The 115,343-nt window shown below is 42.6% G+C and carries 109 protein-coding genes (2 of these 109 running past the window's edge); 2 read left to right on the top strand and 107 right to left on the bottom strand.

Annotation, left to right across the window (positions count from 1 at the left end):
- The 12 genes from NST79_RS09365 to NST79_RS09310 form a co-directional block, all read right to left on the bottom strand.
- Positions 1-5,029 carry the 5' end (the start) of a non-ribosomal peptide synthetase gene (locus tag NST79_RS09365; RefSeq protein WP_212060460.1) on the bottom strand. 10,103 nt of this gene lie to the left of the window's left edge, so the window shows 5,029 of its 15,132 coding nt (coding positions 1-5,029); it begins with the start codon at positions 5,027-5,029; its stop codon lies beyond the left edge, outside the window.
- A 45-nt stretch (positions 5,030-5,074) separates the two neighbouring features.
- Positions 5,075-5,824, bottom strand: a complete 750-nt coding sequence (locus NST79_RS09360) for a polyketide synthase (RefSeq protein WP_015383709.1) — start codon at positions 5,822-5,824, stop codon at positions 5,075-5,077.
- A gap of 39 nt (positions 5,825-5,863) precedes the next feature.
- Entirely contained in the window at positions 5,864-6,643 is a 780-nt protein-coding gene (locus NST79_RS09355; protein ID WP_010886512.1) for an enoyl-CoA hydratase/isomerase, read from the bottom strand.
- A complete protein-coding gene (gene pksG / locus NST79_RS09350) occupies positions 6,631-7,893 on the bottom strand; it encodes a polyketide biosynthesis 3-hydroxy-3-methylglutaryl-ACP synthase PksG (RefSeq protein WP_015383707.1) in 1,263 nt (420 codons plus the stop codon). Before pksG ends, NST79_RS09355 begins: the two co-directional genes overlap by 13 nt.
- Positions 7,894-9,141 (bottom strand): beta-ketoacyl synthase N-terminal-like domain-containing protein, encoded by a 1,248-nt coding sequence (pksF, locus tag NST79_RS09345; protein ID WP_212060462.1) that lies wholly within the window; start codon positions 9,139-9,141, stop codon positions 7,894-7,896.
- Positions 9,119-9,367 carry an acyl carrier protein gene (locus NST79_RS09340; protein WP_003231809.1) on the bottom strand — a complete coding sequence of 83 codons (249 nt, stop codon included), beginning with the start codon at positions 9,365-9,367 and terminating at the stop codon, positions 9,119-9,121. Before NST79_RS09340 ends, pksF begins: the two co-directional genes overlap by 23 nt.
- 52 nt (positions 9,368-9,419) lie before the next feature.
- Positions 9,420-11,723 (bottom strand): ACP S-malonyltransferase, encoded by a 2,304-nt coding sequence (fabD, locus tag NST79_RS09335; RefSeq protein WP_212060464.1) that lies wholly within the window; start codon positions 11,721-11,723, stop codon positions 9,420-9,422.
- Entirely contained in the window at positions 11,720-12,694 is a 975-nt protein-coding gene (locus NST79_RS09330; RefSeq protein WP_212060466.1) for an acyltransferase domain-containing protein, read from the bottom strand. The genes fabD (NST79_RS09335) and NST79_RS09330 overlap by 4 nt, the downstream gene beginning before the upstream one ends.
- 503 nt (positions 12,695-13,197) lie before the next feature.
- Entirely contained in the window at positions 13,198-14,064 is an 867-nt protein-coding gene (gene fabD / locus NST79_RS09325; RefSeq protein WP_212060468.1) for an ACP S-malonyltransferase, read from the bottom strand.
- Positions 14,061-14,327 carry a hypothetical protein gene (locus NST79_RS09320; RefSeq protein WP_119899342.1) on the bottom strand — a complete coding sequence of 89 codons (267 nt, stop codon included), beginning with the start codon at positions 14,325-14,327 and terminating at the stop codon, positions 14,061-14,063. Before NST79_RS09320 ends, fabD (NST79_RS09325) begins: the two co-directional genes overlap by 4 nt.
- Before the next feature lie 109 nt (positions 14,328-14,436).
- The gene (locus NST79_RS09315) at positions 14,437-15,114 is read right to left on the bottom strand and encodes an MBL fold metallo-hydrolase (protein ID WP_029726478.1); all 678 of its coding nucleotides are present in this window, start codon (positions 15,112-15,114) and stop codon (positions 14,437-14,439) included.
- 189 nt (positions 15,115-15,303) lie between these two features.
- On the bottom strand, positions 15,304-15,921 hold the full coding sequence (locus tag NST79_RS09310; RefSeq protein ID WP_029317807.1) for a TetR/AcrR family transcriptional regulator: 618 nt from the start codon (positions 15,919-15,921) through the stop codon (positions 15,304-15,306).
- 119 nt (positions 15,922-16,040) lie between these two features.
- On the opposite strand from NST79_RS09310, the gene NST79_RS09305 reads away from it, so the two are divergent.
- On the top strand, positions 16,041-16,598 hold the full coding sequence (locus NST79_RS09305) for a hypothetical protein (RefSeq protein WP_003245720.1): 558 nt from the start codon (positions 16,041-16,043) through the stop codon (positions 16,596-16,598).
- 155 nt (positions 16,599-16,753) lie between these two features.
- On the top strand, positions 16,754-17,209 hold the full coding sequence (locus NST79_RS09300; protein WP_015252068.1) for a regulatory YrvL family protein: 456 nt from the start codon (positions 16,754-16,756) through the stop codon (positions 17,207-17,209).
- Positions 17,210-17,607: 398 nt separating this feature from the next.
- Here the strand turns inward: NST79_RS09300 and mutL are convergent, their stop codons facing one another.
- The 95 genes from mutL to sucD form a co-directional block, all read right to left on the bottom strand.
- Positions 17,608-19,491, bottom strand: a complete 1,884-nt coding sequence (mutL, locus tag NST79_RS09295) for a DNA mismatch repair endonuclease MutL (protein ID WP_167408201.1) — start codon at positions 19,489-19,491, stop codon at positions 17,608-17,610.
- Between the two features lie 15 nt (positions 19,492-19,506).
- A complete protein-coding gene (mutS, locus tag NST79_RS09290) occupies positions 19,507-22,083 on the bottom strand; it encodes a DNA mismatch repair protein MutS (RefSeq protein WP_033883742.1) in 2,577 nt (858 codons plus the stop codon).
- A 132-nt stretch (positions 22,084-22,215) separates the two neighbouring features.
- On the bottom strand, positions 22,216-22,761 hold the full coding sequence (gene cotE, locus NST79_RS09285; RefSeq protein ID WP_003231833.1) for an outer spore coat protein CotE: 546 nt from the start codon (positions 22,759-22,761) through the stop codon (positions 22,216-22,218).
- A 261-nt stretch (positions 22,762-23,022) separates the two neighbouring features.
- Entirely contained in the window at positions 23,023-23,454 is a 432-nt protein-coding gene (gene ricA / locus NST79_RS09280) for a regulatory iron-sulfur-containing complex subunit RicA (RefSeq protein WP_003231834.1), read from the bottom strand.
- 1 nt (position 23,455) lies between these two features.
- Complete coding sequence (gene miaB / locus NST79_RS09275) at positions 23,456-24,985, bottom strand: tRNA (N6-isopentenyl adenosine(37)-C2)-methylthiotransferase MiaB (protein WP_003244831.1); 1,530 nt, start codon at positions 24,983-24,985, stop codon at positions 23,456-23,458.
- Positions 24,986-25,132: 147 nt separating this feature from the next.
- Entirely contained in the window at positions 25,133-26,311 is a 1,179-nt protein-coding gene (locus tag NST79_RS09270; protein ID WP_119899335.1) for a glycine C-acetyltransferase, read from the bottom strand.
- Between the two features lie 12 nt (positions 26,312-26,323).
- On the bottom strand, positions 26,324-27,367 hold the full coding sequence (gene tdh, locus NST79_RS09265) for an L-threonine 3-dehydrogenase (RefSeq protein WP_014664024.1): 1,044 nt from the start codon (positions 27,365-27,367) through the stop codon (positions 26,324-26,326).
- Between the two features lie 265 nt (positions 27,368-27,632).
- Positions 27,633-27,893: a stage V sporulation protein SpoVS gene (gene spoVS / locus NST79_RS09260; protein ID WP_003154135.1), complete on the bottom strand. Its 261-nt coding sequence runs from the start codon at positions 27,891-27,893 to the stop codon at positions 27,633-27,635.
- A gap of 199 nt (positions 27,894-28,092) precedes the next feature.
- On the bottom strand, positions 28,093-28,887 hold the full coding sequence (gene ymdB, locus NST79_RS09255) for a 2',3'-cyclic-nucleotide 2'-phosphodiesterase (protein ID WP_106073923.1): 795 nt from the start codon (positions 28,885-28,887) through the stop codon (positions 28,093-28,095).
- Positions 28,888-28,955: 68 nt separating this feature from the next.
- Positions 28,956-30,518: a ribonuclease Y gene (rny, locus tag NST79_RS09250; protein ID WP_003221010.1), complete on the bottom strand. Its 1,563-nt coding sequence runs from the start codon at positions 30,516-30,518 to the stop codon at positions 28,956-28,958.
- A gap of 275 nt (positions 30,519-30,793) precedes the next feature.
- Complete coding sequence (locus NST79_RS09245; RefSeq protein ID WP_029726484.1) at positions 30,794-31,969, bottom strand: serine hydrolase domain-containing protein; 1,176 nt, start codon at positions 31,967-31,969, stop codon at positions 30,794-30,796.
- A 167-nt stretch (positions 31,970-32,136) separates the two neighbouring features.
- Positions 32,137-33,183, bottom strand: a complete 1,047-nt coding sequence (gene recA, locus NST79_RS09240; protein WP_003245789.1) for a recombinase RecA — start codon at positions 33,181-33,183, stop codon at positions 32,137-32,139.
- 172 nt (positions 33,184-33,355) lie between these two features.
- Complete coding sequence (locus NST79_RS09235; RefSeq protein ID WP_144531009.1) at positions 33,356-34,606, bottom strand: competence/damage-inducible protein A; 1,251 nt, start codon at positions 34,604-34,606, stop codon at positions 33,356-33,358.
- Positions 34,607-34,623: 17 nt separating this feature from the next.
- Positions 34,624-35,205: a CDP-diacylglycerol--glycerol-3-phosphate 3-phosphatidyltransferase gene (gene pgsA / locus NST79_RS09230; protein ID WP_003244753.1), complete on the bottom strand. Its 582-nt coding sequence runs from the start codon at positions 35,203-35,205 to the stop codon at positions 34,624-34,626.
- A gap of 49 nt (positions 35,206-35,254) precedes the next feature.
- Complete coding sequence (gene rodZ, locus NST79_RS09225) at positions 35,255-36,121, bottom strand: cell shape determination protein RodZ (RefSeq protein WP_214287353.1); 867 nt, start codon at positions 36,119-36,121, stop codon at positions 35,255-35,257.
- 66 nt (positions 36,122-36,187) lie between these two features.
- Positions 36,188-36,979, bottom strand: coding sequence for a YmfK family protein (locus NST79_RS09220; protein WP_003220998.1), 792 nt, complete (start codon positions 36,977-36,979; stop codon positions 36,188-36,190).
- Between the two features lie 129 nt (positions 36,980-37,108).
- On the bottom strand, positions 37,109-37,366 hold the full coding sequence (locus NST79_RS09215) for a DUF3243 domain-containing protein (protein WP_003245199.1): 258 nt from the start codon (positions 37,364-37,366) through the stop codon (positions 37,109-37,111).
- Between the two features lie 80 nt (positions 37,367-37,446).
- Positions 37,447-38,175: an EF-P-5 aminopentanone reductase gene (efpI, locus tag NST79_RS09210; RefSeq protein ID WP_015715897.1), complete on the bottom strand. Its 729-nt coding sequence runs from the start codon at positions 38,173-38,175 to the stop codon at positions 37,447-37,449.
- Between the two features lie 54 nt (positions 38,176-38,229).
- Positions 38,230-39,516, bottom strand: coding sequence for a pitrilysin family protein (locus tag NST79_RS09205; RefSeq protein WP_033884996.1), 1,287 nt, complete (start codon positions 39,514-39,516; stop codon positions 38,230-38,232).
- Entirely contained in the window at positions 39,513-40,793 is a 1,281-nt protein-coding gene (locus NST79_RS09200) for a pitrilysin family protein (RefSeq protein ID WP_131227431.1), read from the bottom strand. The genes NST79_RS09205 and NST79_RS09200 overlap by 4 nt, the downstream gene beginning before the upstream one ends.
- A 179-nt stretch (positions 40,794-40,972) precedes the next feature.
- Positions 40,973-42,181, bottom strand: a complete 1,209-nt coding sequence (bcbE, locus tag NST79_RS09195) for a bacillibactin exporter BcbE (protein ID WP_010886509.1) — start codon at positions 42,179-42,181, stop codon at positions 40,973-40,975.
- Between the two features lie 138 nt (positions 42,182-42,319).
- On the bottom strand, positions 42,320-43,045 hold the full coding sequence (locus NST79_RS09190) for a GntR family transcriptional regulator (protein WP_003245732.1): 726 nt from the start codon (positions 43,043-43,045) through the stop codon (positions 42,320-42,322).
- 143 nt (positions 43,046-43,188) lie between these two features.
- Positions 43,189-45,552, bottom strand: a complete 2,364-nt coding sequence (spoIIIE, locus tag NST79_RS09185; RefSeq protein WP_163260000.1) for a DNA translocase SpoIIIE — start codon at positions 45,550-45,552, stop codon at positions 43,189-43,191.
- Positions 45,553-45,682: 130 nt separating this feature from the next.
- Positions 45,683-45,895 (bottom strand): TepA modulator TepJ, encoded by a 213-nt coding sequence (gene tepJ, locus NST79_RS09180; protein ID WP_003231871.1) that lies wholly within the window; start codon positions 45,893-45,895, stop codon positions 45,683-45,685.
- Positions 45,892-46,629: a translocation-enhancing protein TepA gene (tepA, locus tag NST79_RS09175; protein WP_003245712.1), complete on the bottom strand. Its 738-nt coding sequence runs from the start codon at positions 46,627-46,629 to the stop codon at positions 45,892-45,894. Before tepA ends, tepJ begins: the two co-directional genes overlap by 4 nt.
- A 115-nt stretch (positions 46,630-46,744) precedes the next feature.
- Entirely contained in the window at positions 46,745-48,412 is a 1,668-nt protein-coding gene (rnjB, locus tag NST79_RS09170; protein ID WP_003231875.1) for a ribonuclease J2, read from the bottom strand.
- A gap of 177 nt (positions 48,413-48,589) precedes the next feature.
- Positions 48,590-49,462 (bottom strand): 4-hydroxy-tetrahydrodipicolinate synthase, encoded by an 873-nt coding sequence (gene dapA, locus NST79_RS09165; RefSeq protein WP_003245816.1) that lies wholly within the window; start codon positions 49,460-49,462, stop codon positions 48,590-48,592.
- A 30-nt stretch (positions 49,463-49,492) separates the two neighbouring features.
- Positions 49,493-50,707: an aspartate kinase gene (gene dapG, locus NST79_RS09160; protein WP_015483233.1), complete on the bottom strand. Its 1,215-nt coding sequence runs from the start codon at positions 50,705-50,707 to the stop codon at positions 49,493-49,495.
- Positions 50,708-50,798: 91 nt separating this feature from the next.
- Positions 50,799-51,839, bottom strand: coding sequence for an aspartate-semialdehyde dehydrogenase (gene asd, locus NST79_RS09155; RefSeq protein WP_032721567.1), 1,041 nt, complete (start codon positions 51,837-51,839; stop codon positions 50,799-50,801).
- A 125-nt stretch (positions 51,840-51,964) separates the two neighbouring features.
- Positions 51,965-52,567: a dipicolinate synthase subunit B gene (gene dpaB, locus NST79_RS09150; protein WP_212060471.1), complete on the bottom strand. Its 603-nt coding sequence runs from the start codon at positions 52,565-52,567 to the stop codon at positions 51,965-51,967.
- Between the two features lie 2 nt (positions 52,568-52,569).
- Entirely contained in the window at positions 52,570-53,463 is an 894-nt protein-coding gene (gene dpaA, locus NST79_RS09145) for a dipicolinic acid synthetase subunit A (RefSeq protein ID WP_003231888.1), read from the bottom strand.
- Between the two features lie 185 nt (positions 53,464-53,648).
- Entirely contained in the window at positions 53,649-53,906 is a 258-nt protein-coding gene (locus tag NST79_RS09140) for a YlmC/YmxH family sporulation protein (RefSeq protein ID WP_003231890.1), read from the bottom strand.
- A gap of 77 nt (positions 53,907-53,983) precedes the next feature.
- Entirely contained in the window at positions 53,984-55,213 is a 1,230-nt protein-coding gene (locus NST79_RS09135) for a pitrilysin family protein (RefSeq protein WP_003245717.1), read from the bottom strand.
- A 39-nt stretch (positions 55,214-55,252) separates the two neighbouring features.
- Entirely contained in the window at positions 55,253-56,212 is a 960-nt protein-coding gene (locus NST79_RS09130) for a polysaccharide deacetylase family protein (protein WP_015252081.1), read from the bottom strand.
- 116 nt (positions 56,213-56,328) lie between these two features.
- A complete protein-coding gene (gene pnp / locus NST79_RS09125; protein ID WP_003231897.1) occupies positions 56,329-58,446 on the bottom strand; it encodes a polyribonucleotide nucleotidyltransferase in 2,118 nt (705 codons plus the stop codon).
- Positions 58,447-58,618: 172 nt separating this feature from the next.
- Positions 58,619-58,888 carry a 30S ribosomal protein S15 gene (gene rpsO / locus NST79_RS09120; protein WP_003220957.1) on the bottom strand — a complete coding sequence of 90 codons (270 nt, stop codon included), beginning with the start codon at positions 58,886-58,888 and terminating at the stop codon, positions 58,619-58,621.
- 156 nt (positions 58,889-59,044) lie between these two features.
- Positions 59,045-59,995, bottom strand: a complete 951-nt coding sequence (gene ribF, locus NST79_RS09115; RefSeq protein WP_014476827.1) for a bifunctional riboflavin kinase/FAD synthetase — start codon at positions 59,993-59,995, stop codon at positions 59,045-59,047.
- A gap of 18 nt (positions 59,996-60,013) precedes the next feature.
- Positions 60,014-60,943: a tRNA pseudouridine(55) synthase TruB gene (gene truB / locus NST79_RS09110; RefSeq protein ID WP_015252083.1), complete on the bottom strand. Its 930-nt coding sequence runs from the start codon at positions 60,941-60,943 to the stop codon at positions 60,014-60,016.
- 82 nt (positions 60,944-61,025) lie between these two features.
- A complete protein-coding gene (gene rbfA / locus NST79_RS09105; protein WP_212060473.1) occupies positions 61,026-61,379 on the bottom strand; it encodes a 30S ribosome-binding factor RbfA in 354 nt (117 codons plus the stop codon).
- A gap of 16 nt (positions 61,380-61,395) precedes the next feature.
- Positions 61,396-61,674, bottom strand: a complete 279-nt coding sequence (locus NST79_RS09100) for a DUF503 domain-containing protein (RefSeq protein ID WP_003220950.1) — start codon at positions 61,672-61,674, stop codon at positions 61,396-61,398.
- Positions 61,671-63,821: a translation initiation factor IF-2 gene (gene infB, locus NST79_RS09095; RefSeq protein WP_014479801.1), complete on the bottom strand. Its 2,151-nt coding sequence runs from the start codon at positions 63,819-63,821 to the stop codon at positions 61,671-61,673. Before infB ends, NST79_RS09100 begins: the two co-directional genes overlap by 4 nt.
- 19 nt (positions 63,822-63,840) lie before the next feature.
- Positions 63,841-64,143, bottom strand: coding sequence for a YlxQ family RNA-binding protein (locus tag NST79_RS09090; RefSeq protein WP_003220946.1), 303 nt, complete (start codon positions 64,141-64,143; stop codon positions 63,841-63,843).
- A gap of 1 nt (position 64,144) precedes the next feature.
- A complete protein-coding gene (gene rulR, locus NST79_RS09085; RefSeq protein WP_009967250.1) occupies positions 64,145-64,420 on the bottom strand; it encodes a glucose-induced regulator RulR in 276 nt (91 codons plus the stop codon).
- A 13-nt stretch (positions 64,421-64,433) separates the two neighbouring features.
- Complete coding sequence (nusA, locus tag NST79_RS09080) at positions 64,434-65,549, bottom strand: transcription termination factor NusA (RefSeq protein ID WP_003231912.1); 1,116 nt, start codon at positions 65,547-65,549, stop codon at positions 64,434-64,436.
- Between the two features lie 34 nt (positions 65,550-65,583).
- Positions 65,584-66,054, bottom strand: coding sequence for a ribosome maturation factor RimP (gene rimP, locus NST79_RS09075; RefSeq protein ID WP_003231915.1), 471 nt, complete (start codon positions 66,052-66,054; stop codon positions 65,584-65,586).
- A gap of 329 nt (positions 66,055-66,383) precedes the next feature.
- Positions 66,384-70,697 (bottom strand): PolC-type DNA polymerase III, encoded by a 4,314-nt coding sequence (locus tag NST79_RS09070; protein ID WP_029726487.1) that lies wholly within the window; start codon positions 70,695-70,697, stop codon positions 66,384-66,386.
- 108 nt (positions 70,698-70,805) lie between these two features.
- The gene (gene proS / locus NST79_RS09065) at positions 70,806-72,500 is read right to left on the bottom strand and encodes a proline--tRNA ligase (RefSeq protein WP_003231918.1); all 1,695 of its coding nucleotides are present in this window, start codon (positions 72,498-72,500) and stop codon (positions 70,806-70,808) included.
- Positions 72,501-72,532: 32 nt separating this feature from the next.
- Positions 72,533-73,801, bottom strand: coding sequence for an RIP metalloprotease RseP (gene rseP, locus NST79_RS09060; RefSeq protein WP_010886508.1), 1,269 nt, complete (start codon positions 73,799-73,801; stop codon positions 72,533-72,535).
- Between the two features lie 6 nt (positions 73,802-73,807).
- Complete coding sequence (gene dxr, locus NST79_RS09055; protein WP_003245155.1) at positions 73,808-74,959, bottom strand: 1-deoxy-D-xylulose-5-phosphate reductoisomerase; 1,152 nt, start codon at positions 74,957-74,959, stop codon at positions 73,808-73,810.
- Positions 74,960-75,020: 61 nt separating this feature from the next.
- Positions 75,021-75,830, bottom strand: a complete 810-nt coding sequence (gene cdsA / locus NST79_RS09050) for a phosphatidate cytidylyltransferase (RefSeq protein WP_003231924.1) — start codon at positions 75,828-75,830, stop codon at positions 75,021-75,023.
- Positions 75,831-75,833: 3 nt separating this feature from the next.
- Positions 75,834-76,616: an isoprenyl transferase gene (locus NST79_RS09045; RefSeq protein WP_003231925.1), complete on the bottom strand. Its 783-nt coding sequence runs from the start codon at positions 76,614-76,616 to the stop codon at positions 75,834-75,836.
- A gap of 130 nt (positions 76,617-76,746) precedes the next feature.
- Positions 76,747-77,304: a ribosome recycling factor gene (frr, locus tag NST79_RS09040; RefSeq protein WP_003231927.1), complete on the bottom strand. Its 558-nt coding sequence runs from the start codon at positions 77,302-77,304 to the stop codon at positions 76,747-76,749.
- Between the two features lies 1 nt (position 77,305).
- Positions 77,306-78,028 carry a UMP kinase gene (gene pyrH, locus NST79_RS09035; protein ID WP_003220923.1) on the bottom strand — a complete coding sequence of 241 codons (723 nt, stop codon included), beginning with the start codon at positions 78,026-78,028 and terminating at the stop codon, positions 77,306-77,308.
- A gap of 145 nt (positions 78,029-78,173) precedes the next feature.
- Complete coding sequence (gene tsf, locus NST79_RS09030) at positions 78,174-79,055, bottom strand: translation elongation factor Ts (RefSeq protein ID WP_003231929.1); 882 nt, start codon at positions 79,053-79,055, stop codon at positions 78,174-78,176.
- 101 nt (positions 79,056-79,156) lie between these two features.
- Complete coding sequence (gene rpsB / locus NST79_RS09025) at positions 79,157-79,897, bottom strand: 30S ribosomal protein S2 (RefSeq protein ID WP_003220918.1); 741 nt, start codon at positions 79,895-79,897, stop codon at positions 79,157-79,159.
- Positions 79,898-80,040: 143 nt separating this feature from the next.
- Complete coding sequence (gene swrB / locus NST79_RS09020; RefSeq protein WP_015252089.1) at positions 80,041-80,544, bottom strand: swarming motility protein SwrB; 504 nt, start codon at positions 80,542-80,544, stop codon at positions 80,041-80,043.
- Positions 80,545-80,572: 28 nt separating this feature from the next.
- Complete coding sequence (gene sigD, locus NST79_RS09015) at positions 80,573-81,337, bottom strand: RNA polymerase sigma-28 factor SigD (protein ID WP_003220911.1); 765 nt, start codon at positions 81,335-81,337, stop codon at positions 80,573-80,575.
- A gap of 22 nt (positions 81,338-81,359) precedes the next feature.
- Positions 81,360-81,860 carry a chemoreceptor glutamine deamidase CheD gene (gene cheD / locus NST79_RS09010; RefSeq protein ID WP_003244852.1) on the bottom strand — a complete coding sequence of 167 codons (501 nt, stop codon included), beginning with the start codon at positions 81,858-81,860 and terminating at the stop codon, positions 81,360-81,362.
- Positions 81,857-82,486: a CheY-P phosphatase CheC gene (cheC, locus tag NST79_RS09005; RefSeq protein WP_003231935.1), complete on the bottom strand. Its 630-nt coding sequence runs from the start codon at positions 82,484-82,486 to the stop codon at positions 81,857-81,859. The genes cheD and cheC overlap by 4 nt, the downstream gene beginning before the upstream one ends.
- 18 nt (positions 82,487-82,504) lie before the next feature.
- Positions 82,505-82,975 (bottom strand): chemotaxis protein CheW, encoded by a 471-nt coding sequence (gene cheW / locus NST79_RS09000; protein WP_003231938.1) that lies wholly within the window; start codon positions 82,973-82,975, stop codon positions 82,505-82,507.
- A 21-nt stretch (positions 82,976-82,996) separates the two neighbouring features.
- The gene (gene cheA, locus NST79_RS08995) at positions 82,997-85,015 is read right to left on the bottom strand and encodes a chemotaxis protein CheA (protein ID WP_014476817.1); all 2,019 of its coding nucleotides are present in this window, start codon (positions 85,013-85,015) and stop codon (positions 82,997-82,999) included.
- Positions 85,016-85,020: 5 nt separating this feature from the next.
- Positions 85,021-86,094 carry a protein-glutamate O-methylesterase CheB gene (cheB, locus tag NST79_RS08990; RefSeq protein ID WP_003245823.1) on the bottom strand — a complete coding sequence of 358 codons (1,074 nt, stop codon included), beginning with the start codon at positions 86,092-86,094 and terminating at the stop codon, positions 85,021-85,023.
- Position 86,095: 1 nt separating this feature from the next.
- Positions 86,096-86,992: a flagellum location/number ATPase FlhG gene (gene flhG, locus NST79_RS08985; protein WP_010886507.1), complete on the bottom strand. Its 897-nt coding sequence runs from the start codon at positions 86,990-86,992 to the stop codon at positions 86,096-86,098.
- Positions 86,983-88,083, bottom strand: a complete 1,101-nt coding sequence (gene flhF / locus NST79_RS08980) for a flagellar biosynthesis protein FlhF (RefSeq protein WP_003231945.1) — start codon at positions 88,081-88,083, stop codon at positions 86,983-86,985. Before flhF ends, flhG begins: the two co-directional genes overlap by 10 nt.
- On the bottom strand, positions 88,083-90,116 hold the full coding sequence (gene flhA, locus NST79_RS08975; RefSeq protein ID WP_003231947.1) for a flagellar biosynthesis protein FlhA: 2,034 nt from the start codon (positions 90,114-90,116) through the stop codon (positions 88,083-88,085). The genes flhF and flhA overlap by 1 nt, the downstream gene beginning before the upstream one ends.
- A 32-nt stretch (positions 90,117-90,148) precedes the next feature.
- Positions 90,149-91,231: a flagellar biosynthesis protein FlhB gene (gene flhB / locus NST79_RS08970; RefSeq protein WP_003231949.1), complete on the bottom strand. Its 1,083-nt coding sequence runs from the start codon at positions 91,229-91,231 to the stop codon at positions 90,149-90,151.
- The gene (fliR, locus tag NST79_RS08965; RefSeq protein WP_003245510.1) at positions 91,231-92,010 is read right to left on the bottom strand and encodes a flagellar biosynthetic protein FliR; all 780 of its coding nucleotides are present in this window, start codon (positions 92,008-92,010) and stop codon (positions 91,231-91,233) included. Before fliR ends, flhB begins: the two co-directional genes overlap by 1 nt.
- 7 nt (positions 92,011-92,017) lie before the next feature.
- Positions 92,018-92,287, bottom strand: coding sequence for a flagellar biosynthesis protein FliQ (gene fliQ, locus NST79_RS08960; protein ID WP_003220888.1), 270 nt, complete (start codon positions 92,285-92,287; stop codon positions 92,018-92,020).
- A gap of 14 nt (positions 92,288-92,301) precedes the next feature.
- On the bottom strand, positions 92,302-92,967 hold the full coding sequence (fliP, locus tag NST79_RS08955) for a flagellar type III secretion system pore protein FliP (protein WP_003245692.1): 666 nt from the start codon (positions 92,965-92,967) through the stop codon (positions 92,302-92,304).
- Entirely contained in the window at positions 92,960-93,619 is a 660-nt protein-coding gene (gene fliZ, locus NST79_RS08950; RefSeq protein ID WP_212060475.1) for a flagella biosynthesis regulatory protein FliZ, read from the bottom strand. The genes fliP and fliZ overlap by 8 nt, the downstream gene beginning before the upstream one ends.
- 14 nt (positions 93,620-93,633) lie before the next feature.
- Positions 93,634-93,996, bottom strand: a complete 363-nt coding sequence (gene cheY, locus NST79_RS08945; RefSeq protein WP_014476812.1) for a chemotaxis protein CheY — start codon at positions 93,994-93,996, stop codon at positions 93,634-93,636.
- A 25-nt stretch (positions 93,997-94,021) separates the two neighbouring features.
- On the bottom strand, positions 94,022-95,158 hold the full coding sequence (gene fliY / locus NST79_RS08940) for a flagellar motor switch phosphatase FliY (RefSeq protein ID WP_014479788.1): 1,137 nt from the start codon (positions 95,156-95,158) through the stop codon (positions 94,022-94,024).
- Positions 95,148-96,146 (bottom strand): flagellar motor switch protein FliM, encoded by a 999-nt coding sequence (fliM, locus tag NST79_RS08935; protein ID WP_003220879.1) that lies wholly within the window; start codon positions 96,144-96,146, stop codon positions 95,148-95,150. The genes fliY and fliM overlap by 11 nt, the downstream gene beginning before the upstream one ends.
- A gap of 33 nt (positions 96,147-96,179) precedes the next feature.
- Positions 96,180-96,602, bottom strand: a complete 423-nt coding sequence (gene fliL, locus NST79_RS08930; RefSeq protein ID WP_003231964.1) for a flagellar basal body-associated protein FliL — start codon at positions 96,600-96,602, stop codon at positions 96,180-96,182.
- Positions 96,599-96,814 (bottom strand): swarming motility protein SwrD, encoded by a 216-nt coding sequence (gene swrD / locus NST79_RS08925; RefSeq protein ID WP_046160403.1) that lies wholly within the window; start codon positions 96,812-96,814, stop codon positions 96,599-96,601. Before swrD ends, fliL begins: the two co-directional genes overlap by 4 nt.
- 39 nt (positions 96,815-96,853) lie before the next feature.
- On the bottom strand, positions 96,854-97,648 hold the full coding sequence (flgG, locus tag NST79_RS08920) for a flagellar basal body rod protein FlgG (protein WP_003231968.1): 795 nt from the start codon (positions 97,646-97,648) through the stop codon (positions 96,854-96,856).
- A gap of 21 nt (positions 97,649-97,669) precedes the next feature.
- A complete protein-coding gene (gene flgD, locus NST79_RS08915; protein ID WP_003231970.1) occupies positions 97,670-98,092 on the bottom strand; it encodes a flagellar hook assembly protein FlgD in 423 nt (140 codons plus the stop codon).
- Complete coding sequence (locus tag NST79_RS08910; protein ID WP_038428955.1) at positions 98,089-99,552, bottom strand: flagellar hook-length control protein FliK; 1,464 nt, start codon at positions 99,550-99,552, stop codon at positions 98,089-98,091. Before NST79_RS08910 ends, flgD begins: the two co-directional genes overlap by 4 nt.
- A gap of 12 nt (positions 99,553-99,564) precedes the next feature.
- Positions 99,565-100,179: a MotE family protein gene (locus NST79_RS08905; protein ID WP_212060478.1), complete on the bottom strand. Its 615-nt coding sequence runs from the start codon at positions 100,177-100,179 to the stop codon at positions 99,565-99,567.
- 11 nt (positions 100,180-100,190) lie between these two features.
- Positions 100,191-100,634 (bottom strand): flagellar export protein FliJ, encoded by a 444-nt coding sequence (gene fliJ / locus NST79_RS08900; RefSeq protein ID WP_021479292.1) that lies wholly within the window; start codon positions 100,632-100,634, stop codon positions 100,191-100,193.
- Positions 100,635-100,636: 2 nt separating this feature from the next.
- Complete coding sequence (gene fliI / locus NST79_RS08895; protein WP_015715886.1) at positions 100,637-101,953, bottom strand: flagellar protein export ATPase FliI; 1,317 nt, start codon at positions 101,951-101,953, stop codon at positions 100,637-100,639.
- A complete protein-coding gene (gene fliH, locus NST79_RS08890; RefSeq protein ID WP_003244804.1) occupies positions 101,950-102,702 on the bottom strand; it encodes a flagellar assembly protein FliH in 753 nt (250 codons plus the stop codon). Before fliH ends, fliI begins: the two co-directional genes overlap by 4 nt.
- The gene (fliG, locus tag NST79_RS08885) at positions 102,695-103,711 is read right to left on the bottom strand and encodes a flagellar motor switch protein FliG (RefSeq protein ID WP_003231981.1); all 1,017 of its coding nucleotides are present in this window, start codon (positions 103,709-103,711) and stop codon (positions 102,695-102,697) included. Before fliG ends, fliH begins: the two co-directional genes overlap by 8 nt.
- Before the next feature lie 12 nt (positions 103,712-103,723).
- Complete coding sequence (gene fliF / locus NST79_RS08880; protein WP_212060480.1) at positions 103,724-105,334, bottom strand: flagellar basal-body MS-ring/collar protein FliF; 1,611 nt, start codon at positions 105,332-105,334, stop codon at positions 103,724-103,726.
- Positions 105,335-105,379: 45 nt separating this feature from the next.
- On the bottom strand, positions 105,380-105,700 hold the full coding sequence (gene fliE / locus NST79_RS08875) for a flagellar hook-basal body complex protein FliE (protein ID WP_003238544.1): 321 nt from the start codon (positions 105,698-105,700) through the stop codon (positions 105,380-105,382).
- A gap of 10 nt (positions 105,701-105,710) precedes the next feature.
- Positions 105,711-106,163: a flagellar basal body rod protein FlgC gene (gene flgC / locus NST79_RS08870; protein WP_003245521.1), complete on the bottom strand. Its 453-nt coding sequence runs from the start codon at positions 106,161-106,163 to the stop codon at positions 105,711-105,713.
- The gene (gene flgB / locus NST79_RS08865; protein ID WP_003245656.1) at positions 106,163-106,552 is read right to left on the bottom strand and encodes a flagellar basal body rod protein FlgB; all 390 of its coding nucleotides are present in this window, start codon (positions 106,550-106,552) and stop codon (positions 106,163-106,165) included. The genes flgC and flgB overlap by 1 nt, the downstream gene beginning before the upstream one ends.
- 379 nt (positions 106,553-106,931) lie before the next feature.
- Positions 106,932-107,711 (bottom strand): GTP-sensing pleiotropic transcriptional regulator CodY, encoded by a 780-nt coding sequence (gene codY / locus NST79_RS08860; RefSeq protein WP_003220850.1) that lies wholly within the window; start codon positions 107,709-107,711, stop codon positions 106,932-106,934.
- 39 nt (positions 107,712-107,750) lie between these two features.
- Entirely contained in the window at positions 107,751-109,163 is a 1,413-nt protein-coding gene (gene hslU, locus NST79_RS08855) for an HslU--HslV peptidase ATPase subunit (protein WP_256683486.1), read from the bottom strand.
- A 7-nt stretch (positions 109,164-109,170) separates the two neighbouring features.
- Positions 109,171-109,716 carry an ATP-dependent protease subunit ClpQ gene (gene clpQ, locus NST79_RS08850; RefSeq protein ID WP_003238555.1) on the bottom strand — a complete coding sequence of 182 codons (546 nt, stop codon included), beginning with the start codon at positions 109,714-109,716 and terminating at the stop codon, positions 109,171-109,173.
- Between the two features lie 12 nt (positions 109,717-109,728).
- Positions 109,729-110,643 (bottom strand): tyrosine recombinase XerC, encoded by a 915-nt coding sequence (xerC, locus tag NST79_RS08845; protein WP_003231988.1) that lies wholly within the window; start codon positions 110,641-110,643, stop codon positions 109,729-109,731.
- Positions 110,644-110,710: 67 nt separating this feature from the next.
- On the bottom strand, positions 110,711-112,018 hold the full coding sequence (gene trmFO, locus NST79_RS08840; protein ID WP_122894536.1) for an FADH(2)-oxidizing methylenetetrahydrofolate--tRNA-(uracil(54)-C(5))-methyltransferase TrmFO: 1,308 nt from the start codon (positions 112,016-112,018) through the stop codon (positions 110,711-110,713).
- A gap of 75 nt (positions 112,019-112,093) precedes the next feature.
- Entirely contained in the window at positions 112,094-114,169 is a 2,076-nt protein-coding gene (gene topA / locus NST79_RS08835) for a type I DNA topoisomerase (protein WP_003245599.1), read from the bottom strand.
- Positions 114,170-114,356: 187 nt separating this feature from the next.
- Positions 114,357-115,250, bottom strand: a complete 894-nt coding sequence (gene dprA / locus NST79_RS08830) for a DNA-processing protein DprA (RefSeq protein ID WP_212060482.1) — start codon at positions 115,248-115,250, stop codon at positions 114,357-114,359.
- Between the two features lie 60 nt (positions 115,251-115,310).
- Positions 115,311-115,343 carry the end of a succinate--CoA ligase subunit alpha gene (sucD, locus tag NST79_RS08825; RefSeq protein WP_212060484.1) on the bottom strand. The gene runs 870 nt beyond the window's last position, so the window shows 33 of its 903 coding nt (coding positions 871-903); the start codon falls outside the window, past its right edge — the gene reads right to left on this strand; its stop codon occupies positions 115,311-115,313.

The raw sequence follows: 115,343 nt of genomic DNA, 5'->3' as shown, positions 1-115,343 counted from the left end.
CAATGTCACTCGTTTTCAGCACTTCCTGCCAAATGGTAAAAACAGTATCCTGAATGTTCTTAGGAGAGGTCTGCCTTTGCTTTAGCTGCTCCCCTGATAAATCGATATTCTTAAGGCTGTTTCTATCTATCTTTCCGTTCGGAGTTAACGGCATATGATCAAGCTGAATAAAATAAGAAGGCACCATATAGGCAGGCAAAGCGTTTTTCACAAAATGACGCAGCTCTCTCGCTGTGAGAGAAGCATTTGCATGTTTAGCTGTATAATAGGCAGCTAGGTTATCCTTATCTGCGACCACAACGCATTCCAGAATGCCGGGATGCTCACTAAGCCTGCTTTCAATATCACCAAGTTCAATACGGAATCCGCGGATTTTTACTTGATTATCGATGCGGCCTATATATTCAATTCGCCCTCCCGTAAGCCAGCGGGCCATGTCTCCCGTTCTATAAAGCTTAGACCCAAGCTCAAAAGGGTTGTCAATGAATCTCGAATCCGTTAATTCTTCCTTTTTGTAGTAGCCCTTCGCCACACCGTCTCCTGCAATGCACAGCTCACCCGGGACACCTGCCGGCACTGGCGCGAGCTGAGAATCCGTAATATAGATTTGTGTATTGGCGATTGGCCTTCCTATCGTGGCATGAGAGCATTCATCGTTAATGCGCTGAACCGCTGACCAGATAGTTGTTTCGGTTGGCCCGAACATATTCCAGGCTTCGCTGCCCGTATCTAAGAAATATCGTTTTAATGGCTCAGGCAATGCTTCGCCACCGCATAAAATTTTCACGCTCTCTTCATTTTCCCAGCCTGAATAAAAGAGCATCTTCCACGTAGCGGGGGTTGCCTGCATCACTGTCGGTTTGATCGTGCGGATGTCCCGTTTCAGTTTTTCAACGTCTTTTGTATGCTCCGTTTGACAAATATAGCAGTGTGCGCCCTTTATTAAAGGCAAAAATAATTCCAGAGCTGCGATATCAAAACAGTAGGTTGTGACAGCAAGCATTTTATCCTCTGCCGTAAGACCTGGTGTTTCCCCCATCGAAACGAGAAAGTTTGTCAAAGCTTTATGCGGTATCATGACACCTTTTGGCTTTCCTGTGCTGCCGGATGTATAAATGACATATGCCAAGTTCTCTGGCGTGACAGTGCGTGTAAGCACTTTTCGATCAGAGGCTGTTTGAGCAATTTCATCCCAATCTTGATCTAAAAGAGCTGTTGTGACACCGTTCCAACTCAACGTATTTACTAATTCCGATGTCGTCAGTGTAATGAAAACTTCACTGTCCTCAAGCATGTATTCTAATCGTTCAGCCGGATAGGACGGGTCTAGCGGCACATACGCTCCCCCAGCCTTGAGGATCGCTAATAAACCCACTAGCATGTCCAGCGATCGATCCACATAGATCCCCGCCAGACGGTCAGGACCCACTCCATGCGCCTGCAAATAAATGGCCAGCTGTGTGCTTTTCTCATCAAGCTCCCGATACGTCAATGTTTGACCTTCATAGCTGACAGCCGCTCTATCAGGCGTCTTTTTCGCCTGCTGCTCAAACAACTCATGAAAAGTTATATATGGATACGTTTTTCCTGTGGCGTTCCATGTTTTGAGAATCATCTGCTTCTCTGCCTCAGGTAATAAAGAATACTCTTTTAAAGGCTGAAAAGGATTCAACATCGCCTGCTCTGTTACATAAACAAAATGGTCGAACATGGCGGATATAGAAGCCGCATCAAACAGCCCAGTATTGTACTTGATGTTCAGCTCCATTTTTTCTTCTGTTTCCCACAGTTCAAATACTAATTCGTATTCGCCCTCTTGGTGAACATACTCAACGAAATCGACAGAAAAGAAGTCAGCATAGCGGCTCAGCAAGCTTTGATAGCTTCCGGATTGAAGAAAATTCTGATAGAAAAAAGCGGTTTGAAATACCGGTGAACCTGCTTGACTGCGAGGAATATTCAGATCCCTCACCATTTTTGGAAAAGGATATGCTGCATGATCAAGCCCATCCAATATCGTTAATTGCAATTTTGATATAAAGCTAGAAAAAGTGTCTGCCGGGTTCAGCTCACTCCGAATCGGGAGCATATTGAGAAAATGTCCAATGGCATCATCAAATCTTTCTTCCGGCCTCACCATGGCCGGCATGCCGACGATCTGTTCCTTTTGGCCGGTGTAACGGCCAAGCAGCATCATATAGCAGCTTAAGAATACCGTCGTGACATTTACAGAATGCTCTTTCGCAAACGTTCTGACCTGATTCATGAAGCCGCTGGACAGCCGCCTGGTGTATGTATCCTCTCTAAACTCAGAATCGACTGAACTTGCGCTGACATTAGGCAGCTGAAGATTCGGCAAAGTTCCCGATAGCTGTTTCTGCCAATATGTACGGTGCTTCACACCGTCTTTGCCGGCAAGCATGTTTTTCTCCCATGCCGCAAAATCATGATAAATAGCAGGAGAAACAGCTTTTTCCGGCTGCTGTCCTTTTAAAAGAAGCTGATAGGTATCAAACAGACTGCGTATAAATGTGACAGACGAAACTCCGTCAAAAATCAAATGGTGAATGACAACTAATAAAAAATGCTCTTGTTCAGATCTGGAAAAGCTCATGACACGCACTAACGGGCTGTTTTCCTTTACATACGGTTCCTTTACTTTCTTTCTAAGAAAAGCAGGAATATCAGACTCTTTCAAACTTGAGATATTTTCTGTCTTGATTTCAATTGAAAGTGCTGGCTCAATTTTAAGAAATGGCATTCCGTCTTTCTCTTGGATGACGTGCTTTAAGATTAGGTGCTGATTCAATACAAGGCCGAAAGCCTGCTGTAATGTTTCAAGGTGAAGCCCTGACGAAAATTTAAAACAGAGAGGTACGTGATATGCACTTTTTTCGGGTGACATTTTTTGCAATGTCCATAATCCTTTTTGAACCTCAGAGAGAGGCTGAAAAGTTGCCTGACTCCTTTCCGGTTCGGTTTTATATGTATCCGTGCCCTTTTTGTCAGCAGACAAGCTGCTGAGGTCTTCATGTTCTGATAGATAGTTGGCTAAGCGTTCAATTGTAGGATATTGATGTATCTCTCTGGCTGTTAGTTTGATATGGTAGTTTTTCTCGATCGATCGAATGAGCTTCATCAACTTGATAGAATTCACACCAAGACTTTGGATATTTGCATTTGGCTCCACCCAATCGCGGGAAACGTGCAGCTCCTCAGTCAAACAGGTGAGCAGATGCTTCTGTATTTCTTCCCTTACTCTTTTCACATGGTCTGCTTGCTGCATCTCCTCATCCTGGACCGCATCGTTCATCCGATTGGGTTTATGTAGCAAGTGGTCGAACTCTCCATTTTCAAATGAAGTTTTTAGCTGGGTGCGCTGGATCTTTCCAATAGCCGTTTTTGGAATCTCTTCTTTTTGTACAGGCAGCAAATATTCCGGGGTGACTCCGATCACCTGTGAGACATGGGATTGTATGTTTCTAAGAAGCTGAGACATCTGCTCATCATTTAATTTTGCGGAAGTAACAAAGAAGATAGCCAGCTGATCTGTTGAATTCTGGCCCAGACGGACAGCGCAAGCAGCAGTATAAGAAGTTTCAATTTCAGATAATTCTTCAACTGCAGACTCAATTGCATGACTGTAATAATTAATGCCGTTAATGATAATTGCATCTTTCGTACGGCCTGTTATGGTTAAGCGCCCGTTTCGCAAAAAGCCAAGATCTCCGGTTTCAAACCAGCCGTCTTCTGTAAACACACTCTCATTCAAATCAGGCCGCTGGTAATAACCGCTAGTAACAGAAAGACCCGAGACTTGAAAACGGCCGATCTCGCCCTCTTCAACCAATTCATTATGGTCATTCACAATTCTCATAGAGAAGCCGGGGATTGGAGAGCCTATTTCAACAAAATGATCATCATCACTTGTTCCAGCCCGGGTAAATTCATGAGAAAAAATAACGCCCGATGAAGTTTCGGACATTCCCCATGCAGGTCGGATGGCGTCAGCAGGCAGTCCATGTGGTTCTAAAAGCTCAAGTATTCTGCGCCCTACCTTGGCTACCATTGCTTCACCGCCGTTTAGCATGTATCGCATTGAAGACAGATCCCATTTCCTATCTTTTATTTCTTCTGCAAAATCAGTAACCAGGCCAAACGCAAAATTCGGCGCCCACGTAACAGAAGCTCGGTAATGATCAATCCAATCCAGCCATTTCAACGGCTCCATTAAGATTGTTTCGCTTGAGACGTTAATTTCCTGACAGCCAAGATAAACATCCCGCAAATGCAGCATTCCGATCCCTCCGACATGGTCAAACGGCATCCAGTTAAACGTAATATCCTCTCTGGTGAAGCCTTGCATTTGAATAATCCCTTTCACCATGCTCATAATGTTACGATGATTAAGCATAACTGCTTTGGGCGTTCCCGTACTGCCTGAAGTCAGCAATAAAAGCGCTAAGTCTTCGGGACTGGATTGATGCCAATCTGTGTCCGCTTCAGCGCTGAGCAGATCCTCTACAGCAATTGCCCTGAACCCTTCAAGCCCTTGTTCTTTTGCCCAATCGAGCATTTCCTGGTGCATCCCTCGGTCCGTAATCACCGCTGGCTTGTCAAGAAGCGTCCATGCGTCTTTCAGCTTTTGAGTGCCGCTGCTCGATTCAGCATACGTTGGCGGAACGGCTAATGGAGCCGGAACCACCCCTGTTAACACACACCCCCAGAACGCAGGGAGAAGCTGTGAATTGTCACCAAGCTGCAAAATCACGCTTTGTTTTGCTTTCAGGCCTGATTGGCGAAGCCCCTTCGCAATGCGCAGTCCATCATCCCATAATCGTCTGTATGATTGGTAAATTTCAGTTCCATCCGGCTGCAAATAAATGATTCCCTTTGTATCCCCAAGCTCCGCCGCCGTTCTGTATAAAACTTCAGGTATTGTTGCCGGCTGCTTTTCAGATATATGTAAAGGCTCACCATGACTGACAGAAGGATTAGCCAATATGCGGATATTATCATTATTTCTCATCACGCTGCCTCCATTTCACCTGCAAAATTTTATATATATTTTCAGTTAATTACCATATAAGCCTTTGATTCTACTTTTGACTTCTTCATGATGAAATGTTTTCTCATGCATCATCAGTTCCTGTTCAATGACGCGCGGCAGCTGATCGCGAAGCGGGGCAACCAAATGATCTTTCAGTGTAACCAGTGAGTTTCTCGGCTTTTCCGCCAGTTCTTGCGCCAGCTCCACTGCATAATCTAACACTTCTGCACGGGGCAGCACCTTAAAGGGAACCCCTCTTTTTTCAAGATCAGCTCCGCGGTAGCTGCCTGCATTCAATAATATTTCCTGGGACAGGCTGAAACCCAGTTTTTTAGGAACGATAAAGGTAGCGCCCATTCCAGGCGTAAATCCGTATTTCATAAAATTAGCCGTATACACGCTTTCCCTGCTCAGAATGACTATGTCAGCAAAGAGCCCCATGACAAAGCCGCCTCCAATTCCATGGCCCTGCATTGCCGCAATAACTGGAATCTCGCAATCCAGCGCCAGAGAATAAAGATTGTCATCAGTGAACTTGGTCAATCCCTGTTGAATTCGTAGCAGTCCTTCTTGCGTTCCTCCTGAAGCAAAATAATTATCATATCCTGTCAAAATGACCGCTTTGTATTTGGGGTTCTGCCGTATGTATTCAAACGCTTGAATTAAACCATCTGTAAGTTCTTGTGAAAACGCGTTTTTATGAGTGCGATCTTGCATCTTTACCTGAATAATGGCGGATTCAATTTCGATAAGCTCTACAACAGAATGCGTCATGATGTCCTCCTAACGGTTCTGATTGTCATTTTTAAACGGTTACTGATCCTCCCATGGGAATTGTCCTGTTTCAACATACCTGATGATTCCCATTTGGTTTTGAGGATCAGAAAACATGTCTTGATTTGCAGTTAAAGCGGTGGCTTTCGCACGACTGACTTGATGATCAAGTGAGCTCATAAACTGTTTATAATGTGCGATTCCTTTTTTATTCAGCCTCCGCAAACGCAATAAATGCTTTCTCAGCAGCACGTCACTTTCAGCATCAAAAGCATCTATTAACCCCCATTCACTGGCTTCCTGAACGGAAATCGGCTTTGTCATAAGCGTCATATAATGCGCTTTCTGCCGACCGATACGGCGGATCAGAAACGGTAAAACACAAGCAGGGTACAGGCCGAATAGCAGCTCAGAGAGACTGAATGACGCCGTCTGATCAGCAATGGCAATATCTGTGGCAGATACAAATCCAAGACCGCCGGCATTCACTTTTCCCCTGACATGCGAAATCGTGACATAAGGGCCGGTCTGCAATTTCATCCACAAATCATAGAGAGGCTCTTGGGAGCTTGCCTGTTTTCTGCCCCTTTTCATTTCCTGATAGATTTCTTGAAAATCCGCTCCGAAACAAAACACCTCGGGAAGCCCCTCTAAAACGACAACCGTCACCGTTGATGTTTCACATTGGTTTAACACTTGCAAGCATTCTTCTATCAGCGTGTCATTAATCGTATTATTCGCTTCAGGACGGTGAAAGGTAATATAGCAAACCGACGCTTGAAAGCGGACCTTTATCGTTTGATAGGTCACGAGATCCACCTGTACTTTCGATGAAACTCAGAAATTTCTTCTAAAAACAAGCGCGGCTTCTCTTGAGTGGACTGCATGATGCCCGGTATCATCTCAAAGTCCAGCTTTACATTGCGCGTCCCAAACCGCACCATCCCGCTCCCCTTAAACAGCAGCTCATACTCTTCCATGGAGAGCTGATACCGGCGATCCAAATGCTTCTCAATACCAAATGTTCGCTGACGCTCCTGGCCTTGCGGAGTTGTAATTCCGCTGTAAAATTCAGAACAGCAGCCGGATCCGTAGGAAAAACAGCCAATTCGTTTAGGCGTATCAAATCTCCCTTGGTCTATCGTGCTGGCCAATGCCAGAAACAAGGCTGCCCCCATAATATTTCCAACTCGTTGACAGTAGTTTAAACCTGGTTTTACCCGAGTTAAAAAATCTGGCTCAATCCCGGATGTTTTCACCTTCGCCACCTTACGCATCATTGTCCGGTGCGCACCTTTCACCATCCCGCCAAAGGGAGTATGGTAAGCAAGATATTGAAACGTGTCCTGATAATTGGCACCCGGTACACGCTTTTGATATTCCAGAAAGGTCTGTTCGCAGCAATCCAAATATGACATTAAAGACAGATCAGAATCTCCCGCTTCACTGTCGGGAATGGGGCGGCACGTGTCCATCACTTCATAGCCGTAATAACCATTTGCTCCGGGATCTATTTGAAACACCTCGGGATTTTCGCCAACTAAAACGGCCACCGCTCCCGCTCCGGCGCTCGGTTCCGCATAAGACCAATCTTCGCTTAAAGCGTCTCCGCCCTCAGCGATTAAAAAACGTGAAATATCACTGGCGATAACCAGTGCTTTGGCACCCGGAGAAGTCTGGGATAATATAAAATTCACCGCCATCTGAAATCCCGCTGTCCCTGAATAACACGCCTGTTTAACCTCAAACAAACGGCAGTTGCGGTTGAGACCTAAATATTCATGGATATATGTACTTAACGATTTCCCAAAGTCGATCCCGGATTCAGAGCAAGTGATCAGCAATTCAATCCGGTCCTTCTCTGCTTCAGATAAAGCATCAATAATCGGCTTAGCTGCATTGACTCCGAAGGTCACGGGATCTTCATAAGGCAGTGCTACCGCTTTTTCTTTCATTAATAAATTTTCAAATCTCGCAGTATCTAAGTGTCTGTATTTGGCCAGCTCCATGACATCAAGGTATGCCGTTCCGCCAAAGACATTCATCGCTTCTATTCCGGCTGAAACCATTTATGATTCGCCTCCACATTTCTCAATGTTTTGTATACAAACCGCGGTGTTCATTCCGCCAAATCCCATGCTTAAGCTCAGCGCATTTTTGATGCGGTATGAAATCGATTTCTCATTTACCCAATGAAAGGAATCATCGATTGGATGATCCAAATTCCGGCTCGGATGCAGGGCAGATTTTTTCATTTGCAGCAAAACAGAAATAATCTCTACGATGCCCGCCGCACTAAGCCCGTGTCCGGTTATCGATTTTGTTGCATTGATATAAGCATGGGAAAGCCGGCATGCACGGAGCGCCTTTAATTCTATTTCATCTCCAATAAAAGAGCCTGTTCCATGAGGATTAATATAATCAATATCTTCTGGTAAAAGCCTGGCACGCTCCAGTGCCTTCTGGATGACATGAATCTCTCCTTCTAATGAAGGATCAGGATTCCGGTTTCCGTCCAGTTTGATTGACCAGCCAGACAATGCTGCATAAGGTATGAGACCTCTTCGTAAAGCCGTCTCCTTTCGTTCTATTACCAATGCACCGCACGATTCTCCATAGATAAACCCGTCTCTGTTTTGATCGAAGGGACGGCACGCTTTTTCAGGTTCATCAGCATATTTGTCCGTCCCCATAGCGCCTAAAGCCCTTAGCGCCTCGCATTCCATATAAGAAAGATCCATTAAAGCACCAAGTGCAATGCAAGTATCAACTTCGCCTGACAGGACTTGCTGAATCGCATGAATGACTGCTAACTGGCCGCTGGCCGAGGCTCCTCCCACCGTATATGCTAATCCCGTGATGCCAAACTGATCTGTACATATCCCGCAAAGATCGCTGTCCATGAAAGACAGGCCATACGCCGGAGAAATAAAACCGGAGCGGTCTTGATACCTTTCATAAACTTCAAAGTTTTCTCTCTGCTGAAAATTTGACCCGCCAACAACCAGTCCGATACGTGAGGAATCTGCATCGTCCAATTCAGCCTCCTCCCAAGCCTCTGTGAGAGTTACCAATGCAGCGCGGCTGGAGAATGATGCTTTTCGCAACATTTTTTTAGAGAGTCGGTCAGGATAAGACAATGACGCAATTTCGGCTCCGATAAACCGGCTGTCTTTTTGTCTGCCTGAACGCTTCATGACATCAAAGGCATGTCTGCCGGACAGCAGCGAGGAAGCAAAGTCCTCTTTCCCTTGACCGATAGAAGCCGTGACGCCTACACCGGTCACCACTACCTCAGGCAGATTGCACTTTGTCATAAAGCACCTCAGCTAATTCACCGATGTTTTTCACCCCGGATAGCTCAATGCGAGGGATTTTTAGCGATAAATCCTCTAGCACCATCGTGATAATTTCAGCTCTGTCTACAGAGTCAGCTCCTAGCTCAACTAGCTGATCTTCAGGCTCAAATCTGTGTCCGTCTAATTCAGGAAGCACCTCGCAAATATTGGTGATTAGTACTTCAAAGATTCTCTGTTTATCCATAATACGCTCTCTCCTTCGAGGGATGATTTTTATAGGTATATTTTCATAATATTCAAACTTTTATTTTTATGTTGTCTGTTGCATGCGACGGCTGATACATCGATTGCATCCGTTCATGAAGCAATACTGCCGTTTCTGTCATTAATTTTTTCCCGATTTCATCCACATGGCGGTTTCGCCAATTTTCAAATTGCGATCCTTTAACCCATTGATTAAAGGCTCCCAGCGCGGGTCCGCAGTGAATTTGATAATCGACCTTCGAATGTTCGCTTCCGCTGATTGCCAATTTTGAGCTGTATCTGAAGTACCATCGGAAAATCAAAGCCATTTTATGCTTCGGGTTTTGTTCAGCCTTCTCAATGTCTGCCGCGGGATAATGCAATGCAATATCTTTATATATGTCTTCTATACTGCGTTTAAAGTATTTCTCCTCAAGCTGGGCCAGCATCTTTGCATCCAGCTCACGTATAGACCCATACCGCTGGTACAGTTCATATAACTTGTTTGCCCGTGCGGGAAAGAACACGCCTTTCTTTAGCACCTGCACTTTACTGCCCGATTCAAACATATCACCTGCAGGCGCATAGGCTGTATCTTGTACATTCATCTGCTGAAGCAAATCCTTTACTTTATCACTTGTTGCCGCCTCAACCGTACATTGATTGATTGAGCCTGTTAGAATAAAGTCAGCCCCTAGCATAAAAGCCGCCATCGCTGCCTCAGGTGTTCCAATCCCTCCAGCTGCCCCAACTCTTATTTTTTTCCGAAATTGATATTTTTTCATCATTTCATCTCTTAAAGATGTCATCGCCGGCATCAGGCTGTATGCCACACCGCCATCTGTATGACCGCCTGAATCAGCTTCTACACAAATATCGTCAGCCATCGGAATGCACCGCAACAACTCAGCTTCGTTCATAGTGATTTTATTTTCTCGTAAAAGCTTTTGCAGCATATTCTCAGGCGCAGGACTCAGAAATGATTCTGCAACTTCCGGCCGTGATATTTTTGCTATGAGACGATTTGAGCATATAACGTCACCATTTTGATTGCGTTTCACTCCTTTTGCGCGGTACCTTACTAATGCAGGAGTGACACTTAAAAATGCTGAAGCCTCCACAATGCTCACTTGATTCCTCAATAAAAGATCGATCATTTTTTCTTCTGATTCAGTATGTTTCATATTGTGGACCAGATTGATGCCGTAGGCTTGTCCTTTTCCTAATTCACCTTGTATAGCATGGATCGCATCTTCAACCTCTTTCAGGCTCAGACCTCCTGTGCCAAAGAACCCCATCATTCCCGCTCTTGACAGCTTTACTACCATTTCTTTCGAAGCAATGCCGCGGTACATTCCTCCTGCAAGATAAGCATATGTAAGATGATAATCTTGTTTAAATTCAGCACTTCCTAAAGATTCTGCCGTAATCCCGGCTTGAACATTGCGTTGCTCCTTTAGATGCGCACTGATCGCGGGGTTCTTTTTCGGTATATATGTCAATGGTTCAGCTTCATTTTTAATCCGATGAATGAGACCGGTTAAAACAGTTCCAGGCCCAATCTCTTCAAATTCCATTTCTCCTCTTCCCATCAGGAAACGAATGCTGTCCGTCCATTTCACTGTGTTGTCCATTTGTTCAGATAATGTATCTTTTAATCTGTCTTGATGGTATGGCTCTGCGTAGACATTGGAGATAACCGGGATCGCCAAAGGTGCAAACTGGAATGAGTCAATATATTGCTTAAATACCTGTTTGGCTTCATTCATATATCTGGAATGAAAAGCTCCGCTCACATTTAATGGATGAAACAGCTTTACATCCTTGGTGTTTTCAAAAACAGCCCGAGCTTTTTCAATCTCTTTTTTCGGGCCAGAAATCACAATTTGCCGGGGCGTATTTTCATTTGCCACATCAATGTCATGAAGACGGTGCTCTTCTAAAACGGCTGTAACTTGTTCCTTACTCAGGCCGATCACAGCAGCCATTCCGCCCCCTGTAATTCGTCCCATCAATTCTCCTCTTTTTTTGACGAGCCTTAATCCGGTTTCAAAATCAAATGCACCGGCTGCCATCAGCGCATTGTATTCTCCTAAGCTGTGTCCTGCCGCAAAATCAGGTTTTCTGCCGGTCTCCTCCACTCTCTTCAAGTAACTGAGTGCATTAACAACGTACAAAGCCGGCTGCGTGTATTCAGTATGATTTACATCCAGATATGATTTTTCGGTACATAGCTTCTCTATTGAATAGCCCAATATTTGATCTGCTTGATCAGTCAAATGCTGATATTGTTCAAATAGGCCTTGTCCCATCCCCTTTTGCTGGGAGCCTTGCCCTGGAAAGACATATGTAATCATCTTGTAAACTTCCTTTCTGGTGTACGGAAATACTCAACCGTATTCAGATTTTTCAGCTCCTGATGAAATGGTGTTATGATTGAGCAGCAACGGTCAGCTGAATCACCCGGAATCAGCTGTTTCACAAAAGCAGCTAAGGTGCCGGATGGCCCTAAATCGATAAACTTGCATGTATGCTGGCTTTCCAAATATCGAATCGCTTCACGAAACATCATTGGCTTTCTGACCGCATTCCAAAAGAAATTCTCGTCCATTACGTGAAGGCAGCTTCCCGTTAAGCTCGATACAATCGGTATTGACGGTTTTTGAAAAGATTTTGATCTTAAAAATTCTGCATAGGCACTCTCTGCCGGATCAATAAGCGAAGAATGAAAGGCATAGGACACAGGAAGCAGCTGGCAAAGAATCTGCTTCTCCTTTAAATCCTCCATAATCTTCCTTATACGATCTTCTTCACCAGAAATGACGAAGTGCGAATCATAATTGATAGAAATGATTTCACTATTTCCAAACAGTTGCGGATGATCATTCAAAAATTGCGGTTTGTCAAGAATGGCCAGCATTTTTCCTTTATCGCAGGAATTCTGGATGATAATAGCCTGTTCAAGTATGCAATCCAGTATATCCTCTGCGTCTGACACACCAGAAACTGCCGCTGCTGCGAATTCTCCCAGACTTGATCCCAATACGTAATCAGGATAAATTCCCCTGTCTTCCAAAACCTTATATAAGGAATACTCAATCATAAAAATGGCGGGGTGGGAAAAAAGAATACTGTCAAACGGATCTGACACACGTTTACCTGGATGGTAGATTTCTTCAACAATGGATGTGCCGATTCGCCGTGCTGCAATGGCATCCATTTCAAGCATTGATTGGCGAAACACGGTATTTTCCTTAAATAGTTCTTTCCCCATGTGATAGTATTGGGAACCTTGCCCGGAAAACATAAAAACAAGCGGTTCATTCATGTGTATAACCTTCTTTTTTTATATTTATGACGGCTATTGGATTTCTTATTTCCATGTATGTTGTAAAAGCACATAGCAGCGATTGAAATGAAATTAATAAATGGAAAAGACATATGTGAAAAAGTAAAGGAGATTCAACTTGGAAGGATTGCTATTGGTGCTCTGGATGCGGTTCATTTATGACGTGATCGTAGATGTATGTTGATATCTCAAAATTGATGTAACATAATAACAGGATCAGCAAAGAACATCGACTCTATGATTGGTGGGTACGGTTAAAAAATGGACCATCTAGATGTGGGAGCGATGGTTTGACAGACCGGCTGACATAGTTCAAATGTCTAACTTAATTTATCAGCCTCTTTATGTAACAGTATATAAAGTTATTCAATTAGAAACAGTGGCAATCGAACGATTGAATCTTTAAAACTTTATACCTTAAATGAAAGGAAATCTGTGTTTAGACCTGATTGATGAGGTGCACGGCCATAGGGGCAAATGCTTTAGCGGGGCATTGCTTCCGCATCTTTCTTTATGCGATGAATTAACCCAGTTAAAACATTTCCAGGCCCTACCTCCTCAAACTCCATATGGCCTTTTTTCATTAAGTAGCTTATGCTGTCAGTCCATTTCACTGAGTGATTAATTTGATCAGCCAGCGTCTGTTTCATGAATTCGTATGTATACGGTTTGGCATACACATTAGAAATAACCGGGATAGACGGAGGCGAAAAATAAAAGGCATGAAGGAACTCCTCGAATTCTTCTTTTGCCTTATTCATGTATCTGGAATGAAACGCGCCGCTTACGTTTAAGGGGAGTACCATTGTAACTTCAGTCATCGTTTCAAAAAGAGATGCGGCTTTTTCAATCTCATCTTTTTTTCCTGAAATTACAATTTGATATGGGGCATTCACATTAGCGATATCAACATCATGTAAATGATATTCTTTCAGAGCCTTTGCAACCTGCTCTTCATTTAGTCCCATAACAGCTGCCATACCGCCGTTGCTTATCAGACTCATCAGCTCGCCTCTTTTTCTGACAAGCTGTAAACCTGTCTTAAAATCAAAGGCTTCAGCTGCAAATAACGCATTGTATTCACCCAAGCTGTGCCCGGCGACAAAGTCAGGCTTAACTTCTTCATCCTTGATTTTTTTCAGATAGCTTAGTGCGTTTACCACATATAATGCCGGCTGAGTAAATTGCGTTTTGTTTAAATTGCAATAAGGATTTTCCAGGCAAAGACGTTTGATAGAATATCCTAAGATCTCATCTGCCTGATCCGTCAGTTCTTTAAATTCATCGAATAGGCCGCTGCCCATTCCCTGTTTTTGTGAACCCTGACCTGGAAAAACATATGTGATCATTCTCTCAAAGCCACCCTTCCGATTAGTAGATGTATTTCACTTCTGTATGATTTTATAATAGTGATGACCGGATAAATAGTAGCATGTTCATGTTGATGGTAACCTCTGTAAATATTATCCGTCAAGTTAATTTTTCCTACAGTTTGCTCGATTGTTTTTCTGCTTTTTTCCATTGAGGAATAAAGGATCAGGAGATATAACAGAACATAAGAAAAAAGACCCGGATCACGTATAGGGCACCATATCATGATAATGCGCTTCATTTTCTTTCAAATGAGTTTTCAAAATAAATAACACCTTCTATGTAATCATTTTCGAAAATAAAAATCATTTAGATATTCGAAGAAAAATAGGATAATAGATTCAGAAGGATTATTTAAAATCAAAAATACCTTTTTGGTTTTTACGAGTGCGAAATTTCACAAAATATTCTTTCTTATCAATTTGAAAGTAAATATTATGCTGATAAAGATCCTTTATCGAATGGCCGGGCAATTTGCCAAATGAGTGACCAGGATACACCCGTACATGGGGTGAAACCTCCGACTTTATTCTTTGAATACTATCAAACATCTCTTCCGCAGAGCTGCCATCATCCTCACATATGCCGCACCCTTCTGTAAACACCGTATCTCCGGTAAAAATACTCTCAGAAAACAAATAACACATTCCGCCGGCTGTATGCCCCGGTGTGAGAAGGCATTGTGCTCTTGTGTTTCCTATGCTGATTGTCTGATGATCATCTAGGCTAATTAAATTTCTGCATCGGAATTGATAATAATCAATTTCTTTTTTTGACATATAAACTTGAGCGTTAAACATCTTCGTCAGCGGGTCTACCAGATTTACATGATCATAATGAGAGTGTGTCAATGCGACTGCCTTTAATTCCGCTTCGAGTTCAGAAAGTGTAGTGGTTATTTTACTCAATTCCCATGAGGGATCAACAACAATTGCAGATCTGCTTACAATATCTTCAATGATATAGCAATAATTCGTCCAGCCCTGATACCTTGTTTTAATTGGATGCACCTTGTAAGTAAGATTCATTTATACCATCCCTATCATGTAAAGTTCTTAAACGATGGACCAGTGTTCACTCCTCAGTCCGTCTTTCATTCCACTTTACCAAACAGCATGATCGTTTTCCATTTTTTTCAGAGATCCTTGTTCTTTGAATATAAAAAAGCGACTCTTTTGGACGCATGCCCAACAAGAATCGCTTTTCGCACTAGTGCCTTAAGGATGACGTTTTTGTGTCTCACGTGTATCTTCCACGCAAATTGACTCTACATGCTGCATAATGACCCGCTTGATTCGGTCTTTATTCACTCGCACAGGGTCAAGCATGGCATGTAAAGCCAAGCCGTCAACAAGCGCGTAAAGTCTCTCAGCTTCAATGTCTTTATCAGCATTCGGCTTCAGTAAATCGGATTCATCTAAATAGGCAATCAGATTCCGCATGCCGCTGAAAATCCCGTCATGATTCGCATCAAACATATCCTTTTTATGTCTGGCGTAAGCAGTAAAAGCAAACCAAACCTCCATCTCTCTAATCGTTTCTTCATTCGTCGGGACCATTTCAAGCAAAATTTGCAACACTTTTTCCTTAGGGAGCAAATCCCTCACTGCAATGTCCTTAATTCGGTCCGTCACCTTTTCTTGGACAAGTTTCATTGCAAAAGCAAGCAATTCATCCTGTGTAGAGAAATAATGGCGCAGCGCACCTAATGACAATCCTGCTTCCTTTGCAATATTTCTGGCTGATGCTCCCTCCATCCCTCGTTCTAAAATGACGCGCCACGTTGCTTCTGCAATTTGTTTTCTTCTTTTCTCATGGTCAATTTGTTTTGGCATAGCTTTATTGTAACAAGAAAAAAATGAGAGGGCAATTTTTATAATACAGTTGTGTTACAAAAACAAAGATGGTAACATATTATTTAAATAATACAACTGTATTGAAAAGAGGGAATGGATTGAACGGTATCGCATGGATGATTGTTTTCTGTGAAATTGCGTTTTGGGTTGTCATTGTTTTGGGGCTTGCTGTACGCTACGTATTCAAACGACATACATTAGGACTGCTATTCCTTGCCTTAACTCCAGTTATCGATTTGATCTTGTTAGCGGCAACTGGTGTGGACCTTTACCGCGGAGCCTCAGCGACCGCAGCCCATGGGATTGCAGCTGTTTACATCGGTATATCGATCGCTTATGGGAAACAAATGATTCAATGGGCAGATGAAAAGTTTCAATATTATGTGACAAAAAAAGGAACAAAACCGCTGAAACGTTTTGGAATGGACCATGCCAAGCACGGTGCGAAAGGCTGGCTAAGACATGTGCTGGCCTACTTAATTGGTGCGGGACTATTGGCAGGGATGATCTATTTTATCAATGACTCTTCCCGAACCGAGGCGTTGAGCGGCATTCTTAAACTGTGGACTGTCATTATAGGCATTGACTTTCTCATTACAGCCAGCTATTTTATTTGGCCAAAAAAAGAGAAAGCTTCGGCGAATCTCAGGAGTTAACATGATGAAAAAGGCCCTTCCCCAGTGGAAAGGACCTTTTTTGGTTTTGTTAAAATATGCTATACTATTTTCGTTAGAAAACAGACTTATAGATATTTTGGGCTGATTCAAGGGTAACTGTTTGTACGAGTAAGCAGGTGAAGGGAGTGTCATACATGAACCAAAAAGAACAGAACGAGCACTCTAAAGATTTTAACCTGAGATCAAAATTAATCGGAATTGTATCTATTACTTTTATCGCGGCCATCGCGCTTGCAGTCATCTTCGGCGGCTTTTTCTTCGGGATGAAAGGCTTATTCTCCATACTTGGCATCACATACGCTTCCAATCAAACATTAGCTTTATTTATTTTAGCCTGCTTTGCTGTAGGTTTAATCATAGACCCACTCACAAAGATTATCTCTATCATTTTGGCAAAATCACTTTCATTGAAAAAGACTGCACTTTTTGCTTTTATACTGTATTTTATCAGCAATCTTATAACGATCTGTTTTGCAGATTACTTTATGCAGTCTATTTATATTCCAGATGTCTTGCTTGTTGTGATATCAGCTTTCATGGCTTTCATTGAACTTGCTTTTGATAACCAGCCTAATAGAGAAGCAGCTTAAAATGCCGATGGCAGATATGGGAAATTCATAACACCCTATATTTGGACATCACCAGTTATATAAACGAAAAAAACTCCCTGTTCACACGAACAGGGAGCAAAACACAATGTTGTAATTAAATTCTGCATTCTAAAATGATTCTTACATTCGGATCATCAAGTTCATCCAAAAAGATAATGATCTTCGGACCACATGCCATGTGCTTCCACCCCCTCACCCAAAATATACATTAATCCCAATTGCCTGTAAATGGAAATTTTGTTATACAGAGGAACCATGAAGTATAATGCGTTAACACTGCTCACACGTTTACAACCGTTTCTTATAATCTGACACTCGAAGGAGTACAAAAAAAGCATTGATCCATTCAGAGAATGGATCAATGCTTACCACCCCCGCTACATCACGCGTTTGAACATCTTTTCCATCTCATAAGTGGAATGGTGTATGATGATCGGGCGGCCGTGCGGGCATGTAAATGGGTCTGATGTGCTTCGGAGGTCGTCCAGAAGCGCTTTGATTTCGTCGTTTCTGAGGTGGCGATTTGCTTTGATGGAGCCTTTGCAGCTCATCATAATCGCCGCTTCCTCGCGGAGTTTTTTAATATCTATATTTTTGGAGTCGAGCACCTGCTGAATGATTTCTTCTATAAGCTCTGCTTCTTCTCCCTTTGGAAACCAGGCCGGGTGGCAGCGGACGATGTAGCTGTTAGAGCCGAATGACTCTAAAAAGACACCGACGCTTTCGAGCTCTTGTTTGTGCTGTTCAATAATCAAAGCCTCATTTGTGGAGTAGTGGAACGTCAGCGGTACAATCATCTCCTGCACCTCAGGCTCAACCTCCCCCACCTTTTCACGGAAGTACTCATATTTAATACGTTCTTGGGCGGCGTGCTGGTCGATAATATATAGGCCGTTTTCGTTTTGTGCCAATATATAAGTCCCGTGCATCTGGCCGATCGGGTACATAATTGGAACCCGATCAGACGCTGGCTGCTGCTGTTCCACATGGCATTCCTGCTCAAATGTTTCAGGCTGTTCTTCTGAAACATCGGACACCTCAAGGGTTTGTTCCTGATCAACGATAGGTGGAGCATCAAATTGGAGAGGAGGCAATTCTTCCTCCACATCAACCGGCTCTTTCACGACTGAGCTGAGCTTCATTGGTGAATAAGATGGCGCATGCGCTTTTTCCGGTACTTTTCTTTCCGGAGGCTTTTCATCAAAGGTTATGAACTGCTGCTCATTTTTGATAACAGGTGCCGATTTTTTCGGGAGCTGGGCACTCGGAATCAGCTGCTGCTGTTTAAATACATCTTTAATTCCGTCACGAATTAAGTCATGAAGCTCTGTTTCCTTGCTGAGCCGGACCTCAAGCTTCGATGGATGCACGTTGACATCGACTAAAATCGGGTCCATCGTAATTTCTATAAAGGTAATTGGATGGCGTCCGATCGGCAGAAGCGTATGATAGCCTTCATGAACCGCTTTGACGAGCGGGAAATTTTTAATGTAACGGCCATTGACCACAGACGACATATAGTTTCTCGACGCCCGTGTAATCTCTGGGAGGGCGATATATCCCTTTACTTCAAAATCCAAAGAGCTCACATGCAGCGGAAGCATTTTTTTGGCGACAGCCGTGCCGTAAATCGCTGCCAGTACATGGCGCACATCTCCATTTCCGTTCGTTTGAAGCAGGTTTTTCCCATGATGGCGCAGGCGAATCGATACCTCTGGATGCGCCAGAGCAATACGGTTAACCACATCCGTAATGTTTCCAAGCTCTGTATGAACGGTTTTCATATATTTCAAACGGGCCGGTGTGTTAAAAAACAGGTTGGAAACGACAATTTCAGTTCCCTTCCTGCTTGAGGAACGCGATTCGGAAATGATGTTTCCTCCTTGGAGGACGAGCTTCGTTCCAGCTCCTTCACCAGTGCTTGTTGTAATCTCCAGATGAGAGACTGACGCGATACTCGGCAGGGCTTCTCCCCTGAAACCGAGCGTTCTCACCCTGAATAAATCATTTTCATCTTTTATTTTACTCGTTGCGTGGCGGCGGAAAGCTCGCTTGCAATCTTCATTCTCCATTCCTTCGCCGTTATCCAAGACCCGAATGGATGCAAGGCCTGCTTCCTCAATATCGATTTCAATGACTGTGCTGTCAGCGTCGATCGCATTTTCCACCAATTCTTTGACGACTGAGGCGGGCCGTTCCACAACCTCGCCCGCCGCTATTTTATTCGAAAGCTCATCTGACAGCTGGATGACTTTTGCCACATTCATCACCCCGTTTTAATGTAATTTCTTTTGCAGCTTGTACATTTCATTCATCGCTTCAAGCGGTGTCATATCCAGTATATTAAGTGATTTGAAGGCATCGATCACTTGCTTTTCTTTTTTTGAAAGCTTTGGTGTTTCAGCCGGCTTTTCCGCTTCGTCAAAAAAGGACAGCTGTGCCGGCTCTTCTTTCACCTGAGGTTTCTGCACCGGCACTTCCGGTTTGTTTCCTGAATGCTCAAGCTCTTTTAAAATATCTTGGGCGCGGGCAATCAGATCTCCCGGCAGTTCGGCAAGCTGAGCTACATGGATACCATAGCTTTTATCAGCGGCACCTTCTTTGATTTGATGAAGAAAGACAACCGTTCCGTTATATTCTTCAGCGCGAACATGAACGTTTTTCAGCTGGGGCAGCTTGTCCTCAAGAACGGTCAGCTCGTGATAGTGTGTGCTGAACAGCGTCTTGGCGCCGATATGATCGTGAACATATTCAATAATCGCCTGTGCCAGCGCCATGCCGTCATAAGTGGACGTTCCCCGCCCGATTTCATCAAACAGAATGAGGCTGTTTTTCGTCGCGTTGACAATCGCATTTTTCGCTTCAAGCATTTCTACCATAAATGTACTTTGTCCGGAAATCAAATCATCTGCAGCGCCGATTCGCGTAAAAATTTGATCAAAAATCGGAAGCACCGCTTTTTTCGCGGGTACAAAGCAGCCGATTTGCGCCATAATGGAAATGAGCGCGATTTGTCTCATATACGTGCTTTTCCCTGACATGTTTGGACCTGTAATGAGAAGCATTTGTCTGTTATCGCCCATCATGCAGTTGTTCGGGACATATTCCTGGCTGTCCATGACTTTTTCAACAACCGGGTGTCTGCCTTCAATCACTTCGACTTCATCTTTAGAGAACTCCGGTTTCGTGTAGTGGCGATTTTCACTGATTGTCGCAAAGCATTGCAGTGCGTCCAGCTCGCTCATCTGTTTTGCAAGCTGCTGCAGCCGCGGAATATACTGCTTCACTTTCTCGCGCAGCTCGGTAAACAGCTCGTACTCCAGCTCACAGATGTTATTTTCCGCCTCTAAAATGAGCGCTTCTTTTTCTTTTAATTCAGGTGTAATGTAGCGCTCTGCATTGGTTAACGTCTGCTTCCGCTCATAACGCCCTTCCTCAAGCAAATGCAAATTTGCTTTTGTCACTTCAATGTAATAACCGAAAACTTTATTAAAGCCGACCTTTAAAGAGCGAATGCCTGTGTATTCCCGCTCCTGCTGTTCCAGGCGGGCAATCCAGTCTTTTCCGTTTCTGCTTGCATCACGATATTCATCAAGCTTTTGATTATAACCATCTTTAATCAGGTTCCCTTCTTTTACCGATAAAGGAGGATTTTCGTACAGCGCTTCTTCCAGCAGTTCAAGTACATCCCCGCAAGGGTCAATGCGCTCTGCACGTTCCTTGGCCTTGTCATGAGCCAGTGAAGCAACCAGCTGTTTGATGCCAGGAACTTGCTTTAACGATTCCTTCAGCTGAATCAAATCCCGGGCATTGACATTTCCGAATGCAACGCGTCCGGCAAGGCGTTCTAAGTCATATACTTCTTTTAAACGTTCACGCAGATCTTCCCGTTCAAAGAAATGGGACATCAATGTTTCCACCATTTCTTGGCGCTCTTCGATTTGATTGACTCTGATAAGCGGCCGGTCAATCCACTGTTTAAGCAGCCGGCCTCCCATTGCCGTTTTTGTTTCATCCAGCAGCCACAAAAGGGAGCCTTTTTTATTTTTCGAACGGATCGTTTCGGTCAGCTCCAGATTACGCTTTGAGTACAAGTCAATTTTCATCGCTTCCTCAAGCTCATACACCTGCACGGGCTGAAGATGATCAAGGCTGCGCTTTTGGGTTCTTTTCAAATACGTATATAAGCGCATAAATGTTTTTGTTATATCTTCATTATTTAAGTGCTCAATGATCGTTACGTGTTCGTCTGTTTCTCCATCTTCAATTGAGATCGTTGCACCGCACCGCTCTCTCAGCTGTGCCACTGTATCGGCATCCAAGCTTCCTGAAACCACGATTTCCCGTGCGCCGACTGAATAAATTTCTGATATGACGTCTTCAAGCCGTTCAATCAAAACAGCCAAATTTTCTCCCGTTGTTAAATCAGACAGCGCAAGTCCGTATCCGTTCGAGCAGGCTGAAACAGATGCGATAAAATTATTTTCCGATTCATGGATGCCTTTGCCGTCCATTACAGTTCCGGGCGTAATCAGCTGAACCACTTCTCTTTTCACAACGCCCTTTGCGGCTTTCGGATCTTCCGTCTGTTCACAGATCGCCACTTTGTATCCTTTTTTAATAAGCTGTTCGATATACGCGGAAGCAGAATGATACGGCACACCGCACATCGGTATTTTTTCAGCCGCACCGCCGTCTCTGCTCGTTAACGTAATTTCCAGCTCCTGTGACGCTTTTTTGGCGTCCTCAAAAAACATTTCGTAAAAATCACCCAGGCGAAAAAATAAAAAGGCATCCTGGTGCTCTGCCTTTATTTTTAAATATTGCTGTATCATAGGCGTATAACCGGCCATTGTTTAATCCCTCACTATGTATCAACGTTTCTATTTTCCAACCTTCATTATAACATAAACAAAAAGTGATAAAAGAATGATATATCAATATAAAAAAGAGACTTGGGGGTACTGTCTCCCCTAGTCCCTTTTTTATTCTTCAGGATCTCCCACTAAAAACTCCGGGTTGATGTCTTCAAGCTCTTCATCAAGCTCATCTTCCCAATCTTCCTCGTCATCCTCTTCCCAGTCAGGATTGACCTCAACAACTACCTTTGTTTCCCCTACCACTTCCGCCAAAAATTCTCTTTCTGCCTGCACAACGATTTTATTTCCATTCGGCGAAATGGTCACTTCAAGGCAGTTTGGCTGCTGAAGCACTTTGGCAATCACTTCATGCTCATCATCTAAGTAATTATTGTCTCTGTATCTGAGTTTAATGACATCTACATATTTTACCCGTTCTGTGACAACCTCTGTCTTTGTGTTGTCCGCGTAAGAGTACCATACGTTTATATCATAATACCCTTCAATTTCTACCGTTTTTCCAATTTTTTCAGCGTCATACTTGTGGTTAATAATCCAACCACCCAAAATGCTGCTCGGTTTTTTCTCAGGCGAGATGGTGTTGGTGCATTGGGTGAATTTTCGGCCTTTCGCTACTACTGCCTTCGTAATAATTTCCCTGTATTCAGACATTCCGGCATGCCTCCTTGTTCTTCTTCGTGTTATCTTATGCTGGGCATTTGTCTAGTGTGCATTTTTATAAATAAAATATAAAAATACAAAGTTTCTGTTCCATTGTATGCAGGGGTGCCTAGAAACTTTACTTATAAGTGCGATAAAGTTTATACGCGGCTGAGCACAGAAAAACCAATTGAACATTTGGTACATAGATTATTTAGTTCATTTTTAACCGCACAAATGATAAAAAAACACGGGCCTGTAAAGGCACCGTGTTTAGAGAGAACAGCTGTTATTTGAATGCTTCACCTTTGAACCGGTTTCCCCTTTCAGCAGGTCGCCTCCGGTTGATGTGATGATTTCATTTGTGACTTGGTTGGAAATGGTGTGTGCAACGAGCTGCAATAGGTCATTTACTTCCATCTGCGAGTCTCTGAATTCCTGGATAACAGGAATCTCTTCAAGCTCTTCTTGCAGCGCGTCAATTTTTGCTTCTACTTGTTTGAGCGCTTCATGCTTTTCATAATGCTTCAGATTGACAGCCTGCTTTTGCAGGGCTTTAATCTGATTAACGATTGTGGACACTTTGTCATTCTCATTGATTTGCGCTTCAGCCCGTTTGAAAAAATCAACCTCTTCTGTTTCAGAAATCATTTTTGCAAGGTTTCGAGCCTGCTGCACAATGTCTTTTTTTGAGTAGAGCGTCATCTCATTTCACCTCGATTGCTTCTCCTACCATTTCTCCGTCAAGCGACCATGTTTTCGCTTGCTGGATTTTCACGCGGACGATTTTGCCGATGGCTTCCTTCGGCCCTTTGAAATTGACAAGCTTGCTTTTTTCAGTATAGCCAGCAAGAATATCAGGGTTATTTTTGCTTTCACCCTCAACTAATACTTCGACAACCTTGCCTTCGTATTCCTTCATTTTTTTAGCAGAAATTTCATTCACCAGTGCGTTTAGACGCTGCAGGCGTTCTTTTTTCACACGCATCGGTACATTATCTTTCATCTTAGCAGCCGGAGTGCCTTCACGCGGAGAGTAAATGAACGTATAGGCGCTGTCAAACTCCACTTCACGGTATAGAGAAAGCGTTTCTTCAAACTGTTCGTCCGTTTCATTTGGAAATCCGACGATAATGTCCGTTGTCAAAGAAGCGTTTGGCATTGCTTCTTTAATTTTTCGCACCAGCTCCATGTAACGCTCTCTGTCATATTTGCGGGCCATCAGCTTGAGAACTTCTGAGCTTCCTGATTGAACCGGAAGATGAATGTGATCAAGCAGATTTCCGCCTTTTGCCAGCACTTCAATGAGGCGGTCGTCAAAGTCGCGCGGATGACTCGTTGTAAAACGGATTCTCGGGATATCGATTTTTCTCAGTTCATCCATCAAATCACCAAGTCCGTACGTCATATCTTCAAAGTCTTTTCCATACGCGTTTACGTTTTGGCCTAACAGAGTAATTTCCTTATAGCCTTCACTTGCGAGCCTTCTCACTTCCTGAATGATATCCTCAGGGCGGCGGCTTCTTTCTTTTCCGCGTGTGTAAGGCACAATGCAATACGTACAGAATTTGTCACAGCCGTACATGATATTGACCCAGCCCTTAATTTTTCCATTTCGGACTTTTGGAAGGTTTTCAATAACGTCCCCTTCCTTAGACCAAACTTCTACAACCATTTCTTTTGAAAGGTATGCTTCTGACAAAAGCTCCGGCAGGCGATGAATGTTATGCGTTCCGAAAATCATATCGACAAACGGATGTTTTTTCAAAATACGGTTCACGACTGATTCCTCTTGGGACATACAGCCGCACACGCCTAAAATCAGATCGGGATTGTTTTTTTTCAGTGCTTTTAAGTGCCCGAGCTCACCAAACACCTTGTTTTCAGCATTTTCACGGATTGCACATGTATTTAACAAAATGACATTGGCATCGTCAACAGAGTTTGTCGCTTCGTAACCGAGCGCCATAAAGATCCCTGCCATAACCTCTGTATCGTGTTCATTCATTTGGCAGCCGTACGTACGGATATAGAACTTTCTTCCGTCTCCCAATCCTTTAAATTGTTCAGAAATTTTAAAGTCATTATGATAAGTAACGGCTTCCTTGCCTCGTTTTTTCGCGTCTTTTAAAGAAGGCGGAATGTAAACAGCTTCAAAGTACTTGCTGTAATCCTTCTCGGATTTTTTGTCCGATGGATGAACTTGTCCGCTCTCTAATTTTTGTTTTTCATTCATGTCATATTTTCTCCTTTCAAACCAAACTTCCACCCTTCAGTATAAAGGTTATTGAAGCTCTGCACAACTGGCAACCTATCATTGTACACTCATTGAGAATAATAATCAATAAGGAATCAAAAGAGGAAGAGTAAACTCTTCCTCTTGTTACAATAGCTGGAGCTCCTTTGCCGTCTTTTCGATGACATCAAGCGCCTGATCCAGTTCATCTTTGGTGTGCTCTGCTGTTATAATCGTGCGAATTCTGGCTTTTCCCTTTGCTACAGTCGGGAAAACGATACTTTGGGCAAAAACACCGCGAGAAAGGAGCTGATCTGAAAATTGCTTTGCCACACCTTCATCACCTATTAAAATAGGAAGAATCGGCGTTTGACTCTCTATGAGAGTCAGACCCATTTTCACAAGCATTGCTTTAAAATAGGCAGTATTCTCCCACAAGCGCTCCATATGCTCCGGCTCTTCAAGCAAGACATCAATCGCTTCCATACAAGCTGCAGTGACAGCCGGGGGATGAGATGTGCTGAATAAAAATGGACGGCCTTTATGGCGCAAATAATCGATCAGCACCTTTGAACCTGCAGCGTAGCCACCGAGCACTCCGATTGCCTTGCTTAATGTTCCGACCTGAATATGCACTCTGCCGTCAAGACCGAAGTGATTCACCGTTCCCCTGCCGTTTTCGCCAAGTACTCCGGATGCATGGGCGTCATCCACCATCACAAATGCGTCATATTTCTCAGCGAGCTCTACAATATCAGGCAGAGGAGCTATGTTGCCATCCATGGAAAATACGCCGTCTGTCACAATCAGACGCATCCGATAATTCATTGACTTTCTCAGCACCCGCTCTAAATCACTCATATTGACGTGCTGATACACCTTTTTATCCGCCTTTGTCAGTCGAATTCCGTCAATAATAGAGGCATGGTTCAATTCATCTGAGATGACAATGTCCTCTTTTGATAGAATACTTGAAAGTACGCCTTGGTTTGTTGTGAAGCCTGATTGGAATACAAGTGCCGCCTCCGTTTTTTTAAAGGCTGCCAGCTTTTTCTCAAGCTCTTGATGCATTGTAAATGTACCCGCAATCGTTCTCACTGATCCGGTGCCGGCTCCATACTGCTGAACGGCCTCCTGTGCGGCGTTGATGAGTCTAGGATGTGAAGTGAATCCGAGGTAATTATTAGAAGATAGCTGAATGACTTTTTGGTGATTCACTGTGACAGATGGGCCCTGCATAGATTCAAGCTGTTTTATGTCTTGCCATGTATGGTTTTCTTTCATACTATCAAGCTCTGCTTTTAAAAACTCAAATTCCTTCGTCATGTTTATCCCCCTTTATGGAATTAAAATTACTTTTCCGCACTGCCCGCTTCTCATCAGTTCGAAACCTTTTTCAAACTCCTCTAACGGAAACTGATGGGTAATAACAGGTGCAAGATCGATCACGTTTGAACTGATCAACTGAGACACTTGGCGCCATGTTGAAAACATTTTTCTTCCTGTGATTCCTTGGATGGTAAGCCCTTTAAATACCACTTTATTCGTCAAATCAATTGTCACCGGATGTTCCGGCAAGCTGAGAATATGAAATCTTCCGCCATTCGCAGCCATCGCAAGACCTTGGGCAATCGCTGAGGGATGGCCCGACATCTCACAAACAAGATCTGCTCCTTCCCCACTCGTTAAAGCGCTTACAATTTTGAGCGGGTCTTCTTTTTCAATAGAAACAGTACAAGTCGCTCCCATTTGTTTTGCAAGCCTCAGCCTGTATTCATTCTTATCAATCGCTATCACCTGAGAAGCTCCTGCTGCTTTTGCAACCGCAACAGCCATAAGACCAATCGGCCCGCATCCAATGACTGCAGTCGTTCCTCCTGCAGGCTGGCTCTCAAGTACGGTATGAACTGCATTTCCTAAAGGCTCTTGAATGGAAGCAATTGACGGGTCCATATCAGCGGGATTTCTCCAAATGTTATCAGCTGGAACTTTTACATACTCCGCAAAACAGCCTGCCGTGTCCACTCCGATTATAGCAGTATTGGTACACACATGAGATTTTCCTGTTAGGCAAGGGACACATTCACCACAAACAATGTGTGTTTCCGCAGACACATACTCTCCCACTTTTACACTGCTGACATTCTCTCCCACGTCCTCTACGATGCCGCTGAACTCATGGCCGAAAACATAGGGTGTTTTGATTCTCTGACGTGCCCATTGATCCCAATTATAAATGTGGACATCCGTGCCGCATATGGAAGCGGCTTTCACTTTTATGAGGACTTCATGTTTATCAATCTCAGGAATGGGAACTTCAGTCAGCACAGCACCGAACGCCCCGTCCTTTTTCATTAGAGCTTTCATCTTTCCACTCTGCATGTACAATCCTCCTTGAAAAATTCTTGTTATATTCGGATTGTACCATGATATGGAATAAGCGTAAACAGCACTGTCTTTTCCAGAAGGACAAAAGTATCTGTCTTGAAAAATGGGCGGAAATTTTTTTTAAAACGTTTTAGCTCATTTCTGATTTTGTATATTCGCTCATTTATGTGCTAAAAATACTATCGGGAGAAAATATCACAATAAATGAAAAACAACCTGTTTGCATTACGCAAACAGGTTGAGAATGCTTTATTTGTTTTTAGCGAGGCTCCACGATTAATTTAATCGCTGTTCTTTCTTCCCCATCGATTTGAATATCTGTAAAAGCCGGAATACAAATCAAATCAACGCCGCTTGGCGCCACAAATCCCCTGGCAATCGCCACAGCTTTTACAGCCTGGTTTAATGCACCCGCTCCGATCGCTTGAATCTCGGCGGCTCCTCGCTCTCTCAACACGCCTGCAAGCGCACCTGCCACTGAATTTGGACTCGATTTTGCTGAAACTTTTAAGATTTCCATTTCTGCTCCCCCTTAGTTTTACAATGGATAAGTGAGTGTTCATTAGAACAATCATTATTAGATGTTGCTATCCAAAAAGCCATCCCCACAATGCTTTTCAAAAATAGCGGGCTACCTTCCATTTTTACTATATTCACTAAGGAGTTGCTATATTCCTGCTTTTCTTTTTAATATTTTTATAAAATAACCATATGTTCAACTATTCAAAGAACATGTGATCATCGTTGATTAAAATACGCTCAATTTTCACGGCTTTTTTCGTTTGATCGTCAATGTCAATGACAACTCCGCTGAGCGTTGTTTTTCCTTCAGCGACAGTAAACCGGACTGGAAGGTTCGTTTTGAATCGCTTAATAATCGTCTCTCTGTCCATCCCCAGTATACCGTCATACGGGCCAGTCATTCCCACATCAGTAATATATGCCGTTCCCTTCGGCAAAATGCGGTTATCCGCTGTTTGCACGTGTGTATGAGTTCCTACTACAGCCGATGCCCGTCCATCCGTGTACCAGCCAAGTGCGAGCTTTTCACTTGTCGCTTCGGCATGAAAGTCAATAAAAATGTACGGTGTTCTTTTCGCAGCTTCTTCGATCAATTCATCCGCTTTTAAAAACGGGTCATCAAGCGGCGGCAAAAACGTACGTCCCTGCAAATTAATGACTGCTAGTTCTTTGCCGTTTGCTTTCACATATGTGATCCCTTTCCCCGGTGTTCCTTCAGGAAAGTTTGCCGGGCGAACCAAGTTCGGAACGTCATCTATAAAATCAAATATTTCTTTTTTGTCCCATGTGTGGTTCCCCATTGTGATTGCATCTGCGCCGGACTGGATTAAGCTGTGATAAATTTTTTCCGTCAGGCCTTTTCCATGTGCGGCGTTTTCACCATTAATAATGGTAAAGTGAGGCTTATATTTTGTTTTTAGCTTTGGTACATATTCTTTGACCATGTCACGGCCCGGTGAACCGACAACATCTCCGATAAATAAAATTCTCATTTTGTAAATCCTTTCTTCTTGAAAATTCCTTGCCGTCAAAAAAATAAAGTGATGCTTAGCGCATCACTTTATTTTGCATACTCTACGGCTCGAGTCTCTCTGATTACTGTCACCTTAATATGACCTGGATAATCGAGCTCGTCCTCAATTCGCTTGCGGATATCTCGCGCCAGTCGATGAGCCTCAAGATCATTAATTGAATCCGGCTTCACCATAATTCGCACTTCGCGTCCAGCCTGAATGGCAAATGATTTTTCAACACCTTCGTAGGACTCAGAAATTTCTTCGAGTTTTTCAAGTCTTCGAATATAATTCTCGAGCGTCTCACTTCTTGCGCCAGGTCTTGCAGCGGAAAGCGCATCTGCTGCAGCTACCAGTACAGCAATAATGGAAGTCGGCTCCTCGTCCCCGTGGTGTGATGCAATACTGTTAATCACGACTGGGTGCTCTTTATATTTGGTCGCAAGCTCTACCCCGATCTCAACGTGGCTTCCTTCTACTTCATGGTCAATTGCTTTCCCGATGTCGTGAAGAAGACCCGCACGTTTAGCAAGCTTTGCGTCTTCACCAAGCTCCGATGCCATTAGACCGGCCAAGAATGCGACTTCCATGGAATGCTTAAGCACATTTTGACCGTAGCTTGTACGGAACTTTAAGCGGCCGAGGATCTTGATGAGATCTGGGTGGAGGCCATGAACGCCAACCTCAAATGTCGTTTGCTCACCCATCTCACGAATATAGTCATCGACCTCGCGGCGAGATTTTTCAACCATTTCTTCAATCCGTGCCGGATGAATACGGCCATCCTGAACGAGTTTATCAAGAGCAATTCTGGCTGTCTCACGTCTGATCGGATCAAATCCGGAAAGAATGACAGCTTCAGGCGTATCATCAATAATCAGGTCAATTCCTGTCAGCGTTTCAAGCGTACGAATGTTACGCCCTTCCCGTCCGATGATACGTCCTTTCATCTCATCATTTGGAAGATTGACAACTGATACCGTTGTTTCGGCAACGTGGTCCGCTGCGCAGCGCTGTAAGGCGAGTGAAAGAATGTTTTTCGCTTTCTTATCCGCCTCTTCTTTCGCACGGTTTTCAGTTTCTTTTGTCATGATGGCGATGTCATGTGAAAGCTCGTTTTCAACCCGCTCAAGAATGATTTGTTTCGCTTCGTCACGAGTTAGACTCGAAATTCGTTCCAACTCAGACTGCTGCATACGAATCATCTCATCCACTTTGCTTTCCATCTCTTCAATATGTTGTTGTCGTTCATTCAGAGAATGATCTTTCTTCTCCAACATCGCTTCCCGTTTATCAATTCCCTCATGTTTGCGATCAAGGTTTTCCTCCTTTTGGAGTAAACGGTTTTCTTGTTTTTGAAGCTCATTTCGTCTTTCACGAACTTCCTGTTCAGCATCTATTCGAAGTTTGTGGATTTCATCCTTTGCTTCAAGCAGAGCTTCTTTTTTCAGTGCTTCAGCATCACGCTTCGCATCTTCAAGAATTTGCTCGGCTGCACCGCGTGCGCCCGCAATTTTCGCTTCGGCAATGGTTTTACGAACAAAGTAGCCAACAACTAAACCGAGTAGAATCAGCAAAATGGAGATGAGAACCATCATAATTGGGGTCATACTTTCACCTCCTCTTGCTATGAACTTGGTTGTTGCTTAAAAAGTGTCGGCATGTACATTGTCTAGTTTTCTCAACATACAGAACCTTCACAGGGAATGAGTGTGTTCATCGCCCTTGTCAAGTTTAAATGGTTTAACAATCATGTTAAAAAAACAAATGTTACAACTTCATTGTAAATGTGTCGGAAATACTTGTCAAGCTTGCCATCTTAACGTTTGCAGGCCAGTCTTCTTTTCACGTGCCGAATGCAATTCATCCAAAAGAAGATCGCCAATCATTCTTGATTTAGAAGCTGGTATATTTTATTGTTCACTTGGCCCAATTTAGCATTATTTTGAATGTTTGAGAACAAAATAACAATGGTTTGCCCAGATTTGCTAAAGCTGTTCAAGATATTGAAGCCCGGCATAACACCATGGTTTGAATAGCTTCCGGGAGCAACATAAAATCCCATGCCGTATGTGGAGCTGCTCCCTGGCGTAAACATCTTTTCATAGCTTTTTTGCGAATACAGTTTTCCGTCTATCAGCGCTTGGTCAAATTTGTACATATCTATAGCGCTCATATAAATATCACCCGCTCCATACAGCTGGGATAAATCAGGTATATACGGTGTAACTGTTTTGCTGCCCTCCATCTTATACCCGACGGCAGGATAAGGTTCTTTTTCATATGTTTTGTAAAAGCCTGCATGCGTCATTCCCGCAGGTTTAAAAATATGATTCTTTATGTACTGTTCATAGGGCTCACCGCTTACTTCAGCAATAATATAAGCAAGAACAGAATAGTTGGAATCCTTGTAGTCCCATACGCCCGGCTGACGTTTGATTCCCTGCAGTTCTATGTCTTTTATTAAATCGTCCGGCGTAATGGCGCCGTTTCCTTCAATATGTCCGTTTATCCCCGATGTATGTGTAAGCAGATTCTTCAAAGTAATCGTTTGTCCGTTAGGAAAATGAGGTAAATACGTACTTACCGGATCACTTGTCTGAAGTTTCCCCTTTTCCTCAAGCTGCAAAATAGCAGTTGCAATCAGCGCTTTTTGTGATGAACCGACATAAAAAGATGTCAATGGATTATTTTGAATATAGTGTTTACGGTCAGCATAGCCAAAACCTTTATTTGTTACGATTTCTCCATTTCTGACAATCATGGCTGTTCCGCTGAAACCGATCTCTTCTAAATAATTGCTGATTTTTTGATTTCGATCCACTGTTTTGATTTGTTCCTCTGATTTTTTGGCAGTTTTCTTTTTGACCTCTTTTTTCTGATCGGTATTTGAAACCGCTGCAGTTTCTTGAGATGGCTCGTTTTCTTCACTATTTCGATGAAGAGCATTCCAAATCGTAATGCAAACCATCACTGCTAAAAGACCAAGCAACAGTTTTCCTCTTTTATTTAGTTTTCTCCGTCTGCGTTTCGCAGTTCTTCTGCGGGTTGGGCTTGTCATTCATTTTTTCCTCCCAAAATAAATTCCATTTTGCACACGTTTTGTTAGACGAATAAAGCTCTAAAAAAGTTGTCAAAAAAAGCAATATTTTTATCATTTTTTTGCAAAATACAAAAAAGCTGAGTTTTTCACTCAGCCTTTTGTATCATTTGAAACTTATTTTATTTTTATTCTTCAAATTCGAGTTCTTCTTGTGTCTCTTCAGCTTGCTGCTGCACTACTCCGTTATTATCCAAGCCGTAATGTTCGCGAATTTGCTCCTGGATCATCAGCATGATATCTTTATTTTCTTTCAGGAATTGTTTTGCATTTTCACGGCCTTGGCCAAGACGCTCTTCTTCATAAGAGTACCATGAACCGCTTTTTTGCACGATATCAAGTTCAGTTCCTAGATCAATGATTTCGCCTTCTTTTGAAATGCCTTCTCCGTACATAATGTCAACCTCGGCTGTACGGAACGGCGGAGCCACCTTGTTTTTCACGACTTTGATTTTCGTTTTGTTCCCCATTACGTCGTTGCCTTGTTTCAGCTGTTCAGCACGGCGCACTTCAAGACGCACGGAAGAGTAGAATTTCAACGCACGGCCGCCAGGAGTTGTTTCCGGGTTCCCGAACATAACGCCGACTTTTTCACGAATTTGGTTAATGAAAATCGCGATTGTCTTCGATTTGTTAATGGCTCCTGAAAGCTTACGAAGCGCTTGAGACATTAAGCGTGCTTGTAAACCGACATGAGAATCTCCCATGTCACCTTCAATTTCCGCTTTCGGAACGAGAGCGGCTACAGAGTCGACAACGACAATGTCAACTGCCCCGCTTCGAACCAATGCTTCCGCAATTTCAAGCGCCTGCTCGCCTGTGTCAGGCTGAGACAGTAAAAGCTCTTCGATGTTAACACCGAGCTTTTGCGCGTATACCGGATCTAACGCATGCTCCGCATCGATAAACGCGGCTTGTCCGCCCTGCTGCTGAACTTCAGCAATCGCATGAAGCGCCACAGTTGTTTTACCTGAGCTTTCAGGACCGTATACTTCAATAATCCGTCCGCGAGGATATCCGCCAATTCCCAGTGCTGTATCAAGAGCTAGGGAGCCGCTTGGGACAGTAGAAATTCTTGTATCTGTCTTTTCTCCCAGTTTCATAATGGAACCTTTGCCGAACTGTTTTTCTATTTGTTTAAGAGCCATATCTAAGGCTGCCTGACGATCACTCATTCTATTTTTTCCTCCTTTATGTTACCACTACATATACTATACCCTGTTTGAAGGGATTTGCCAAGAAAAAAGCGAACGCATATTCGGATTTTTTCTTAGCGTGATTCCTATCAAAATATCATAATGTATCAGAGAAATCATGTTTTCTTAGGAGGATAATGTGCTGAAAATATTATTTTTGCTCTAAAAGCTTTAAGATTAAATGGCAGCCGTATTTAGCGCCGCGTTTTCTGATCCCCGTTCTGGAGCCCGCAAAGTGAAACTCGTGAACCTCTTCTTTACCGTTTGCGGAAATGCCGATAAACACATGCCCAGGCTCATGCCCTTCTTGAGCATCAGGTCCTGCTACACCAGTAAAGCTAATGCCGATATCGCTGCCAGTGAGTTTTTGAACACCCTTAGCCAGTTCGGATGCGCATTCCTTGCTGACCGCCCCAAAACGATCTAATGTTTCCTTCTTGACACCAAGCACATTCTGCTTCACGTCGTTTGTATAGCAAACAACGCCCCCGGCAAATAATGTTGAGGCACCGCTATGATCCGTCAGCCATTCAGAAAACAGCCCTCCGGTAAAGCTTTCTGCCGCAGAAATTGTAATGCCTTTTTCCTTGCACGCTATAGATAGCTCTTTTACAAGAGAAGTATCATCGTAACCATAGAAAAATTCACCGACACGCTCTAAGATAACGGCCTCTGTTTCTTTTAACAGACGCTCTGTTTCCTTTTCATCGGCGTGTTTGGCTGTCAGACGCAGCGTCACCTCTCCATCAGCCGCCAAAGGCGCAATTGTCGGATTGGTTTGTGCATCAATAATATCTTCCAAATCGGCTTCAAGCTGAGATTCACCGATACCGAAAAAGCGAAGAACAGTTGACACAATTTTTTCATTTGAACCCATCTTTTTCAGCAGAAGAGGCTTTGCCTCGTTTTCAAACATTGGACGCAATTCGCTCGGCGGTCCAGGAAGAAGCATATAATAGCGCGATTCATGCTCTGTGAGCATTCCCGGGGCCATTCCAAAGTGATTCGCCAGCACGTCAGAGCCTTCGATCACAAGCGCCTGTTTTCGGTTATTAGGTGACATCGTGCGTTTTGTTCGTTTGAAATAGTCCTCAATGGATTGGAATGCCTCATCATTTAACACGAGCGGACGTCCCAGCGTATTTGCAATCGTTTCTTTCGTCAGATCATCTTTTGTGGGTCCAAGCCCTCCTGAAAAAATAATGAAGTCAGAGCGTTCTTCAGCAATGCGGATGACCTGCTTCAGCCGCTCCGGGTTATCTCCGACCGCTGTATGATAAAATACGTTGACCCCGATTTCAGCGAGCTGTTTGCTGATAAATTGAGCATTTGTATTGGCGATTTGGCCAAGCAGCAGCTCTGAACCGACTGCAATTATTTCTGCTTTTTTTGGAAATTCCATGACGAAGTCCTTCTTTCTTAGTTAGATGTTTTTAACGCTTCCCAGTTTTTAGAGAAATATTCCCAACCTGAGACGACAGTAAAGAAGACGGCTACCCACAGCGCCAAGTCTGCAAACGGGAATGACACAAGTTCAAATGGAAGATTATGAAGAAGCAATGCGGATACCGCAATAATCTGTGCCCAGGTTTTGATTTTACCAAGCATGTTAGCAGCTACGACTTCTCCTGTTCCGGCTAAGACAAGCCTTAAACCTGTCACGGCAAACTCCCTGCTGATAATCACAATGACCATCCAAGCTGGAGCGAGATCAAATTGAACAAGGATAATTAACGCTGCGGATACGAGCAGTTTGTCCGCAAGCGGATCAAGAAATTTCCCGAAGTTTGTTACGAGATTCAATTTTCGGGCATAATATCCGTCCACCCAGTCTGTTGTAGATGCAATAATAAATAGAATGGCCCCCGCCAAATGTGCGACCGGGATTGATTCGTCTCCAACTTCGAGCCTGCCCCAGTCAAACGGCGCCAGCATGATAATCATGAAGATTGGGATTAATGCGATTCTAGCTAGTGTGATTTTATTTGGTAAGTTAAACATAAAGCCCCTCCAATTTCATACTCGGACGTGAAGAAAAGTCATCTGATAATTAAGATGACTTTTCTTCCTTTTTATTTACAATCTTTATGGTTTGTGCCATCACTTTTTTCGGATCAAGTTCATATGAAAGAACCTTACCGTTGATTTTTATTTTCAGATTAGGTGCATATCCGGTGCGGATATCAACTTGTTTCTGATCAGTTATGTCTTTTTTATAGGTTTCGTCTTTTTTCAGCGTTCCTTCTTTTAAAGAGCTGCTGTTTTCATCGCGCACTCGAATCCAGGAGCTGTCTGATGCCTTCAGTTCCAGCTCGATTTTATCAGCGCCGGACACTTCATAAGTCGTTAACGATCCTTCAGTGCCAGCAGCTTTAATCTCCAGCTTCCCACTGTCATTTTCTTTTTTCTTATCTTCGTTTTCTTTCGTTTCTTTTTTAGTGTCTGTCTCTTTTTCAGAGCTGTTATTTTGATTCTCTTTCAGCGTTGAATCTTTAGGGATTTCGTACTTGCTCTCACTTTGCGTAATTGCTTTTTCTGATGCCACATTGTGATCATCACTGTTTTTGTGATTGGCAAACTGAATGATCGCGTACACAATGGCAATCACGACAATCACGCCGAGAATAACAAGTATCGTTGGCAGCAGCTCCAGCGCCTTAGATGCTGGCTTTGGCATTTCCTTTTGAAGATTCATGCCGGAGATCTTTTCAGACACATCATCATGATACGTATTAGGGATATCTTTTTTATGCTCCTCAAACAGCTGATCCGCATCAAGCCCAACGGCTTCTGCATATTGCTTGATGAATGCCCGAACATAAAACTTCCCCGGAATAATGTCATAGTTTCCTTCCTCCAAGGCGGTTAAATACCTTTTTTGAATCTTTGTTGCCGCTTGGAGATCATCCAATGACATTGCTTTTTCCTCTCTGGCTTCTTTGAGCCGGATTCCTAGTTCAGTCACAACAAACACCTTCCAATTTTAAAAATCAAAGCTTGAAAACCCGGATTGATCAAACATTTGGGGTTCCTCGGCATGTTCATATGTAATAACCTCATCAGGGTCATTTCTCAGTTCAATAATATAATCAAAGTCATCTAGTGTATACTCTGTATTTTGAACGAATATGTCCGGATGCTCCACCACTTTTGTTGCAGGCAGCCGCATGATTTCTCGGACCAGCTGGAGATGGCGTTCCGATCCTCTTCGTGTTGACACAATTCCGTCAACGATAAAGACATTTTCAGTGCTGTATTCATCGGCAATCAGCTGGCTTCTTATCGTCTGCTTCAGCAAGGTTGATGACACAAACAGCCACCTTTTGCTCGCACACACACTAGAGGCTACAATCGATTCCGTTTTCCCGACACGCGGCATACCTCTGATTCCGATTAATTTATGGCCTTCTTTTTTGAACAATTCGGCCATAAAATCGACTAATAAGCCAAGCTCGTCCCGTTCAAAGCGGAACGTTTTCTTGTCATCGGCATCCCGTTGAATATAACGGCCGTGGCGTACGGCAAGACGGTCGCGAAGCCTCGGTTCTCTAAGCTTCGTTACTTTAATTGTTTCCATCGTTTTTAAGATTGATTCTAATCGTTTAATTTGATCTATATGGCGGCACCTGAGGAGCATTCCCCTTCTGGAAAGATCGACGCCGTTTATCGTTACGATGTTGATAGAAAGCATCCCAAGAAGAGATGAAATATCCCCGAGCAGTCCGGGGCGGTTCACTTGAATTTCATATTCAAAATACCATTCGAGCTTTGCCAAATGATATACCCCCTTCATTGTGGCAAAATTTTACCTTCCTTTATCATAAAGCATTTTTCTCTAATTAGAAAGAAGAATGTTGCTGTGATGAGGAAAACATAAAAAAGAGAGGAAAAATCCCCTCTCTTCCTAGTGAGTGCTGTTATTTTCAACAAGCTTAACCATCATATTGGCAATGGCGTGCTGTTCATCTTTTGATGCTACACTCCAAAGATCTGCCAGCACTTTTTCCTGCTCGTTCTTAGATTCCACTTCATTAGCCAAGTAGCTGCCGATTTCTGTCGCAAGATCTGTAATCGTATCCTGGCTCATACCTTTATCTTGCGCATAGTTCAGACGGTCGCCAAGGAAGTTTTTCCAGCTATCCCAGTTTTCTAATACTGACATGCTTGTTTCCTCCATTTCATGTGAAGTTACAAGATTATTGTGTCCTTCGCAAAAGAAACTATACACCGAATATTTTCGGATCAGCAGTGCCAGCCGCCATTGACCGACAGAATTTGGCCGGTGATATATGACGCTTTTTCAGACAGGAGAAAAGCTGTTGCATCCGCAATTTCTTGCGGCCGGGCCAGCCGGCCGATCGGAATCTCATCAGCGATCTCTTCTTTTTCAGCCGGGGTAAATTGATTCATCATATTTGTATCAACTGCACCTGGCGCTACTGCGTTTACCCTGATTCCGCTTGGCGCCAGCTCCTTAGCCAATCCTTTTACAAACGAATGCTGAGCTCCTTTTGCCATGCTGTACAGCACTTCACAGGATGCTCCAGTCTCTCCCCAAATCGAGCTGACAGCCACAATCGCTCCCGATTTATTCCGAATCATGCCTGGCAGAAGGTTTCTCGTCAGCATATACGGACTCGCCACATGAAGCTGAACCATTTCCTGGACTGTTGCGTTATCTACATCCGTAATCAGCCCAAAATGGCTTCGTCCGCTGTTTAAAACAATCGCATCAACCGGCTGAACAATTGAACTTGTCAGCTTATCTGCTCCATCTTGCGCGGACAGATCAGCTTGTAATATCTCCGTATTTACGCCAAACATCTGACTTAGTTTTTCAGCAAGCTCCGCTGCCGCATTTTGATTTGTATTGTAATGCAGCAGCAGATTGTATCCCTTAGCCGCAAGGGTTTCGCTGATGCTTTTGCCAATGCCGCCGCTTGCTCCGGTGATTAGTGCTGTTTTGTTCATCCTCTTTCCTTCTTTCCGCAGAAAAACACCCCTCACACTGGAGGGATGTTTTGTTTATGATTTAGGAACAACCTTGCAGACAGTCAGTCTGTCTGCAGCAATTTCCTCTTGTATTACGTTCTGGACATCCTCGAGGGTAATCTGCTCGAGTACCGTTACAACGTCAAACAGGCTCATATCCAAGAACGCATAACGGGTAAATTGATTGGCGATGTATTCAGGGGAATTCAGCGCTTTTAAGAATGTACCGATCTTTTTCTTTCTGGCAAGTTCAATCTTTTCAGCAGTAATCAGTTCACCGGCGCGCAAAAGCATGCTTGAAATGTCTTCAGCCAATTGATCAGGCTCAGGCGTATCTCCGCCGATCGCCGCAAAACCGAACCCATATTCAGCAGTAAAATCAAAGCTGAACGTTTCGTCAATATATCCTTTTTCATAAAGTGATTCATATTGGGCAGAGCTTTTGCCAAAAAGAGCTTCAAGCAATAAGTTCATTGAAAGTTCATGCTTTAAGAGCTCTTTGCCTAATTTAAACGGATTTTTTGATTTCAGCCCGACAAGGCATTTCGGTCCCTGCACGTTCATTTTGATCTCTTTTTCTTTTCTGAAAACCGCTTCTTGCTCTTTCACTTCTTCCCGTTTGATCTCCGGCTGATCAGTATACGGCTTTTTCCCCTGGTTTTCTCTTACCTGAGAAATAATCGCTTCAGGATCTACAGGGCCGACAATGAAAAGGAGCATGTTACTCGGGTGATAAAACGTTTCATAGCATTCATAAAGAAGGTCTTTTGTAATATGTGAAATGCTTTCCACTGTTCCCGCTATGTCAATTCTGACAGGATGCTCTTTGTACATGTTTTCAATGACCCCGAAGTAAAGCCTCCAATCAGGGTTATCGTCGTACATATTAATCTCCTGCCCGATAATCCCTTTTTCCTTTTCAACCGTTTTTTCAGTAAAATATGGGTCCTGTACAAAATCGATAAGCGTCTCTAAATTGCGTTCAACATTTGATGTGCTTGAGAAAAGGTAAGCCGTTCTTGTAAATGACGTAAACGCATTGGCAGAAGCCCCCTGTTTACTGAAATCTTGAAAAACGTCTCCGTCCGCTTTCTCAAACAGCTTGTGCTCAAGAAAGTGAGCAATCCCGTCCGGCACTTGAACCATCTCGTTTTTACCTAAAGGGACAAACCGGTTATCTATCGAGCCGTACTTTGTTGTAAAGACCGCATATGTCTTGTTGAAGCCTTTTTTCGGCAAAACGTAAACATCAAGGCCGTTGGACATTTTTTCATGATACAGCGTCTCCTGAAGCTGTTCATATTCGATTGGTTTGATCAAGATGCACCCTCCGTCCCTTTTAAGAAATAAGTCGTATCAAGCTGAATCTTTTCGCCGGCTTTAATGATATCCTCTTTTGTGACATTCTCAATATTGGCAAGAAAGTCTTCGATAGGAATCTCGACTTGAGCAGCGGCCTGCTGATATAAAAACTCAGATAAACCGTATGCTGTATCAATCGTTTCCAGCACTTGATTTCGAATAACGGCCTTTGTCTGTGCTATATCCTGCTCACTGAAATCGCCATTTTTCATTGCCTGGAATTGCTCAGCAATAATCGAAACCGCCTGTTCAAAATTTTTCACTTCAATGCCTGACATCACCATTAACAAGCCTTTAAAACTTTCTATACGCGAAGCCGCGTAGTAAGCAAGACTGGCTTTTTCCCGAACATTAATGAAAAGTTTAGAATGAGAGAATCCGCCGAACAATCCGTTAAACACTTGTAAAGCAGGATAATCCTGATCTGTATAAGTGATGCTGGTGCGGTAGCCGATATTCAGTTTTCCTTGCTTGACATCCTCTTCATCAATTACTTCTTTTGGCTGAATTTTTTCATCAGCGTGATTGTTTTCAATCATGCCAAGAGTGCGCTCTTCTGTTTTGAAATACTTATCAATTGCCGATTGTACCTGGTTACTGTCCACGTCGCCAACAACATATAGATCAAGCTGGTCTTTTTGGATAGCGCTTTGGTATGTTTCGTATAATTGCTCTGCCGTAATGTCATCGACATCGTCGATTTCACCATTGACATGAAGCGCGTAAGGCTCATTTTTGCACATTTCCTGTATCAGCCTTAAATTCGAATAACGCATTTTATCATCATAGACGGCTTGGATTCTTTGCTTAAGCGTCCGTTTTTCTTGAGCCACATATTGTGACTGAAAAGCGTCTCCCTCCAAAGCAGGTGAAAAGACGATTTCTGCGAGAAGCTGGAGCCCTTTCTCAAGTAGCGGCGTTTGGTCTTTTAAATATTTTTCATTCGGGATTTCAAGCCTGAACGTAATGACGTGCCGCTCTCCTTTTTTCGTAAGATCAGCCGATACTGACGTGCCGTACAGCTCATCCAAGTATGAACGCAATTCTGCGGTTTTCGGATGGCTTTTCGTTCCGCGAAGAAGCACATGCGGGAGAAGCGCTCTTTTGGTGACTTGATCCTTTGTCAGCGGCGCAAGCATCTTAAAAATAAGCGAGACGGTTTTGAATTTTTCTGTTTTTACAATGTGTGCGGTTAAACCGCCATGCTTTGATTTGAGTTCATTAACATATGACATATGGAACCTCCTTCGTTCATTTCTTAATTAGTATGTATTATGACCAATTTTCAGCATCCGCAGAAACACTCTTTCATGTAATTATAGCAACTGTAGGATTTATAAGGAAACAATAACCTCCGCATGCTGTATAGGTACAGTTGTAAACTGTGCAAGAAAGCGCAAAAAAAGACGGCTGGCTAGACCGTCCCTAAGTTTTTTTCTTCTTCACTTTTTTTAGCATCTACAGTAAAGAGCACTAAAAATAAAGAAACGATGCTGCAAAACGCCGAGAGTATGAAAATAATCCAGTTTGCATTAGACATTAATGCAGCAAAAACAGGTGGACCGAGAGCTACTCCTATAAAGCGCATGCTATTGTAAAAGGAGGAAATGGTTCCGCATTGTTCACTTTCAATCCCTTCGGTTATCAATGCATCTAAAGCAGGAAGAGCCATTCCAATCCCAATCCCGCCAAAGCTTAAAAAGACAAATAAAAAATAAAAACTGTGGTTCCACCACAAGGCAATAAACGAAAGGGTTAACAGAATCATTCCTGTAACAACGCAAAATTTCATTCGGCCTTTATCTTTACCGATCTTTTTGCCAGCTATAAAAGAACTGGTTGACAAAAACAAAAGTGGGATTGCCAGTAATCCGCCTTTAGCTACTCCGTCAATAGCATACTTGTTCTCCAGCGTATCTGATAAATAAAATAATACGCCAAATAACAAAAACATAATGACACACCCGATAATGAAGACCGTATAAAGCCAGCGACCATCCTGTTTAAAAATTTTCTTCACACTCTTAATAAACTCAGAAACAGCAGGCGCATCTTCATCTTCTTCAGGCTTGGCCACCAAAAACAATACGAGCAAAAAGCTGATCAAACAGAAAAACGGAATAAACCAAAACGGTACAAACCAATACCAAGAAGCCAGTAAGGCTCCAAGTATGGGACTCAGTACCTTCCCTGACGTGTTGGCGGTTTCAATATCGCCAAGACCCGCGCTGACCTTTTCATCGTCTCCTTTAAACAGGTCGCCGATAAACGGCATGACAATCGGAGCGGCACCTGCAGAACCAATGCCTTGAAGAACCCGCCCCGCCAAGATCATAGCATAAGGATTTTTCATATAGGTCGAGGCAAAAGCAGCTACGGCTCCCCCCAATCCTGCAATGAGGAGGCATGGAAGCAATATTTTTTTTCTCCCGAAACGATCCGACAAATATCCGGCAATCGGAATGCAAATAATTGCTACTACTGAATATACAGTAATGATTAAAGATACTTGAAATGAAGTCACAGACAGCTTTTTCTCCATCATCGGAAGAACAGGAATCAGCATGGAGTTCCCGAGTGTCATCACAAGCGGGACAGAAGACAATGCAATAATATTTTTCATTCCATTTTTCTCTCTCAACATTTTCACCCATTCACTTTCTTGTCATCCCTTATATATTGCGTTAACCGGAATGAAAGTATGTACAAAGAAACATGAATCAGTGCAAATAAAAAAACAGACACATACAGGCGTCCGTTTTTAGAATCGTTTACGCAAAACATGAAATCTGAATTTATCCGCTCTAAAATAATTTAAAGAATAAAGCACCGGTTTATCGTGCTGATCGTAATGGGTTTGTTTTAACAGCAAAAGAGCTGTTTCCGGATCGCATTCAAGCACTGGAGAAATGGTATCGTGATAGCCGATCGGTTCTATATCAGTTACTGCATAGCTGATTACGGAGCCTGAATTTTTCTCAAGCAGGTCAAACATAGATTCTTGCTGATGAGAAAAAGAATTCGGCAAAATATTCATCGGAATTTTGTCTATACAATACACAATCGGCTGTCCGTCAGCTGTCCTGACTCGTTCAAGGTAAAAAAGTTCTTGCCCTTCTGCCAAGTGAAATCTCTTCGTATCATCTTCAGACGGCATAAGCACTTGTGATGATAGAAAAATCGTGCCAGGGGTCATATTCGCCTGTTCTATCATCTTGGTTACACTGTTCAGCTGTTCAATACCCGAAAGAAATAACGGCTTAGAATGGACAAAAGTGCCTACACCATGCCTTCTGATAATCACATGCTCTTCTTCCAGTATCCGCAAGGCTTCTCTTAGCGTCGCTCTGCTGACACCAAGCTTTTTGGAAAGCTCAAATTCAGAAGGCAGCTTTTCCTTCTCAGTGTAGATCCCATTTTTTATATCCTCTTTAATTCGTTCAATTACTTTCAAATACAAGTGCCGATTATCAGCTTTTGTAGACATGTTTCCCCTCCGTAAACCACTTTCGATAAAAATTATTGAACAATTGGGACAACTATATCATGTTTTGTCGAAAAAATAAATAGAAAGGTGATCAGTTTACATAATATCATTATTGACAACTATAGAAAGCGGAACTCCCTTCATTAAGAAGAGAGCTCATCATATTTCTCTTTTGATAATAATACTTCCCTAGGTTTGCTGCCTTCATACGGTCCGACAACACCGCGTTCCTCCATTGCGTCAATCAGGCGCGCCGCTCTCGTATAGCCAATTCTGAATCTTCTTTGCAGCATTGAAACAGATGCCGTCTGCATGCCGACGATTAATTCAACAGCTTCATCATAAAGTTCATCAGTAACCTCGGAATGAGTTTCCGTCGTCTCCTCAGGAATCATTTCTTCTTGATATTGCGCTTTCTGCTGTGTAATCACATGGTCGACGACCTTCTCCACTTCGTCATCCGACAAAAATGCTCCCTGCACACGGACAGGTTTGTTAGCCCCTACAGGTAAAAACAGCATATCGCCGCGGCCAAGAAGCTTCTCAGCGCCACCCATGTCAAGAATGGTCCTTGAATCCGTCTGTGAAGATACGCTGAACGCGATTCGTGACGGAATGTTCGCTTTGATCACCCCTGTGATAACATCCACCGATGGCCGCTGTGTCGCAATAATAAGATGGATGCCGGCAGCCCGCGCCATTTGGGACAATCTCGTAATCGAATCTTCCACATCGGATGAAGCGACCATCATGAGATCGGCAAGCTCGTCCACAATGACAACAATATAGGGCAGCTCTGGCTGTTTCGCTCCTTCTTCATTGTTGGCGCGTTTTATATAATCATTGTATCCTTCAATATTTCTTGTACCCGTATGAGAAAATAATTCGTACCGCCGCTCCATTTCATTGACAACCTTTTTCAAAGCCTGCGACGCTTTTTTCGGATCGGTTACAACCGGAGCAAGCAAATGCGGAATCCCATTGTAGACATTGAGCTCTACCATTTTAGGATCGATCATCATCATTTTCACTTCATGCGGTTTCGCGCGCATTAAAATACTTGTAATAATGCCGTTGACACAGACACTTTTACCGCTACCGGTTGCGCCTGCGACCAAAAGGTGGGGCATCTTGTTTAACTCAGCCAATACAGCTTCACCTGAAATATTGCGGCCGAGTCCAATTAACAGCTTCGCATCCGGTCTGTCATTCAATTTAGACTCCAGCACTTCCTTCAGCGAAACCATTGCCACTTCTGCGTTTGGAACTTCAATTCCGATTGCTGATTTGCCTGGTATAGGCGCTTCGATCCTGATATCCTTCGCAGCAAGCGCAAGCGCTAAATCATCGCTTAAATTGACAATTTTGCTAACCTTCACTCCGACATCAGGATATACTTCATATTTTGTTACGGCCGGTCCGAGATGAACCTGTGTGACTTTCGCCTTTACGCCAAAGCTTTGGAATGTCCGTTCAAGCTTTCTCGCATTTTCATAAATATTCTTTTTATCAGCCTGCTGGCCGGTATGCTTCGGATCTGCCAGCAAATCCAGTGACGGCATCTCGTAATCCTTATTTTCAAGCTCTGTAAAGGTCATAGGAGGAGCAGAAACAGTTTCATGATCACCTGTCTCCGGTTGGATGTCCTGAAGCGGCTTCGACACAGGTTCGGCGCGCTTTTCTATAACTGGAGACTCTTCCTCTTCATTACGATCAGAAAAGCTTGAGATAATCGGCTCTGAATGAATAAGAGGCGATACTGTTTCATAATCCCCCTCTTCATCAGGAGGCTCCGGTTCCATTTGCTGTTTTTTGCGGGCCGGTTTTTGTTTTTTGCTCGGCGCTTTCGTTTTTTTCGATGACTGCATATTTGATTTGAAGGATTTCATATCATCAATAAATGCTAACCATTGTTCTTTTATAAAACGTCCAATCGGGCTCATCCACTTTTTTAGCGTTTCTTGCAGCGAGCGTCCTGTTACTAAAATCATTCCGATCAAAATCATGACAATCGCCATGATCTGAGAACCAGTCGACGCAAACAAAAAGTGTGAAGCCGCAAACAGCAGCGCACCGATCATCCCTCCGCCTAAATCAGGTGAAGCAGAGCTGCCATTCATGTCCATTAAAAACAATTCCCACGTATTGCGCACCACGCTTGCGGACTCAATAGACCCTTTGTGCGTCAAATTTTTAAATAGCTGCACATGAGAAAGCAGCAATATGCTTGCGATGATACAGTACAACCCGGCCTTTCGTCTCGTTAAAAGGCTTGGGGTTTTTTTCTTCCAAAACAGTGAGATTCCTAACACCAATAAACCTAACAAGCATAAAATAAACCACTCTCCAGCAAAAAAGCGGAACAAAAAGATAAACGTTTGCCCGACTACCCCCAGCTGCAAGATTGCGATAATTGAAATGGCTATACACAGCAATCCGTTGAGCTCGTATTTTATATTGAGCTGTTTCGCCTGTTTTTTTCTTGATTTTCGTTTTTTCTTTGCCACACTCATCACCTTACTGCGTTAAAAAATGTAAGTTCATACATAATGAAGAAAGCAGCCGTTTACAGGCTGCGTTTTTTCTGTAGGATTCCCCTATTATAGCATATTTTGCCCTTAAAAAAGGGTTGGATTCTTATACGTTTAATTTCAGCTTTTGTCCCGGTGAAATGTCCGGATGCAGAAAATGCATTGGATTGGTGCTCATGATTTGAATGACTTCTGCTTCATTCCCTTTCATTTCGACTAGAAGCGGTACACCTTTATATTCAATTTGCTCATGTGCGCTTGTCTCTTGGTTCTGTTCTGCAAACACAATTTCCTGCGGCATCACGGTATAAAGAATCATTGAATCATCCGTCCTTCTTCTTTCCTTGCTTCATCGATGAGCTCATTCAGTTTATTGATTGCCTGTCCGACACCGCCTGCGTGATCGATCAATCCGTATTTAACTGCATCCTTACCGACCACATTTGTTCCGATATCGCGTGTTAAGTTTCCTTTTGAAAACATTAGCTCTTTAAACTTCTCTTCGGTTATATTGGAATGGCTTGTCACAAATTTAACAACTCTTTCTTGCATCTTATCCAGGTATTCAAACGTTTGCGGCACCCCGATGACCAGCCCGGTGAGCCTAACTGGATGAATCGTCATCGTTGCTGTTTCGGCGATATAGCTGTAATCACAGGATACAGCAATCGGAACGCCGATGGAATGTCCCCCGCCAAGCACGATAGAAACGGTCGGTTTCGATAAAGATGCAAGCATTTCCGCTATGGCAAGACCAGCTTCAACATCTCCTCCGACAGTATTTAATATGATCAGCAAGCCTTCAATTTTAGGATTTTGTTCAATTGCCACAATCTGCGGGATGACATGTTCATATTTTGTTGTTTTGTTTTGCGGAGGAAGCTGAACATGGCCTTCAATTTGTCCGATAATGGTCAGACAATGAATATTTGTATCTTGGGGCAGCTGTGGAAGCGTCGTTTCACCAAGCTGCTGTATTTTATTCATAATGCTGTCCTTCGCATCATTTTTTTCAGGACGCTCTTCTTCTGTGTTTTCCATACGATGATCCATCTCGCTTTCATCCTTTCCGAGTTTCTCTTTGTATTATGAACAAAGATACTTCATTCAATCCCGGCTTGAAGGACAAAAAATAAAGACCGGAGCAGCTCCGGTCTTTAGTCAGTCATTATACTTCCATAATAATTGGGATGATCATCGGTTTACGTTTCGTTTTTTCATAAAGGAATTGGTTCAAAGCATCCCGCATTGCCTGCTTCAGCGTTGACCATTCGACATTTGATGTTTCAGTCGCTTCTGTCACGATAGACCGGACAAGCTCAGTAGCCTGTACGATAAGACCTTCAGACTCTCTTACATAAACAAAGCCGCGAGTGATAATTTCTGGTCCTGACACAAGATGTTTCTTTTGTTTATCAAGTGTAATGACAACGATTAAAATTCCGTCCTGTGAAAGCAAGCGGCGGTCTCTCAATACGATATTGCCGATATCACCGACCCCTAAACCATCAATTAAAATATTGCCGTAAGGAACTTTATCCCCAATTTTTACGTTTTGGCCGCGGAATTCAACGACGTCGCCTTTTTCAATTAAGAAGATGTCACTGCGCTTCATGCCGGTTTCTTCAGCGATTTTTGAATGAGCTTTTTGCATTCTGTATTCGCCGTTTACAGGAATCAAATATTTTGGTTTAAGCAGGTTGATCATCAGCTTTAACTCTTCTTGTGAGCCGTGTCCTGATACATGAACACGCTTTTGGGCAAAGATGACTTGTGCACCGGCTCTTGCAAGAAGATCTACTGTTTTAGAGTAAATGAGTTCCTGCCCGGGAATCGGAGTTGACGCAATGACCACCGTATCCCCTTCTTCAATGTTCAGCTGTTTGTGAGCTTTGTTTGCCATTCTTGTCAAAGCAGCTAATGGTTCACCTTGGCTTCCGGCTGTAATAATGGCCACTTCGCGCTTCGGATATTTTTTGACATCCTGTACAGAAATAAACAATTCATCATCTGCTTCAATGTATCCTAACTTTCTCGCGAGCTGCAGGACAGATTGAAGATTTTTTCCGGCTACGGCAATCTTTCTGCCATTTTGAGCCGCTGCATGAATGACTTGCTGAATCCGGTTAATATTGGATGCGAAAACAGCAATAATCACCCGGTTCTGTGAATTATACAGCGCATCCGAAATTTCTCCGCTGACAGCCGCTTCCGAAGGGGTGTAACCCGGCCGTTCCGCATTTGCACTGTCAGAAAGCAGAGCGAGCACGCCGCTATTGCCGATCTTGGCGATCTCGCCAATGTCGCACGTCTGATTAAGTGCAGGTGTTTGGTCAAATTTGAAGTCTCCCGTGCATACAATAGATCCAAGTGATGTTTTAAAGCTCACACCTACAGAATCAGGAATGCTGTGAATCGTTCTAAAGAACGATACCTTTGTTGATTCAAATGTAATGACAGATTTGGAGTGAATTTCTCTTAAATCAGTTTTTCGGTTATGTCCGTATTGTTTTAATTTCTCTCTTAACAGTGCAAGCGTCAGTTTTGTTCCGTACACTGGAACGGACAGCTTGTTTAATAAGTAAAAAACGCCGCCGATATTTTCATCGTGCCCGTGCGTTAAAAAGATTGCCTTGACGCGGTCAGCCCGTTCAATCAAATATGATATGTCAGGAATCACTACATCAATACCGAGCATTTCGTTTTCTGGATGCATAAGGCCGGCATCAACGACAAATATGTCTGAGTCAATTTCAATGACATAAAGGTTCTTCCCAATCTCTCCGACACCGCCAAGGGCGATAATTCTAACGTTTTCTGTATTTTTCTTTTTCAAAATCTATATCCTCCTAGTCTCATACCCGTCCATCATCACTTGTTCCTATTATAACTGAAAGTAAATTTAGAAAACAAGATAAAGCAGAAGGTTTAGGGAAAACCAATATGTAAAAGAAACGGTCAAACTCAGCTGAATGTGAGAATGACCGCGTTTGTTTCACTGTATGAAATTTTCTTACAGTTCGCTGATCGTGCTGCTTAAGCTCAGACGTTCATCCTCAGTTAATGGGACTAGAGGCAGACGCACAGAACCGACATCAAGACCTCTCAGCTGAAGCGCTGTTTTGACTGGAGCAGGATTAGGCGCTTTAAACAGTTCCTTCATAATCGGCAGCAGTTTCTGATGAATCAGTGCCGCATTAGCTGTTTGCCCATTCGTATAATTTTTGATCATTTGCTGCATATCAGTGCCTGCAATATGGCTCGCCACTGACACAACTCCTCTACCTCCAACTGAAAGAATTGGAAGCGTCAGAGCATCATCCCCTGAATAGACATAGAAGTCTTCAGGTGTTTCAGCAATAATTTTTGTAATCGCTTCGAGGTCTCCGCTCGCTTCTTTAATCGCAACCACATTCGGAATGTCTGCCGCCAAACGGATCGTCGTTTCAGGAGCAAGAGAAGCAACCGTACGGCCAGGAACATTATAGAGCATAACCGGAAGAGATGTCTCTGCCGCAATTGCTTTAAAATGCTGGTACATTCCTTCTTGAGAAGGTTTATTGTAATACGGGGTAACAAGCATAACAGCGTCCACGCCCGCTTCCTCAGCTTTTTTTGTCAGCTTAATGGAATCTTTCGTGTTGTTGCTCCCAGTACCAGCGATAACGGGCACCCGTCCGTTTACTTCTTTTACCGTATATTCAAAAAGCGCAATTTTTTCTTCAGTTGAAAGGGTCGGAGATTCTCCAGTTGTTCCCGCTACTACTAAAGAATCCGTTCCGTTTTTCAACAAGTAATCAATCAGTGTAGACAGTTTTTGAAAGTCTACGTTCCCTTTATTGTCAAAGGGTGTAATCATCGCTGTAGACACATTTCCGAAATTCATTTTATTCACCTCATCATGATTCAATCACATTTACTTCGAAAGTTCAAACACTTCATGCAAAGCGTTTACAGCAGGAACCATATCCGCTTCATGGACGAGCACCCATATCGTCGTATGGCTGTCAGCCGACTGAAGGATCGGAATTTCTTTTTCTGAAAGAGCCGATACAATTTTGGACGTAACACCGGGAACACCCATAATGCCCGCGCCGACCGCCGATACCTTCGCGCAGTTTCTCGTCACCATTGGATCATAGCCCATATCCATTAAAATACGCTGAGCTGTTTCTGTTTTATTTCCGGCTACCGTATAGACGATTTCACTAGGTGTAATGTTAAAGAAATCGACACTGATTCCAGCGTTTGCCATAGCCTTGAACACTTCAGTCTGAACGTTATACTGGCCGATTTTCGCAGGCACTTTGAACTGCGTGACATCTTTGACATGGGCGATTCCCGTAATCAGCCTTTCAAAAACATCACTGCCGACCTTGGAAGAGTGATGTGATGTCACCAATGTACCTTTATCATTCGAATAAGTCGAACGGACGCGGATCGGAACCTTGGCCTGCATTGCGATTTCCACAGCACGCGGATGAATGACCTTGGCCCCCTGATACGCCAGGTTGCAGATTTCCGTATACGTCACAACAGGAAGCGGTTTTGCATTTTCCACCACTCTTGGGTCAGCAGTCATCACGCCTTCTACATCGGTGAAAATATCAATGTATTCCGCATCAACAGCTGCTCCGAGTGCGGCTGCAGACGTATCGCTGCCCCCTCTGCCGATTGTAGTTGTATCACCCTTTTCAGTTGCGCCCTGGAAGCCTGCGACGACTACCGCATCATGATTGGCGAGCACACTGAATAAACGCTCCGGTTTCATTTCAATGATTTTCGCATTGGTATGCTGATCATTCGTTAAAAAGCCAGCCTGAGCCCCTGTCAGCGCAGCTGCTTTCACACCGTTATCAAGCAGCATGCTTGTAAAGACGACAGAGGAAATAGTCTCTCCGCAAGATAAAAGCAAATCCTGTTCCCTAGGAGAAATCGCTGACTGATCGCCGTAAAGCAGCCCAAGCAAAGAATCTGTTGCATACGGGTCTCCTTTTCGGCCCATCGCTGAAACGACAACGACAACCTTATATCCTTCACTGATTGCTTCTTTAATATGCCCTAAAGCCAGTTTGCGGCCTTTATCATCTTTTACTGATGTTCCGCCGAACTTTTGAACAATTATCTTCACTGTTTTCACTCCAAATTATTCGGACGTAACAGAAGAGAGCAGGCTGATAGCGCCTTACTCTCTTCTATTCGTCTTTAGAAAATTCTCTCTTTTATACGAGGTTTAGTTTTTTCAGGCTTTCTGCAATTTGAACAGAGTTCCATGCCGCGCCTTTTAATAGGTTATCAGAAACAACCCATAAATGAAAACCGTTTGCTCTGTCCAAGTCTTTGCGGATGCGGCCCACAAACACATCGTTTTTGCCGACAGCATCAGCAGGCATCGGATAAAGCTGCTGGCTTGGATCATCCTGTAGTGTCACGCCCGGAGCTTCTTTCAATAGATTTTTAATATCTTCAACGGTAGCGTCATCACGGTCTATTTCGATGTAGACGGACTCTGAGTGCCCAGTTTGGATTGGCAGTCTCACACATGTAGCAGCTACTTCAAGGTCAGGCATATGCATGATTTTTTTCGTTTCATTTATCATTTTCATTTCCTCAAACGTATAGCCGTTATCTTGGAATTTATCGATTTGCGGAATCGCGTTGAAGGCGATTTGATAGTGTTTTTTGTCACCTTTTACAGGCATGATCTCAGGCTCTATTTCTTCTTTATTTAAAATCGCCTGTGTTTGGCTGTAAAGCTCTTTTACAGCTTCATTACCCGCTCCTGATACTGCCTGGTAAGTTGATACGATGACCTTGTTTAAGCCATATGCTTTGCGGATCGGTTCAAGTGCCGCAACCATTTGGATTGTAGAGCAGTTTGGATTGGCAATAATGCCGTTGTGTTCATGCAAGTCTGCCTCATTCACTTCTGGCACAACAAGCGGTGTATTTTCATCCATGCGGAACGCGCTCGTATTATCTATAACAATAGCGCCGCGTTTTACAGCTTCTGGTGCCAATGCTTGTGATACGCTTCCGCCGGCGCTGAACAAAGCAATATTTACCCCTTCAAAGCTCTCAGGAGAAGCTTCCTGAACAGTCAGCTCTTGGCCTTTAAACGTGACTTTTGTCCCCGCAGAGCGTTTTGAAGATAGCAATGTAAGTGTGTCCATTTCAAAGTTTCTGTCTTCAAGTGTTTTAAGCATTTGTTGTCCCACAGCCCCTGTCGCTCCGACAACAGCTACGTGTAAACCTCTTCCCATCTGTAAAACTCCTTCCGCCAATCAGCTTCATTGAATTGATTTGACTATGATTTTACGTTTTATTTTACCATAGAATATGCGGGTGATGACCGAATTTTTTAGTTTGGGAAAGATTTTCTGTAAATTTAGTCATTTCCCTGATAATTCTCAACTAGAATCGGCTGAAGCTGCTGGTGCATGAGTGCCTTTTCAATCGTTTGCGGTAGCAGATCCATTTTGGCTACCATTGAATTCGGTTTTTTAAATGGATCGTCTTGCCCGAATGGAATAAAAAAGATATTTTTTGTTGACATGAGCCTCATTAAATTTGTTCCGTTTAAACCAAGAGCATCATTTGTCGAGATACCCAGAACGACAGGCCGATTGTTTCGGATTGTCGCTTTTGCCGCCATCAGCACCGGGCTGTCCGTCATGGCATTTGCCAGCTTGCTCATTGAATTGCCTGTTAAAGGCGCAATGACCATGCAGTCAAGGGGCAGCTTCGGCCCAAGAGGTTCTGCCTTTACAATCGAATCAATGGCCTCATATCCAGTCAGGTCTTCAATTTTTTCAACCCATTCTGCGCCCTCTCCAAATCGGGTATTTGTGGATTTCACATTAAATGTGACAACCGGACGGACTTCAGCTCCTTCGTTGACCAACGCCTCAATTTGCGGGAAAACCGCTTCATATGTGCAATGCGACCCGGTCAGCCCAAACCCGATTCTTTTTCCTTTTAATGACGACATCCTTATTTCCCCTCCTCAGCTTGTATTTCAGCCAAAAGCTTGCTCAAGACGTTTGCAAGGATTTGCCCAGCTGTTTTAGGAGCGACAATCCCTGGAAGCCCGGGAGCAAGAAGTGCTTTAATCCCTTGTTTCTCGGCATATTTAAAATCCGTTCCCCCGGGACGTGAGGCCAGATCCAATATTAAGGTTTTTGGTGTCATGCTAGAAAGTACCGTTTGATTTAAAATCATACTCGGTATGGTATTAATGCAAATATCTATATCTTTTACATGCTCTTTCAGCTCATCGGTATGAAAAGGAACGAGCCCCATTTCAGTGATACGTGCCAGATGCGCTGAACTTCTTGCCCCCACTTTTACATTCGCCCCGAGCGCGGCAAATGTACGGGCAATCGTCATCCCGGTGCGCCCCAGACCGAGAACGGCCACCTGTGATCCGTGTATCGTATAATCCGTGTGCTGAATAGCCAGCATGATCGTTCCTTCTACTGTCGGAATAGAGTTGTATATCGCAATGTCATCCCGCTCAAACAGTTTTACAAGTTTTCTTTTTGCCTGAGCTGCAATGTTTTCTAAATAGGCGTTAGAAATTCCTGAGAAAATGACACAATGTGCAGGCGTTCTGTCGAGATGGTCCTGTTTTAACACAACTTCTTCATTAGAAAATACAGTTGATACGACACCTTCTCCTGTTGTCGCGGATACTGGAAGAATGATGCTGTCTATTTGCTGAAAAGGAATTTCATCAATATTGCATTTTACTGCCCCGGTAAAACCGTGATCCAATTGGTCAAAACCGACAAGATAGATGTCAGCCTGCTGTTCAGTGAGCTTTCTTATAATTTCGAGCTGTCTTGCGTCACCGCCGATAACTGCAATTTTCAATCCGGTTAACATTCTAAACGTTCACCTTCTTTGTATATACTGGATCTCTAGTTGTTAAGCTCCCCTTCATCTTATGATCAAAAGGAAATACCGGTGAATATAAAAGATGCGCTTTTTCCATATAAAAAAACATCGGCTCCGGCAGCCGATGTTTCAGATGTTTTCTTTAGAGCCCGCTTCACAGGCAATTGGGCTATTTACTCTTGTCGAGGAGGCATTTCCTCAGGTACATCTAATATAATCATATCTGAACCGATCTTTTGAATATGGTGCCATGGGACACGAATGTCATGACCTTGCTTTCTCAAACCAAACCACTTAACTGTGGGAATGAGGAGTGCTGTAATCTGTCCATCCTGTTCATTGATTTCCAAATCGGTCTGGCCGAGCACTCCGAGCCGTTCAGCTCTTTTGATGTCTACAATTTCCTTTCCTGATAATTCACTGAGCCGCATGTCTGTCACCCCCTTGTACTATGTATGATGAAAGGGATTAAAAAATGCCTGCTCCATTATGGAGCAGGCTTTCCTTTTTAAGACGGCATATTGCCGGAAGGGCTGATAAGTGCTAATGCATAGTCTTCGGTAAACAATTGTCTGGCAAGGCCGTTAACACGCTCTAAGTTCACGGCGTTTAATTCATTGATGATTTCATCTAATGTTTTATGTTTGCCGAGCAGCAGTTCATTTTTTCCGTTTCGGCTCATTTTGCTGTTTGTGCTTTCTAAGCTCAGCATTAAGCTTCCCTTCATTTGCTCTTTGCTGTTTTCCAGTTCTTTCGAGGTAATGCCGTCACGTTTTAATGTGGCAAGGGTTTCTTGAATTGTTTCCGACAGCTGCTGAAGCTGATTTGCACCCGTTCCGCCGTAAATAGTGAGCATTCCGCTGTCCTCATATGAGCTGTGATAGCTGTAAACAGAATAAGCAAGTCCTTTATCTTCACGCACATCTTGGAACAGCCGGCTGCTCATGCTGCCTCCGAGCACATTGTTGAGGACGATTAAATCATAAATACGTTCATGGCCAACCTCTAAGCCTTTAAATCCAAGGCACAAATGAGCCTGCTCTGTTTCTTTTTTTCTCGTCAGTTTTTCCGTGTGGAACTCAGGCTTCTCAAGGCCTGTCGCTTTACCTTTTGCCTCGTATGACCCGAACCATTTTTCTACATCTTTGATAAAACTGTCAGATATATTGCCCGCTACCGAAATCACCACTCGGTCCGGCGTATAATAATCATGCATGTATTGTCTGAGAGAGTCACCGTTAAAGGAAGCAAGCGTTTCTTCCGTGCCTAGAATTGGGTAGCCTAAAGAATGATTGCCGTAAGTGGCTTTGCTCAATAAATCATGTACAATGTCGTCCGGCGCATCTTCATACATTTTAATTTCTTCATATACTACATTTTTCTCTTTTTTCAGCTCGTTTTCATCAAACGTTGAATGAAAGAACATATCTGCTAATACGTCCAGCGCGTAATTCGCATGCTCGTCAAGCACCTTTGCATAGTAGCAGGTATATTCCTTTGAAGTAAACGCATTGACCTGGCCGCCAATACGATCAAAAGATTCTGCTATCTCGCGTGCAGATTTTGTGCTCGTCCCTTTAAAGAACATGTGCTCTAAAAAGTGAGAAATTCCGTTTATCTCCGGCGTTTCATGTCTCGACCCTGTGCCGATCCATACGCCGATCGCAACAGAACGGACTGTCGGGTTATTTTCCAGCACAATTCTTACACCATTTTGACACGTATATCGTTTAATCAAATTTGTTCCTCCTATTCAAAGACAAGCTGCCTTCATCTGTTACTTCAATAGTCTTGTTTCATCCATTAGTTCAGTGACTGTTCCAAGCGCATATCCTTTGTCTTTTATCTGTGTAATCAGCGCTTCAAGACTTTCCGCCGTAGGGTCAGTCGGATGCATTAAAATCATGGCACCATTATGTATCTTGCTTAACACTCTCGTCTGAAGTACAGACGGAGCCGGCTTTTGCCAATCGATTGTATCAACTGTCCACATGACTGTTCCCATCTGTTTCTCTGCTGCAATGTCGATAACCGCTTTTCTGAAACTTCCGCTTGGCGGAGCGAACCACTTTGGCTTAACGCCGATCGTTTGTTCTATTTGTTCATTAGTCTTGTCGAGCTGCTCGGAAATTCTTCCTGTAGTCAGTTTGCTCATATCCGGATGATTGTATGAATGATTTCCGATTTCATGTCCGTCTTTTGCAATCTTCTTAGCGAGCTGTACATTGTTTCTCACCCAATTGCCTTCTAAAAAGAACGTAGCTTTAACCTGGTGCTTTTGCAGAATAGGGAGCATTTTTTCCAAATACTCATTTCCCCATGCCACATTGATTAAAAAAGCCACCATCGGTTTGTCAGGATTTCCTTTATAAATAGGCTCAGGCTGAAGTGACTCAAGATGAACACTTGGTTTTACTTGACTGTACACCAAATCTTTTTCCCGAAACTCACCATGCTTTTTCATTTTTTTATATGATTGTTCAATATTGACCTTTAATCCATTGTAGCCTGGAATGCTTTTCCACACTTTATCAATTCTTGCATTCTGGGGCTTAACTTCGTACTCCGGCGCTTTTTGAAGCAATTCTTCATATAATTGGTCTTTTGACGCCGTGACAGTCACCGTATCTTTTTTCATTGCCCCTATATAATCAAGTGCATGCGGATTTTCCATCATCTCAAATGAGACAAAAAAAAGAAATAAAAAAACGGCAAACGGTACAAATTTTTTGTACATGTTCTGTCCCCCCTCACCTCACATTATGAAGGAGAAGGACAAGGTAGAACCCGCCTGCTTTTGAAAAGCTTCAAAATAAAGAAGCCGGGTCTCCCAGGCTCCTTTTATGTTTTCATTTAAGATTGTTGTTCTTCTTTTTCTTTCTCTTCACGGAGCACCGCTTTGCGGGATAAATTCACTCGTCCTTGTTTATCAATTTCAGTGACTTTGACAAGAATCTCGTCTCCGATTTTCACAACATCTTCAACTTTCCCTACGCGTTCAAGCGCAAGCTCTGAAATGTGCACCAAACCGTCTTTTCCGCTGAAAATTTCAACGAAAGCCCCGAATTTTTCAATCCGTTTCACTTTACCTAGGTAAAGTTGGCCGACTTCAACCTCTCTCACAAGGTCTTCGATGATTTTTTTCGCTTTTTGGTTGCCGCTTTCATCTGTAGAGGAAATAAAGATTGTGCCGTCCTGCTCAATATCAATTTTAACACCGGTTTCTTCGATGATCTTATTGATTTGTTTTCCGCTTGGTCCGATGACATCGCGGATTTTATCAGGATTAATGGTCATTGTTAAGATCTTAGGCGCATATCGAGAAAGCTCTTTTCTTGATTCGCTTAATGTTGCAAGCATGCTGTTGAGGATTTCCATTCTGCCCTTTTTCGCCTGCTGAAGCGCTTCTTCAAGAATCTCTCTGGAAAGGCCTTCAATTTTAATGTCCATTTGCAGGGCCGTTACGCCTTTTTCAGTTCCCGCTACTTTAAAGTCCATATCTCCCAGCGCGTCTTCCATGCCTTGGATGTCAGTCAAGACAGTGTAATGTTCGCCTGATTTGACAAGACCCATCGCAATACCAGCAACTGGCGCTTTAATCGGTACACCGGCATCCATCATTGCAAGTGTGCTTGCGCAAATGCTTGCTTGAGATGTAGAACCGTTTGATTCAAGCACTTCTGAAACAAGACGGACAGTATAAGGGAAGTCTTTTTCAGACGGAATAACTGGCTCAAGCGCACGCTCACCCAGTGCTCCGTGTCCGATTTCACGACGTCCCGGTCCGCGCATCGGTCCTGTTTCCCCAACGCTGAATTGCGGGAAGTTGTAATGATGCATAAACCGTTTCGACTCTTCGACACCTAAGCCGTCAAGGATTTGCACATCTCCCAGAGCACCTAGCGTACATACGCTGAGGGCCTGAGTTTGTCCCCTTGTAAATAGACCTGAACCGTGCGTTCTTGGCAAGAGGCCAACCTCTGAAGAGAGCGGGCGGATTTGATCGACACCGCGGCCATCCGGTCTTACTTTCTCTTCAGTAATCAGGCGGCGAACTTCATTTTTCACCAGCTTGGATAAAATCTGCTTCACTTGCTTGATTGTGTCTTCATCATGTTCTTCATCCTCGAATTTTGCCACAACTGCGTTCTTCACTTCGTTAATGGCATCTTCACGGGCATGCTTTTCATGAACTTGGATGGCTTTCAGCAGATCCTCTTCTGCCAAAGCTTTTACTTTTTCATTAAGCTCTTCATCAATTTCAAAGAGCTTAATTTCAGATTTCTCTTTGCCGACTGCTGCAACAATTTCTTCTTGGAATGCAATCAGGCGTTTAATCTCTTCATGGCCGAACATAATGGCCTCAAGCATGATTTCCTCAGGAACTTCGTCCGCTCCCGCTTCTACCATGTTAATCGCATCTTTCGTGCCGGCAACGACAAGATTGATATCGCTTTTTTCAAGCTGATCGACTGTCGGGTTAATGATAAATTGATCATCAATGCGTCCGACAGTAACCCCTGCAATCGGTCCTTCAAACGGAATATCCGATACAGAAAGTGCAAGAGATGAACCGAACATGGCAGCCATTTCTGAAGAGCAGTTTTGGTCAACACTCATGACAATGCTGATGACTTGAACTTCATTACGGAATCCATCGGCAAACAAAGGACGGATCGGACGGTCAATTAAACGGCTGGCAAGAACCGCTTTTTCACTTGGACGTCCTTCTCTTTTAATAAATCCGCCCGGAATTTTCCCTACCGCATATAATCTTTCTTCATAGTTTACAGTAAGAGGGAAGAAATCAAGCGGTTTAGGTTCTTTTGAAGCGGTTGCTGTACTAAGTACTGCTGTATCACCGTAGCGGATCATCACAGCACCATTTGCCTGTTTGGCAAGCTGGCCGGTTTCAACAGTTAGCGTTCTTCCGGCCCAATCTATGGTAAAGACATGTTTTTCTTGTCCCATACAATTACGAACTCCTCTCTTCGTTGTGTGAAATAATCAATTACTCCTATTATGAACGAAATGAATTGAACATATCAATGTCAAAGTAGTATGTAAAAGGATTTCAATGATTTGTTATAAGAAATTTCGCTTTAATACGATAAAAAAGCGGGAATCCTCCCGCTTTTTACGATTATCGACGTAAGCCTAGTTTGTTAATTAACTCACGGTAACGAGTTACGTCTTTATTACGCAGATACGTAAGAAGATTACGACGCTTACCTACCATTTTAAGAAGACCGCGACGTGAGTGGTGGTCTTTCTTGTGAGTACGTAAATGCTCGTTCAAGTTGTTAATTGAGTCAGTTAGGATAGCGATCTGAACTTCTGGAGATCCAGTATCAGATTCGTGTGTTTTGAACTCATTGATGAGTTGGTTTTTACGCTCTTGAGTAATTGCCATCCTGTTTCACCTCCAAATCATATTTAGCCCCAGTTACCTAGCAACCGTCGGTGACTTCGGATTGCCAAGCAATGGTTTTAAGACTACGAAAACTATCATACTAAAAATCGTGCCTATATGCAAATATTTTAGAATAAAATTTGCGTGCGTTGCAAGTTATTTCCGCAAATTGCTGAAATAACGAATGGCTTCCTGCTTATCTTTCTCAATTTGCTCAGTTAATTCTTTGATGCCATTGAATTTCCGCTCGCTCCGAATCCGTTTATACCATTCGATTTTTATAGCGGCTCCATATACCTCCTGATCGAAATCAAACAGATTGACCTCGATGGAAGGCTGCTCAGGGCGCTTTTCATAAAACGTCGGCTTATAGCCAATATTGCAAACACCATTGTAAACTTCGCCGTTCACTTCCGCTTTTACGGCATATACACCTGTGGGCGGAACGATATAGCTGTTATTTAAACCCACATTTGCTGTCGGAAACCCGATGGTCCGCCCTCTTTTATCACCATGAATGACAATTCCTTTAATAAAATAAGGCTGTCCAAGCAAGACATTCGCCAATTCAACATCTCCGTTTTGAAGCGCGGTACGGATATACGAAGAACTGATTTTTTTATCCTGCTCCGTCAATTTTTCTACCATTGTGCACCCAGCTTTTCCGTCTAAATCATCCGGCATGGTCTCCATTGTCCCCTTGCCGTATTTGCCGTACGTAAAGTCAAAGCCTGCCACTGCGTGCTGCACATTAAGACCGATAATATACTGGTCTATAAACTGCTTAGGAGAAAGAGAAGCAAACACTTCATTAAATTTAACGACATACAGAACTTCTGTGCCTAATTGTTCAATTTGGTTTATTTTGTCTTCAAGAGGCGTAATCAGATCCTTTGGTTCCTTATCTCTGCCCAACACGTGGGAAGGATGGGGGTGAAAGGTCATCACAGCCAATGTCAGACCTTTTTCTTCGGCTATTTGCTTCGCTGTGCCGATTACCTTTTGATGCCCGAGATGAACGCCGTCAAAATATCCTAACGCCATCACTGATTTTGCCTGCTCCTCTTTTATTAAATGATGAGGATGTGTAATATGTATCGTCTTCACAGAACGGTCACCTTTTTTCTATTGTTCGCTTTTTTGCATCAATACTTTTGCCGGCTTTAACAGCCCTTTTTTTGCAGGATGAGGGAAATAGATCGCCAAACAGGTTCCGGATTCAGTAAAGACGGCGATACGGTCTTCACTTGTCATTTCAGAAAACTGCTCGGGCGTCTCAAGCAAAGCCCCATTTTCTACTTTCTTAGCTAATGTATCACTTATGATCCATTTCGGCAAATGATTGAGCGCACGTTCAATAGGAACTGTATGCTCTTCCACGGTTCCGGATTGGGCCTGTGCTTCGAGCTCATCAAAAGTAAAGCATTCGTCGAGAGAAAAATCTCCGGATGCCGTACGGATTAAATGAGACATATGAGCCGGATATCCGAGCTTTTCTCCGATCATGACCGCCAGCGTCCTTACATAGGTCCCTTTGGAGCAAGTCACTGTAAACCGGAAGCTTGCGGTTTCTCCATGATGTTTAATCTCTGTCGTCAGGGCAATGTCTTCAATGGTTATCATACGTTTCGGACGTTCTACTTCAATCCCCGCTCTTGCGTATTCGTATAATTTTTTGCCGTTTACTTTTACAGCGGAATACATGGGCGGAATTTGTTCTTGTTTCCCCTTTAAACTGTTTAAAACCTTTTCTACATCCGCTTTATCAATGTCGTGATTGACAGGCTTTGTTTCCACCGTTTCTCCGGTTTGATCCTCTGTTGTGGTTGAAAAGCCAAGCGTTATTTCTGCATCATACGTTTTAGATTTTTCAGTTAAGTATTCGACTATTTTTGTCGCTCTTCCTACACAAATCGGAAGCACGCCTGACACTTCCGGATCGAGCGTTCCTGTATGTCCTACTTTTTTTGTTTTTAACAGCTTTCGGATCTTCATGACACAGTCGTGCGATGTCATGCCAACAGGTTTATGTAAAAGGAGAACTCCGTTAACCATTTGCCTTTCACTCCTTCTTTTTTAACTTTTTTCTTTTAAACGAAGAAAGAGGACAGACGATATACGCCTATCCTCTCATTTTTTATTCAGATGGTTTCTCTGAATGTAATTCGTGAATCAGTGTTTCGATCCGATTCCCGTAATCGATTGATTCATCGAACTCAAATTCAATTTCAGGCGTTTTTCGAAGTCTGATGCGGCTGCCGATTTCGGATCGGATAAATCCTTTCGCTTTTGCCAGCCCTTTCAGCGCTTCTTCCCGTTTTTTCTCGTCACCGAGAACCGAGATATACACCTTTGCAATTTGCAAATCACCTGATACACGTACATCCGTTACTGTCAGAAAACCAATTCTCGGGTCTTTCAGCTTGCGGCTGATAATATCACCGAGTTCTTTTTTCATTTGCTCGCTGACACGGTTTGCTCTCATACTCAATTCAATCACCTCTAAGTTAAAACCACTCTGTCCTAGTGATCGTCCGTTCAATTTCAGGAAAAGAATCGATAAACGCTAGGACGCGCTGCAGTTCTTTTTCTGTTTGAACGCGAGAGGAAGAAACAGCGGCGATTCCGAAGCTGGTTCTTTGCCAGGTGTCCTGATAGCCAATCTCCGAAATCGAAACATTGAACTTGTTTTGAACCCTGGTTAAAATCCGCTTCAGAACGGCACGCTTTTCTTTTAGCGATCCTGCATCATAAATGATGCATTCACACTCCGCAAATCCGATCACGTTCTTTCAATTTCTTGCATGACAAACGCTTCTAGGATGTCACCTTCACGAATGTCATTGTATTTCTTAATTGTAATACCACATTCATAGCCTTGTGAAACTTCTTTCACATCGTCTTTAAAGCGTTTCAGAACATCTACTTCGCCTTCAAAGATGACGACGCCGTCACGAATTAAACGGAGGCCGCTGTCGCGCGTAATGGTTCCTTCAGTAACATATCCGCCGGCAATTGTACCGATTTTAGATACTTTGAATGTTTGGCGTACTTCTACTTGACCAATTACTTTTTCTTCATATTCAGGATCAAGCATACCTTTCATGGCAGCTTCAATCTCGTCGATTACTTTGTAAATGATACGGTGAAGTCGAATATCTACATTTTCAGCTTCAGCCGTACTCTTAGCATTTCCGTCCGGTCTCACATTAAACCCGATAACAATTGCATTGGAAGCAGATGCCAAGATAATGTCAGATTCAGTAATCGCACCAACGCCTGTATGGATGATTTTCACTTTAACGCCTTCTACTTCAATTTTTTGAAGCGCAGCCGTTAAAGCTTCAGCAGATCCTTGAACGTCAGCTTTTACGATGAGGTTGATGTCTTTTACATCACCTTGCTTAATTTGCTCGAATAAATCATCAAGACTGAGCTTCGCTTTATCGCTGCGCTGCTCTTCAAGCTGTTTCGAAGCACGGGCTTCACCGACAGAACGAGCTGTTTTTTCATCCTTAAAGACAAGGAATTGGTCTCCCGCTTGAGGGACATCATTCAAACCGGTAATTTCAACCGGAGTTGACGGGCCGGCAGTTTTCACACGGCGGCCAATGTCGTTGACCATTGCACGGACACGGCCAAATGTATTGCCGACTACGATCGGATCACCGACATGCAGTGTTCCAGTCTGTACGAGCAACGTCGCAACTGACCCTCTGCCTTTATCGAGTTCAGCTTCAATAACCGTTCCTTTTGCCTGACGGTTCGGATTCGCTTTCAGTTCCTCTACCTCACTGACAAGCAAAATCATTTCAACGAGCTCATCAATGCCTTTTCCAGTTAAAGCGGAAAGCGGCACAAAAATGGTTTCTCCGCCCCAAGCTTCAGGGACAAGTCCGTATTCCGTCAGTTCTTGCATTACACGGTCAGGGTTTGCGGATTCTTTATCTATTTTATTCACAGCAACGATGATTGGAACCTCTGCTGCTTTTGCATGGTTAATCGCTTCAACTGTTTGCGGCATGACACCGTCATCGGCAGCTACGACAAGAATCGTAATATCAGTTACTTCTGCACCGCGTGCACGCATTGTTGTAAATGCGGCGTGGCCCGGTGTATCCAAGAACGTGATTTTCTTGCCGTTCTCTTCAATTTGATAAGCGCCGATATGCTGAGTGATTCCGCCTGCTTCTCCTTCAACAACCTTTGTTTTACGGATGCTGTCAAGAAGCGTTGTTTTCCCATGGTCAACGTGGCCCATGATTGTCACGACAGGAGGACGAATTTCAAGATCCTCTTCATTATCAGGCTCTTCGTATTTTTCCAGCTCTGTTTCTTCAAGCACAATGACCTCTTCTGTTTCAACACCATATTCTGATGCAATGAGTTCGATTGTGTCTTTATCAAGCTCTTGGTTAATGGTTGCCATTACGCCAAGAAGCATCAGCTTTTTAATGATTTCTGAAGGCTCTTTGCCAAGCTCTTCAGCAAGTGCGCCAACTGTTAAAGTGCCAGAGAATGTAATTTTCTCAGGAAGCTCTTTTTTCGGCTTTACAGGCTTTTGCTGATGTTGGTTTTTATTATTGTTGTTGTTGCGTTTATTTTTTTTGTTGTTGTTATTCTTCTTGTTTTTGTTAAATTGATTATTCTGCACGTCATTCTTCTTTCCGTCTCGAATTTTATTTGGTTGATTTCCAGCTGATTGCTGATTAACCCCTTGTGGCTGTTTGTTTTTGTTCGTTTCTGCTGGCTTTTGAGATTTAGCAGCTGCGCCGCCTTTTTTATATTTGGCATCTAGCTTTTTAATGGCCTTTTCTTCAAGCATGGCCATGTGATTATTCACTTCTAAATCCATGTTCTTCAGTGCGGTCAAAATTTCCTTACTTGAAACATTTAACGCTTTTGCATATTCGTATACTCTCATTTTAGCCATTCGTTCACCCCCAAAAATATTAATCGAGCAAGCTGATCAGCTTATTCGCAAAACCTTGGTCAGTGACGGCGACAACGACACGGGCTTCTTTACCGATAGAGCGTCCAAGAACCGCGCGACTCTCGACTTTTTTATAAGGGACTTTATAATAATTGCACTTGTCAGTTACTTTTTTTGCTGTGTTAGATGATGCATCCTCTGTAAGCAGGACAAGCTTTGCACGCGCATTCCTGATTTCTTTTATTACCAAGTCTTCGCCTGACACGACCTTACGAGCTCGATTGGCCAGACCCAGCAAGGGAAACCATTCCATTCCAGACATTTTATTTTTTCACCTTTTCCGCCAGTTCCAGCAATTCATCGAAAATCTGGTCATCGATTTGTGATTGAAATTGATTTTGCAAAGTGTTTTTCTTTTTTGCTGCTAAGATGCACTCTTTATCCAGCGTTAAATAAGCACCCCGCCCATTCTTTTTTCCGGTCGGGTCTACTGAGATTTCGCCTTCTTTCGACCGTACAACTCGGATCAGTTCCTTTTTAGGCTTCATTTCACCAGTCACTACACATTTGCGTAATGGGATCTTTTTGTGTTTATTCACCTAAAGTCACCTCTTATTCATCCGATTCAGCAGTTTCAGGCTCCGTAAAGAGCGGCTCATCATCTTCTTCAAGTTCTCTCGGATAGATTCCAAGTTCTCTTGCGTCCGTTTCGCTCTTAATATCAATCTTCCAGCCTGTCAGTTTAGCAGCTAAGCGTGCGTTTTGTCCTCTTTTTCCAATTGCCAGAGACAGCTGGTAATCAGGAACAATAACAGTTGTCGCTTTTTCTTCTTCATTAACAATGACATCAAGCACTTTGGAAGGGCTGAGCGCATTCGCGACAAATTCTACAGGATCACTGGACCAGTTGACAATGTCAATTTTTTCACCTTTTAATTCATTGACGATTGCTTGCACACGCTGGCCTTTAGGCCCTACGCATGAACCGACAGGATCCACGTCAGGATCATCTGTGCGAACAGAAATTTTCGAACGGTCGCCGGCTTCTCTGGCAACAGATTTTAGCTCGACAGTTCCATCATAAATTTCAGGCACTTCAATTTCAAACAAACGCTTTAACAGGCCTGGATGTGTTCTTGACACATAAATCTGCGGGCCCTTCGTTGTTTTTTCTACTTTTGTGATATATACCTTAATGCGGTCATGGGGCTTGTAGCTTTCATTCGGCATTTGCTCATTAACCGGCAGCAAGGCTTCTATTTTGCCTAAAGACACGTAGATAAATTTATTGTCCAGACGCTGGACGATCCCTGTCATGATGTCTTCTTCACGGTCGATAAATTCAGAATAAATCACACCGCGCTCAGCTTCGCGCACACGCTGTGTGACGACCTGCTTCGCTGTTTGAGCAGCTATGCGCCCGAAATCCTTAGGTGTAACTTCGATTTCGACGACATCGCCGACCATATATTCCGGATGGATGCCCTGTGCCTCTTCAATTGAGATTTCTAATCTCTGGTCGTATACTTCGTCAACGACATCTTTTCTTGCAAATACACGGATGGAGCCAGTTTCACGGTTTAGATCCACCCGTACATTTTGCGCTTGATTAAAATTCCGCTTATAAGCAGAAATTAACGCAGCTTCGATTGCTTCGATGATAATTTCTTTACTGATGCCTTTTTCTTTTTCAAGAATCGTGAGAGCATCTAATAATTCACTGCTCATTTAACGGTCTCCCCCCTTAAAACATTTGTATTCATTAGAATGTAACAGCTAATCTTGCATTAGCTATCTTTTCATACGGAATATTGATCCGTTTCTTTCTTGTTTTGATCGTGATCTCAACTGTCACTGTTTGTCCATCAAATTCAGCCAGTTCACCTTCAAACACTTTTACGCCGTCAATAGGCTCATACGTCTTAATGTATACGTTTTTTCCTAGTGATTTTTCGAAATCGGCTTTTTTCTTTAGCGGACGCTCAGCTCCTGGAGATGAGACTTCAAGAAAGTAATTTTGGCTGATTGGGTCTGCTTCATCAAGCTTTTCGCTTAAAGCTTCGCTTACTTTGGCACATTCCTCAATATCCACACCGTCATCGGAATCAATAAACACGCGAAGGAACCAGCTTTGGCCCTCTTTGACAAATTCAATGTCAACGAGTTCCAGCTGAAGGCTGTCTACGATTGGCTGAGCCATTTCTTGAACGGTGTCAGTCACTTTTTTGCTCATGTTCTTCCTCCTTGTGCTGTCGATCTCATATTCGTCTCGTCACTCTGCATAAAAACCCTGCTTCAAAAGAGCAGGGGCTAAAAAGTAAACGATGAACATGTCGAGACAAAATTCTCCTGTTCAATACAAAAGAGCGGGTTTCCCCACTCTTTGCCTCGGTAATCGTTAGCATTTCCAATAAAACTATACCATAACCATATTTTTATTGCAAATGGATATACGCTTACCTTCATACCTAAGCAAGTGACAGAAACTCTAATATTACGATGGCACTTTTTGCGCTTATGTATGCATAGAAGCAGAATTTCTGAGAAATTCTGCATTCCATATTAGAACAGTGACAATTGGTTTTGATCAGGCAGTGATTCCAGACAGCCGTGGCGATCTAAGTACTCTAAAATCGTTTTTGATACTTTCCCTCTCTTTTGCAAATCTTCTTTTGAGAGGAATTCGCCTTCTTCGCGAGCTTTTACAATGTTCAAAGCAGCGTTCGTCCCTAACCCAGGGATAGAGTTAAACGGCGGAATTAGACTGTTGCCGTCAATAATAAACTCTGTGGCGCTGGAGCGATATAAATCGACTTTTTGGAATGAATAGCCTCTCTCACACATCTCAAGCGCTAATTCTAAAACAGTCAGAAGGTTCTTTTCCTTCGGTGAAGCATCAAGTCCTTTAGAGTTTATATCCTCCATTACCGCTCTGATTGCTGTAGAGCCCTTGATCATTGTATCGATATCAAAGTCATCTGCACGAACGGTAAAATAAGCCGCATAATACAAAAGAGCATGATGCACTTTAAAGTAAGCAATGCGGACTGCCATTAAGACATATGCCGCGGCGTGGGCTTTCGGGAACATGTATTTAATCTTTTTACAGGAATCAATATACCAGTCTGGGACATTGTTATTTTTCATTTCTTCTTCCCATTCAGGCGTTAATCCTTTTCCTTTACGCACGAATTCCATGATTTTAAAGGCAAGGGACGGTTCAAGGCCTTGATAGATTAAATAAACCATAATGTCATCACGGCAGCCGATAACCTCACTCAGCTCACAAATATTATTGTGGATGAGCTCCTGTGCATTGCCAAGCCATACATCAGTTCCGTGAGACAAGCCTGAAATCTGAACGAGCTCAGAAAAAGTGGTCGGCTTTGTATCTTCAAGCATCTGCCGGACAAATCGGGTTCCGAATTCAGGAATTCCAAGAGTGCCCGTTTTACAGCCAATCTGTTCTTCAGTCACACCGAGTGATTCGGTTCCCTGGAAGATCTTCATCACTTCAGGATCATCCGTCGGAATTGTTTTCGGATCTATTCCGCTTAAGTCTTGAAGCATCCGAATAACAGTCGGGTCATCGTGTCCGAGAATATCAAGTTTTAACAGGTTGTCATGGATGGAGTGGAAATCAAAATGAGTCGTTTTCCACTCTGAACCTGTGGCATCTGCCGGGAACTGGATCGGTGAAAAATCATAAATATCCATATAATCCGGAACTACGATAATACCGCCAGGGTGTTGTCCAGTTGTACGTTTTACACCTGTGCATCCCTGTACGAGCCGATCTATTTCGGCACCGCGCATATGAAGATTGTTGTCTCCGGCATAGCCTTTTACATAACCGTAGGCTGTTTTTTCTGCCACCGTGCCTATTGTTCCCGCACGATATACATTGTCTTCTCCGAACAATACTTTTGTGTAATTGTGTGCTTGCGGCTGATATTCCCCTGAGAAGTTCAAATCGATATCAGGTACTTTGTCCCCTTTAAATCCTAAGAACGTTTCAAATGGAATATCATGGCCGTCTTTTTTCAAAGGCGTTCCGCAATGAGGACATGTCTTGTCAGGCAGGTCAAAACCAGAACCGACAGAACCGTCATTAAAGAACTCAGAATGCTGACACTCAGGACAAACATAGTGCGGCGGCAGCGGGTTTACCTCAGTAATCTCAGTAAGTGTCGCAACTAATGAAGATCCTACGGAACCACGGGAACCAACGAGATACCCGTCATCTAGTGAACGTTTTACAAGTTTGTGAGAGATCAAGTAAATAACAGCAAATCCGTGGCCAATAATACTCTTTAACTCTTTTTCAATCCGCGCTTCGACAATTTCAGGCAGCTCTTCCCCGTAAATGCTTCTTGCACGCTGATAGCTCATTTCTCTGATCTCTTCATCGGCGCCTTCGATTTTCGGCGTATATAAATCATCTTTAATCGGCTTGATGTCATCAACTAAAGAAGCAACCTTTTGGGTATTGGTGACTACGATCTCCTTCGCTTTTTCTTCACCTAAGAAAGAAAAAGCTTCAAGCATTTCGTCTGTCGTTCTAAAATGCACTTTCGGCAGTTCATGCCTATTCAGCGGATTTGCCCCGCCTTGTGAGGATATTAAAATCTTTCTGTAGATTTTATCCTCATCATTCAAATAATGAACATTTCCCGTAGCAACAACCGGTTTATTAAGCTTTTCCCCCAGCTTCGTGATATTCGCAATAATTTCTTTCAGCGCTTTTTCATCACGGACCAGTTCAAGCTCCAGCAAGTGACGATACACTTCAGGCGGCTGAACCTCAAGGTAATCATAGAATGACGCGATATCTTCCACCTCTTCAGGCGATTTTTGCATCATTCCCTCAAAAACCTCTCCCCTGTCACAAGCAGAACCGATCAGCAGCCCTTCCCTGTATTTCTCAAGCTGAGATCTCGGAATACGCGGCACTCTGTAAAAATAATGAATATGAGAAAGTGACACAAGCTTAAATAAATTTTTAAGTCCCGTGCTGTTCACGGCAAGTAATGTTGCATGATACGGTCTTGATCTTTGATAAGCATTGGACTGACCCATATTTTCATTCAACTCATCATGGTACTGAATGCCTTTTTCAGCTGCGTCTTTCAGCATTTTCAGAAGCAAATAAGCGGTTGCCTCAGTATCATAGATCGCACGGTGATGCTGTGTGAGTTCGATATCAAACTTTTTACAAAGTGTGTTCAACCGGTGGTTCTTAAATTCCGGATAGAGAAAACGTCCAAGTTCAAGCGTATCAATGACTGGGTTTTTAGCTTTATCGACTTCAAGAAGCTTTTTATAGGCTACATTTAAGAATCCCATATCAAAGCTTGCATTATGAGCGACAAGGATATCATCGCCAATCCATTCTCTGAAATCTCTTATTACATCTACGACATCCGGAGCGTCTTGTAGCATATCATCAGTGATCCCTGTCAGCTCTATGATTGTGGCGGAAAGCGGACGATGCGGGTTCGCAAACGCCTCAAATTTATCAATAATTTCTCCGCCTTTTACTTTTACTGCAGCCAGCTCAATAATGGTATCGTATACAGCAGACAATCCTGTCGTCTCAACGTCAAAAACAACATATGTTTCTTCTTCGAGCAGACGATGTGCGGCATTATAAGCAATTGGCACGCCATCATCCACGAGATTCGCTTCCATCCCGTAAATCATTTTAATTCCATGCTTTTTGGCCGCAGAATACGCATCAGGGAAGGATTGAACGACAGCATGGTCGGTCAAAGCGATGGCCTCATGCCCCCATTTTTTCGCTTGTTCGACAAGCTTTCCGATACCCGTAACAGCATCCATTTGGCTCATTGGGGAATGAAGATGCAATTCCACTCTTTTTTCTCCTTCAGGTGCTGAATCTTCACGGGTTTTTGCTTTTATTTCGTTTACGTCATTTGCGATCATGACAAGGTCTCTGACAAATGTATCATTTTGAATGCTTCCGCGTGCTTTTACCCACATTCCTTTTTTCAGAGACTTCATCAGTGCCGCATCTTCTTTTTCACGTGCAAACATTTTGATCAAAATACTATTTGTATAGTCTGTAATTTTGAAGATACACAGCGTGCGCCCGCTCTTCAGCTCGCGCGTCTCCACATCAAACACATAACCTTGGACCGTAATTCTCCGTTCTTCGTCCATGATGCTGTCAAGTGTCCGGATTTCCTCGTTATCTTTAATTTGATAACCGATAACAAGAGGACCAGATGGTGCTTGGTCTTCATCACTTTCTTTATCTTTCTTCTCCATTTCAATCAAGGCCTGCATCGCCCGCTCTTGGTCTTCCGCAAGCTTTTGTTCCCGAAACTTTTGAACTTCCTGCTCGGATACAAATATTTCAGCATCAAGCTGAAGATCCGGAAAGCCAAATTGACGGTAGCCTGCTTGAATCATGGAACTGTATTTGTTTTTTAGCGCAGCCGCTTCTGTATCCGTTTTGGTTTTGACAATCAGTTTATTGCCCTTCAGCTTCGGTTTTTGCTGGTTTAAAAGACTGATAATCGGCGGCGAAATGCCCTGCAGTTCTTCAATGCAGCGTGACCAGTAGTCTTGAACGATACTTTCACTGACCTCGGCATCCTGAACTTCAATTGAAGATGTCACTTTTGCTATGTGGGCAAACGATTGCGTCAGCCTCGTTGTTAATGTGTCATATATTTGAAAAGGCAGCAAAGATTTAAATTGAAAATGAAAATGCCAAGACTTAGAAGCTTTGTGAATTGTCAGCTTTTTAATCTCGCCATGTTCAAAGTATGTCATGAAGGTATCATCTGTCATATTAATCTGCTGCAGAAGAATTTGAAACTGCCTTCTGTTTACTGATAACTGTTCCATTAAGACAGTATCCCTCCCTAAAAACATCATAAGTGAAGGTACCTCAGGCAATGAGGTACCTTCTATTATTTCTATTTTAACATGTTTTTTGATAAATCGTTATGGTGATTACTGCTTGCTGATAAACGCAGATAATTCGTCTACTGAAATCTCAGTTGACTCACCAGTTTGACGAATTTTCACTTCGACGATTCCTTCGTCAGCTCGTTTTCCGACAGTGATGCGGATTGGAAGGCCGATTAGATCTGAATCAGCGAATTTTACACCGGCACGCTCAGCACGGTCGTCATAGAGCACTTCATAGCCTTCCGCTTTTAAATCGGCATACAGCTTTTCAGCAAGCTCTCTTTGCCCATCGTTTTTCATGTTCAATGCAAGAATATGAAGATCGTACGGCGCAACGCTTTTTGGCCATATTAATCCTTTTTCGTCGTGATGCTGTTCAGCAATAGCAGAAAGCGTTCTTGATACACCGATTCCGTAACAGCCCATCAGCATTGGCTGCGCGCGTCCGTTTTCATCTAAATATGTCGCATTCATCGCTTCTGAATAGCGTGTTCCGAGCTTAAAGACTTGTCCGACTTCGATTCCCTCAGCAAAACGGATCGTTCCCTTGCCGTCTGGTGAAGGATCACCTTCTTTAATAAAACGAAGATCAGCAAATTCTTTAATTTGCGCGTCACGATTCACATTGACATTTTTATAATGATGATCTCCTTCATTTGCCCCGGCAACAGCATTAACCATTGCTTTCACAGCTTGATCGGCATATACTTCCACATCCTGATGAATACCGACAGGGCCTACAAAGCCTGGCTCTGTTCCGAGCTGCTGAATGACCTCTTCATGTGTAGCAAGCTCTACAACTTCTGCATGAAGCAAGTTTTTCACTTTAATATCGTTAACTTCATGATCCCCTCTTACAAGCACTAAGACAAAACGGTCATCAGCTTTAAACAATACTGACTTAATGCACGCTTCAGCCGAAACCTGTAAGAACGCAGTCAGTTCTTCGATTGTTTTCACGTTAGGCGTATGAACCTTCTCTAGAGCTTTAGGCTCTTCATCTGAAGGAACTTCCTGGTGAAGAACTTCAGCCATCTCGATATTAGCCGCGTACTGTGATTCATCAGAATACGCAATCGTATCCTCTCCGATCGCAGAAAGTGCCATAAATTCGTGCGTATCCTTTCCTCCCATTGCGCCTGAATCAGCGATAACAGGTCTTACATTAATGCCGCAGCGAGCAAAAATATTAGAATAGGCCTCGTACATTTTTTGATACGTTTCATCCAGGCTCTCTGCAGATGCATGGAAAGAGTACGCATCCTTCATAATAAATTCGCGGCCTCTTAACAAACCGAAGCGAGGACGTTTTTCATCTCTGAACTTAGACTGAATTTGATAAAGAGTCAGAGGGAGACGCTTATAAGATTTAACCTCATCGCGAACAAGCGAAGTGATAACCTCTTCATGCGTTGCCCCTAAAGCAAATTCACGGCCATGACGGTCTTTTAGTCTCATCAGTTCGGGACCATACGTATACCATCTGCCTGATTCCTGCCATGTCTCTGCCTGCTGCAATGCGGGCATGAGCATTTCTACGGCATCAATTTTCTCCATTTCCTCTCGAACAATCTGCTGAATGTTTTGAATCACCTTATACGCAAGAGGCATATAGCTGTATACCCCGCTCGTATTCTGTCTGATAAATCCTGCTCTCAGAAGAAGCTGATGACTTTTTGCTTCGGCATCAGCTGGAACTTCACGGAGCGTAGGAATAAGCGTCAAGCTTTGTCTCATTTCTTCGCACCTCTGATTGATTTACTTTTCGTTTACAAAAACAGCCGCTGGATATCGTTCCATGTGACAACCAGCATAAGAAGCATTAAGAAAGCTACTCCGATAAACACAACAAATGCTTCTTTTTCCCTGTTAATCGGTTTGCCCCGAATCGCTTCAATAAATAGAAACAACAGTCTTCCTCCGTCAAGTGCCGGAATCGGAAGCAGGTTGACAATCCCAAGGTTAATGCTTAAAAACGCCGCAAACTGAAATAAGTTCACGATCCCTGTTTTCGCCACTTGGTCTGTCATGTCATATATGCCGACAGGACCTGACAGCATATCGAGTTTAAATTGGCCTGTTACTAATTTGCTCAGATTGGTTAAAATGGCTTTGGTGACATCAACTGTTGATGTCGCGCCGTAAGCAACCGCTGAGAGTACGCCTTTTTCAGTCGGCGCATAGGAACCGAAACGTCCGATTGTTTTTTTGTTCTCATCTTTAACAGCTTCCGGAGTCACCGAAATATGAAGCGTTTTGTTATCTCTTTTTACTGCAACGTCCATTTCTTTCTCCGGGTTTTCTTTTACAGCGGAGACAATGTCAGTCCAAGACCTCATTTTCTCTCCGTTAATGCTTTGGATATAATCCCCTTCTTTTAGCCCTGCTTCAGCCGCCCGTCCATTGTCTGTCAGCTGCCCGAGCATAGGTTCATTTGACGGTACGCCTTGAATCAGCCCAAGCATCACTAAAATGACGTAAGCTAAAATAAAGTTCATAATCGGCCCTGCAGCAATTGCTTTAATCCGCTGCCATACAGGTTTGGAACCAAATTGGCGATTATACGGCGCAATCTGCACTTCTTCTCCGTCTACAATAAAAAAGGATGTTTCGCTGACAGTAAAGCTGGAAAGTTCGTCCTCTTTCCCCTGTTCATAACCAGTGATCTTCATGTCATGCTCTAGATCCGCTGTTTCCACTTCAATGACTAAAGCATCCGGATATTTTTCCTTTTGATTGATGATGACTTTCTCAACTTGATCTTCTTTATTAAACAGAAGCCCGACCGTGTATCCGGGTTTCACCTCAATCATTTCCGGATCTTCGCCGGCCATACGAACAAATCCGCCGACCGGAAGCAGCCTGATCGTATAAACTGTTTCATTTTTTTTGAAAGAAAAAATCTTTGGACCGAAGCCGATCGCAAATTCACGGCAGAGAATTCCCGCTCTTTGGGCTAGCAATAAATGGCCCAGTTCATGGAAGAAAACGAGCGTTCCGAAAATAATGATAAACGCTATAACTGTATTCACGAACATACCACCTTATGTGAGTATTGAATTGACGTATCCCCGGGTATCTTTGTCCACTTCTTGAATGTCCGCCAGGCTCGGTTTTTTCAGTAATTGATGGCGGGTTAGTGCCTTTTCGATACAGTCTTCAATAGCCAAAAACGGTATCTTGCCAGCTAAAAAGGCAGCGACAGCTACTTCGTTTGCCGCATTTAGCACTGTCGGCATTGTTCCTCCTATTTTACCTGATTCAAAAGCAAATTGTAAGCATCGGAACCTGTCAAAATCAGCTTTCTCAAAATGAAGGCTGCCGATTTCCCATAATTCAAGCCTTTTCGCATCTGGTAATGGCAATCGGTCAGGATAAGTGAGCGCATATTGAATGGGGACTCTCATATCCGGAGTTCCGAGCTGTGCGATCACACTTTTATCATGGAACTCAACCATTGAATGGATGATGCTCTCCTTATGTAAAACCACATCAATTTGTTCATAAGGTATATCGAAAAGCCAGTGTGCCTCGATCACCTCTAATCCCTTATTCATCATTGTAGCCGAATCAATTGTAATTTTTGCACCCATTGACCAGTTTGGATGTTTTAATGCATCTTCAACTGTTACTGATTCGAGCTCCTCCCGCGTCTTGTCCCGAAAACTTCCGCCGGATGCCGTAATGATGAGGCGTTCAATGTTTTTAGCCTGTTCGCCTTGAAGAGCTTGAAAAATGGCTGAATGCTCACTGTCAACAGGCAGCAGCGGAACATCATATTTCTTAGCATGTTCTTTTACTATATGCCCTGCAGTGACAAGAGTTTCCTTATTTGCAAGCGCAATTGTTTTTTTCTGTTCAATTGCCTTTAATGTCGGGATAAGACCGACGCTTCCAAGCAAAGCGTTGACAACAATGTCAACCTCCTCCATCACTGCTGCTTCTATCAGTCCTTCTTCTCCCAGCCCGATTTGGCATTCAAAAGAAAAAGACATTTGTTTTAATTTATGATATGTATCCAGATCACCGACAGAGACAAACTTCGGCTGAAAGACCTCAATCATTGGAACGGCCTTATCAATATTTCTGCCAAACGACATAGATACCAGCTGAAATTGGTCTTGATGTGCACGCAGTACATCAAGAGTCTGTTCGCCGATTGATCCTGTTGCTCCTAAAAGACAAATATTTTTCAAAGTTGCCACTACTCCTATTCTTATTGCTGCATGATCAGTCTCATATTCATATTAGACTTTTTTATGAAAAAAGGGCAAGCAGAAAGTACAAGAAAGGCATGACAAACAAGAAACTGTCAAAACGGTCTAATATACCGCCATGCCCGGGAAGAATATTCCCAGAATCCTTTACATCGTAATGTCTTTTCAAGGCGGATTCCACTAAATCTCCAAGTTGTCCGAAAACAGACAAAAACAGCGTGATCAACAGCAGATAGATATACGGGATCGGAAGTTGTGCAACAAGCTGAAAAATCGTCGCCAATACAAGTGCGATGACAATTCCGCCTGCAAACCCTTCCACTGTTTTATTCGGACTGATTTCAGGCCACAGTTTCCGCTTCCCAAGCGATTTACCGACAAAATAGGCACCGGAATCGGTGGACCAAATGACAACACACGCATAAAAAATGTATGTTAATCCGTATTGGTCAAGATTTCTGATTTCGATAAAATAATGAAAACACATTCCGATGTAAATTGCTGCAAGCGTAATAAACCCGACTTCATCAAAAGTAAAGGTGTTCTTGACCAACACTGTGTAAGTCAGCAATAGCAGTACCGCAAATAAAGCGATTTCCATTTTGGAAATCCCGTCCGCTTCAAAAAACGAATACTGGCTTGGTAATAAGAACATCCACAATAATAAAAGACCGATCAAACCCGGCAGTGAAACCAGCTTCAGCTTTTTCATCCGTAAAAGTTCAAAAAGCGCCACACTGCCCATAGCATAAATTAATATGGTGAACGGCAATTTCCCGACAATAACCAAAAATAAAAATACAATTGCTGCCAGAACACCTGTCAAAATTCTTTGTTTCATGTCCACCATCCTCTAAATTCCGCCAAACCTCCGGCCTCTCTGCTGAAACTCTCCTAACGCCTGCAAGAAGTGATCTTCTTTAAAGTCAGGCCACAAGACGTCAGTAAAGACAAATTCACTGTAGGCAACCTGCCATAGCATAAAATTACTCAGCCTTATCTCGCCGCTCGTTCGAATTAAAAGTTCAGGATCCTGCAAAGATTCAGTCATCAAATAAGTAGAAAAAAGCGATTCATCAATGTCTTCAATATTCAAAGAGCCTTCCTTCACTTTTTCCGCGAGTGATTTTGCAGCACTGACAATTTCAGTACGGCCTCCATAGTTAAGAGCAAAATTAAGGATCATTCCGTCGTTTTGCGCCGTGTCCTGTACAGCTTTTTCAATCGCACGTAATGTGTGCGCCGGCAAAGCCGTTTCATCCCCAATGATCCGAACCTGTACATTTTCCTCAACAAGCTCTGGAAGATACGTATTCAAAAATTCTTCCGGAAGCTTCATTAAAAAATCGACCTCCATTTTCGGTCTTTTCCAGTTTTCTGTTGAAAATGCATACAATGTCAGTACTTTGACACCTAATTCGTTTGCGAGCTTCGTGGTCCTTTTTACCACCTTCATCCCTTCATGGTGGCCTGCAATTCTGGGAAGAGAGCGTTTTTTAGCCCAACGGCCATTTCCATCCATGATAATGGCGATGTGTTCGGGAATTTCTCCCTTAAGTATGTCTTCTTTTGTATAACGTTCTAAGTTGGAAGCCGCAGTTTGCTGATTCTTCCAATTTTTGAGTATGTTGAGCATGAGATTCCTCCGTCACCCAAAAAGGTTACATTCCCTGCTGATAATCAATGTAATCAACAGTATTAACAAAAAAACCCCCTGTAAACATGAGAGGGTCTTTTCACTATTATCTATTGTACATAGTTTTTCATTAAACTTCCATGATTTCTTTTTCTTTGTCTTTTGTGACACTGTCAATTTTTGACACATATTCATCTGTCAGTTTTTGAACGTCTTCAGTGGAAGCACGCAGTTCATCCTCAGTAATGTCTCCGTTTTTCTCAAGTTTTTTGAGATCATCGTTAGCATCACGGCGAACGTTACGAACAGCTACTTTTGCTTCTTCAGCATATTTTTTTACAACTTTCACTAATTCTTTCCGTCTCTCTTCTGTTAGTGCCGGAATTGCAATTCGAATCATATTGCCGTCACTTGTTGGTGTAAGACCTAAATCAGCTTTTAAAATCGCTTTTTCGATATCACCGATTGCTGTTTTATCGTATGGCGTGATAACGAGCATACGAGCTTCAGGCACGTTAATAGAAGACAACTGATTTAAAGGTGTCTGCGCTCCGTAATATTCAACCGTTACTTTATCTAATAATGATGGATTTGCACGGCCTGCGCGTACAGTAGCCAATTCGCGCTGATAAGCAGCAATTGCTTTTTCCATTTTTTCTTTTGTTTGAGTTAATACTTCTTTTGACACGTTATTTCCCCCTCACGATCGTTCCGATTGATTCACCGATAACGGCACGTTTGATATTTCCTTCTTCCATAATAGAAAAGACGATAAGCGGAATGTCATTGTCCATGCATAAAGAGGAAGCTGTTGAATCCATGACTTCCAGGCCGTCTTTAAGAACGTCAAGATAAGAAAGTGATTCATACTTAACAGCTGATTCATCTTTTCTAGGATCAGCATTATACACACCGTCAACGTTATTTTTAGCCATTAAAATAACGTCTGCCTCAATTTCAGCAGCCCGCAGTGCAGCTGTCGTATCAGTTGAGAAATATGGGTTTCCTGTGCCCGCAGCGAAAATAACGACACGTTTTTTCTCTAAGTGGCGTATCGCTTTTCTTCTTATGTACGGTTCAGCAACTTGTCTCATTTCAATGGATGTTTGCACTCTGGACTGGATTCCGAGTGTTTCCAAGCTGTCTTGAAGAGCAAGCGAATTCATTACTGTCGCCAGCATTCCCATATAGTCAGCAGTCGCGCGGTCCATGCCCAGGTCACTTCCTGTTTTTCCGCGCCATAAGTTGCCGCCGCCTACAACAACAGCCACTTCGACTTCAAGCTCAGCGATTTCCTTCACTTGCTTTGCAATGGATTGAATGACAGTCGGGTTAATTCCATTTCCCTGTTCTCCTGCCAATGCTTCCCCGCTAAGCTTTAATACGATACGTTTGTATTTTGGTTTTTCCATGATAACCTCCAAGTGTAAACATTGCCGTTTTCTATTATGCAAGAGAAAAAAAGGTTTGTAAATATAGTTTTAAAAATAGGGAACACAAAATGTGTCCCCTATACTGCCTGAAAAGACGCGACTTAGCCGCGAAATCTTTTCACCATTATTTTTTCACTTGGTTCATTACTTCTTCAGCAAAGTTTTCTTGACGTTTTTCGATGCCTTCTCCAACTTCATAGCGGACAAAAGTTTGAACAGTAGCGTTTTTCGCTGCAATAACTTGTTTCACTTTTTCATCTGGGTTTTTAACGAACGCTTGGTCTAATAGACAAATTTCTTCGAAGAATTTGTTCAGACGGCCTTCAACCATTTTCGCTACGATGTTTTCAGGTTTGCCTTCTTGGAGGGCTTGCTGAGTTAAGATTTGACGCTCATGATTTGTTTCTTCTTCAGATACTTGATCACGAGAAATGTAACGAGGGTTAACTGCAGCAACGTGCATTGCGATATCTTTCGCAGTTTCTTCATCAGTTGTACCGTTGAGAACAGTTAATACACCGATGCGGCCGCCCATGTGAAGGTAAGCACCGAATGCAGAGCTGTCGTCTTTTGTAAGAACTGTAAAGCGGCGAAGAGTGATTTTCTCACCGATTTTAGCAACTGCGCTTGTGATGTACTCTTCAACAGTTGAGCCATTTTCCATTTTTTGGCCCATTGCTTCTTCAACATCAGCTGGCGTGTTTGCAAGAAGGTGGTCAGCTAAAGTGTTAAGAAGCTCTTTGAAGCCTTCGTTTTTCGCAACGAAATCAGTTTCAGAGTTTACTTCTAGGATAACGCCTTTGTTGCCGTCAGTTTTAATAAGAGTAGAACCTTCTGCTGCGATACGGTCAGCTTTTTTCGCTGCTTTTGCAATCCCTTTTTCTCTTAAAAGGTCAATTGCTTTGTCCATATCTCCGTCAGTTTCAGTTAACGCTTTTTTACAATCCATCATGCCCGCGCCAGTTTTTTCACGCAGTTCTTTTACTTGCTGTGCAGTAATTGCCATTTGTATTCCTCCTTATATGTTTAAACAAGAGTATGTATATTACACATTTTTCTTGAAAAAAGGTGATAAAAGGCAGTCCCTCTTATCACCTTTTGAATAGGTTACGCAGTTGTTGTTTCTGTTTCTGGTGCAGTTTCTTCAGCAACTTCCGCTTCTTCTTCGCCTTGCTTCGCTTCTAAGATTGCATCTGCCATTTTAGAAGTTAGAAGTTTAACAGCGCGGATAGCGTCATCGTTCGCTGGGATAACAACATCGATTTCATCTGGATCACAGTTAGTATCTACGATACCGATGATAGGGATGTTTAATTTGCGAGCTTCCGCAACAGCGATGCGCTCTTTGCGAGGATCGATGATGAATAATGCATCAGGAAGATCCTTCATATCTTTAATTCCGCCTAGGAATTTTTCAAGACGCTCTAATTCTTTTTTCAATTGAACGACTTCTTTTTTAGGAAGTACATCAAACGTACCGTTTTCTTGCATTTTTTCAATGTCTTTAAGACGTTTAATACGTTTTTGGATTGTTTCGAAGTTTGTTAATGTACCGCCCAACCAGCGTTGGTTGACATAGTACATGCCAGAGCGTTGAGCTTCTTCTTTAACAGAATCTTGAGCTTGTTTTTTTGTTCCGACGAAAAGGATTTTTCCGCCTTCAGCAGCAAGATTTTTAGTGAAGTTGTAAGCTTCCTCTACTTTTTTGACTGTTTTTTGAAGGTCAATGATGTAGATTCCGTTACGCTCCGTGAAAATGTAACGCTTCATTTTGGGGTTCCAACGGCGTGTTTGGTGACCGAAGTGAACACCAGCTTCAAGCAATTGCTTCATAGAAATGACTGACATGTTATTTCCTCCTAATATAATGGTTTTTTTCCTCCGCTTAGGTCATTTTTGTGCAGAACTGCCGCCTGCAGCACCCTCTGCATAAATCGTTAAGCGTGTGTATTTAACACCAAGACATAATATAACACAGCTTTATCCGACAATCAAGAATCCTTTACACCTTTGGAGCGAAATTTTAAAAATAGCTCGATTTCTGTCTTTCCGCTCTTCATTTTCTGGGCAATTTGACTTGCCGAATATCCCTGTTCATATAATTCTATGACCTGGTCTTCAAATGATTGGACCTCACTGTTTACGATCTCTTCCCGACGGTCAACCTCTGTAATCAGACCTTCAATATGTTCAGGAAGATTCTCTGCCTCTTGAACTGGATCCCGCTCTTGATATGTTTCAGAGTGCTGAAGGCCTGGCTTTTGGGATTCTTCATCTGATTGACTTGCAGATGAAGCTTTATTTTCTATCAGTTTCTCATTTTCTTCTTTTAATTCAAGCAGAAATGCCGCCAAGGTGTTTTCCGTCTCTTCAAGTATCTGTTTTTGCTGTTTTTCTGTTTCTTTCACTGCAGCGAGCCTCGTATACAGGATAATGACAGCGTACAGAAGAACGCCGTGGAGCGTAAAGCTTAAAAGCCATAATAGTGTTGACATGTTTTTCACTCGCTAACCATGAAATTCATTATTGTATCACTTTTTCCAGCAGATTCTTTAATTTAAATAATGCCTTTGAATGGATCTGAGATATGCGGGACGTAGAAAGATTTAATACTTGTCCGATTTCTGTCAGTGTCAACTCCTCTTTGTAGAACAAACTCACAACCAGCTGTTCTTTTTCAGAGAGTTCGTGAATTTTTTCCGCAAGCTGTGCAATCAGTTCATCCTTCATAATCTTTTCTTCAGGCGGAACATTTTTGTCATCTCTGATCATGACTTGAATGTTTTCCCCATCATCTTGATCATGGAGCTTTTCATCAATTGACAGCAGATTTGCAAAAAAACCTTCATTCATTGTTGACACGACATCCTGTACCGTCATTCCGAGTTCCTCTGCAATTTCCGCGGGCGATACATTCCGAAGATACCGCTGTTCAAGCTTTTCAATTGCTGCTTCAACCTTTTTTGTTTTTTCGCGCGAGGTTCTGGGCAGCCAATCTTCTTTACGAAGCCCGTCTATGATTGCGCCGCGAATTCTAAACGAGGCGTAGGTATCAAATTTTAAGTCCCGGCTGGGGTCAAATTTTTCAAGGGCATCATATAAACCAAGCATACCAAGGCTCATAAGATCGTCTTTATGCACTGATTTCGGCAGTCCGACAGAAATTCTGCCTACATGATATGTGACAAGCGGCATGTAACGGCGCATTAAGTCGTCACCGGCTTTAGGATCTTTCCACTCTTTCCAGCGCGTCCAAAGCACCTGATCTTCATAATTCAAGGATTGCATTGTTATCCCCCTAATACCTTAATTAAATCGTTTTTTCACCTTGTTTAACAGTTCGAATATGCAGCATGCAGGACTTCGGTTCAAATTCTATCGTCCGGCCGCTTGAGCCGCCCGTATCTTCACTAATAATAGGAATATTAAATAAAGACAGCTGTTCTTTTATCGCTAATACATTTCTCGGTCCGATCTTCATCAAATCATTTGTCGATTTAAATTTAAACATCTCTGATCCGCCGGCCAGCTTTGCTTTTAATGCAAATTTCCGGCATCCCGCTTCTATCAGCATATCAATCGTGGTCTGTACGGCGGTGTCAGCGTACTTAGCCCGGTTGAGCTCGGCAGTTTTCGATAACGTCGAATCCGGAAGCATGACATGAACAAGACCCGCCGTTTGCTTTTCTTTATCATAAAGCACCAGCCCCACACATGAGCCCAAACCAGAGGTCCGGATGGTATCCGGGAAGCGGGCGATCTTCACGTCAGCAATCCCAACCTTTATAACAACAGCCTCAGTTGTACTCATAATGATGCACCTAAGGCGACAAAGAGCTTTTCAAATGAATCATAGTCCGGCAGCATAAACATATGCGCTTTCAGCTCCTGCTGATGGCTTTGGTCAAAAATTGACGTGTCGACAACAATGGCGTGTTCTCCAACCTGACTGAGCTCCATCAGCCCTTCGCTGATCACTGCTCCGAACATGTCCAAAGAGACTTCAGGAACACTTGGATAGAGCTGGAGTTTCGTCAAATCCGCCAAAGCTGTTAAATATGACCCCGCTAAAATATTGCCCAGTTCATGCAAAGCGGATGAGCTCATGTGGTCTTCACCTAAGTCCTCTATGTCAAAATCGGGGTTTCCAATCAGCTCTCTGATAAACTGCTCCGCCTGAAAAAAAGGCATTATAAAGAACATTGAACCCGTTAAATCGCCTTCCATTCTTAAAAAGATGCTGGCAACCGGGACATCGGCGCCGCCGAAAAAATCAACAAGCTCATCAAAAGACAGCAGCTTTGCAAATGGGACTTCCATATCTATCTTTCTATTTAACAGCTGGGCCATTGCAGAGGCGGAGTGGCCGGCGCCTATATTGCCGACTTCCCGCAAAATGTCCATCTGCTCTTCTTTGATTCCATTAAAAATACTCATGTCATAACCCCTTTAAGATTAAGCTTGATCGGGCACAGCGGACTGAGATGATTCTTTATCCAAAACCGCGTTCGCATCAATAATATTTAAGAGTCTGTTCTCTTGTTTCACAATCTGTTCGATCGACACATCCGTATCTTTCTGAACGCCTTCTGGAGCAGATTCTATTTCACTTTCGTGTACGGTAATCACATCATTCGCTTCATCCACAATCCAGCCGACTTCAATATCACGATAAGCAATAATGATAATTCGTGTTTCATCTGTAATTTCATACTCTGGCAAATTCAGGCGTTTTCTTAAATCAATAACCGGAGTCACCACCCCGCGTAAATTGATTACCCCGCAAATATATGGTTCGACGCCAGGTACCCTCGTTGGCTTTTGCCATTTTTCAATTGATTTCACCTGAGTGACGGAAATGGCATATTCTTTGCCATTTACCATAAAGACTATCATTTTTTCGCCTGTTTTAATTTCTGCAGTCATGTGAGACACCTCCTCGAATGGTTAAATAATCAGTGCATTACAATCAATAATGAGCGCTACTTCTCCGTCTCCTAAAATAGTAGCTCCGGAAATTGCAAAGACGTTTGTTAAATAATCTCCGAGTGATTTCAGCACAACTTCCTGCTGGCCAATAAAGGAGTCCACCACAAATGCAGTAGGTTTGTCGCCTTTTTTCACGACAATGATATGGAGCTGTTCCGCATCTTTTCTTGTATCTTCTATTTTAAACTCTTCTTTTAAATAAACGACAGGGACAATATGCCCTCTAAAGTCAATCACTTCACGGTCATGCGTTTGCAAAATGTCTTTTCTGTCAATAACTGCTGTCTCAATGATTGAAGAAATCGGAATGGCAAATGTCTCTTCTTCCAACTTAATCAGCAGAACTGAAATAATAGACAAGGTAAGCGGCAGCTGGATGCTGAATAGAGAGCCTTGACCCTCGGCTGATTTCACACTGACTGAACCGCCAAGAGACTCCAGTTTGTTTTTTACAACGTCAAGTCCTACACCGCGGCCGGAAATATCAGAAATTTGGTCAGCAGTTGAGAACCCCGGAGCAAAAATCAATTCGTAAATTTGGTTGTCTTCTAAGGTTTCAGCTTCTTTTTCCGTTATGACCCCGCGCTCAAGCGCTTTTTCCAGAATTTTTTTTCGATTAAGGCCTGCGCCGTCATCCTCTACTTCGATAAAGACATGGTTGCCGCTGTGATAAGCTTTAAGCACAACTTTTCCTGATTCCGGTTTTCCCTTTTGCAAACGTGTTTCCGGCGCCTCGATACCATGGTCAATACTGTTTCTGATCAAGTGAACGAGTGGATCTCCGATTTCATCAATTACTGTACGATCCAGTTCAGTTTCCGCACCGATGATCGAGAGTTCAATTTTTTTATTCAGCTCTTTCTGAAGCTGGCGAATCATTCTCGGGAATCTGTTAAAAACAGTTTCAACCGGGACCATTCTCATATTCAGAATAATCGATTGCAAATCTCCGGAAATTCTCGTCATTCGTTCAACCGTTTCAGTCAGTTCATTATGCTCAAGCTCTTTCGCAATCTGCTCGAGACGCCCGCGGTCAATGACAAGCTCTTCAAATAAGTTCATTAAAGAATCAAGCCTGTCAATGTTGACACGAATTGTTTTAGATCCGCCGGCTGAATGCTTCGCCTGTTCATCGTTTTTAGCAGGCTGTTTTTGTTTCTCCTGCTTCGCAGGTACAGCTGCTGCTGGTGAATCTTCTTGCTTAGATTCTTCAGGCTTTTCAGCTGATGTTAAAGGAGCCCCTTGAATGACTTCAACATGCTCAATTTCCGACACGCCATTGATTAATTGTTCAATGTCTTCCGCTGATTGATGTGTTAAGAAACAAACTTGAAAGTCAGTTCCAAAATCTTCTGTTTCAAGCACTTCAGCACTTGGAATTGTTTTGGCTACTTCTCCGACTTCATTTAGTTTTTCAAACACCATATAGACACGAACTGCTTTTAACATACAGTTTTCGTTCAGAGAAATCTTGATTTCATATCGTTTGAAGCCTTGCTCCTCCGCTTCTTGTATAACTGTGCGTTCAAATTCATCATATTCCCAATCAGATGCTGAACTCTGTGCTTCTGCAGGTTCAGCGGAGGCAGCGGATTCAGCGTGCGCACCATTCACATCAAGCTTGGCACTCACTTCTGAGATATCTCTTTTACCATCCCCGCCATCAATAATAGACTGAACCATTGCTTCCAGGTGATCCAGAGCTTCAAACAAAATATCCAGCCAGTCTGAGGTGACTTCCATGTCTCCGTTTCGGATTGCATCCAGCACGTTTTCAAGCAGATGGGTAAGATGTGCTAAATCCGTGTAGCCCATCGTTGCGCTCATTCCTTTTAATGTATGGGCAGCCCTGAATATATCATGTACGAGCTGAAGATCAGTCGGGTCTTTCTCTAAAAGAAGAAGCTTTTCATTACATGTTTGTAAATGTTCTTTACTCTCATCAATAAAGACATCTAAATACTGATTCATATCCATTTGAATCACACCCTCTCTTTTTTCACACAGCTTGTGATGGATGCTGCGATATCTTCCACATGTTTAATCTCATGAATGAGACCCGCTTTAACAGCAGCTTTTGGCATCCCGTATACGACACAAGATTCTTCAGACTCCGCAATGGCTTTCACATTGCCGGCTGTTAGCATGTCCTTTAGTCCAGCAGTGCCGTCACTGCCCATTCCGGTCATGATAACCGCTACTTTTTCATAATCTGTCAGTTTCCCGACAGAACGGAATAAATAATCAGCAGATGGTTTATGACGGCTTGGTGTGTCATGGTTATCAAGCACAACCTGGAGTCCTTCGCTGTTTTTAATAACGGATATGTTTTTTCCGCCCGGTGCTATGTAAACACAGCCGTTAAGAGCTGCTTCACCATCTTTTGCTTCTTTTACCTGAATGTCAGATAAATGATTCAGCCGATCAGCCAAAGAAGCAGTAAACCCTTCAGGCATGTGCTGAACGACAACCACTGGTGCGTTCAAATCCTTAGGGAGCTTCGGTATCACCTTTTGTAACGCCCGTGGACCGCCTGTTGATGTGCCGATACACACAATTTGTCTGCCCGTGCCAGGTTTCGGTTTGCTTAATTCAGGCTTAACGACAGCACGCACAATAGGTTCGGGCCGAACTGTCTGGGAAACAGGACGTTTCCGCTTGCCGGAAAGTCCTGCCGCGACGACACGCTCAACTAGTTGTTCTTTAATTTTGTATAGATCCAGAGATATTGAGCCTGATGGCTTTGTGATAAAGTCAAAGGCACCGATCTCCAAACAATTAATTGTGCATTCTTTACCTTTCTCGGTCTGGCTAGACACCATAATGACCGGCAAGTTATAAATCTCAATAATTTTGCGGAGCGTATCTGTCCCATTCATGACCGGCATTTCAACATCAAGAGTAATAACATCCGGTTTTAATAATTCAATCTTCTTAAGCGCTTCTTCTCCGTTTCTCGCAGTTCCGATTACTTCTATCTGCTTTTCTTCGGTCAGAAAATCACTTATCATTTTTCTCATAAAAGCTGAATCATCAACTACAAGCACACGAATCAAATTAAGCCCTCCTCATTAAAAAAGAAGATAATTTCTCAATAAATGTCTGTTTGTCTTCTTTGTGTCTCGTTTCTTCTCTTTCAAACAAGGCGTCCGCTAAAATACGGACTGACCGGCTGGCTTTTGCCTGAGGGCTTTTTATGAAAAAAGGAACCTGTTCGACAACCGCTTTGCTCACGATCACATCGTCAGAAACGGAACCGGCAAACTGAACCTGAACATCCAAAAACATATGAATTGTACGGGAGAGGCGGGCAAAAGCGTCAAGCCCTTCCTTTTGGTCACGGCACCGATTGACAGCCACCTTCATTGAAAGCTTATTTTCTGTCAAAACCAAGTGCTTGACAGCGCTGTATGCGTCCATAATGGCCGTCGGCTCGGGAGTTGTAATAATCAAAATATCTTCTGCTGATAAAATAAAAGGCAGTTGATCTTTTGATAAGCCTGCTCCCATGTCAAACAGCACATAATCGAACTGGCTTAATGCATGAGAAAGTTCATTGGCAAAAAACGTCCATTTTCTCTGATCGAGCTGAAACATCACATCAAGACCGGTTCCCCCTGATATATACCGCAAACCCTTTGGGCCAACGGATAATGACTGCAGCAAAGGCTTACGATCGGTTAAAACATCGATTATCGTGGCAGACGATGAATTTCCTATTAATATATCAATGTTCCCCATCCCGATATCAAGGTCGATGAGCAGCACCTTCTTACCTTTATCCTGCAGCGCAAGTGCCATATTTAAGGTAATATTGGATTTTCCGACACCGCCCTTGCCGCTGATGACAGCAAGTGTCTTCGCTTTTTGTGAATAAACCATTGGCAGAACGCGCTCACGTTTTTCCATTTTCGCCCGTAAAGTTGCTGCTTGGTCATATCTGTTCATCTGCACAGCATCCTCACAAAACCAAGTGGAGATACAGTCTGTATATCCTCAGGCACATTCTGGCCGTTAGTCATAAACCCGACACCTATTTTTGATTCTGCCAGTATATTAAATACAGAACCTAAGGAAGTCGTTTCATCTATTTTCGTAAAAATATACTGATTGACAGGGACGGATGAAAACCGTTTGACAATATGCTTCATATCTTCATATTTTGCAGTCGCGGATAAAACAAGAAATGACTGAATGCTGCTCTCAAAAGGAATCGTTTCTTTCAGTTCATCAATGTATTGCGGGTCTTTGAAGTTTCTTCCAGCTGTATCAACAAACACATGATCATACTCAGAAAATAGCTCCTTCGCCTGCTGAAATTCTTCTTTTGTATAGCAAACTTCCAGAGGAGCCTGCAGCAGTTCAGCGTATGTTTTCAACTGTTCAACAGCTGCAATACGATACGTATCTGTTGTAATAAAAGCGATTTTTTTATGTTTTTCAAGCATAGATATGGCTGCGAGTTTAGCCAGTGTAGTTGTTTTACCAGCCCCTGTTGAACCAAAGAGAACGATATATTTTGAATGAATTGGCTCCTGCCACTTGTCTGCTGAGGGCAGCATATCGCATAGTATTTCCTGAAGTTTGCCGACAACATTTTCTTCAGTCAAGCCGCCTGCTTCAACAGAGAAGCGAAGCAATTTTTTCAGAGTGTTCGTTTTCGTAGACTCTTTGATCCCTGTTTCTTGCAAAAGCTTTTCTGCTTTTCGCAGCGGCTCAGGAAGTACAGATTGATATGCTGAAAAATCACCTAGCTCCTGTTGCGCCGGAATTTGAGGGGGATATGTTCTCTCCTCTATTTTTGGACTGCTGACCGGAGTTTTTAATGTTTGTTTCGGTTCAGCTGCCTTCTGAGGCGTTTTTTTCTCAAGAAAGTCCTGATCCAATACGGCGATTACTTCAACAGCAGGCTTGTTGACGAGGCCAAACCATTTTCGCTTTTTAATTTTTTTCGAATTTAATATGACCGCTTCATTACCTAACTCTTTTCTGATGAGAAGTGCCGCTTCTTGCATTGAAGCAGCAGTAAATTTTTTTATTTTCATTAAATATCCACCACTCCAATGCTTTGTACCTCAACATTCGCCTCAAGTTCGTTATAAGAGAGTACCGGAAGATCAGGGAAGTACCGTTCCAGAAGCTGCTTCACATACATTCTGACAGGCGGCGAGCAAAGAAGAATCGCGGTTTCCTGACGTAATGAGAGCTGTTCAGCTTCTTTGGCGACAGAGCGCACTATACTTTCTGAAATATCTGGTTCAAGTGATAAATAGTTCCCGTGTTCCGTCTGCTGCACACCGTCTGCTATTGCTTTTTCTACACGGCCGGAACAAGTAACAACCTTCAACACTTCATTTTCTTTGGCAAACTGGGCTGTAATTTGTTTAGCAAGCGCTTGTCTTGTATACTCTGTCAAAAGATCAGAATCTGTTGTTAATTTCCCATAGTCAGCAAGTGTTTCAAAAATCGTTACTAAGTTTCGAATTGAAACTTTTTCTTTTAAAAGCTTAGCAAGCACTTTCTGAATATCACCGACAGACAATGGATTCGGCGTAACCTCTTCAACCAGGACTGGATACGATTCTTTCAAGTGATCGATCAGCTGTTTTGTCTCCTGCCTTCCGATCAATTCGTGGGCATGCTGCTTAATTTTCTCCGTAATATGCGTTGAAACGACTGATGCAGGATCAACTACTGTATAACCAAGCATGTCGGCTTCATCCTTTACCGCTTCGCTAATCCATTTAGCCGGCAGCCCGAATGAAGGCTCCACTGTTTCAATCCCTTCAATGAGATCGTCCTCAGGAGTAGGCGACATCGCTAAATAATGATCAAGCAACAACTCGCCTTTTGCTACTTCGTTTCCTTTAATTTTCAATCGGTATTCATTAGGCTGCAACGCTATATTATCTCTGATTCGCACGACAGGAATGACAAGCCCGAGTTCCAAAGCCAACTGACGGCGTATCATAACAATTCGGTCTAATAAATCACCGCCTTGATTGGCATCAGCAAGCGGTATCAGGCCATATCCAAACTCAAATTCTATCGGATCTATATGCAGAAGCTGAACAACACTTTCAGGGCTTTTAAGCTCGTCCACCTCAGCCTCTTCCTCAAGAATCTCATCCACTTCTTCTTTTTCCTTACCTGATTTAGATAGTGTATATGCGCCAAAAGCAAGCAATCCCGCAAGCGGCCCCGTCAGAAGGATGCCGATCGGAGTGAAAATACCTAAAAGCATGATCGTAGCTGCTGCGACGTATAAAAGCTTTGGATACGCAAACAGCTGGCCTGTAATGTCATGCCCTAAGTTTCCTTCAGAGGCAGCTCTTGTGACCACAATACCCGTAGCCGTAGAAATTAACAGTGCCGGGATTTGCGAAACAATTCCATCCCCTACAGTCAGCATCGTAAAGTGTGAAGCAGCCTCTTGAATGGACATGCCCTGCTGAAGCATCCCGATCACGATTCCGAAAATAATATTGATCATCACAATGATGATTCCGGCAATGGCGTCACCTTTTACAAATTTACTGGCACCGTCCATTGCTCCATAAAAGTCTGCTTCTCTTGCCACTTTTTCGCGGCGATGCTTCGCTTCCTGTTCGGTAATCATCCCTGCGTTTAAATCAGCATCAATACTCATCTGCTTCCCAGGCATTGCGTCCAGCGTAAACCTTGCTGCAACCTCGGAAACACGTTCAGCACCTTTTGTAATGACGATAAACTGAATAATAATAAGGATGATAAATACAACGAGTCCAACTAATACATTTCCGCCGACAACGAAATTTCCGAAAGTCTCGACGACTTTACCTCCTTCACCGTGTGAAAGAATTGAACGGGTAGTTGAGACGTTCAAGCCCAAACGAAATAGGGTCAAAAGCAGCAACAGTGACGGAAAAATCGAAAACTGAAGCGCTTCCTGCATATTCATTGTGGTGAGAAGCACGATCAACGCAAGAGAAATATTAATAATGATCAAAATACTTAACAGCCATGGAGGAAATGGAATCACCAGCATCGCCACAATGAGGACAACACTTATTAAAACGGATAAATCTCTTGTTGACATGCTGTTTTTTCTCTCCTTTTAAATCGAAAAATTCAATATACTTTTTGTTTTGTTTTATATACGTAAGCCAGAATTTCTGCTAAAACTTTAAAAAATTCTTCCGGCACTGCCTGGTCAATTTCCACCTGATCATATAACGCACGGGCAAGCGGTCTGTTTTCTACCATCATGACATCATGCTCTTTAGCAATTTTCCTGATTTTTAACGCAAGGTGGTCGACGCCTTTTGCAACAATATAAGGTGCGTCCATTTTTTCTTCATCATATTTCAAAGCAATCGCATAGTGAGTCGGGTTTGTGATAATGACATCTGCTTTTGGAACTTCCTGCATCATCCGCCTCATCGCCATTTCCCGCTGTCTTTGTTTAATTTTAGACTTGATAATCGGGTCTCCTTCAGATTTTTTGTACTCATCTTTTATATCTTGTTTTGACATTTTGATATTTTTCTCATAGTCAAATCTCTGATATAAATAGTCGAGACCAGCAAGAATCAACAATGCACCTGCACCGCTTAGTCCCATCCACAAAGTGAGTTTTGAAACGAAAGAAAGTGCCTCTTCGGGTGTCAGGAGAGGAAGCCGGAGAATTTCTCCATAATGCAGCCAAAGCACAGCAAAAGCCGCAAAACCAACGACTACGATTTTCAAAATTGATTTAATCAGCTCTACAATCGCCCTCATACTGTATATTCGTTTAAAGCCTTTGATCGGATCCAGTTTTTCAAGCTTAGGCTGTATCACTTCAGCAGAAAATAAGAACCCAACCTGCATATAGTTGCTTACGACTCCTGCAACAAGAGCAACAAGCAAGATCGGTGCGAGTATCATGCCCATATCCTTTAATAAGCTGACAAACAATGTATGCACATTTGATTCTGAGAGCTTCATTGTGAGCGATTCGGTATAAAATGTTTCTATGAATGACAGCAGCCTGTCTCTCATATACGGACCAATTGCAATAAGCGAAAGGAATATTACCAGTAAAGAAACGGCGGTATTGACATCCGAGCTTTTGGCTACTTGCCCTTTTTTTCGCGTATCCTTCCGTTTTTTCGGAGTGGCTTTTTCTGTCTTCTCTCCCGCAAAAAACTGCAGGTCAACTCTAAGCTTCATTAAGAAACACCGACCAATGCTAAAAGATTCCGCATCGTTTCAATCGTTAAACTGAAAACATTCCGGACAACGACGAAGATAACGGACATACATACAATGAGCATAATGAAACTGACAGCGATCTTTAAAGGCAGACCGACCACAAATACATTTAACTGCGGAACAGTTCGAGCCACGATACCTAATGCTAAATCAACTAGAAACAAACTGGCCACAACCGGCGCTGACATTTGAAAAGCGATAATAAACATTGCATTAAAGCTTTTCGCAATAAAATAGGCAAACTTTTCATCGCCGAAATTCGGAAATGCCTGATCAACTGAAATATACTGAAAGCTGTAGTAAATACCATCCAGCAACAAATGGTGGGCATTGACACTTAGCATAAACAAAAGTGCCATCGTATAGATAAACTGGCCAATCAACGGACTTTGTGCACCGGTTTGCGGATCAATAACGTTTGCTATTGAAAATCCCATTTGAAAATCAATAAACGAGCCGGCAATCTGCACTGCGGCAATCATCATATAAGCAATTAAACCCAGACATAGGCCGACCAAAGCTTCTTTAAACGCCAAGAGCATATAGTGCTCATCTATCTCCAAAGAGGGCGGTTTATCAATGGTGCTGAAACAAATGACCGCAAGAAAAAAAGCAAAACCTATGCGATGAACAGCTGGCACATTTCGATGTCCAAATAGCGGAATCGTTACAAAAAAAGCAGAGATTCTAATAAAAACCAATAAAAAAGCAGGAAATAAGTCAATAATTGAATTCATCTCTACATTACCCTGCAAAACGATTTAAATTAGAAAACAGCTCTGTTGTAAATGAAAGAATCGTCGACAGCATCCACGGACCAAAAAAAATGAGAGCCAGGAGAACCGCCACGATTTTCGGAATAAACGCCAAAGTCTGTTCCTGGATTTGAGTTGTGGCCTGAAATATGCTGACAATTAAACCGACCAGTAAAGCAATAGCCAATAATGGCCCGCTGATCATCAGCGTTACGTATACGGCTTTTTCCGCCATAGAAATTACAAATTCTGAACTCACGTTTAGCACCTACCCTAAAAGCTCTGAAGCAAAGATTTCACAATTAAATACCAGCCGTCTACCAAAACAAAAAGTAATATTTTAAAGGGCAGAGAAATCATAACTGGAGGCAGCATCATCATCCCCATTGACATCAAGACGCTCGCCACTACCATATCTATAATTAAAAAAGGGATAAAAATCATAAAACCTATTTGAAATGCTGTTTTAAGCTCCGATATGGCAAAAGCCGGAACCATTGTTGTTAACGGAATATCCTTTAATGATTCAGGTTTATCCATTTTCGCGTAATTCATAAACAGCGCCAGATCCTTCTGCCTTGTGTGTTTACTCATAAATTCTTTAATCGGTTCCTCAGCTTTCGTATACGCTTCATCCAAGCTGATTTTGTTGTCCATTAATGGGGTCAGCGCTTCTTTATTAATTTCTGAAAAAGTAGGAGCCATAATAAAAAATGTTAAAAACAGCGCAAGCCCGATTAGAACCTGGTTTGGGGGCATAGATTGCGTCGCAAGTGAAGTTCTGACAAATGACAGAACAATGACGATGCGAGTAAAACAAGTCATAAGAATCAATATTCCAGGCGCCACTGAAAATACAGTTAACAATAATAGTAATTTAACAGTCGAACTTACGTTTTCCGGATCGCTTGAACTGAAAATATTTATAAACTCATTCATGATGACGTGGGCCTTTCTTCTTTCCTTCAGAACGGTTTTGTTTTAACTCTTCAAGTTGCTCTTTTAATGCTTTTGAAAATGAAGGCAGTTTTTGCTGCGGCTGATGTTCAGAACTCTTAAGCGGCTTCACAAACTTTTGCCACTCTATTTTGCTTGACATTGCCTCTTCATGCTGACTGAGAATGACTTCAATCTCTTTTTCATCCTCAATTTCTTTCAGCAGCTGGACCGTCTCTCCTACACCGACGACGAGTACACTTTTCCCGACCTTGATCAATTGTATGGATCTGTTCTGGCCGACCGATGTGCCGCCAATATTTTCAACATATTGAAAAGGCTTTAGGAGCCGATTTCTTTTGTTCATGAGCTTAACCAGCCCGTAAATCAGCGCGATAACAAACAGTAAAGCGAAAATCATCTTTACAAAATCAAAAGCTGAGACAGAAGGAGCAGCCGCTCCCTCCGTCTCATCAGCAGTTTTTGTTGTTTTTTCTTTCTTTTGCTCTGATTGATCTGCAGTTTTTTCATCTTTCTTTTGAAACCATTCGTTTACAGTTGAATTATCAGAGTCTGCCGCGGCAGCAGCAATCGGATGTACACTGAATAAAACGAAAAAACAAATAAAAACAATAAAATATTGACTCTTTTTCAACAGTCGTACACCCTTTAACTTAATGTTTTGTTGATTGCTTCAAGCACACGGTCAGCCTGGAAAGGTTTCACAATGAAATCCTTAGCGCCGGCCTGAATGGCATCAATAACCATTGATTGCTGTCCCATAGCAGAACACATGATGATTCTTGCCTGCGCATCAATTTGTTTAATTTCTTTTAATGCTGTAATACCATCCATTTCTGGCATCGTGATATCCATAGTAACAAGGTCAGGTGAATGCTCTTTATATTTCTCTACCGCTTGTGCTCCATTTTCAGCTTCCGCCACAACTTCAAAACCATTTTTAACTAAAATATCTTTAATCATCATTCGCATAAATGCTGCGTCATCTACAATTAAAATTCTATGTGCCATAATCTATCTCTCTCCTTGTGTTTCGTTATTTTAAATTATTAATGCGCTCTGCCTGGCTTAAAATGTCAGTGACTCTCACTCCGAAGTTTTCTTCAATGACAACGACCTCGCCTTTGGCAACGATACGCTGATTAACTAAAATATCTACAGGCTCACCGGCTAATTTATCAAGCTCGATAATACTTCCGGCAGAAAGCTCTAAAATCTCTTTTACGCTTCTCTTCGTTCTGCCAAGCTCAACAGTAATCGAAAGCGGGATATCCAAAAGCATATCCAGATTATGAATAGGGGCTTGTACAGCTTCGTTTGGATCAAACGCTGAAAATTCCACCGGTGAAACCTGGACTGGCGCTGCTTTTTTTGCTGTTCCCTGCCTTTTTGGCGGCTGCTGCTGTTGCTTCGGTTCAATACGCGGCTCTGGCGTCACAGGCTCTTTCGGCTGTTCGTATGTAACTTCAGGCTGCACCGTTTCTTCTTCCTCTGCACTTTCTGAGTTCATAAGGCTTGAAATTAAATCTTTCGCAAATGTCAATGGGTAAAGCTGCATAATGCTGGAGTCTATTAATTCTCCCACCTTTAAGTTGAAAGAAACTTTCACCAGCATTTCATCATCAGGAATACGGTCTGTACCCTTTTCTTCAGTAACATCCAGCAATTCAACCCGAGGAGGCGAAATATCAATTTTTTTACTGAATACAGTAGACATTGATGTGGCAGCCGATCCCATCATTTGGTTCATTGCTTCTTGAACAGCACTTAAATGGATTTCACCCAGTGAAGGGTCCGCACCTTTTCCGTCTCCCCCGATCATTAAATCAGCAATGATCGCCGCGTCACTTTGTTCCACGACTAACAGGTTGCTTCCGCTGAAGCCCTCCGTATAATTCACTTCAATCGCTACATACGGTTCAGGAAACGCATCGCTGATTTTACTTCTTGGAATGACCGTTACGCTTGGAGTCGTAATATCGACCTTTTGATTTAAAAGCGTTGAAAGTGCTGTCGCAGAACTGCCGAATGAAATATTACCGATTTCACCGATCGCATCACGCTCCATTTCCGATAAGTCATCTACTTCCGGAACCTCTGGCTCATCAAGCGTGCTGCCAGTACCGTTAAGAAGCGCGTCAATCTCATCTTGAGATAATCTATTATTCTCCATCTTGTTCACCTCTTATGTCGTGATCTAAAATTTGCACTGCCTGTTTTCGATTCACCCGGCCGGCTTGTCCTAAAAATTTCGGCTTATCTCCGACCAATACAGTAAGAGGATCCGTGACTGATTTGTCCAAAGTTATGCAGTCTCCGACTTCTAAACTTAAAAACTCTTCTATCGTCAGTTCAGATGTGCCGAGCTCGGCCACGACAGGTATTTGTGCTGTCATGATACGTTTTTCAAGCGACTTTGTTTCCTCAGGCTTTGGCTCATTTCGGTCTGATTGCATCCAATAGTGGACTGAAAGCTTCGGTATGAGCGGCTCGAGTACGATATGCGGGATACAGAGATTAATGACACCGCTGATTTCACCAATTTGAGTATTGAGCGAGATCACCACGACTGTTTCATTAGGAGATACCATCTGAACAAATTGCGGATTCACTTCAAACTCAGTCATTTCCGGTTCAATATCAGCAATTGACTGCCAAGCTTCTTTATAATTACCCAGTGCATTTTCAAATAAATTAGAAATGATTTTTGTTTCAATTTCTGTCAAACTGTCAACCTTGTTATGACTGATTCCAATCCCGCCCATGACCCGATCCATCATCGTATAAGCTATCGTGGGGTTGACCTCCATCATAATTCTGCCTTCCATCGGATGGACATCAAATAGATTCAGAATCGTCATGTTCGGGATCGATCTGATAAATTCCTCATACGGGACCTGGTCAACAGAACTGACAGATATGTGAATATAGGTTCTGAGCTGAGCAGAAAAATGAGTGGTAAGAAGTCTTGCAAAATTGTCATGAATTCTCGTTAAACTGCGGATCTGATCCTTAGAAAACCGCAGCGCACGTTTGAAATCATAAACCTTGACTTTCTTCTCTTTTTCTTCTTTTTTCAGCTCTTCAGCGTCCATTTCACCAGTTGATATTGCAGAAAGCAGTGCATCTATTTCATTTTGGGAGAGAACTTCTCCTGACATTTTCCTCACCTCCGTATTCTGTCAAATTATGCTTTATTGCAGATTAAAGGAGGTAATATACACTTTTTCTACTTTTCCTTCTTGGAGGTAGCTATTTATTTTATCTTTTAGTTCCTTCTTAAAGGTTTCTTTTCCCTTGTCTCCCTCAATCTGATCAGCATTCGTATCAGCCAGCAGTGATATAACAGCGTCTTTCACTTGGAAATCACGTTTCTCAAGTTCTTCTTTTGATTTATCAGAATCAGTTTCAAGTTTAATAGCAAGACGGATAATGTTATCAGACTTTAAATTTGTTGTGATCTCTTCTACATCAACAGAAGACGCAACGATTTCATCAATACTTTTTTTCGCTTCACTTTTTTCGGACTTTCCGCCTAAAACAAAATAAGCCGCCGCCCCGAGAGCACCAATTACGATAAGAATAATTAGTAATATGATCATTAACTTTTTCTTCATTCCGGTTCCTCTATTCCTTGATCCATTGAAAATATTTGTATTTTTCGGTAGAAAGCTGCGATCTTTTCCAGAACAGCTTCTTCATCTTCTTTTACTACAAACTTCTTACCATTTGACAGAGTAATTGTAGTATCCGGAAAACATTCAATCTGTTCAATAAATAGCGCATTCAGTGTAAAGGGCTGCCCGTTCAAACGGGTTACTTTAATCATAAAACAGCGGAGAAGCGATTACTCGCCTCCCCTCCCTCCTTAACGTTTAAGGTTAACCAGTTCTTGAAGGATTTCATCAGATGTTGTAATAATTTTTGAGTTTGATTGGAATCCGCGCTGGGCTACGATCATTTCAGTAAATTCGTCAGTTAAATCGACGTTAGACATTTCGAGAAATCCTGATTTAAGAGCACCAGTTCCGCCGTCACCAGGCTGGTTCGCTGCACTGGCCGTTCCAGAGTTTAAAGATTCACGGTATAGGTTGCTTCCGATTTTATCCAATCCATCACTGTTGGCAAAAGTAACAATCCCGATTTGTCCCCCGTCTTGTGTTTTCCCCTCAGCATCAACAATTGACACCTTTCCATCAGAACCAATGCTAAAGCTTTGAGCATCAGTAGGAATTTTAATTGTTCCCCCATTCATATTTAACACATGGTAGCCATCACCTGTAACCAGTGTTCCGGTATTATCTAAATAGAAGTTCCCTGCTCTTGTATAAGCTGTCCCGTCACCTGTATCAATTCGGAAGTAACCGTCGCCGTCAATTGCTAAATCAAGTGTTCTTCCTGTACTTTGTGTCGCGCTTGTTGAATGAATTGTATCAATTGTGCCAGATGATGAACCTAAACCGATTTGCTTAGAGTTTGTTCCGCCGATTGTTGCACCAGCAGCAGAACCGCCGGCAATCGTTTGGCTTACCATATCTTTAAAGGTCACACGGCTCTTTTTGAATCCTACTGTATTTACGTTGGCAATGTTGTTACCGATTACGTCAAGCTTTGTTTGAAAGTTCTTCATACCGCTGATTCCAGAATAAAGTGAACGTAACATAATATATTCCCCCAGATGTTTTTATTTAGATGATTGTCCCACAGACATGACATTCGCAGGACTGATCTCGGTCCCATCATCAAGAACGAGATAATAATTTCCTTTAAAATGTTTAACAGAGCTTACTGTGCCTGTTTTATCAGTTGCACTTTTACCATCAGTCCAAGATACTTCTTTTCCCATCCAATCAACATACGTTGTAAACGGATCTTGGTTTTCAACGAATTGAGTCATTGTCGTATTCAGATTCATCATTTGCTCCAAGCTTGAAAAAGTCGCCATCTGGCTGATAAATTCTTTATCGTCAATCGGGTTAAGCGGATCTTGGTTTTGAACTTGAGTCATTAATATTTTTAAAAACTCGTCTTTCCCCAAGCTGCTGTTGTTCGTCGACACAGTGTTCGTTTTTTCAGGCAGTTTATATTCTGAACTTATAGAAGTCATTCTTCTTCCTCCATTTCAACCATCGACACTTCATCGAGCAGATCGCCAAAATCATTTGATTGCTTTTTCTGTCTTTGCTGTCTCTGCCCCTCTTGCTGCTGTTTCTGTTCATCAGCAAGCTGGCCGTATATCGGTTGATCCCCGCTTTGGACCGGAAGAGTAAAACGGTCAATTTGGACGGCCATATTCGGCAATGATTGCTTCAGCTGAGGAAGATGCTGTTCAAGCAATTCTTTTGCTGATTGGCTAGATGCTATGATTTTACTCTGAAACATTCCATTTTCATTTGTCAGCTTGATTGTGACAAATCCTAAATGTTCAGGGTTCAGCCGAATAGTGAAACTTCCCGTCGATCTGCCGAAAGGCGTATATTTCATCTGCTTCCACGCATTAATCACTTGATCAGCCACCGTTTTTGTTTCGGCATTTGGTATATCAGATGACATCTGCTGCAGATCAAGTGTTTGAACTCCTCCTATGCCCCGATACCCCGAAAACAGCATTTGGAGTCCTGATTTACTATCTACAGGCTGAATACTTCCAGAAACATCCGATGCATTTTTGCTGGATGAACTCTGCGAGAGCGGTGTGAGAACACGCTTCCCAAAGTCTTGTGATGATTCGGATGATTTCGATAACAAGAAGGCTTTCAGCTGGCTTTCAGCTAAACTCCATTCTTTGGTCCCTTTTTGAGGAAGCATAGACATTTGATCCATTAAGCTTTGAAAACTTTTCAGCTCTGACGCTGTCATCGAGTAAAGTTTTGAACTTGACTCAGCTTTAGTGAATATTTGCTGTTTAAGATCCTGAATTAGTTGTTGAGATACACCCTTCTTTTCTAATGCAGAAAGGAATTGATCTCCATTTTGGTAAATGGCATGAGCTTCATTGCCATTCCCGCGATCAGTCAGCTTATTCCCTTCTACGAGCTGGCTAATGAACATCTGGATATAGATAAGCTCTTTAGCAGGCTCGGATACTTCATTTTCCTGATTTGATTGCTCTTTATCAGACTTCAGTGCTCCATTAATGTCAGAAGCAGAATCATTGGCACTCAGAGCCGTTTTAGCTTCTGAAAAGATTTTCTCCGTTTCTGTGAGCAATTGATCCGTCCCGCCTGACATTTTTGATTCAACTGCTTGCAAAAGATTTTGCAACATTTGCAGAGCATTCGCATCCAATTGCTTCCCTGTCAGTTTGCTTAATGTTTGCAAAAGATCCGCATTTTGTTTGTCTTGATCTTCAGGACTTGCATTTAGCCATTCACCGATCTTTTTAAGCGCATCTGCTAAAAGCTGATCTTCAGAATTAGGAGTTCCCTTTCCTTGTTCTGAAAGTTCCTTCAATCCAGCCTCAGACATAAGCCAGTTTTGAAAAACTCCCTGGCTACTTTTCATGTTTTTAGCGGCAGAACCCGTTGTGGTTTGCAGCAAAGGTCCGGCTAATTCAAGCAGCTTCACCTTTCATTCCCCCTATTCTTGGCTGGCAGCAATTTTTTCTGTATAGGTTGCTGCTTGCTCAGGAGTCATTTTCGCCAATATGTCAGCAAGCTGCTTTTTGCTTAGGCCATTCAATATTTTCAGTGCTTCTTGCTCCTTTAATTGGGCAATAATTTTAGCAGCCTTTCCGCTGTCCATACTTTTGTACACACTGATCAATTTTTCATTTTCAGAAGAAGCTTTCGAGTCTGCTGATCCTTCAGTATGATCTTCTGATGACTTTTTTTGATCCTCAGCCGTCTTTTCAAGTGAACGGATCTTTTGATTGAGCCTATCGATTTCTGATTTACTTGTTTCTAGATCTTTATTCAATATACTGATTTCACTTTTTTGATCCTTAATGGTCTTTTCCAGAGCTGCCGTATTACTGCTATCCTTACTTGATGCTGCGCCTTTTTTATTTTCGGTTTCAGGGACCAATTCTTTAAGAACCGGCGTTTTTGCCGCAGCATCCTGTATCGGCTTTAAGACATTGATACCAGCAGCCCAAAGAACAATCCCCCCTGCGATTAATAGAAACATCAGCGGGAGGATAATGATAAGCAAAACCGAACGGAACTTACCTGATTCTTTCTTTTTGCCGGACATTACATTCGCTCCTAATGGCCTTGAATCATAAACTGCTTAATCGAAATATCGTCCATTTCTTTCATTTCTGCAGCTTTATCTTCAAGAGCAAACATTTTAAACTGTTTTTCACGCATTTTTTCAAACTTTTTCACTTCAATGTTTTTCTCTGTCAAAATTTCTTGTTTTTGATTCATTTGATTTCTTTTTATAATGACAAGCTTTTGATAGTGATAGATCGTATTATCAAGATTTGAGACAAATTGTTGGTAGTGCCTCATTTCTTGTACACTCATGCCGCTTTTTAATTTCTTTTCCTTATTTTGTTCCAGCAATTCCTTTTTGCTCATATTCTCATATAATTTTTCAGCAACGTTTTCAAATTCAGAAACTGATTGCTGATACTCGGATAAGGATTGGTCTTTTTCATTTTCTTTTAGTTCCAGCAGCTTTTGGAATCTAAATTGATAAGCCACGTTTATTCCTCATTTCCTGTCAAACTAGTTAATGCAGCAATGCTTTCTTCCAATAAAGCCGGTTCGTCTGTTCCCTGCTTTAAAAATTGAATAAGCTGCGGATAAAATTGTATCGCTTCATCAATTTCTCTGGATGATCCTCTTTTGTAAGCTCCGATATTAATGAGATCTTCCGAATTTTGATATGTCGATAAAAGTTCACGGAATTTATTTGCCGCATCCAGATGCTGTTTTGTTGAAATGTTTGACATCACCCTGCTGATGCTTTTTAGTACGTTAACTGCAGGAAACTGGCCTTTATTGGCAAGCGCCCTGTCCAACACAATATGTCCGTCTAAAATTCCGCGTACAGTATCGGCAATCGGCTCATTCATGTCATCCCCGTCTACCAACACTGTATAAAATGCCGTAATGGTTCCATGCTCGTTTGCACCTGTTCGTTCTAGTAAACGAGGTAAAATAGCGAACACTGAAGGTGTATAACCTTTTGTCGTCGGAGGCTCTCCTGCAGCCAGTCCAATCTCTCGCTGCGCCATTGCCACCCTTGTAACAGAATCCATCATAAACATGACATTTTGGCCTTTATCTCGGAAATACTCGGCAATTGCAGTCGCAGTATATGCCGCTTTCAATCTCATTAATGCTGGCTGGTCTGAGGTGGCAACGACTACAATCGATCGTTTCAGCCCCTCTTTCCCCAGATCTTTTTCAATAAACTCCCGAACCTCTCGTCCGCGTTCTCCGACAAGTGCAATGACGTTTAAGTCAGCCTCTGTCTGCTTGGCGATCATCCCCATTAAGGTGCTTTTTCCGACACCGCTTCCTGCAAAAATTCCAATCCGCTGGCCTTTACCGACTGTCAGCAAGCTGTCAATTGATCTGACTCCAACACCCATCTTTTCACGGATAGGCGGCCGTTTCATCGGGTTGGGCGGTGATTGCTCCGTTGATACAGGCGAAAGCCCTTTAGGCAGAAGTTTTCCGTCAAGCGGTTCTCCAAAAGCATCGATGACTTGTCCAATCAGTCCGGTTCCAACTTTAACCCGAAGTGATTCCCCAGTAGCTTCTACAATGCTGCCAGGTGCAATGCTCGCAGCCTCTAAATAAGGCATAAGCAAAATATTTTCTTCCTGGAAGCCGACTACCTCAGCTTTAATGACTTTCCCAGATTGTCCTTTTGCATAAATCAGGCACACGTCGCCAATTGAGCTTGCTGGCCCTTTTGATTCAATCATCAGGCCGATGACCCGCTTGACTTTTCCGTACCGTTTATACGAGTCTGTCATTTCTATACAATCTATCAGACTCTGTGTCTTCATTCAGCTGCACCTGCTTCCAGCGCTGTCAGAAGTTTATCTTTCAATTGCATCAATTGTGTGTCAACACTCGCATCTACCCTGCCAAAAGGAGTTTCAATATAACAGGTTCCTTTTTGAGCTTTTTCATCAGCATATATGCCAAGCCGACATTCTTTATAAAGAAGCTGCTGGATTTCATCTTTTTGCTGAAAGATTGTCTCATAGTAATATGGATCAACATAAATTGATATATCGTCATATTCCTTCACTTCGTTTATAACCTGTTGTACAAGCAGGAGGAAAGCCTCTTTATCATCAGACTTTTGCTGCCAAACTTTTTTTGCTAGGGCAACGGCAAGCTCAACGATTTCTTCATTAGCGTCTTCAAGCTTGTCCTCAACAGCTTTTCTGGACATTTCAGTTATACTGTTTGCTTGGCCGATCAGTTCTGCATACTGTTTCATTGCCTCAGCTTTGCCCAGCGCTACTCCTTGTTCAAAGCCCTCGGCTTTTGCTTCTTCAATAAGCTTCTGTTTTTCAGCCGCCCAATCGTTTTTCTCCTGTTCAATTTGACGGCGAATATTTTCTATATGACTGTTTGCCTGCTCAGAAATCCGATCAGCTTCCTCTTTCACTCGGGCCATAAGCGCCTCCGGGTTCTCTTCAGCCTGCAAAAGGTGAGAATGATCAATACGCACCTCTTGTATAGAAAGTTTTCTTTTTTCCTTTTGTGGAGAAATAGATGATTCTTGTTTAATGATATTAGACAATAATATCATCCCCTCCGCCTCTTGCTATTACAATTTCACCGGCTTCTTCAAGCTTTCTGACGATGCTTACAATTCTCGATTGAGCTTCTTCTACATCTTTCAAGCGTACAGGGCCCATAAATTCCATTTCTTCTTTGAAGGTTTCAACCATACGCTGTGACATATTGTTGAATACAATTTCTTTGACTTCCTCGCTTGCAACCTTTAATGAAAGGAGCAAATCGTCGTTCTCAACATCGCGAATGACTCTCTGAATGGCACGGTTATCAAGTGTGACAATATCTTCGAAGACAAACATCCGCTTTTTAATTTCTTCAGCAAGATCGGGATCCTGAATTTCCAATGAATCCAAGATCGTCTTCTCTGTCCCTCTGTCTACCCCGTTTAACACTTCCACAACAGCTTCAATTCCGCCTGTTTGTGTATAATCCTGAGTAAATGCAGAAGATAATTTTTGTTCCAGAATCCGTTCTACCTCATTAATTATTTCTGGAGACGTTCTATCCATGACCGCGATTCTTCTCGCAACCTCAGCCTGTACTTCAGGATTCAGCTCGGATAAAATCTGCCCGGCCTGCACTGGATCTAAATAAGACAAGATTAACGCCATCGTCTGCGGATGCTCTTGCTGGATAAAATTCAAAATTTGTTCAGGCTCCGCTTTTCTGGCAAAATCAAATGGTTTAACCTGCAAAGAAGAAGTCAGCCTGTTTAGAATGTTCTCTGCCTTATCCTCTCCAAGCGCCTTTTCCAGAACTTGTCTTGCATAGCTTAAACCGCCTTGAGAAATATAATCTTGTGCAATGGCTATATTATGAAATTCTTCTATGATTTCATCCTTTTTTTGATGATCGACGCTTCGAACACCTGATATTTCCAGAGTAAGCCTTTCAATTTCTTCATCGGTTAAGTGCTTATAGACAGAAGCTGACACATCTAACCCCAAGGAAATCATGAGAATGGCTGCTTTTTGTTTTCCTGTAAGCTTATCTTGATCACGTCTCGCCATTTCTAATTCCTCCTAATCCTCGGCCAGCCAGCTTCTCAGCAGTTTTGCAAAATCTTCCGGCTTGTCTTTCGCCATCTTTTCAAGCTGTTTTCGTCTGACTGATTCCGCTGTTTCATTTTCCTCTTCGTTGATATCAGGCAAATTGATAGTTTCTTGAGGAACCTCATACTCATATTCCTCAAATTCATCCTCTTGCGCCCGTTTCTTTCTGATAAGCATAATGATCAGAACAATAATCGCTGCGATTAAAACACCGCCTACAATATATGCCCACAGCGGGATACCAGAGGATTTTTCCGTATTTGTATCCAAATTGACTTTTCCGTCGAATGGCTGAACGGAAACAACAATCTTATTATTGATATCAGCATCAGATAAATTCTGATTTTGCGTTTCATCTTTATCCAAAGATGTTCTGACTACAGTTGAAAGGATTTTTTGTATATCATCCTGTCTTTCAGTTGATAGCGACGCTGTGTTTTTGGCATCAGGCGGCTCTACCATTACTTGAATCCCTAAATCTCTGACCTTATAAGGACTTTCAGCGATTTCTTTATGAATTCGGTTAACCTCGTAATTGATTTTGTTGCTGTTTTTTTCATAGTTCCCGCTTTCGGTATTTTCACCGTCAGCCTTATAATTTGGTACATCTTCCTCGCCGGTTCCGGCAGTTCCGCCGTTGGCTGCACCGTCGCCCTGATATGTTTCAGATACCTTTTCAGCGCTGACTGCAATGCCTTCCATGTTTTCTTTATCCACAGGTTCGACAATGTCTTCTGTCCGATTTTCTTTTGTGAAATCAATGTCTGCTGTAACGGAGACAACGACTTTATCTTGGCCCATCATCGTACCCAGCAGTGACTGTACATGTTTTTGAATGTCTTTTTCAACTTGAGACTTAATTCCTTGCTGAGAAGAATAACTATCCGCGTAGGACCCTGCATCGCTGTCTGATTTGTCGTAGTATGTAGAATTTTGGTCCATGATGACGATGTTATCTTCTTTTAGGTTTGGCACGCTTTTAGATACCAGATGATATAATCCGTTGATTTGGCTTTGATCAAGTGTATAACCCGGTTGAATCTGCAAAACGATTGATGCAGATGCTGCAGATTGCTCCTCACCGACAAACACAGCGTCTTTCGGGAGATTAATCATTACTTTTGAATTTTTAATACCGTCCATTTCATTGATCAAGTTTGACAGTTCTGTCTGTGTAGCTTTCACTTTCACCATATCAAACTCATTGTCTGTCAAACCAAAGCCGGCATTCTGTCCAAAAAACGAATAATCAATTGATCCCGTTTTAGGAAGTCCTTCTGCAGCCATCTGCACTTTCAAAGAATCAACCTGATCCTCCGGAACACTAATCACTGTACCGCCATTCGAAAGTTCGTTTGGCACTTTTTTTGCATCCAATTCTTCTTTGATTTGTCCTGCTTCTTCGGCAGACAAATCTTTGTACAGCGGCGCCATTTTAGAATTTGAAGCAAAAACACTAATAATAATTCCAATAATAATAATTGCCGCTAAAGCACTAACCATTAAAATCTTTTGTAATTTAGATCTATTTTTCCAAAACTCACTCGTTTTGTTTTTCATTTGCATTAGAGTACGATTCATGTTAACCCCCGGTCATTCCACTCTTTCTCTAAATCGTCAGACCCCCTACATTTGCATTCTCATAATCTCCTGATAAGCTTCCACAGCTTTATTGCGGAACTCTGTTGCTGCAGTTAGAGAGATGCTGGCTTTTTGAGCAGCGATCATGACCTCATCAAGATTTACATCTTTTCCTGCAGCCAAGGCATTAGTCATGTTGTCAGAAGCTACTTGGGACTCATTTAACGAACTAATAGAGTTTTTTAAAAGCTCCGAAAAGCTTGTTTGATTTGAAGAATCTGTTTTTTGGCTATTGTTTACTTGATTTGTTGCATTTTGAGTGTTTTGAGTATTTTGAACCTGAAAAGGAGAAATTGCATTAATCACATTCATTCACCTACTTTCCGATTTCTAACGCCTTCATCAGCATTCCCTTTGTGGCATTCATCGCCGTGACATTCGCCTCGTATGATCTGGTGCTGCTGACAAGATCAACCATTTCCTTTAATGGATCAACATTAGGCTTTTGTACATATCCTTCAGCGTTTGCATCAGGGTCTGTCGGATCATAGACAAGATTAAAATCTGAATCATCCTCCGTAATTTTTGAAACCTTCACACCGTTTCCAGCATTCCCGCTTCCGCTCATTTGAGAATTGAGAATAGAAGAGAACGATTCACCTTTTGACTGAAGGGAAACCATTTTTCTTCTGTAAGGCACCCACTCTCCATTCACCTGCTTAGCTCTTGTCGTATCCATATTTGCTAAGTTAGATGATACAACGTCCATTCTGACTCGCTGAGCTGTTAAAGCCGATGCTGAAACATTTAAGCTATGAAAAGCTGTCATCATTTTCCTCCTGTTAATACGGTCTTCAGCGAATTAAATTTACCGTTCATTCTTTCAACCAAAGCTTGATAGTTGATTTGATTTTGCGCCAATTCTGTCATCTCTTTGTCAACATCAACATTGTTTCCGTTTTGCTGATACGATGTATCTCCGCTCGCAACAATTGAATAATTCGAATCAGTATCAGAAAAATCAACATGACGATAGTCTGTTTTTATCGCTTCAAGACGCGAGGATTCTTGATCTAATAAATTTTGGAAAGAGACTTTTTTTGCCTTATAGTTCGGTGTATCTATATTGGCGATATTATTAGTTATGACTTTTTGCTTAATATCCGCTCTACTCAAGGCATTTTCAAGATTTTGTATCGTTCCAGAAAATAAGCTCAAATCCACTTACCTCCATTTCAGTTTTTTTCACCCTCAATATCCTTGTCGAGAATTGTAAAACTATATGCTTATTGTAAGAAATAACAGGCATAAAGTCTATGAAGTTCGTGTAAAAAAATGTCCTCACAATTATCTATTTTGCAACTAGGTATAAAGTCCTAGATTGTTAGAACTACATTTCTCGCCTTGATATAAGCCTGAAAATAGCAGAATTTCTGTTTTTTCTCCTTTCTTTTCGGCATTTTTGAAACTTTTTGAAGAAAAATGCAAAATTTATTAAAATTATTACATAGAAAGACTTTCAACCCAGGAAATAAAGCTTATTGATTTCCTTTATTTGAAATAAAAAAAGAACCCTCAAAAAGGGTTCTTTTTGTGATTAATGAGATTTTAGATTTTCTAATTCAATTAGGAATTTGTTGTTTAGTACCTTGATATAAGTACCTTTCATTCCTAATGATCTAGACTCGATAACACCGGCGCTCTCCAGCTTTCTGAGTGCGTTCACAATAACAGAACGGGTAATGCCGACACGGTCAGCAATTTTACTTGCAACAAGAAGACCTTCATTTCCGTCAAGCTCCTCAAAAATGTGCTCAATTGCTTCAAGCTCACTGTAAGAAAGCGAGCTGATAGCCATTTGTACGACAGCTTTGCTTCTTGCTTCCTCTTCAATTTCTTCTGCTTTTTCTCTTAGGATTTCCATTCCGACAACTGTTGCGCCGTATTCAGCTAGAATTAAGTCATCGTCATTGAATTGATCTTGTAAACGCGAAAGAATAAGTGTTCCTAATCTTTCCCCGCCTCCGATGATCGGCACAATTGTTGTTAAACCAGCTTGAAACAGGTCTCTGTTCTCAACAGGGAAAGCAGTATATTCACTATTAATATCCAAGTTAGAAGATGTTTCAGGGACATTAAACAGATTTTTCGTATATTCTTCAGGGAATTGACGATCCTCAAGCATTTTTTTCATACGATCATTTTCAATTTGCTGGTTAATAGAATACCCAAGGAGTTTCCCTCTGCGGCTTACAACGAAAATATTGGAATCAATTACATCCCGCAGCGTCTCCGCCATTTCCTTGAAGTTTACCGGTTTCCCTGCCGCAGCTTGCAGCATGGAGTTAATAATTCTTGTTTTTTGTAATAAAGCCATGATAAATAATCCTCCTAAACATTCCTCATATTAAATTTTTCACAATATAAATTGACTTAAATCTTTGTTTTTGGCTATCGTTCCGAGCTTTTCTTCGACATACTGTGGTGTAATCGTTATTTTCTCCATCGTTACATCTGGAGCTTCAAACGACAAATCTTCTAATAGGCGTTCAAGTATTGTATGAAGGCGTCTCGCACCGATATTATCTGTGTCCTGGTTCACATGATAAGCAACTTCAGCAATCTTATGAATAGCTTCGTCAGAAAATTCAAGAGATATACCTTCTGTCTGCAATAATGCCTGATATTGTTTCAGCAGCGCATTATCCGGCTCAACCAAAATTCTCACGAAGTCGTCTACCGTGAGTTTGTTCAGTTCTACACGAATCGGGAAACGCCCCTGCAGCTCAGGAATCAAATCAGACGGTTTGGCCATATGAAACGCTCCTGCTGCAATAAATAATACATGGTCTGTTTTTACAGAACCATATTTTGTGACAACGGTAGAACCTTCAACAATCGGAAGGATATCCCGCTGAACGCCTTCTCTTGAAACATCGGCAGAAGAAGATGCACCGCCGTTCTTTGCGATTTTATCAATCTCATCGATAAAGATAATCCCGCTCTCTTCTGCTCTCTGAACAGCTTCCTGGCCGACTTCATCCATATCGATGAGTTTGCTTGCTTCTTCATTCGTCAGGACTTTTCTGGCTTCTCTGACTGTCATTTTGCGCCGCTTCTTTTTCTTTGGCATTAATCCGCTCAGCGCATCCTGCATGTTCATACCCATCTGCTCCATACCCGAGCCCTGCAGCATGTCAAACATAGAAGGCTGCTGCTCTTCGACTTCTACTGTTACATAGTAGTCTTCGAGCTCTCCTAAAGCCAGCTGATGCGCCATTCGTTTTCTTTTTTCTTCGATGTTTGCTTCTTCCTGGCTCTCCGCCTCATCTTCACCATTCGGCTGGCTGCCTCCAAAAAACATTTCAAACGGATTTTTAACGCCAGATTGTTTTTTCTTCCCAGGAACTAACAGACGAACAATGCGTTTGTTTGCATTTTCTTCTGCCTGTTCCTTTACTTCATTCATTTTCTCTTCTTTTATAAGCCGAACAGAAGTCTCCACAAGATCTCTGACCATTGATTCAACATCTCTGCCTACATAGCCGACTTCGGTAAATTTAGTAGCTTCAATTTTGATAAATGGCGCACCTGAAAGCTTAGCGATTCGTCTGGCAATTTCAGTTTTCCCGACGCCGGTAGGACCCATCATTAAAATGTTTTTCGGAACGACCTCGTCCTTCAGCTTTTCATCCAGAAGACTTCTTCTATAGCGGTTTCTTAATGCCACGGCGACAGCTTTTTTCGCATTTTGCTGACCGACAATATATTGATCTAACCGATCTACAATCTGTCTAGGAGTTAACGGTTTTTTTTCCATGCGCCTCAAGTCCTTTCTATTCAAGCTCTTCCAGTATGATTTGATCGTTCGTGTAAACACAAATTTCGCCTGCTGTTTCTAACGCGGCTCTGGCAATCTCACTTGCAGACATGCTTTCACCGGCATGCTTTTTCAGTGCTCTTCCCGCTGCCAAAGCGTAATTGCCTCCTGATCCAATCGCGAGAATGCCGTCATCTGGTTCGATCACCTCGCCTGTTCCCGATACGAGAAGCAAAGTATCCTGATTCATAACAATCAGCATGGCTTCGAGCTTTCTTAGCACTTTATCACTGCGCCATTCCTTCGCAAGCTCAACAGCCGCCCGTTTTAAGTTGCCGTTATATTCTTCAAGCTTAGCTTCAAACTTTTCGAATAAAGTGAAAGCGTCTGCAACAGATCCCGCAAAACCAGCAAGAACTTTGCCGTTAAACAGTTTTCTCACTTTCCGTGCCGTGTGTTTCATGACAACAGCCTGACCAAATGTTACTTGGCCGTCTCCGGACATAGCGCTTCGTCCTTTATGCTGTACGGCAAATATTGTGGTCGCATGAAAAGATGACATAAAGGGCCTCCTTTAATTTTTCTTAAATGCTCTTGGATGGTGAGACATATATGTGTTTCTCAACATTTCCTTCGAAACGTGCGTGTATATCTGTGTAGAAGACAGATTGGAATGCCCGAGCAGTTCTTGAACGCTTCTCAAATCCGCTCCTTCATTTAACAGATGCGTGGCGAACGTATGTCGAAGCATATGCGGATGGATATGTAAAGTGCTTGACGCTTTTTGAACAAGCCCGCTTAAAATATGTCTGATGCCACGGGCTGTAAGCGGTCCGCCTCTTTGATTTACGAATAATAGATCATGAGGTTCTTTTGCCTTCATCAGCAAGCACTGTCTTCCGCTATTCATGTATACCTTCAACGCTTCGCGGGCATAAGACCCAAAGGGGATATAGCGCTGCTTCTTGCCTTTACCGTGAACAAGCACAGTGTCCATAAATAAATCAACGTCGTTAATAGTTATGGAACAGCATTCACTGACCCTCATTCCAGTGGCATAGAGCAGCTCTAACAGCGCTTGATCCCTCATTCCGGCCGGCTGGCTTATATCTGAAACTTCAAACAGCTCCTCAAGCTCTTTTTGATATAGAAACTTCGGTATCCGTTTCTCCTGTTTTGGCAGATGAACAAGCTGAAACGGATTTTCTTCAATAAGCTTTTCCCGCATCAGAAACTTATAAAAGCTTCTTAATGCAGATATCTTTTTGCTTATTGTTCTTCTCGATAAACCTTTTTCATAGGCTTCTGTCAAAAAAATCCTAGTATCTTGATATGCAGCTTCTTCAAATCCATTTATACCTTGAACGCGCAGGAAAGTCTCGAATTCTTCAATTGAATCCACATAATTCACAATAGTATATTGTGAATAATTTTTTTCAATTTGTAAATATTCAACGAATAACTTTACGAAATTCTTAACATTCTCCATGCCTAATACCTCCCCAGGAAGGGCTTTTAAATGGTATCACAAATCGCGCTCAGGTTGCAATCAATACCTATATTGTTTTCGAAATTGTTTGAATTGTTTCAATCGCACGGTTCGCGTATTGTTCATTTCGTTCTTTTTTATTTTTAACTTTAACTGGCAATTCTTTTAAAAGCCCAAAGTTTGCATTCATCGGCTGGAAGTTCTTCTGGTTTGTTGTTGTAATATAATGTGCCATACTGCCAATTGCTGTTTCCTGAGGGAAGATCACAAGCTCTTCTCCCAATACAAGCTTCGCCGCATTAATGCCTGCTACAAGTCCTGAGGCAGCTGATTCCACATATCCTTCTACTCCCGTCATTTGGCCTGCAAAGAACAGATCACTGCGGTTTTTAAATTGATAAGTCGGCTTTAACAGGCTTGGAGAGTTAATAAATGTGTTTCTATGCATCACGCCATATCTGACGATTTCTACATTTTCAAGTCCTGGAATCAACTTGAGAACTTCCTTTTGGTCTCCCCATTTTAAATGAGTCTGGAATCCTACAATATTATAAAGTGTTCCCGCAGCATCATCCTGTCTGAGCTGAACGACGGCATAAGGGCGTTTTCCTGTAACAGGATGCTCTAGACCAACCGGTTTCATCGGACCGAAAAGCATTGTTTTCTTACCCCGTTTTGCCATGACTTCAATCGGCATGCAGCCTTCAAAGAAAATCTCTTTTTCAAATTCTTTTAACGGCACTGTTTCTGCTGATGTTAATGCTTCATGAAAACGGTCAAACTCTTCTTCTGTCATCGGGCAGTTCAAATATGCTGCTTCACCTTTATCATAACGGGATTTCAGGTACACTTTATCCATATCAAGGCTGTCTTTTTCTACAATTGGCGCCGCTGCGTCATAAAAATATAAATAGTCCTCTCCAGTCAGCTCCTTCAGCTGGGCAGACAGCGATTCAGATGTTAACGGACCCGTTGCGATGATAGTAGGGCCTTCAGGAATTTCAGTCACTTCTTCATTAATAACGGTTACGTTTGGATGATTTTTCACCCGATTTGTCACACTTGCGGCAAATTCATGACGGTCTACTGCAAGAGCGCCCCCGGCAGGCACCGAACATTCGTCAGCCGCAGCGATAATGGCTGAATCAAGCGCACGCATTTCTTCCTTTAATACACCGACAGCGTTAGCAAGTGTATTAGAGCGAAGAGAGTTGCTGCAGACAAGCTCAGCAAATTTATCTGTATGATGCGCAGGCGTTTGTTTAACTGGCCGCATTTCATACAATTTGACTTGAATCCCACGTTTGGCAAGCTGCCATGCTGCTTCACTTCCTGCGAGTCCGGCTCCGATTACATTCACTGTTTGTTGGTTCATCTTTCACATCTCCTAGTTTATTATTCAAGGCCTTCTTTTAACACACAAAGAAGGTGAGCAAGACCCTGCTCACCGCTACTTCTGTGGTTCTTCCTTATAATCGCATTCCACGCATTGGACTTGTATACCTTTTTTGAGTTTTTTCTCGACGAGCATTTTTCCGCATTTCGGGCATTTTCGTTCAATTGGTTTGTCCCATGATACGAATTCACAGTCCGGATAACGGTCACAGCCGTAAAACACCCGTTTCTTTTTCGATTTTCGCTCAACAATGTTTCCTTCTCCGCAGCTCGGGCACTTCACACCGATTTGTTTCACAATCGGTTTCGTGTTCCGGCAGTCAGGGAAGTTGGAGCAAGCTAAGAATTTACCGTACCGTCCCATTTTATATACCATTGGAGAACTGCACAATTCACAATCCTCTCCAGCATACTCTGGTTCAATCTCAACTTCCTTCATTTCCGATTCGGCTTTTTTGACGCGTTTTTCAAAATCGGTGTAGAAATTATCGATAATCTTGACCCATTCGGTATTTCCTTCTTCAACATGATCAAGATCTCTCTCCATTTTAGCTGTAAACTCAACGTTAATGATCTCAGGGAAAAACTCCATGATCAAGTCAAGAACGATCTGACCTAATTCAGTCGGAACGAAACGTTTATTATCCAATGCCACGTAGCCGCGCCGCTGAATAGTATCAAGTGTCGGAGCATATGTGGATGGACGGCCGATACCGCGTTCTTCAAGGGTTTTAACAAGCCGGGCCTCAGTATATCGCGGAGGCGGCTGGGTAAAATGCTGCTCAGGTTCTATATCTTTTGATAATACCGTGTCGCCTTCTTGTAAGTCAGGCAGCATCCGGTCTTTTTCTTCCATTTGATCGTCTTTTCCTTCAACATACACCTTCATAAACCCGGAAAACTTGACTTTACTTCCATTTGCACGAAATGTCAAACCGTTGTTTGTCAGGTCGACACTCATTGTATCGAGAACAGCCGGTGCCATTTGGCTGGCAACAAAACGCTCCCAAATTAATTTATACAGTCTCATTTGGTCTCTGCCGAGGACTGCTTTTAATTCACTTGGTTTTCTAAGAACTGATGTCGGCCGAATTGCTTCGTGGGCATCCTGGGCATTTTCATTCTTTTTCGCAGGCTTCCGTTTTCCGCCTAGGAACTCTTTTCCATATGTCTGATCAATAAATGCAGCTGCTTCATCAACAGCCGTATTTGAAATACGGGTTGAATCCGTTCTCATATACGTGATCAGACCAACCGTTCCTTCTCTTCCTAAATCAATTCCTTCATATAATTGCTGTGCAATCATCATCGTTTTCTTCGCTCTGAAATTGAGCTTGCGAGCCGCTTCCTGCTGCAGGGTAGAAGTGGTAAAAGGCAAAGCAGGATTACGTTTGCGTTCCTTTTTGGTTACTTTTTCAACTGTATATTGATTCCCTTTGAGCTGAGAAAGAATCTCTTTTACATCAGCTTCACTATTTAAAGGAAGTTTTTTGCCGTTTTTCCCGAAAAAGCTCGCTTCAAAGGTTTCTTGACCTTTTAAGAACGTACCGTCAATTGTCCAATATTCCTCAGGCTTAAAGTCGTTAATCTCTTTTTCACGGTCAATAATCAAACGGAGGGCAACGGATTGCACGCGTCCTGCGCTAAGCCCTTTTTTGACTTTTTTCCATAAGATTGGACTGATTTTATATCCGACAAGCCTGTCTAAAATACGTCTCGCTTGCTGTGCATCCACTAAATCCATATTGATCATGCGGGGATGCTTAAACGATTCCTTAATAGCGTCTTTTGTAATTTCGTTAAACACCACACGGCAGTCTGAGTTGAGATCTAAATCAAGACTGTGTGCCAAATGCCATGCAATCGCTTCCCCTTCTCTGTCGGGGTCAGCTGCGAGATACACTTTTTTGGCTTTTTTCGCAGCCGTTTTCAGCTCTTTTAATACCGGGCCTTTACCTCGAATGGTAATATATTTCGGTTCAAAATTCTGTTCTATGTCAACTCCCATTTGACTTTTTGGAAGATCCCGGACATGTCCCATTGATGCTTTTACTTTATATTTTTTACCTAAGTAACGTTCAATCGTTTTCGCCTTAGCGGGCGATTCCACGATGACTAGATAATCAGACATTTTCATCCCCCTCAAGAGGTGTTCTCTCTCTTTTCAAGATATTTCAATTTTATTTTTGCAGCTGTCTTTATTTGGCTTTCAACATTTCATTCTTTATCATGAACGTCATTAATTAAATAGAAAACAATATGCAACTTTAAATCCTCACTATTATTAAATATTACAATACCGTTTGTCAAACGATAATTCAAAAGGGTTCCGTATATTGAACGTTTCTCTCAGGAAGTTCCTCGAAAATATCCTCTGCTGACCATATGGCTTTAGCCCCCTGCTGGATCAGTTTTATAGGACCTCCGGCGTAAGGGTCAAACAATGAACCGGGTACGGCAAATACCTCTCTCCCTTGTTCCAATGCTTGATAGGCAGTAATCAGCGAACCGCTTTTTTCTTTGCCCTGAACGACAATAACGCCTTCACTTAGTCCGCTGATAATACGGTTTCTCATAGGGAAATGCCATTTTTGGGGTTTAGTTTCAGGTGGGTGCTCTGACAGCAGGATATGGTATTTAGCCATGTGATCTGCTAACTGAAGGTTTTCTCGGGGATAAATGTGTTGAAATCCGCCTGCAATGACGCCAATTGTCCGCCCCTTCGCCTTAATACTTGCAGCATGGGACATTCCGTCTATCCCAGACGCCAGTCCGCTGACAATCACCCAACCTTTACGACAGATCTCTTTTGTAAGATGATTGACAACTTGTTTCCCATAAGCTGTTGGATTTCTTGTCCCTACAATTCCAATTTTTCTCCCTTTCGAAAGAAGAGTCATATCACCTTTTGCAAACAGTACGGCGGGGGGATCATAAATGCTTTTAAGCCAGAAAGGATATTGCTTTGAAGAAATAGGGATGGTGTTAATGCCTTGCTCACGATAAGCAGCAAGTACACGCGGGAGCTTTGGATAAAATTGTTCTATTTCGTTTTTTAATGCAGCTGCTTTTATTTGATCACGAGTAACCGTTTGTAACACGGGTGATGTCAGCGACATAGACGGATCGGCTTTCCACCATTTTAATAGAAGGGATGGGGATAATAATTGATTGATTCTGCAAATCGTTAGGCAGGCAGCGGCCTGATCCAATAGATTGACCTCCTTTTGTTAGAAAAAGCAGGAACAGCCTTGACGGCTGTCCCTTTTTTATTAATGCGTTTTACAAGTTTCGAACAAGTTCTT

Origin of the sequence: Bacillus sp. PS196 (genome assembly GCF_037963555.1) — a bacterium.
In the GTDB taxonomy this organism is placed as follows: Bacteria; Bacillota; Bacilli; order Bacillales; family Bacillaceae; genus Bacillus; species Bacillus subtilis.
Note: the sequence above shows the minus strand (reverse complement) of the source record. Positions and strands in the feature narration are given on the sequence as shown.

Bases quoted from the DNA above. Each gene is read 5' to 3' on its own strand.
- NST79_RS09360 (WP_015383709.1), bottom strand. From the start codon at position 5,824: ATGACGCATTCTGTTGTAGAGCTTATCGAAATTGAATCCGCCATTATT.
- pksG (WP_015383707.1), bottom strand. From the start codon at position 7,893: ATGGTTTCAGCCGGAATAGAAGCGATGAATGTCTTTGGCGGAACGGCA.
- pksF (WP_212060462.1), bottom strand. From the start codon at position 9,141: ATGACAAAGTGCAATCTGCCTGAGGTAGTGGTGACCGGTGTAGGCGTC.
- NST79_RS09340 (WP_003231809.1), bottom strand. From the start codon at position 9,367: ATGGATAAACAGAGAATCTTTGAAGTACTAATCACCAATATTTGCGAG.
- fabD (WP_212060464.1), bottom strand. From the start codon at position 11,723: ATGATTACATATGTCTTTCCAGGGCAAGGCTCCCAGCAAAAGGGGATG.
- NST79_RS09330 (WP_212060466.1), bottom strand. From the start codon at position 12,694: ATGAATGAACCGCTTGTTTTTATGTTTTCCGGGCAAGGTTCCCAATAC.
- fabD (WP_212060468.1), bottom strand. From the start codon at position 14,064: ATGATCACATATGTTTTTCCAGGTCAGGGTTCACAAAAACAGGGAATG.
- NST79_RS09320 (WP_119899342.1), bottom strand. From the start codon at position 14,327: ATGAAGCGCATTATCATGATATGGTGCCCTATACGTGATCCGGGTCTT.
- NST79_RS09315 (WP_029726478.1), bottom strand. From the start codon at position 15,114: ATGAATCTTACTTACAAGGTGCATCCAATTAAAACAAGGTATCAGGGC.
- NST79_RS09310 (WP_029317807.1), bottom strand. From the start codon at position 15,921: ATGCCAAAACAAATTGACCATGAGAAAAGAAGAAAACAAATTGCAGAA.
- NST79_RS09300 (WP_015252068.1), top strand. From the start codon at position 16,754: ATGAACCAAAAAGAACAGAACGAGCACTCTAAAGATTTTAACCTGAGA.
- mutS (WP_033883742.1), bottom strand. From the start codon at position 22,083: ATGGCCGGTTATACGCCTATGATACAGCAATATTTAAAAATAAAGGCA.
- cotE (WP_003231833.1), bottom strand. From the start codon at position 22,761: ATGTCTGAATACAGGGAAATTATTACGAAGGCAGTAGTAGCGAAAGGC.
- ricA (WP_003231834.1), bottom strand. From the start codon at position 23,454: ATGACGCTCTACTCAAAAAAAGACATTGTGCAGCAGGCTCGAAACCTT.
- miaB (WP_003244831.1), bottom strand. From the start codon at position 24,985: ATGAATGAAAAACAAAAATTAGAGAGCGGACAAGTTCATCCATCGGAC.
- NST79_RS09270 (WP_119899335.1), bottom strand. From the start codon at position 26,311: ATGACGAAGGAATTTGAGTTTTTAAAAGCAGAGCTTGATAGTATGAAA.
- tdh (WP_014664024.1), bottom strand. From the start codon at position 27,367: ATGCAGAGTGGAAAGATGAAAGCTCTAATGAAAAAGGACGGGGCGTTC.
- spoVS (WP_003154135.1), bottom strand. From the start codon at position 27,893: ATGGAAATCTTAAAAGTTTCAGCAAAATCGAGTCCAAATTCAGTGGCA.
- ymdB (WP_106073923.1), bottom strand. From the start codon at position 28,887: ATGAGAATTTTATTTATCGGAGATGTTGTCGGTTCACCGGGCCGTGAC.
- rny (WP_003221010.1), bottom strand. From the start codon at position 30,518: ATGACCCCAATTATGATGGTTCTCATCTCCATTTTGCTGATTCTACTC.
- NST79_RS09245 (WP_029726484.1), bottom strand. From the start codon at position 31,969: ATGACAAGCCCAACCCGCAGAAGAACTGCGAAACGCAGACGGAGAAAA.
- recA (WP_003245789.1), bottom strand. From the start codon at position 33,183: ATGAGTGATCGTCAGGCAGCCTTAGATATGGCTCTTAAACAAATAGAA.
- NST79_RS09235 (WP_144531009.1), bottom strand. From the start codon at position 34,606: ATGGAATTTCCAAAAAAAGCAGAAATAATTGCAGTCGGTTCAGAGCTG.
- pgsA (WP_003244753.1), bottom strand. From the start codon at position 35,205: ATGTTTAACTTACCAAATAAAATCACACTAGCTAGAATCGCATTAATC.
- rodZ (WP_214287353.1), bottom strand. From the start codon at position 36,121: ATGTCATTGGATGATCTCCAAGCGGCAACAAAGATTCAAAAAAGGTAT.
- NST79_RS09215 (WP_003245199.1), bottom strand. From the start codon at position 37,366: ATGTCAGTATTAGAAAACTGGGATAGCTGGAAAAACTTCCTTGGCGAC.
- efpI (WP_015715897.1), bottom strand. From the start codon at position 38,175: ATGAACAAAACAGCACTAATCACCGGAGCAAGCGGCGGCATTGGCAAA.
- NST79_RS09200 (WP_131227431.1), bottom strand. From the start codon at position 40,793: ATGTCATATGTTAATGAACTCAAATCAAAGCATGGCGGTTTAACCGCA.
- bcbE (WP_010886509.1), bottom strand. From the start codon at position 42,181: ATGAAAAATATTATTGCATTGTCTTCTGTCCCGCTTGTGATGACACTC.
- NST79_RS09190 (WP_003245732.1), bottom strand. From the start codon at position 43,045: ATGTCTACAAAAGCTGATAATCGGCACTTGTATTTGAAAGTAATTGAA.
- tepJ (WP_003231871.1), bottom strand. From the start codon at position 45,895: ATGATTCTTTATACCGTGATGCCGCAGGAAATTGTGTTTGCAGAACAG.
- tepA (WP_003245712.1), bottom strand. From the start codon at position 46,629: ATGGATCATCGTATGGAAAACACAGAAGAAGAGCGTCCTGAAAAAAAT.
- dapA (WP_003245816.1), bottom strand. From the start codon at position 49,462: ATGAATTTCGGAAATGTGTCTACAGCGATGATTACACCCTTTGACAAT.
- asd (WP_032721567.1), bottom strand. From the start codon at position 51,839: ATGGGAAGAGGTTTACACGTAGCTGTTGTCGGAGCGACAGGGGCTGTG.
- dpaB (WP_212060471.1), bottom strand. From the start codon at position 52,567: ATGTCGTCATTAAAAGGAAAAAGAATCGGGTTTGGGCTGACCGGGTCG.
- dpaA (WP_003231888.1), bottom strand. From the start codon at position 53,463: ATGTTAACCGGATTGAAAATTGCAGTTATCGGCGGTGACGCAAGACAG.
- NST79_RS09140 (WP_003231890.1), bottom strand. From the start codon at position 53,906: ATGCGGCTCAGTGAATTATCAGGAAAGGAAATTGTAGACATCAAAAGA.
- NST79_RS09130 (WP_015252081.1), bottom strand. From the start codon at position 56,212: ATGTACAAAAAATTTGTACCGTTTGCCGTTTTTTTATTTCTTTTTTTT.
- pnp (WP_003231897.1), bottom strand. From the start codon at position 58,446: ATGGGACAAGAAAAACATGTCTTTACCATAGATTGGGCCGGAAGAACG.
- rpsO (WP_003220957.1), bottom strand. From the start codon at position 58,888: ATGGCAATTACTCAAGAGCGTAAAAACCAACTCATCAATGAGTTCAAA.
- truB (WP_015252083.1), bottom strand. From the start codon at position 60,943: ATGGTTAACGGAGTTCTCCTTTTACATAAACCTGTTGGCATGACATCG.
- infB (WP_014479801.1), bottom strand. From the start codon at position 63,821: ATGGCTAAAATGAGAGTATACGAATATGCAAAAGCGTTAAATGTTTCA.
- NST79_RS09090 (WP_003220946.1), bottom strand. From the start codon at position 64,143: ATGTCTGGAATGGAATGGTTTCCCTTGCTGGGTCTGGCCAATCGAGCT.
- nusA (WP_003231912.1), bottom strand. From the start codon at position 65,549: ATGAGCAGTGAATTATTAGATGCTCTCACGATTCTTGAAAAAGAAAAA.
- rimP (WP_003231915.1), bottom strand. From the start codon at position 66,054: ATGAGCAAAAAAGTGACTGACACCGTTCAAGAAATGGCTCAGCCAATC.
- NST79_RS09070 (WP_029726487.1), bottom strand. From the start codon at position 70,697: ATGGAACAGTTATCAGTAAACAGAAGGCAGTTTCAAATTCTTCTGCAG.
- proS (WP_003231918.1), bottom strand. From the start codon at position 72,500: ATGAGACAAAGCTTGACGCTTATTCCTACGCTCCGTGAAGTTCCAGCT.
- rseP (WP_010886508.1), bottom strand. From the start codon at position 73,801: ATGTTCGTGAATACAGTTATAGCGTTTATCATTATTTTCGGAACGCTC.
- cdsA (WP_003231924.1), bottom strand. From the start codon at position 75,830: ATGGTGGACATGAAACAAAGAATTTTGACAGGTGTTCTGGCAGCAATT.
- NST79_RS09045 (WP_003231925.1), bottom strand. From the start codon at position 76,616: ATGCTCAACATACTCAAAAATTGGAAGAATCAGCAAACTGCGGCTTCC.
- pyrH (WP_003220923.1), bottom strand. From the start codon at position 78,028: ATGGAAAAACCAAAATACAAACGTATCGTATTAAAGCTTAGCGGGGAA.
- tsf (WP_003231929.1), bottom strand. From the start codon at position 79,055: ATGGCAATTACTGCACAGCAAGTAAAAGAACTGCGTGAAAAAACTGGC.
- rpsB (WP_003220918.1), bottom strand. From the start codon at position 79,897: ATGTCAGTCATTTCTATGAAGCAATTGCTTGAAGCTGGTGTTCACTTC.
- swrB (WP_015252089.1), bottom strand. From the start codon at position 80,544: ATGTCAACACTATTATGGCTTTTAAGCTTTACGCTCCACGGCGTTCTT.
- sigD (WP_003220911.1), bottom strand. From the start codon at position 81,337: ATGCAATCCTTGAATTATGAAGATCAGGTGCTTTGGACGCGCTGGAAA.
- cheD (WP_003244852.1), bottom strand. From the start codon at position 81,860: ATGAGTACAACTGAGGCTGTTGTTATAAAGGTTGGGATTGCTGACGTG.
- cheC (WP_003231935.1), bottom strand. From the start codon at position 82,486: ATGAGTATTTTTAATGGAATCAAAGAAGAGCAGATGGACATTTTGCGG.
- cheW (WP_003231938.1), bottom strand. From the start codon at position 82,975: ATGACTGCAGAAATTAAAACAGGCGAAAAAATGATAGTCTTTATGGTA.
- cheA (WP_014476817.1), bottom strand. From the start codon at position 85,015: ATGGATATGAATCAGTATTTAGATGTCTTTATTGATGAGAGTAAAGAA.
- flhF (WP_003231945.1), bottom strand. From the start codon at position 88,083: ATGAAAATAAAAAAATTTACTGCTGCTTCAATGCAAGAAGCGGCACTT.
- flhA (WP_003231947.1), bottom strand. From the start codon at position 90,116: ATGTCAACAAGAGATTTATCCGTTTTAATAAGTGTTGTCCTCATTGTG.
- flhB (WP_003231949.1), bottom strand. From the start codon at position 91,231: ATGAAGCTTAGAGTTGACCTGCAGTTTTTTGCGGGAGAGAAGACAGAA.
- fliR (WP_003245510.1), bottom strand. From the start codon at position 92,010: ATGAATTCAATTATTGACTTATTTCCTGCTTTTTTATTGGTTTTTATT.
- fliP (WP_003245692.1), bottom strand. From the start codon at position 92,967: ATGAATGAGTTTATAAATATTTTCAGTTCAAGCGATCCGGAAAACGTA.
- cheY (WP_014476812.1), bottom strand. From the start codon at position 93,996: ATGGCACATAGAATTTTAATTGTAGATGACGCAGCATTTATGCGAATG.
- fliY (WP_014479788.1), bottom strand. From the start codon at position 95,158: ATGGAGAATAATAGATTATCTCAAGATGAGATTGACGCGCTTCTTAAC.
- fliM (WP_003220879.1), bottom strand. From the start codon at position 96,146: ATGTCAGGAGAAGTTCTCTCCCAAAATGAAATAGATGCACTGCTTTCT.
- fliL (WP_003231964.1), bottom strand. From the start codon at position 96,602: ATGAAGAAAAAGTTAATGATCATATTACTAATTATTCTTATCGTAATT.
- swrD (WP_046160403.1), bottom strand. From the start codon at position 96,814: ATGATTAAAGTAACCCGTTTGAACGGGCAGCCCTTTACACTGAATGCG.
- flgG (WP_003231968.1), bottom strand. From the start codon at position 97,648: ATGTTACGTTCACTTTATTCTGGAATCAGCGGTATGAAGAACTTTCAA.
- flgD (WP_003231970.1), bottom strand. From the start codon at position 98,092: ATGACTTCTATAAGTTCAGAATATAAACTGCCTGAAAAAACGAACACT.
- NST79_RS08905 (WP_212060478.1), bottom strand. From the start codon at position 100,179: ATGTCCGGCAAAAAGAAAGAATCAGGTAAGTTCCGTTCGGTTTTGCTT.
- fliI (WP_015715886.1), bottom strand. From the start codon at position 101,953: ATGAAGACACAGAGTCTGATAGATTGTATAGAAATGACAGACTCGTAT.
- fliG (WP_003231981.1), bottom strand. From the start codon at position 103,711: ATGGCGAGACGTGATCAAGATAAGCTTACAGGAAAACAAAAAGCAGCC.
- fliF (WP_212060480.1), bottom strand. From the start codon at position 105,334: ATGAATCGTACTCTAATGCAAATGAAAAACAAAACGAGTGAGTTTTGG.
- flgC (WP_003245521.1), bottom strand. From the start codon at position 106,163: ATGACAGCTTTTCATAGCTTAAATGTTTCAGCATCGGCTTTAACAGCT.
- codY (WP_003220850.1), bottom strand. From the start codon at position 107,711: ATGGCTTTATTACAAAAAACAAGAATTATTAACTCCATGCTGCAAGCT.
- clpQ (WP_003238555.1), bottom strand. From the start codon at position 109,716: ATGTCATCTTTTCATGCGACCACAATATTTGCCGTACAGCATAAAGGA.
- xerC (WP_003231988.1), bottom strand. From the start codon at position 110,643: ATGGAGAATGTTAAGAATTTCGTAAAGTTATTCGTTGAATATTTACAA.
- trmFO (WP_122894536.1), bottom strand. From the start codon at position 112,018: ATGAACCAACAAACAGTGAATGTAATCGGAGCCGGACTCGCAGGAAGT.
- topA (WP_003245599.1), bottom strand. From the start codon at position 114,169: ATGTCTGATTATCTAGTCATCGTGGAATCGCCCGCTAAGGCGAAAACG.